The 114,730-nt window shown below is 63.8% G+C and carries 102 protein-coding genes and 1 tRNA gene (1 of these 103 cut by a window edge); 63 read left to right on the forward strand and 40 right to left on the reverse strand.

What is annotated here, in order from left to right:
* Positions 1–672, reverse strand: a 672-nt coding sequence (locus AAEO60_RS00005; RefSeq protein WP_341671586.1) for a TonB-dependent receptor, incomplete at its 3' end; no start/stop codon positions are given.
* A 139-nt stretch (positions 673–811) separates the two neighbouring features.
* On the opposite strand from AAEO60_RS00005, the gene AAEO60_RS00010 reads away from it, so the two are divergent.
* Positions 812–1,687 carry a LysR family transcriptional regulator gene (locus AAEO60_RS00010; RefSeq protein WP_341671587.1) on the forward strand — a complete coding sequence of 292 codons (876 nt, stop codon included), beginning with the start codon at positions 812–814 and terminating at the stop codon, positions 1,685–1,687.
* A gap of 75 nt (positions 1,688–1,762) precedes the next feature.
* Here the strand turns inward: AAEO60_RS00010 and AAEO60_RS00015 are convergent, their stop codons facing one another.
* Both AAEO60_RS00015 and AAEO60_RS00020 read right to left on the reverse strand, forming a co-directional pair.
* On the reverse strand, positions 1,763–2,899 hold the full coding sequence (locus AAEO60_RS00015) for an amidohydrolase family protein (RefSeq protein WP_341671588.1): 1,137 nt from the start codon (positions 2,897–2,899) through the stop codon (positions 1,763–1,765).
* A 19-nt stretch (positions 2,900–2,918) separates the two neighbouring features.
* Complete coding sequence (locus AAEO60_RS00020; protein WP_341671589.1) at positions 2,919–3,647, reverse strand: nuclear transport factor 2 family protein; 729 nt, start codon at positions 3,645–3,647, stop codon at positions 2,919–2,921.
* A gap of 88 nt (positions 3,648–3,735) precedes the next feature.
* Here AAEO60_RS00020 and AAEO60_RS00025 point away from each other — a divergent pair, with 88 nt between their 5' ends.
* From AAEO60_RS00025 to AAEO60_RS00060, 8 genes are all read left to right on the forward strand, one after another.
* Positions 3,736–4,680 carry an SDR family NAD(P)-dependent oxidoreductase gene (locus AAEO60_RS00025; protein ID WP_341671590.1) on the forward strand — a complete coding sequence of 315 codons (945 nt, stop codon included), beginning with the start codon at positions 3,736–3,738 and terminating at the stop codon, positions 4,678–4,680.
* 103 nt (positions 4,681–4,783) lie between these two features.
* A complete protein-coding gene (locus AAEO60_RS00030) occupies positions 4,784–4,957 on the forward strand; it encodes a hypothetical protein (protein ID WP_341671591.1) in 174 nt (57 codons plus the stop codon).
* Positions 4,958–5,068: 111 nt separating this feature from the next.
* Positions 5,069–5,935, forward strand: coding sequence for a dienelactone hydrolase family protein (locus AAEO60_RS00035; protein ID WP_341671592.1), 867 nt, complete (start codon positions 5,069–5,071; stop codon positions 5,933–5,935).
* Positions 5,936–5,967: 32 nt separating this feature from the next.
* A complete protein-coding gene (locus tag AAEO60_RS00040) occupies positions 5,968–6,192 on the forward strand; it encodes a hypothetical protein (protein ID WP_341671593.1) in 225 nt (74 codons plus the stop codon).
* Positions 6,185–6,718 (forward strand): hypothetical protein, encoded by a 534-nt coding sequence (locus AAEO60_RS00045; RefSeq protein ID WP_341671594.1) that lies wholly within the window; start codon positions 6,185–6,187, stop codon positions 6,716–6,718. The genes AAEO60_RS00040 and AAEO60_RS00045 overlap by 8 nt, the downstream gene beginning before the upstream one ends.
* 90 nt (positions 6,719–6,808) lie before the next feature.
* The gene (locus AAEO60_RS00050) at positions 6,809–7,297 is read left to right on the forward strand and encodes a YybH family protein (RefSeq protein ID WP_341671595.1); all 489 of its coding nucleotides are present in this window, start codon (positions 6,809–6,811) and stop codon (positions 7,295–7,297) included.
* Positions 7,298–7,392: 95 nt separating this feature from the next.
* Complete coding sequence (locus tag AAEO60_RS00055; protein WP_341671596.1) at positions 7,393–8,064, forward strand: hypothetical protein; 672 nt, start codon at positions 7,393–7,395, stop codon at positions 8,062–8,064.
* Between the two features lie 300 nt (positions 8,065–8,364).
* Entirely contained in the window at positions 8,365–8,754 is a 390-nt protein-coding gene (locus tag AAEO60_RS00060; RefSeq protein WP_341671597.1) for a DUF4168 domain-containing protein, read from the forward strand.
* A gap of 42 nt (positions 8,755–8,796) precedes the next feature.
* Here the strand turns inward: AAEO60_RS00060 and AAEO60_RS00065 are convergent, their stop codons facing one another.
* The 10 genes from AAEO60_RS00065 to AAEO60_RS00110 form a co-directional block, all read right to left on the reverse strand.
* On the reverse strand, positions 8,797–9,765 hold the full coding sequence (locus tag AAEO60_RS00065) for an alpha/beta hydrolase (RefSeq protein WP_341671598.1): 969 nt from the start codon (positions 9,763–9,765) through the stop codon (positions 8,797–8,799).
* 64 nt (positions 9,766–9,829) lie between these two features.
* Entirely contained in the window at positions 9,830–10,645 is an 816-nt protein-coding gene (locus AAEO60_RS00070) for a CmcJ/NvfI family oxidoreductase (RefSeq protein ID WP_341671599.1), read from the reverse strand.
* Positions 10,646–11,587 (reverse strand): aldo/keto reductase, encoded by a 942-nt coding sequence (locus AAEO60_RS00075; RefSeq protein WP_423970034.1) that lies wholly within the window; start codon positions 11,585–11,587, stop codon positions 10,646–10,648. It abuts the gene before it with no gap.
* Positions 11,588–11,744: 157 nt separating this feature from the next.
* A complete protein-coding gene (locus AAEO60_RS00080; protein ID WP_341671601.1) occupies positions 11,745–12,107 on the reverse strand; it encodes a hypothetical protein in 363 nt (120 codons plus the stop codon).
* Positions 12,108–12,285: 178 nt separating this feature from the next.
* Positions 12,286–13,248 carry a Gfo/Idh/MocA family oxidoreductase gene (locus tag AAEO60_RS00085; RefSeq protein WP_341671602.1) on the reverse strand — a complete coding sequence of 321 codons (963 nt, stop codon included), beginning with the start codon at positions 13,246–13,248 and terminating at the stop codon, positions 12,286–12,288.
* A gap of 102 nt (positions 13,249–13,350) precedes the next feature.
* Positions 13,351–14,262 carry a class III extradiol dioxygenase subunit beta gene (locus AAEO60_RS00090; RefSeq protein WP_341671603.1) on the reverse strand — a complete coding sequence of 304 codons (912 nt, stop codon included), beginning with the start codon at positions 14,260–14,262 and terminating at the stop codon, positions 13,351–13,353.
* Between the two features lies 1 nt (position 14,263).
* Positions 14,264–14,686 carry a protocatechuate 4,5-dioxygenase subunit alpha gene (ligA, locus tag AAEO60_RS00095; RefSeq protein ID WP_341671604.1) on the reverse strand — a complete coding sequence of 141 codons (423 nt, stop codon included), beginning with the start codon at positions 14,684–14,686 and terminating at the stop codon, positions 14,264–14,266.
* Entirely contained in the window at positions 14,683–14,997 is a 315-nt protein-coding gene (locus tag AAEO60_RS00100) for a DUF2218 domain-containing protein (RefSeq protein WP_341671605.1), read from the reverse strand. The genes ligA and AAEO60_RS00100 overlap by 4 nt, the downstream gene beginning before the upstream one ends.
* Complete coding sequence (locus AAEO60_RS00105; RefSeq protein WP_341671606.1) at positions 14,994–16,019, reverse strand: amidohydrolase family protein; 1,026 nt, start codon at positions 16,017–16,019, stop codon at positions 14,994–14,996. Before AAEO60_RS00105 ends, AAEO60_RS00100 begins: the two co-directional genes overlap by 4 nt.
* 3 nt (positions 16,020–16,022) lie before the next feature.
* Entirely contained in the window at positions 16,023–16,907 is an 885-nt protein-coding gene (locus AAEO60_RS00110) for an NAD(P)-dependent oxidoreductase (RefSeq protein WP_341671607.1), read from the reverse strand.
* A gap of 133 nt (positions 16,908–17,040) precedes the next feature.
* On the opposite strand from AAEO60_RS00110, the gene AAEO60_RS00115 reads away from it, so the two are divergent.
* The 5 genes from AAEO60_RS00115 to AAEO60_RS00135 are packed head-to-tail and all read left to right on the forward strand — an operon-like array spanning position 17,041 to position 22,188.
* Positions 17,041–17,715, forward strand: coding sequence for a 4-carboxy-4-hydroxy-2-oxoadipate aldolase/oxaloacetate decarboxylase (locus AAEO60_RS00115; protein WP_341673517.1), 675 nt, complete (start codon positions 17,041–17,043; stop codon positions 17,713–17,715).
* Positions 17,716–17,730: 15 nt separating this feature from the next.
* Positions 17,731–18,804, forward strand: a complete 1,074-nt coding sequence (locus tag AAEO60_RS00120; RefSeq protein ID WP_341671608.1) for a 4-oxalomesaconate tautomerase — start codon at positions 17,731–17,733, stop codon at positions 18,802–18,804.
* Positions 18,797–19,687, forward strand: coding sequence for an amidohydrolase family protein (locus tag AAEO60_RS00125; protein ID WP_341671609.1), 891 nt, complete (start codon positions 18,797–18,799; stop codon positions 19,685–19,687). The genes AAEO60_RS00120 and AAEO60_RS00125 overlap by 8 nt, the downstream gene beginning before the upstream one ends.
* A gap of 40 nt (positions 19,688–19,727) precedes the next feature.
* On the forward strand, positions 19,728–21,329 hold the full coding sequence (locus AAEO60_RS00130) for an AMP-binding protein (protein ID WP_341671610.1): 1,602 nt from the start codon (positions 19,728–19,730) through the stop codon (positions 21,327–21,329).
* A 10-nt stretch (positions 21,330–21,339) separates the two neighbouring features.
* On the forward strand, positions 21,340–22,188 hold the full coding sequence (locus AAEO60_RS00135) for a PfkB family carbohydrate kinase (protein ID WP_341671611.1): 849 nt from the start codon (positions 21,340–21,342) through the stop codon (positions 22,186–22,188).
* A gap of 3 nt (positions 22,189–22,191) precedes the next feature.
* Here AAEO60_RS00135 and AAEO60_RS00140 read toward each other — a convergent pair whose 3' ends face one another.
* Positions 22,192–23,391 carry a transaldolase family protein gene (locus AAEO60_RS00140; RefSeq protein ID WP_341671612.1) on the reverse strand — a complete coding sequence of 400 codons (1,200 nt, stop codon included), beginning with the start codon at positions 23,389–23,391 and terminating at the stop codon, positions 22,192–22,194.
* Positions 23,392–23,538: 147 nt separating this feature from the next.
* Between AAEO60_RS00140 and AAEO60_RS00145 the strand changes: the two genes are divergently transcribed.
* The 4 genes from AAEO60_RS00145 (at position 23,539) to AAEO60_RS00160 (ending at position 26,797) form a co-directional block, all read left to right on the forward strand.
* On the forward strand, positions 23,539–24,468 hold the full coding sequence (locus tag AAEO60_RS00145) for a hypothetical protein (protein WP_341671613.1): 930 nt from the start codon (positions 23,539–23,541) through the stop codon (positions 24,466–24,468).
* 32 nt (positions 24,469–24,500) lie between these two features.
* Positions 24,501–25,280, forward strand: coding sequence for a hypothetical protein (locus AAEO60_RS00150; protein ID WP_341671614.1), 780 nt, complete (start codon positions 24,501–24,503; stop codon positions 25,278–25,280).
* 96 nt (positions 25,281–25,376) lie between these two features.
* Complete coding sequence (locus AAEO60_RS00155; protein WP_341671615.1) at positions 25,377–26,351, forward strand: SPFH domain-containing protein; 975 nt, start codon at positions 25,377–25,379, stop codon at positions 26,349–26,351.
* Positions 26,351–26,797, forward strand: a complete 447-nt coding sequence (locus AAEO60_RS00160; protein ID WP_341671616.1) for an NfeD family protein — start codon at positions 26,351–26,353, stop codon at positions 26,795–26,797. Before AAEO60_RS00155 ends, AAEO60_RS00160 begins: the two co-directional genes overlap by 1 nt.
* A 75-nt stretch (positions 26,798–26,872) precedes the next feature.
* On the opposite strand, the gene AAEO60_RS00165 is transcribed toward AAEO60_RS00160, so the two are convergent.
* Positions 26,873–27,817 carry a complex I NDUFA9 subunit family protein gene (locus AAEO60_RS00165; RefSeq protein WP_341671617.1) on the reverse strand — a complete coding sequence of 315 codons (945 nt, stop codon included), beginning with the start codon at positions 27,815–27,817 and terminating at the stop codon, positions 26,873–26,875.
* 226 nt (positions 27,818–28,043) lie between these two features.
* Here AAEO60_RS00165 and AAEO60_RS00170 point away from each other — a divergent pair.
* From AAEO60_RS00170 to AAEO60_RS00205, 8 genes are all read left to right on the forward strand, one after another.
* Positions 28,044–28,130: transfer RNA gene (locus AAEO60_RS00170), tRNA-Leu, on the forward strand.
* Positions 28,131–28,297: 167 nt separating this feature from the next.
* Positions 28,298–29,485 (forward strand): tyrosine-type recombinase/integrase, encoded by a 1,188-nt coding sequence (locus tag AAEO60_RS00175; protein ID WP_341671618.1) that lies wholly within the window; start codon positions 28,298–28,300, stop codon positions 29,483–29,485.
* Positions 29,486–29,612: 127 nt separating this feature from the next.
* On the forward strand, positions 29,613–30,161 hold the full coding sequence (locus tag AAEO60_RS00180; RefSeq protein WP_341671619.1) for a thermonuclease family protein: 549 nt from the start codon (positions 29,613–29,615) through the stop codon (positions 30,159–30,161).
* A 76-nt stretch (positions 30,162–30,237) separates the two neighbouring features.
* Positions 30,238–31,659 (forward strand): hypothetical protein, encoded by a 1,422-nt coding sequence (locus tag AAEO60_RS00185; RefSeq protein ID WP_341671620.1) that lies wholly within the window; start codon positions 30,238–30,240, stop codon positions 31,657–31,659.
* Positions 31,640–32,455 carry a hypothetical protein gene (locus AAEO60_RS00190; RefSeq protein ID WP_341671621.1) on the forward strand — a complete coding sequence of 272 codons (816 nt, stop codon included), beginning with the start codon at positions 31,640–31,642 and terminating at the stop codon, positions 32,453–32,455. The genes AAEO60_RS00185 and AAEO60_RS00190 overlap by 20 nt, the downstream gene beginning before the upstream one ends.
* Positions 32,455–33,699, forward strand: a complete 1,245-nt coding sequence (locus AAEO60_RS00195; RefSeq protein ID WP_341671622.1) for a hypothetical protein — start codon at positions 32,455–32,457, stop codon at positions 33,697–33,699. The genes AAEO60_RS00190 and AAEO60_RS00195 overlap by 1 nt, the downstream gene beginning before the upstream one ends.
* Positions 33,696–34,694, forward strand: coding sequence for an OmpA family protein (locus tag AAEO60_RS00200; RefSeq protein WP_341671623.1), 999 nt, complete (start codon positions 33,696–33,698; stop codon positions 34,692–34,694). Before AAEO60_RS00195 ends, AAEO60_RS00200 begins: the two co-directional genes overlap by 4 nt.
* A 10-nt stretch (positions 34,695–34,704) precedes the next feature.
* Positions 34,705–35,220, forward strand: a complete 516-nt coding sequence (locus tag AAEO60_RS00205) for a hypothetical protein (RefSeq protein WP_341671624.1) — start codon at positions 34,705–34,707, stop codon at positions 35,218–35,220.
* Between the two features lie 8 nt (positions 35,221–35,228).
* Here AAEO60_RS00205 and AAEO60_RS00210 read toward each other — a convergent pair whose 3' ends face one another.
* On the reverse strand, positions 35,229–35,609 hold the full coding sequence (locus AAEO60_RS00210; RefSeq protein ID WP_341671625.1) for an excalibur calcium-binding domain-containing protein: 381 nt from the start codon (positions 35,607–35,609) through the stop codon (positions 35,229–35,231).
* A gap of 67 nt (positions 35,610–35,676) precedes the next feature.
* Between AAEO60_RS00210 and AAEO60_RS00215 the strand changes: the two genes are divergently transcribed.
* The 11 genes from AAEO60_RS00215 to AAEO60_RS00265 all read left to right on the forward strand — a co-directional run bounded on the left by AAEO60_RS00215 (position 35,677) and on the right by AAEO60_RS00265 (position 47,056).
* The gene (locus AAEO60_RS00215) at positions 35,677–36,267 is read left to right on the forward strand and encodes a tyrosine-type recombinase/integrase (RefSeq protein ID WP_341671626.1); all 591 of its coding nucleotides are present in this window, start codon (positions 35,677–35,679) and stop codon (positions 36,265–36,267) included.
* Positions 36,268–36,341: 74 nt separating this feature from the next.
* Positions 36,342–36,992: a hypothetical protein gene (locus tag AAEO60_RS00220; RefSeq protein WP_341671627.1), complete on the forward strand. Its 651-nt coding sequence runs from the start codon at positions 36,342–36,344 to the stop codon at positions 36,990–36,992.
* Positions 36,993–37,089: 97 nt separating this feature from the next.
* Entirely contained in the window at positions 37,090–37,257 is a 168-nt protein-coding gene (locus tag AAEO60_RS00225) for a helix-turn-helix domain-containing protein (protein WP_341671628.1), read from the forward strand.
* A gap of 12 nt (positions 37,258–37,269) precedes the next feature.
* Positions 37,270–37,743 (forward strand): helix-turn-helix domain-containing protein, encoded by a 474-nt coding sequence (locus tag AAEO60_RS00230; RefSeq protein WP_341671629.1) that lies wholly within the window; start codon positions 37,270–37,272, stop codon positions 37,741–37,743.
* A 69-nt stretch (positions 37,744–37,812) separates the two neighbouring features.
* Positions 37,813–38,841, forward strand: a complete 1,029-nt coding sequence (locus tag AAEO60_RS00235; protein ID WP_341671630.1) for a site-specific integrase — start codon at positions 37,813–37,815, stop codon at positions 38,839–38,841.
* 57 nt (positions 38,842–38,898) lie between these two features.
* Positions 38,899–40,482, forward strand: a complete 1,584-nt coding sequence (locus tag AAEO60_RS00240; RefSeq protein ID WP_341671631.1) for a type I restriction-modification system subunit M — start codon at positions 38,899–38,901, stop codon at positions 40,480–40,482.
* Positions 40,479–41,408 carry an endonuclease NucS domain-containing protein gene (locus tag AAEO60_RS00245; protein ID WP_341671632.1) on the forward strand — a complete coding sequence of 310 codons (930 nt, stop codon included), beginning with the start codon at positions 40,479–40,481 and terminating at the stop codon, positions 41,406–41,408. The genes AAEO60_RS00240 and AAEO60_RS00245 overlap by 4 nt, the downstream gene beginning before the upstream one ends.
* On the forward strand, positions 41,405–42,661 hold the full coding sequence (locus AAEO60_RS00250; RefSeq protein WP_341671633.1) for a restriction endonuclease subunit S: 1,257 nt from the start codon (positions 41,405–41,407) through the stop codon (positions 42,659–42,661). Before AAEO60_RS00245 ends, AAEO60_RS00250 begins: the two co-directional genes overlap by 4 nt.
* An 8-nt stretch (positions 42,662–42,669) precedes the next feature.
* On the forward strand, positions 42,670–43,650 hold the full coding sequence (locus tag AAEO60_RS00255; RefSeq protein ID WP_341671634.1) for a hypothetical protein: 981 nt from the start codon (positions 42,670–42,672) through the stop codon (positions 43,648–43,650).
* Positions 43,647–46,523, forward strand: a complete 2,877-nt coding sequence (locus AAEO60_RS00260; RefSeq protein ID WP_341671635.1) for a type I restriction endonuclease subunit R — start codon at positions 43,647–43,649, stop codon at positions 46,521–46,523. Before AAEO60_RS00255 ends, AAEO60_RS00260 begins: the two co-directional genes overlap by 4 nt.
* A gap of 62 nt (positions 46,524–46,585) precedes the next feature.
* Positions 46,586–47,056, forward strand: coding sequence for a hypothetical protein (locus tag AAEO60_RS00265; RefSeq protein WP_341671636.1), 471 nt, complete (start codon positions 46,586–46,588; stop codon positions 47,054–47,056).
* Between the two features lie 329 nt (positions 47,057–47,385).
* Here the strand turns inward: AAEO60_RS00265 and AAEO60_RS00270 are convergent, their stop codons facing one another.
* Together AAEO60_RS00270 and AAEO60_RS00275 are read right to left on the reverse strand one after the other, a co-directional pair.
* A complete protein-coding gene (locus AAEO60_RS00270; protein ID WP_341671637.1) occupies positions 47,386–47,724 on the reverse strand; it encodes a c-type cytochrome in 339 nt (112 codons plus the stop codon).
* Complete coding sequence (locus tag AAEO60_RS00275; RefSeq protein ID WP_341671638.1) at positions 47,721–49,274, reverse strand: FAD-binding oxidoreductase; 1,554 nt, start codon at positions 49,272–49,274, stop codon at positions 47,721–47,723. Before AAEO60_RS00275 ends, AAEO60_RS00270 begins: the two co-directional genes overlap by 4 nt.
* Positions 49,275–49,474: 200 nt before the next feature.
* On the opposite strand from AAEO60_RS00275, the gene AAEO60_RS00280 reads away from it, so the two are divergent.
* The 6 genes from AAEO60_RS00280 to AAEO60_RS00305 are packed head-to-tail and all read left to right on the forward strand — an operon-like array spanning position 49,475 to position 54,530.
* Positions 49,475–50,938, forward strand: coding sequence for a carotenoid oxygenase family protein (locus AAEO60_RS00280; RefSeq protein ID WP_341671639.1), 1,464 nt, complete (start codon positions 49,475–49,477; stop codon positions 50,936–50,938).
* The gene (locus AAEO60_RS00285) at positions 50,935–52,479 is read left to right on the forward strand and encodes an FAD-binding oxidoreductase (RefSeq protein ID WP_341671640.1); all 1,545 of its coding nucleotides are present in this window, start codon (positions 50,935–50,937) and stop codon (positions 52,477–52,479) included. Before AAEO60_RS00280 ends, AAEO60_RS00285 begins: the two co-directional genes overlap by 4 nt.
* Positions 52,476–52,811, forward strand: a complete 336-nt coding sequence (locus tag AAEO60_RS00290) for a c-type cytochrome (protein ID WP_341671641.1) — start codon at positions 52,476–52,478, stop codon at positions 52,809–52,811. Before AAEO60_RS00285 ends, AAEO60_RS00290 begins: the two co-directional genes overlap by 4 nt.
* Positions 52,808–53,194, forward strand: a complete 387-nt coding sequence (locus tag AAEO60_RS00295; RefSeq protein WP_341671642.1) for a hypothetical protein — start codon at positions 52,808–52,810, stop codon at positions 53,192–53,194. The genes AAEO60_RS00290 and AAEO60_RS00295 overlap by 4 nt, the downstream gene beginning before the upstream one ends.
* The gene (locus tag AAEO60_RS00300) at positions 53,191–53,415 is read left to right on the forward strand and encodes a hypothetical protein (RefSeq protein WP_341671643.1); all 225 of its coding nucleotides are present in this window, start codon (positions 53,191–53,193) and stop codon (positions 53,413–53,415) included. The genes AAEO60_RS00295 and AAEO60_RS00300 overlap by 4 nt, the downstream gene beginning before the upstream one ends.
* A 47-nt stretch (positions 53,416–53,462) precedes the next feature.
* Complete coding sequence (locus tag AAEO60_RS00305) at positions 53,463–54,530, forward strand: alpha/beta hydrolase (protein ID WP_341671644.1); 1,068 nt, start codon at positions 53,463–53,465, stop codon at positions 54,528–54,530.
* On the opposite strand, the gene AAEO60_RS00310 is transcribed toward AAEO60_RS00305, so the two are convergent.
* Positions 54,531–55,472 (reverse strand): SMP-30/gluconolactonase/LRE family protein, encoded by a 942-nt coding sequence (locus AAEO60_RS00310; RefSeq protein ID WP_341671645.1) that lies wholly within the window; start codon positions 55,470–55,472, stop codon positions 54,531–54,533. It abuts the gene before it with no gap.
* Between the two features lie 93 nt (positions 55,473–55,565).
* On the opposite strand from AAEO60_RS00310, the gene AAEO60_RS00315 reads away from it, so the two are divergent.
* Both AAEO60_RS00315 and AAEO60_RS00320 read left to right on the forward strand, forming a co-directional pair.
* Positions 55,566–57,698, forward strand: coding sequence for a PQQ-dependent dehydrogenase, methanol/ethanol family (locus tag AAEO60_RS00315; RefSeq protein ID WP_341671646.1), 2,133 nt, complete (start codon positions 55,566–55,568; stop codon positions 57,696–57,698).
* Between the two features lie 20 nt (positions 57,699–57,718).
* Entirely contained in the window at positions 57,719–59,482 is a 1,764-nt protein-coding gene (locus tag AAEO60_RS00320; protein WP_341671647.1) for a DUF8021 domain-containing protein, read from the forward strand.
* Positions 59,483–59,498: 16 nt separating this feature from the next.
* On the opposite strand, the gene AAEO60_RS00325 is transcribed toward AAEO60_RS00320, so the two are convergent.
* The 4 genes from AAEO60_RS00325 to AAEO60_RS00340 all read right to left on the reverse strand — a co-directional run bounded on the left by AAEO60_RS00325 (position 59,499) and on the right by AAEO60_RS00340 (position 71,814).
* Positions 59,499–62,552, reverse strand: coding sequence for a CHAT domain-containing protein (locus AAEO60_RS00325; protein WP_341671648.1), 3,054 nt, complete (start codon positions 62,550–62,552; stop codon positions 59,499–59,501).
* A complete protein-coding gene (locus tag AAEO60_RS00330; RefSeq protein WP_341671649.1) occupies positions 62,549–69,028 on the reverse strand; it encodes a beta strand repeat-containing protein in 6,480 nt (2,159 codons plus the stop codon). Before AAEO60_RS00330 ends, AAEO60_RS00325 begins: the two co-directional genes overlap by 4 nt.
* Positions 69,025–70,776 (reverse strand): ShlB/FhaC/HecB family hemolysin secretion/activation protein, encoded by a 1,752-nt coding sequence (locus AAEO60_RS00335; RefSeq protein ID WP_341671650.1) that lies wholly within the window; start codon positions 70,774–70,776, stop codon positions 69,025–69,027. Before AAEO60_RS00335 ends, AAEO60_RS00330 begins: the two co-directional genes overlap by 4 nt.
* 156 nt (positions 70,777–70,932) lie before the next feature.
* A complete protein-coding gene (locus AAEO60_RS00340; RefSeq protein WP_341671651.1) occupies positions 70,933–71,814 on the reverse strand; it encodes a tetratricopeptide repeat protein in 882 nt (293 codons plus the stop codon).
* Positions 71,815–71,977: 163 nt separating this feature from the next.
* Between AAEO60_RS00340 and AAEO60_RS00345 the strand changes: the two genes are divergently transcribed.
* Genes AAEO60_RS00345 through AAEO60_RS00360 form a run of 4 tightly spaced genes read left to right on the forward strand, consistent with a single transcriptional unit; the run spans position 71,978 to position 78,005 of the window.
* Entirely contained in the window at positions 71,978–74,443 is a 2,466-nt protein-coding gene (locus tag AAEO60_RS00345) for an NAD(P)-binding domain-containing protein (protein WP_341671652.1), read from the forward strand.
* Positions 74,443–75,312 carry a hypothetical protein gene (locus AAEO60_RS00350; RefSeq protein ID WP_341671653.1) on the forward strand — a complete coding sequence of 290 codons (870 nt, stop codon included), beginning with the start codon at positions 74,443–74,445 and terminating at the stop codon, positions 75,310–75,312. Before AAEO60_RS00345 ends, AAEO60_RS00350 begins: the two co-directional genes overlap by 1 nt.
* A gap of 13 nt (positions 75,313–75,325) precedes the next feature.
* Positions 75,326–77,098 carry a cytochrome c3 family protein gene (locus AAEO60_RS00355; protein ID WP_341671654.1) on the forward strand — a complete coding sequence of 591 codons (1,773 nt, stop codon included), beginning with the start codon at positions 75,326–75,328 and terminating at the stop codon, positions 77,096–77,098.
* A gap of 40 nt (positions 77,099–77,138) precedes the next feature.
* A complete protein-coding gene (locus AAEO60_RS00360; RefSeq protein ID WP_341671656.1) occupies positions 77,139–78,005 on the forward strand; it encodes a phosphodiesterase in 867 nt (288 codons plus the stop codon).
* Between the two features lie 77 nt (positions 78,006–78,082).
* Here the strand turns inward: AAEO60_RS00360 and AAEO60_RS00365 are convergent, their stop codons facing one another.
* From AAEO60_RS00365 to AAEO60_RS00390, 6 genes are all read right to left on the reverse strand, one after another.
* Entirely contained in the window at positions 78,083–82,531 is a 4,449-nt protein-coding gene (locus tag AAEO60_RS00365; protein WP_341671657.1) for an LVIVD repeat-containing protein, read from the reverse strand.
* Positions 82,531–84,636, reverse strand: coding sequence for a hypothetical protein (locus AAEO60_RS00370; protein WP_341671658.1), 2,106 nt, complete (start codon positions 84,634–84,636; stop codon positions 82,531–82,533). Before AAEO60_RS00370 ends, AAEO60_RS00365 begins: the two co-directional genes overlap by 1 nt.
* A complete protein-coding gene (locus tag AAEO60_RS00375; protein ID WP_341671659.1) occupies positions 84,637–86,604 on the reverse strand; it encodes a heme-binding protein in 1,968 nt (655 codons plus the stop codon).
* Between the two features lie 15 nt (positions 86,605–86,619).
* Positions 86,620–88,029, reverse strand: a complete 1,410-nt coding sequence (locus AAEO60_RS00380; RefSeq protein WP_341671660.1) for a multiheme c-type cytochrome — start codon at positions 88,027–88,029, stop codon at positions 86,620–86,622.
* A 105-nt stretch (positions 88,030–88,134) separates the two neighbouring features.
* The gene (locus tag AAEO60_RS00385) at positions 88,135–88,869 is read right to left on the reverse strand and encodes a hypothetical protein (RefSeq protein WP_341671661.1); all 735 of its coding nucleotides are present in this window, start codon (positions 88,867–88,869) and stop codon (positions 88,135–88,137) included.
* 137 nt (positions 88,870–89,006) lie between these two features.
* Positions 89,007–91,136: a CHASE2 domain-containing protein gene (locus AAEO60_RS00390; protein ID WP_341671662.1), complete on the reverse strand. Its 2,130-nt coding sequence runs from the start codon at positions 91,134–91,136 to the stop codon at positions 89,007–89,009.
* Between the two features lie 156 nt (positions 91,137–91,292).
* Between AAEO60_RS00390 and gdhA the strand changes: the two genes are divergently transcribed.
* Complete coding sequence (gene gdhA / locus AAEO60_RS00395; RefSeq protein ID WP_341671663.1) at positions 91,293–92,657, forward strand: NADP-specific glutamate dehydrogenase; 1,365 nt, start codon at positions 91,293–91,295, stop codon at positions 92,655–92,657.
* 64 nt (positions 92,658–92,721) lie between these two features.
* On the opposite strand, the gene AAEO60_RS00400 is transcribed toward gdhA, so the two are convergent.
* Positions 92,722–93,525: a class I mannose-6-phosphate isomerase gene (locus AAEO60_RS00400; RefSeq protein WP_341671664.1), complete on the reverse strand. Its 804-nt coding sequence runs from the start codon at positions 93,523–93,525 to the stop codon at positions 92,722–92,724.
* 177 nt (positions 93,526–93,702) lie between these two features.
* Here AAEO60_RS00400 and AAEO60_RS00405 point away from each other — a divergent pair, with 177 nt between their 5' ends.
* From AAEO60_RS00405 to AAEO60_RS00420, 4 genes are read left to right on the forward strand one after another with little or no spacing between them, the layout of a single operon-like run.
* A complete protein-coding gene (locus tag AAEO60_RS00405; RefSeq protein ID WP_341671665.1) occupies positions 93,703–94,521 on the forward strand; it encodes a sulfite exporter TauE/SafE family protein in 819 nt (272 codons plus the stop codon).
* A 24-nt stretch (positions 94,522–94,545) separates the two neighbouring features.
* Entirely contained in the window at positions 94,546–95,673 is a 1,128-nt protein-coding gene (locus AAEO60_RS00410) for a pyridoxal phosphate-dependent aminotransferase (RefSeq protein WP_341671666.1), read from the forward strand.
* Between the two features lie 16 nt (positions 95,674–95,689).
* On the forward strand, positions 95,690–96,910 hold the full coding sequence (locus AAEO60_RS00415; RefSeq protein WP_341671667.1) for an NHL repeat-containing protein: 1,221 nt from the start codon (positions 95,690–95,692) through the stop codon (positions 96,908–96,910).
* Between the two features lie 10 nt (positions 96,911–96,920).
* Complete coding sequence (locus AAEO60_RS00420) at positions 96,921–97,922, forward strand: hypothetical protein (protein WP_341671668.1); 1,002 nt, start codon at positions 96,921–96,923, stop codon at positions 97,920–97,922.
* Here AAEO60_RS00420 and AAEO60_RS00425 read toward each other — a convergent pair.
* From AAEO60_RS00425 to AAEO60_RS00440, 4 genes are all read right to left on the reverse strand, one after another.
* The gene (locus AAEO60_RS00425; protein ID WP_341671669.1) at positions 97,919–98,110 is read right to left on the reverse strand and encodes a helix-turn-helix transcriptional regulator; all 192 of its coding nucleotides are present in this window, start codon (positions 98,108–98,110) and stop codon (positions 97,919–97,921) included. The two genes, AAEO60_RS00420 and AAEO60_RS00425, sit on opposite strands and share 4 nt — an antisense overlap.
* Complete coding sequence (locus AAEO60_RS00430; protein WP_341671670.1) at positions 98,107–98,532, reverse strand: hypothetical protein; 426 nt, start codon at positions 98,530–98,532, stop codon at positions 98,107–98,109. The genes AAEO60_RS00425 and AAEO60_RS00430 overlap by 4 nt, the downstream gene beginning before the upstream one ends.
* Complete coding sequence (locus AAEO60_RS00435) at positions 98,529–98,723, reverse strand: hypothetical protein (protein ID WP_341671671.1); 195 nt, start codon at positions 98,721–98,723, stop codon at positions 98,529–98,531. Before AAEO60_RS00435 ends, AAEO60_RS00430 begins: the two co-directional genes overlap by 4 nt.
* 209 nt (positions 98,724–98,932) lie before the next feature.
* The gene (locus AAEO60_RS00440) at positions 98,933–101,020 is read right to left on the reverse strand and encodes a TonB-dependent receptor (RefSeq protein ID WP_341671672.1); all 2,088 of its coding nucleotides are present in this window, start codon (positions 101,018–101,020) and stop codon (positions 98,933–98,935) included.
* A 91-nt stretch (positions 101,021–101,111) separates the two neighbouring features.
* Between AAEO60_RS00440 and AAEO60_RS00445 the strand changes: the two genes are divergently transcribed.
* Both AAEO60_RS00445 and ftsH read left to right on the forward strand, forming a co-directional pair.
* Complete coding sequence (locus AAEO60_RS00445) at positions 101,112–102,284, forward strand: winged helix-turn-helix domain-containing protein (RefSeq protein ID WP_341671673.1); 1,173 nt, start codon at positions 101,112–101,114, stop codon at positions 102,282–102,284.
* Between the two features lie 231 nt (positions 102,285–102,515).
* Positions 102,516–104,477, forward strand: a complete 1,962-nt coding sequence (gene ftsH / locus AAEO60_RS00450; protein ID WP_341671674.1) for an ATP-dependent zinc metalloprotease FtsH — start codon at positions 102,516–102,518, stop codon at positions 104,475–104,477.
* 72 nt (positions 104,478–104,549) lie between these two features.
* On the opposite strand, the gene AAEO60_RS00455 is transcribed toward ftsH, so the two are convergent.
* Positions 104,550–105,728, reverse strand: a complete 1,179-nt coding sequence (locus tag AAEO60_RS00455) for a DUF3667 domain-containing protein (protein WP_341671675.1) — start codon at positions 105,726–105,728, stop codon at positions 104,550–104,552.
* Positions 105,729–105,835: 107 nt separating this feature from the next.
* On the opposite strand from AAEO60_RS00455, the gene AAEO60_RS00460 reads away from it, so the two are divergent.
* Positions 105,836–106,645, forward strand: a complete 810-nt coding sequence (locus AAEO60_RS00460) for a sterol desaturase family protein (protein ID WP_341671676.1) — start codon at positions 105,836–105,838, stop codon at positions 106,643–106,645.
* 2 nt (positions 106,646–106,647) lie between these two features.
* Here the strand turns inward: AAEO60_RS00460 and AAEO60_RS00465 are convergent, their stop codons facing one another.
* On the reverse strand, positions 106,648–107,376 hold the full coding sequence (locus AAEO60_RS00465; RefSeq protein ID WP_341671677.1) for a ParA family protein: 729 nt from the start codon (positions 107,374–107,376) through the stop codon (positions 106,648–106,650).
* A gap of 131 nt (positions 107,377–107,507) precedes the next feature.
* Positions 107,508–107,852 carry a DNA-directed RNA polymerase subunit omega gene (gene rpoZ, locus AAEO60_RS00470; RefSeq protein WP_341671678.1) on the reverse strand — a complete coding sequence of 115 codons (345 nt, stop codon included), beginning with the start codon at positions 107,850–107,852 and terminating at the stop codon, positions 107,508–107,510.
* Between the two features lie 143 nt (positions 107,853–107,995).
* Between rpoZ and AAEO60_RS00475 the strand changes: the two genes are divergently transcribed.
* Positions 107,996–108,544, forward strand: coding sequence for a hypothetical protein (locus tag AAEO60_RS00475; RefSeq protein WP_341671679.1), 549 nt, complete (start codon positions 107,996–107,998; stop codon positions 108,542–108,544).
* A gap of 3 nt (positions 108,545–108,547) precedes the next feature.
* Here AAEO60_RS00475 and AAEO60_RS00480 read toward each other — a convergent pair whose 3' ends face one another.
* On the reverse strand, positions 108,548–110,068 hold the full coding sequence (locus tag AAEO60_RS00480) for a replicative DNA helicase (RefSeq protein WP_341671680.1): 1,521 nt from the start codon (positions 110,066–110,068) through the stop codon (positions 108,548–108,550).
* Positions 110,069–110,216: 148 nt separating this feature from the next.
* Here AAEO60_RS00480 and AAEO60_RS00485 point away from each other — a divergent pair, with 148 nt between their 5' ends.
* Complete coding sequence (locus tag AAEO60_RS00485) at positions 110,217–110,708, forward strand: UPF0262 family protein (protein ID WP_341671681.1); 492 nt, start codon at positions 110,217–110,219, stop codon at positions 110,706–110,708.
* Between the two features lie 28 nt (positions 110,709–110,736).
* Positions 110,737–111,435, forward strand: a complete 699-nt coding sequence (locus AAEO60_RS00490; protein ID WP_341671682.1) for a glycoside hydrolase family 25 protein — start codon at positions 110,737–110,739, stop codon at positions 111,433–111,435.
* Between the two features lie 6 nt (positions 111,436–111,441).
* Here the strand turns inward: AAEO60_RS00490 and AAEO60_RS00495 are convergent, their stop codons facing one another.
* Complete coding sequence (locus AAEO60_RS00495) at positions 111,442–112,587, reverse strand: M14 family metallopeptidase (RefSeq protein WP_341671683.1); 1,146 nt, start codon at positions 112,585–112,587, stop codon at positions 111,442–111,444.
* Positions 112,584–113,180, reverse strand: coding sequence for a DUF4136 domain-containing protein (locus AAEO60_RS00500; protein ID WP_341671684.1), 597 nt, complete (start codon positions 113,178–113,180; stop codon positions 112,584–112,586). Before AAEO60_RS00500 ends, AAEO60_RS00495 begins: the two co-directional genes overlap by 4 nt.
* A gap of 92 nt (positions 113,181–113,272) precedes the next feature.
* Between AAEO60_RS00500 and galE the strand changes: the two genes are divergently transcribed.
* The 3 genes from galE to AAEO60_RS00515 all read left to right on the forward strand — a co-directional run.
* Complete coding sequence (gene galE / locus AAEO60_RS00505; RefSeq protein WP_341671685.1) at positions 113,273–114,280, forward strand: UDP-glucose 4-epimerase GalE; 1,008 nt, start codon at positions 113,273–113,275, stop codon at positions 114,278–114,280.
* An 88-nt stretch (positions 114,281–114,368) separates the two neighbouring features.
* Positions 114,369–114,494, forward strand: a complete 126-nt coding sequence (gene ykgO / locus AAEO60_RS00510; RefSeq protein ID WP_007165381.1) for a type B 50S ribosomal protein L36 — start codon at positions 114,369–114,371, stop codon at positions 114,492–114,494.
* Between the two features lie 69 nt (positions 114,495–114,563).
* A protein-coding gene (locus tag AAEO60_RS00515; RefSeq protein WP_341671686.1) for an HAD family hydrolase crosses the window boundary here: on the forward strand, positions 114,564–114,730 show its beginning. The gene runs 457 nt beyond the window's last position; the window shows 167 of its 624 coding nt (coding positions 1–167); the start codon lies at positions 114,564–114,566; the stop codon falls past the right edge of the window.

The following is a 114,730-nucleotide window of genomic DNA, read 5'->3' on the forward strand; positions in this document are numbered from 1 at the left end:
GCCGAAATCGAGCTGGTCGACATAGCCGTCCTGGCGCTTCGACACGCCCGAGATGCGGGCGAACAGCGTATCGGTCAGCGGGAACTCGGCTGCAGCACGCAGGGTGACACGGTCGCGGCTGCCATAGCCGGCCTCGACGAAGCCGCCGGTGTCGCCGCTGGGCATGCGCGAATACATCTTCACCGCACCACCGATCGAGTTACGCCCCGACAGCGTGCCCTGCGGGCCGCGCAGGATCTCCACGCGGTCAAGGTCGAGCGTGTCGAAGATCGCGCCGGTCAGCGACGGATAGTAGATATCGTCGATGTAGATACCGACGCCGGGCTCGTAGGCCGGGTTGAAGTCGTTCTGGCCGATACCGCGGATCGAGGCCGTCACCGAGGGACCGAAGGCGGCCGTCTGCGGACGGATCTGCACGTTCGGCGCGCTGTCGGCGATGGTGGCAAGGTCGGTCTGGCTGCGGGCCTGCAGTTCCTCTGCAGTCACCGCAGTGATCGCCAGCGGCGTATCCTGCAGGGCCTGCTCGCGGAACTGCGCCGTCACGATGATGACGTTGCGCGGCTGTTCCTCGTCAGCCGACTCATCCTGCGCCATGGCCTGCATCGGCAGGGCCATGGCCAAGCTGGCCAGAGGCAAGCTGTAAAGTGACCGCATGATAATTGACTTGTTCATTTGTTCCTCCCCAGGACGTCGATCACGTTTGCCGCAAACCGGTTACCGTGTCGTTGCGCGCTACCTATTCGCTCGCGTCTATTGCAAGCAATTGACCGGGGGATTATCAAACCCATAACCAACTAATTATGGGAATCCCGTGCCGACATTGCGCCAACTGGAAGTTTTCCTTGCCGCCGCACGGCTGGGTAGCATCGGAAAAGCGGCGGATTCGCTGGGCGTAAGCCAGCCCGGCGCCAGCAAGCAGGTCAAGGCGCTGGAGAAGCAATTGGGTCGCCCGCTGTTCACGCGTCGCCGCGGGGCGTCTTCGGAATTGACCGAGTTCGGACACGAAATGATGTCGCGGGCGCACGAGCTGATCGAAACACAGCGACGGTTCGACCGCTGGATGCAGGCGCAGAGCCGCACGCTGCACCCGGTCATCCTGGTGCGACCGTTCCTGGTCAGCCGGATTTCCAACCAGCTCGCGAACCTGTTTCCCAAGGACGGCCACCTGCAACCCGTTTTCCGCGTGACAGACGATTACCAGGAGGCGAACGACCTCGTCAGCCAGCTCGAGGGGCGCTGCATGCTACGGCATGTCACCAATGTGCCCGACGACGCCAACCTGTTGACCCGGGTGATCCAGATCGAGGCCTGCAGCCTCTACATGTGCGCAGGGGAGGAGGCGAAACAACCTCTGGCCAAGCCGCTCGATGTCAACTCGGTTCGCTGGTTGTTGCCTTCGGGCACGCCAGGCCTGCACAGCTGGTCACGCCACTGGATGGAAGCGGCCGGCGTGCGGAGGGAGAATATCGAGGAAGGCACGCAGTTCCTCGAATCGAACCTGAACCAGATCGTCAAGGAGGGCGGTGGAGGCCTGTTCATGGAAAGCCATGTCAGGGCGCACAAGCAGAAGGAAGCGCTGGTGCGGGTCGATGCCAAGGTCGCGCCGGTCTACCTGGTGCTGATGGCACGAAACGATTACGATCGCGAAAACTTCGATGAGATTGCAGAGACGCTGGCGGCGATCTGACAACCGCGTCGCCGAGCGCAGATGCGCATCTCGGGCAGGTCCACCCTGCCGCGGTGGCCAAATTGCTGGAAATGCCTAGCCGGTGATGCGGAATACGCTGCGGGCGTTGTCTTCCATCAGCATCTTCTTGGTCTTGGCGTCCATGTCCATCCGGTCATAGGCGGCGACTTCGTCGTAGCTCTGCTGGTAGGGGTAATCCATCGCGTAGAGCACACGGTCCGGCCCCAACACGTCCTGGCAGAACTTGATCGCCGGTTCCCAACCCACGCCGCTGGTGGTGATCCAGATGTTGTTCTTGAAGTAATAGCTGATCGGGTGCTGCAGCTTCGGTTGCGTGCCGCCGCGCAGGTGGCTGCGGCCGTCGGCATTCCCCTGCATCCAGTCGAAGCGATAGAGGTGCAGCGGCAGGCATTCGCCCATGTGGCCGATGACAAGGCGCAGCTTGGGGAAGCGGTCGAAGGCGCCGGACAGCACCAGCCCCATGGTGTGCAGCCAGACGTCGTGCGGGAAGCCCGCCAACGCGCCGAAGAAGCCGCGTTCCTCGTAATGCGGTGCGTTGAATGGCGCGGTCGGGTGGATGTAGAGCGCAGCGTCCATTGCCTCGAGCGCCTCGAGGATCGGCCAGTAGTCCTGCTCGTCGAGGTAGTGGCCCTGGAAGTGCGAGTTGAGCACCGCGCCGTTGAGCTTCAGCTCGCCCATGGCGCGCTCGATTTCCTTGACGCTGCCCGCCACGTCGCGCGGGTCGAAGGCGGCGCAAGCGGAAAACCGGTCCGGGTGGTTGCGGCAAGCCTCGGCAGCGATGTCGTTGGCTTCGCGGGCCAGCGCCGTGCCGTCACCCGGCTTCACCACCTGCACGCCAGGCGCGGTCAGCAGCAGCAACTGCCGGTCGATGCCATATTCGTCCATGTGGCTGATGCGCAGGTCGCCGAGGTCCTGCAGCATTTCCTGCAAGCTGGGCATCTGCGCGAACAGGCCCGCCATCCTGAGCGAGTCGTCGTGCGGCGCCGCACCGCTCTCGAGGTATTCGACCTGGGCCTTCACCAGCGCGGGGAAGGTCCAGGCCTCCTCGGTGGCGATGCGCTGGTAGGGCGCGTCACGATCGACATGTCCCGCGCGCGGCGCGAGGCCTACGCGGGTGCGCAGCGAGAAGTCTTCCTTGAAGTGCCCCTTCAGGCCCTTCTCGCTGCCATCCTCGAGTTTTCCGGAGACCATTTCTCGACTCCTTGGCGGATCAGCCCTCGAACTCTTCCTTGGTCATCATGTCGGTGAACTTGCCGACCTTGAAGGCCTCCCCCAGCACGGGGTGGGCAAAGCTCATTTCCACCGGGTGGCGGTTGGGCCAGGTGGTGCGATAGTCTTCCGGCGGCAGGATGCGGTCCGGTCCGATCGGGTTGGTCGGGTAGGTCTCCAGCGCCGGCTGCAGGTGCGCGGTGGTGTGCGCCCAGCCGGTCTCGTAGTCGCCCTGCCACTGCATCAGGTAATTGAGGCGCTTGATCTTCCACACGCCGTTTTCGCGGACGTAGTCGTTCTCGTAGATGCCGGCTTCCCAGAACTGCTGCGGCGGGCCGTCGGGCTTCCAGTCCATGGCTTCGTCGTGCCAGCCGCCGGCCAGCATGCCGCGGAAGCGGCCCTTGGCGGTCTGGCGGTCTTCGGCGACGGTCACCACCGGCTGCAGCTGGAAGTGATCGAGCAGCAGGCCGTGCACCGGACCGCGGCGGCCGCGGGTAAACAGGTTCTGGAACCAGGTGCCGTAAAGGCGCATCACGCCTTCGTAGCCGACATATTCGCCCGACAGGAACACCACGGCGCCATCTTCGGCGAACAGGCCGGCGACCTCTTCGGGGCGGTTGTAATCGATATAGTAGCCATAGGCCATCTGCAGGCGGGTAATGGCGGCTTCGTCTTCCAGCCGGTGGACAGACTTTTCGAGCGCCGCAAGGCGGGCTTCGGTATCGGACATTTCGACTCTCCCCTTTATAGAATTGCGTGCGATACTAACGACCGATACGATCAAGGGAAGCCCGATCTGGGCAGGGAGAGCGAAAGAAATGACGATTGATCCGGCAGCCTACCGTGAGGAATGGGAAGGCCGCGTCGCCTTCATCACCGGCGCTGTTACGGGCATCGGCCTCGGTACGGCGCAGGCCTTTGCCGATGCCGGCATGCGGCTGGCGCTGAGCTGGCGCAACGAGGACGACCGCGCCGCGACCGAGGCCTGGTTCGCCGAGAAGGGCTATGAAAAGCCGCTGTTCTGCAAGCTGGACGTGACTGATCGCGAGGCCTTCGCGCAGGTGGCGCAGGACGTGGCCCGCCACTTCGGCGAAGTCCACGTGCTGGTGAACAATGCCGGTGTCTCCGTCTTCGGCCCGACCGACGAGGCGAGCTACGACGACTACGACTGGATCATGGGCGTCAACTTCGGCGGCGTGGTGAACGGGCTGCAAAGCTTCATGCCGCATATCAAGGCCAGCACCGGGCGCCGCCACATCGTCAACGTGGCGTCGATGGCTGCCTTCCTGCCGGGGCCGCAGGCGGGCATCTACACCGCCAGCAAGTTCGCCGTGCGCGGGCTGACCGATTCGCTGCGCTACAACCTCGCGCCGCAGAAGATCGGTTGTTCGCTGTGCTGTCCGGCGCTTACCCGCACCAATGCCTGGGCCTCGGCGCACAAGCGGCCCGAGCAGTTCGCCGACGCCGGTTTCGCGCCGCCCAGGGAAGGCGAGCTGGAACAGTTCGGCACCGCTTTCGAGCAGTTCGGCATGGATCCTTACGAAGTCGGCGCGAAGATCCTGCGCGGCATGACCCGGCAGGACGGGCTGATCCTTACCCACCCCGAACATGCGATCGACTTTACCGAGGAGTTCGCCAAGCAGATCGCTGCCTTGCCGGTGGAAGCCGTGCCCGAGGGCCGCGCCCATATCGAAGCCTTGCGACGCAAGGCGGGCAAGGACGCCGAGGCCGGGCTGAAGATCGAAATGGACGATCTCACGTGATTGCTGTCAGGCGAAACAGCTTGGTCGATTGAGGGAATCTGCTACGGGCGGCTTATTGCGGCAAACTCCGTGATTCTAAACGGTTTTTCACGGAGATTACCAAGTGCGCGAGACGATTGCCTATAGCCTGATGGCTTTCCTCGTAATGTTCGTGATGCTGTTGTTGCTGCTGTGGCTGCGCAAGCGGCGCCGGGTGCGCGAATCCATCTGGGGCAAGCCGAGAACGGCACGGAGGCGGCAACGCCCGGCGAAGGTCGACGAAGACAGGCTCGACTGAGACAAGTCCGGCCAAGGCAGGCCCTGTTAAAGTACGGTCCTAAAGCGCGTTTGCAGCTTTGCCGGTGACTGCTATCCTGGTGCCCGAACGGGACAATGAGGAGCATTCATCATGTGCGAGTTGGATCAGGTTGCGGCGATGCCGAAGGTTACGCGCCGGCAGTTCGGTGCCATGGGTGCAGCAGGTGCCGTGGCGGCATGTGCGCCTATGGATAGCAGTGCCTCTGCCACCTCCGGCCTGGTCGAGACTGCGGTCAGCTTTCCCGCCACCGGCGGCACCTTCGACGGCGTGTTCATCCATCCTGCCAGCGGTTCGCATCCGGCAGTGATCCTCTGGCCCGATATCGCGGGCCTGCGCCCCGCGAAGATCATGATGGGTCGCCGACTGGCCGAGGCCGGCTATGCCGTGCTGGTCGCCAATCCCTACTACCGCTCGGTTTCCGGCCAGCAATTCGAGGACTTCGATGCCTGGCGCGAAGGTGGCGGGTTCCAGACGGTCGGCCCGTGGATGCAGGCCAATACCCCTGCCGCGATCGCCGAGACGGCTGGCGCCGTGGTCGCCTGGCTCGATGCGCAGGACGCGGTCGATACGTCGCGCGGCATCGGCAACCAGGGCTACTGCATGACCGGCAGCTGGACCATTCGCGCTGCCGCTGCCGTGCCCAGCCGGGTCAAGGCAGCCGCCAGCTTCCATGGTGGCGGCCTCGTCGGCGAGGGACCGGACGCGCCGGTCAACCTGCTCCGTAGCATGGCCCCCGATGCCGGTGCGCTGATTGCCATCGCCCGCAACGACGATGCCCAGGCCCCGACCGACAAGGACGCGCTCGCCGCTGCCGGTGAGGCGGCAGCAGCAGACGTCCACGTCGAAGTCTACGACGGCGACCACGGCTGGACCGTGCTCGACAGCCCGGTTTACGCCGAGGCCGAGGCCGAACGCGCATGGGACGCCCTGCTGGCGCTCTACGCCGAGAAGCTTTGACCTTTACCGTCCGCCATCGGAACGGGAGGCGCGTGGTTAGCCGGACCAACCCGCACGTCCTGCGCGTGGTTGGCATGATGGTCTTAGCGGCGGCCTTGGCGACGTTTGGTGAGCTGGCCGGCATATGGCTCATCAGCCTTGCAGGTGGAGGCCTGTTCGTTATCGCAATGCTTTATGGCTGGATCGCAGTTGGCTTGGGCGCGATCATTCGCGCGGCGAAGTGGTGCTGGAACGGCGGAGGACGTCACGATGGCTGACGCCGGAATGGCCGATGAACGCGTGCTCGAGGCCACCGGTCGCGACTGGGCGGCGTGGAAGTCTTACCTCGACGCCAAGGGCGGTGAGGACATGGACCATGCCGCCATCGCGAGGTTGCTCAAGGGCGAAGGCGTCAAGCCGTGGTGGAGCCAGATGGTCACCGTCGGCTACGAACGCATGATCGGGCGGCGCGAGGTCGGGCAGACGTGCACCGGCACATTTTCCGCCAATGCCAGCCGCACCATTGCCGGAACCATGGATTCGGCGCGCGATGCATGGGCGGCGCTCAATGCCGAGCGCGCCGAATATGCCGGCGCCGTGGCGGAAGGTGAGCCGCGCCTCACCGAGAGCGAAAAGTGGCGCTACTGGCGCGTCGATCTCGACGACGGGTCGAAGGTGTCGGTGATGTTTTCGGACAAGCCCGGCGGCAAGGTGACCGTCGCGGTGAACCATGACAAGCTCTCCAGCGCGGACGAGGTTGCCAGTGCCAAGGCCTTCTGGAAACCGCTACTCCAACAGCTCTGACCCCACTTTCTCGGAATTGCGCGAGATCAAGGGCCGGCTCCCCGCGGCCCGCTATCCCCTCCTCAGACATAATCAACGAGGGGATTCCCAATGAAGAAACTTGTCCTTGCCGCAGCAGCACCTTTGGCCCTGCTTGCGGCCTGCAGCGGCGGTGCCGATCCGGAGGCCGTGGTCGAAACCGTGCGCCTTACGGAGCAGTCGCAGTTGCAGTCGATCGAGAGCGGCGATGTCGTTGGCATCGCGCGGCTCTATGCCGACGATGCCAAGCTCGTGCGGCCCGATGGCACCGTGCTCGATGGCGGCGCAGCGATTGCCGAGGAATATGCCGCCCTGCTGATGGACCCCAACTTCGCGCTGACTATCGAACCCACTGGCGGTTGGGCGTCGGAATCCGATGACGTGGCCGTGCTCACCAGCCACGTGGAATTCACCACCAGTGATCCGGAAACGGGCGAACCGGTGACTACCGGACTGAACAGCCAGACGGTGTGGACCAAGGCCTCCGGCGGCTCGTGGATGATCCGTTCAGCTTACAACGTCGCACAGCCCGTGGCAGAACCCCCCGCCGAAGAGGAATAGAATTTGATAACAAGCGGTTCCGCCCGCCGGATTGACTCTTCCCCGTTTCACGCGCCTCATTCTTCTTGGGTCGCGAGGATTGGGGGAGAGAAAGCATGAAAAAACAGTTGTTTGTGGCAGCCTTGCCGCTGCTGGCCTTGGCCGCTTGTGGCGAGTCGGCAGAGACCGATGAAACGGCGGCAGCAGACCCTCTGGCCGAACTTGCGGCAGGCACCGGGCCTTACCTCGTTACCTATGCTGATGGTTCGCAAACACTGAGCTACGCAGCGCACGACGGCACCGAATGGGGCGGGCCGATCGACCTTGTCGCCGGGGCGGAGCCGGTGCGCTGGTCAGCACCTGAAGACCAGGTCTGCATCGACTTCCCGGACTCGATGGAAGACGCGACCGACTTCTGCATCGAATACGGTCCGCTGCAGGAAGATGGCAGCTGGACTGCCCGCAACCCGAACAATCCCGACGAGGATCCGGCGACCATGCGGCGGCTCGATGCGCCCGTGGAAACCGAAGCCGACATGATTGCGGCGGGCACCTACTGGATCGACATGCCGGACGGCGAAACCGCGCTGGCCGTATGGGCCGACGATGGCGTCAGCTATCTCGCCATGAATCCGACGCGGTCCACCTGGCGTGCGGACGGCAACCAGCGCTGCACCACGCCCGCCGATGGCGAGGAAAGCTGCGGCGTGCCGACCAGCGAACTGGGCGAGGACAACAGCTTCACCGCCGAAGACAACGGCGAGCAGATCACCGTGCGGATGCTGTGAGCAGCTCCGGATGACAGGGGGGAGGGGGCGTCCTTGCGGCGCCCCCTTTGCTGTTCGGGCAGCCGCTGACACCGGACAGGCGCAGCCGAATCAGTGGTTCTCCCGACCAGTTGAACGTCTGGCGGGATGGCCCGTTGGCATTTCTCGCAAGTTATCCAACGGTTTGTCGTGCGCCAGCAACGACCTTCTCCGGTTGTCGCGAACAGGTGGCGGACCGGCAGCACGGTGATTGCAAGAACCGCAGCAGCGGGGGCAGCTTTCCGGCGGGGCATGATTGCAACCGTTGGAAGGAGCACTGCCATGAAGATTTCCCATACCCTCGCCGCAACTTACCTGCTGGTGGCAGCGACCATCGTCTCGGCGCAGGTCGTGCCCGAGCAGGATCCACCTTACCCGACACCGCCTGCGCCTGTGGACGAGGCTGCCACGACTGAGGTCGCAGCGCCTTCCTACACCGACGAACAGGTCGCGGGGTTCGCTGCGGCCTCGCTGCAGCTGCGCGAAGTGAACGCCAATGCCGAGCTGGACGATGCCGCCAAGATGGCGGAAGCGCGCTCGATCGTGACGTCGCACGGGCTCGATCCCGAAACCTACAATGCCATCGCCGTGGCCGCACGCACCGACGAACGGCTGGCGGCGCGGGTGCAGGAAGCGGTGTCGGCGAAGATCGCAAACTCGCCCGGCCAGTAAGCGGGGCAATAGGCCCGGGTCGACCGGACCGGCGAGTCCCGCTTACGGCCAGTTCTTGTATTCGATCGTCGCTTCGGGATCGGTACACAGGCGGCAGTTCGCGCCGGCAAAGGTGCGTGCTGCCGCCATGTCGCCGCGCAGTTGCCATTCCAGCCAGTCGACCACGATCATCGCGTTTCGCCCGCCCATGGGCAGGTGGTAGGTGCCGCCATGGCCGGTCGGCGTGTTGACCCAGAAGGCCGGGACGTGGCTGATGCGGTTGTAGTCATCGAGGCCGTTTTCATAGGCGATGTCGGTCGGCCCGCCGTCGAGGTAGATGACCGGCGTGTGCAGGTCATCGAGGCCGTCCTTGCCCAGTTCCATGCCGCCCAGGCGCGGCCCGTCATCGGGCAGCAGGCCGGAGTTCTGCACCACGATCGTGTCCAGCCGCGGATCGCCCGCCACAGTCAGCGCCTGCACGCCGCCGCAAGAGAAGCCGCCGGCGGCCAGCGCGTTCTCGTCGACCAGGCCGAAATAGGGGCTGTCGGGATCGCTGTTCTGCGCCAGCGCCCAATCGAGCGCTTCGATCAGCTGGCCGGCATTGGTGGGCGAGGGCGGGAAATTCCCGTCGGCATCCATGGCGCGCGGGGGGGCGGGATCCTCAAGTCGGTTCGGGCCGCTCCGCCAGCGTCCCGGCGCGATTACGAGGTAGCCGTAGGAGGCGATTTGCGAGAGGTGGAAGCGGCTGCTGGTGCCGTCTGCCGCGCAGCCGCCGTTGCCCCATACGAAGACGCCGAGCCCGTTCGGGCCAACGGCGGCAAGGTCCTGCGGGCGGTAGACCACGTGCTCGGGCAGGGCCTCGACCGTCTCGATCATGGAGGGGAAGGGGCCGTCGCCCGTTGTGTCCGGAATCAGGTTCACCCGCGCCATCATATCCTCGAAGCTTTCCTCCGGCGCATCGTCCTGCGCAGTGGCGGGCACGGCAAGGCCGAGGGCGAGGGTGGCAAGGATGGCCGGAACTGTCTTGTGCATGTGGTCTCTCCCCAAGTCGAATTTGGAGAAAGGTTAGCTTGTCAGACAGATAATGTAAGCGGTTTCACGCGAACCAGTAGGCGGTGCCGCGCATCTCCAGGCTGATCCGCGGCGGCGAACCTTCGGGAGCCAGCGGATTGTCGAATGCCCCGTGCGGCATCATCTGGGCCCGGTTCGGGTCGCTTTCGGAGGCCTTGAAAACCAGCGCCTCCCCCGGATGCATCTCGCTGTAATAGAACCAGCGGTGCGCCGGGTTGTATTGCAGCAGGTAGTTGGGAAAGCCCCATTCTGGCGATCCGTCGAGCGGATCGAAGATGGCGCGGCAGGGCAGCAGGTCGCTCTCTGCCAGCGAGGTATAGTCGCACAGGCCCAGCGGCACGTCCTGCGGCGGATCGCTGAGCACGCGCCAGACGTTGTACTGCGCGCTGCGCACGATTTCGCGACCTTCCGGAGCCGTCTTCGCCCGGGCCCCGGCGGCGGCTTCCTTCGCCATGTCGACATGAACGAAGCGTGCCGGGTGCGAATTGTCGTGCCTGTCGTTCGCGCCTGCACGTTCGGAAAAGCGCAGGATGCCGAAGGGCGTCATCGCCACGTGATCCGCTCCGGTCACTGACTTGAGCAGCTCCGCTACCTCGCCCGAATGAACGCGGCCCACTTCCTCGAGGTCGGTAAGGTCCTCCACCGCGGTCCGGTGTTCGATCAGGGTGAAGCCTTCGACATCGAGCGAGCAATCGCACCCGCGCGCGTCGTGGATCTCCACCTCGGCGGGCTTGAGCGGGACGAAGTCCTTCTCGTGCGCGTTGGCGTAGAAGAATGGCTCGCGTTCCGTGCGCTCGGAATAGCCGATCTCGGCCCGGATGCTCCCTCCCGTCGTACCCATCTACGCGTCCTCGAATTCCTCGGTGTCGATCGTCGGGCGGATGGCGTCGTGGTAGCGGTGCCCGCTGACGGTGGAATGGTTGATGATCTCGCCGGCCTTCGCAATGGCGTCTGCCGGCACGTCGACCGTCGCGGCGTGGAAGTTCTCTTCCATGTGTGCGATGGAGGTGGTGCCGGGGATGGCATGGCAGTTGTCGCCCTGTTCCAGCACCCAGCGGTTGGCCAGCTGGGCGGGTGCGACACCCACCTCCGCCGCCAGGGCTTCGAACTGCTCGATCACCTTGAGGTTCTTTGGCCAGTTCTCTGCATTGAAGCGCGGCATCTTGGTGCGCAGGTCCTTTTCCTCCAGCGTGGCGGGATCGCGCAGCACGCCGCCAAAGGCACCACGACCGGTGCTGGAGAAGGCGACCAGCGGGATGCCCAGTTCCTTGCAGGCCTGCAGCACGCCCAGTTCCACGTTGCGGGTCCACAGCGAATATTCGGGCTGGACCGCGCCGACGGGATGGATCGCATGGGCTTCGCGCAGGTGTGCGGCGGACCATTCGCTGACGCCGTAGGCGCCGATCTTGCCCGCTTCCATTGCCCGCACCATGGCGCCGACGCTGTCGGCAATCGGCACCTTCGGATCGAAGCGGTGCATGTAGTAGAGGTCGATGTGGTCGGTCTTCAGCCGGGCCAGCGACTTGTCGAGGTTGTCGGCGATGCTCTCCGGTGCACAGGATACTCCGCGCTTGGGCCCGTCGACCACGATGCCGCACTTGCTGGCGAGCAGGAACTCGCTGCGGCGGTGCATCACGGCGTCGGCCAGCAGCTCCTCGTTCGCACCGCCGCCATAGATGTTGGCGGTGTCGAGATGGTCATAGCCGATGTCGAGCGCGCGGTTGAGCAGCTTCACCTTCTCGTCATGTGCGGGCGGCGTGCCATAGGCCCAGGACAGGTTCATGCAGCCCAGTCCGATGGGATGGACCTTGCGTCCGGCGATGGCTCTCTTGGCTAGGGCGATGGGACTTCTCCAGGCGTTGCGAAATGGCGTTTTCGGCTGCGGGGTTACACAAGCCTTCACCGGTCATGCAACCGCCATTGCGGCGCCGGTGCGACAATCAGTCGCGCAGGAAGACGCGGGAGTTGGTAACGAAGTCGCGCAGCAGATCCTGCACCGACTGTGAAGCAGCGAAATAGGCACCGGGGTTTTGCTCGATGCGGTCGGCGTTCCAGCGCATCTGGTGCGAGACCATGCGCGAACGCAGCGTCTCAAGCGCACCCTGCATCGCGGCGAATACTTCGTGATTGATGCGAATGTGGGGATCAAGGCAGATTGCCCGTGCCGTCGCGATGCACTCTTCGTTGAAGTCTTCGCGCAAGGCCAAGATGCGATTAGTTGAACCGGACGTCCGCTCCGCGGCCTCGCGTTGAATTTCTTCGCCAAACCGCTCCAGCCGATCCAGCCGTTCTTGGAGGTTCACTACCCCTCTCCAGATTATTTCACGGCGCGATTTAGATGAGTGCCAAAAACTTGTCACCAAAGGGTAACTTTGTTCGTGGATGCAAACAGTTTATACTCTGCTTCGGGACAAAAAAGAGAGGGCGCGCCGGTAGTTAGCCACCGGCGCGCCCTCCGATCTTTTTTGTGGGTCGCTTGGCTTAGGACCAGCCGTCCTGTTCTTCGAGGCTGGCGGCCAGCGCACCGATGGTGCGGTAGCATTCGATGGTACCGGCGACCGAGCTGTTCGGTTCGCGGCCTTCGCGGATCGCGGCAATGAATTCGCGGTCCTGCAGTTCGATGCCATTGTTCGACGGTACGTCGACACCCGACAGGTCCACCTGCTCGTCCGCTCCGGTGAAGAGGTCGTCGTAACGCGCCAGGTAGGTCGCGGTGTCGCCAATGTAGCGGAAGAAGGTGCCGAAAGGTCCTTCGTTGTTGAACGACAGCGACAGGGTCAGGATCTGGCCCTTCTCGGTCTTCATCTGGATCGACTGGTCCATGGCGATGCCGAGGTCAGGGTGCTTGGGTCCCTGCAGGATGTTGGCAGCGATGATCTTCGAGCCGGTCATGTACTGGAAGATGTCGATCGTGTGTGCCGAGTGGTGCCATAGCAGGTGGTCGGTCCAGCTGCGCGGTTCGCCCTTGGCGTTCTTGTTCTCGCGGCGGAAGAAGTAGGTCTCCACGTCCATCGACAGGACGTTGAACTTGCCCGCGTCGATCTGCTGCTTCACGTACTGGTGCGACGGGTTGAAGCGGCGGGTGTGGCCCGCCATGCAGACGAGACCCGTTTCCTTCTGCTTGGCCAGCACGGCCTCGGCATCGGCGAGGCTGTCCGCCAGCGGGATCTCGACTTCGACGTGCTTGCCGGCGTCCATGGCCTTGATGGCCTGGTCGGCGTGCATCTGCGTGGGCGTGCAGAGGATGACGGCGTCGACGTCGTCACGTTCGAGCATGGCTTCGTAGTCGGTGGTGGCAAAGCCGATGCCGTACTTGTCGGCCATGGCCTGCGTCGGTTCCTGCCGGCGACCGACCAGCGCGGTAACTTCCACGCCGTCGATGTTCTTCAGGCCGTCGAGATGCTTTTCTCCGAATGCGCCGCCACCGGCGAGTGCGATTTTCATAGGGGTGTTCTCCCGTTCGAGAGTTGCAAGTGGTTACATGTAAACAAGGGGCGCCCCAGCAGATTGTTCCGGGCGGATCGTTCCGGCGGCGCCCCCTGGACCTTACTCGGCAGCTTCGAGGCTGTGCCCGCTCAGCACGCGCTTGGGGTTCAGCGCTTCGCCAGCGGTTTCCTCCGGCTGCAGGATGAGCGCGCCCAGCGCCGTGTTCGAAGCGGGGATGTGATAGAAGTTGTAAAGCTCCTTCACCTTGTCGCCCAGCGCACCGCGCATGATCAGCCACATGACCAGCTCGATGCCTTCGCTGCCCGCTTCGCGCAGGTAGTCGATGTGCGGCATCTTCGCGAGGTCTTCGGGATCGTTGATCAGGCGCTCGATGAAATCGAGGTCGAATTCCTTGTTGATCAGGCCGGCGCGCGGACCCTGGAGCTGGTGGCTCATGCCGCCGGTGCCCCAGACGTGGACGTTGAGATCTTCGGGGAAGCTCTCGATGGCGGCCTTGATGCTGTCACCCAGCGCGAAGCAACGCGCGCCCGAAGGCGGCGGGTAGGTGACGACGTTCACCGGCAGCGGGATGACCTTGCACGGCCATTCTTCCGGCTCGCCGAACATCATCGACAGCGGGATGGTGCAGCCGTGGTCGACGTCCATCTTGTTGAAGATGCACATGTCGAAGTCGTCGAGGATCAGGCTCTGGGCAATGTGCCAGGCCAGGTCCGGGTGGCCGATCACGTCGGGCACGGGGCGCGGGCCCCAGCCTTCGTCAGCCGGCTTGAACACTTCGCCGCAGCCGATCGCGAAGGTCGGGATGCAGTTCATGTCGAAGGCGGATGCGTGGTCGTTGTAGACCAGCACGACGACGTCGGGGGTATTTTCCGGCTTGGCGATCCAGTCCTTGATCGCCTTGTAGCCGTCAAACACGGGGCCCCAGTAGTCGTCGCCGGTCTTGCCGGTCTGGATCGCCGCGCCGAGCGCGGGGATGTGGCTGGAGGTGATACCGGTAGTTACGCGGGCCATATCAATAGCCTCCCTTCTTCGAGCGGACGCCTTCGGGCGAGCGGCCGCCGTTGATCATCATCTGGGCATATTCTTCCTGCGTCATGCCGGTCATCGAACCGGCCGCGAACTGGAAGCTCTTGCCGTCGGTGGAGAACAGCTTGCTGAGGTAATAGACGTTGCCGCCTTCATCGATCATCGCGTTGTAGTCGCGGTCGAGTACGGCCTGTTTGGCAGCGTCGGTGAGGTCCCACTCGTCGAGGTAGGCCTTCTCGTCCGCCTTGAAGCGTTCGCGGTTCTCGGCCTTCATCAGGCTCATGGCGAACTGGTTCAGCCAGTAGCCCTTGCGGGCGCGCTGGGCGGTGAACACGCGGGTGCCGGGAATGTCCTCGAACTCGGCGAGGTATTCGTGGATGTTGATCCGCTCTTTCTTCTTTTCAGTCATTGTTCGGATTCCTTGGGGTCTTTCCATTCGTAGGTCAGCGGTGCCTCGCGAAAGGCGAAACGGTCGATGTGGCGTTCGATGACACCGCGCATGTGCTCGTTCCTCTCGGCATCGGCGGTGGTCAGGGTGATGCCGATGCCGTCGTGATGCGCGGTCATCACGGCATTGGTGTGCTCGTCGAAGGGAAACAGCCCCATGCCGTCGCCCTCGTCATAGGAGGTCGCCATCTTGTGACCCCAGTGCTTCACCAGCTGCTGGATGTAGCGCTCCGGCTTTTCGCACTTGGCGAGACAGGTTGCGGTCGAACTCAAAGGCCCTTTCCCTTCAGGATCTTGTCGAGGCGCGGGTACACCTTGCGCGCATTGCCTTCGAAGATGGCGTGCTTCTCTTCGGCGGAAATGTCGAGCGCGTCGATATAGCGCTTGGTATCGTCGAAATAGTGGCCGGTGGTCGGGTCGATGCCGCGCACGGCGCCGACCATCTCGCTGCCGAACAGGATGTTCTTGTTCTCGATCACGTCGGCCAGCAGGTTGATGCCCGGCTGGTGGTAGACGCAGGTGTCGAAGAACACGTTGTTCATCAGCAGTTCGTCGAGGCTGGGCTGCTTGAGCATGTCGGCCAGACCGCGATAGCGGCCCCAGTGATAGGGCACCGCGCCGCCGCCGTGCGGGATGATCAGCTTGAGCTTGGGAAAGCGGCTGAACAGGTCGCCCTGCAGCAGCTGCATGAAGGCGACGGTGTCGGCCGCCAGGTAATAGCCGCCGGTGGCGTGCATGGCCGGGTTGCAGCTGCCCGAGACGTGGATCATGCCGGGCACTTCCAGCTCTTCCATCGCTTCGTAGATGGGGAACCAGTACTCGTCGGTCAGCGGCGGATGGGTGAAGTGCCCGCCGCCCGGATCGGGGTTGAGGTTGCAGACGACGAAGTTCAGTTCCTCGACGCAGCGGCGCAGTTCCTTGACGCTTTCGGTCAGGTCCGACTTCGGGCTCTGCGGCAGCATGCAGCCGCCGATGAAGGTGTCGGGAAACAGCTGGGTGACGCGGTAGATCAGGTCGTTGCAGCGGCGCGCCCATTCGCTGGCCACCGCCTGGTCGCCTACGTGCGGGGCCATGGCCGAAGCGCGGGGGCTGAAGATGGTGAAGTCCGCGCCGCGTTCCTTGATCAGCTTGAGCTGGTTTGCCTCGATCGTCTCGCGGATCTCGTCGTCCGAAATTTCCGGATAGGGCGGGCACTCGGTGCCATTCTTGTAGGCAGCCTTCTGCTCCTCGCGCCAGGCATCGTGGCCCTTGGGCAGGACAGTGTAGTGACCGTGACAATCGATGATCAGGCTCATCGCTTAATTCTCTCCCTTGTCTGCCGGAGTCGCCCGGATAGCGTCCAGCTTAGCAGATAGTGTGGCAGGTGGGGGAGCAAGTTCCAGTGCTCCCAGCTGCCTTTGGCGGACGACGGTCTGTTCGCTCATCAGCGGGGCAATGCCGAGGTCTTCCAGCATGGCGCAGGCCTCTGCCATTTCCGCCGCGCGGCGCTGGCCGTGGATCATCATCCGGTCGAAATTGTAGTCGGCGCGCTCGAACCAGCTTTGCTGCTTTTCGCTGGCGTCGAGGCTGGCGAGCACTTCGTCGAGCACGCCCGCCTCGCTGGCTGCCAGAACCATTTCGGCAGTGAGCGCTTCGAGGCCTTTCACCATGACCGAGCGGCACAGCTTGATCGCGCTGGCGCGGCCGACCTCGTCACCCACGACGCGCACATTGGTAAAGGCCATGGCGGTGAGCAGCGCTGCTGCCTCCTCCGCTTCCGGCCCGGCTACCAGCAGCGGTACCGCGAGACCCTTGTCGACCGGGGCCATGACAGCGACGTCGACATAGCGCCCACCCACGGCGGTGATCGCTTCTGCCGCCGCGCGCTTGGTCTGCGGGGCGACCGAATTCATGTCGAGCCAGAACTGTCCTTCACCAAGTAGCGGCGCATAATCGCGTGCGGCCTGGAGTGCGGCGTCTGCCGTAACCAGGCTGAGCGTGCATTGCGCATCGGCAAGGGCATCGGCCGCGTCGGTTGCAACGTCGACCCCGCAAGCCCGCATCAGGTCGCGGCGGGCAGGCAGCAGGTCCCAACCCTTGGCATGGCCGTTCCACCCGGCTGCACGCGCAAAGGTCTCCCCGGCTTCACCGAAGCCGATTAGTGCCAATTTCGGGCAGGAACTTTGCGATTCTGTCACGGCCATCTCTCTCGACGATGGCCCCTAACAATTGTATGTGTTGCATACAAGTTTGCTGCACGCCTCCCATGTCGCGCTTGACGCGAGGTGGCACGGCGGTGCACGCGCCCGCCAAGCAGATCCAAAAGGGAGAATCACCATCATGGGTGTCGTCGTCCAGAACATCGAACGTGCTGATCCGGAAGTCGTGGAGGCGCTCGGCAAGTGCGGTGTCGCCACCGTGCACGAGGCGCAGGGCCGCAAGGGGCTGCTCGCCAGCTACATGCGCCCGATCTACGCCGGTGCGCGCGTGGGTGCTTCGGCCGTGACCATCTCCGTGCCCCCGGGTGACAACTACATGGTCCATGCCGCGATCGAGCAGTGCCAGGCTGGCGATATCCTGGTGATCGCGCCGACCAGCCCCTGCGAAGACGGTTACTTCGGCGACCTGCTCGCCACTTCGGCGCAGGCGCGCGGGGTGAAGGGCCTGATCATCGACGCCGGCATCCGCGACGTGCGCGACCTTACCGAAATGGACTTCCCCGTCTGGGCCAAGCGCATTTTCGCGCAAGGTACGATCAAGGCCAGCCTCGGCAGCGTGAACGTCGACGTGGTCTGCGCCAACGCCTTCATCCGTCCGGGCGACATCATTGTTGCCGACGACGACGGCGTCTGCGTGGTCCGCCGCGAGGAAGCCGAAGAGGTCCTGAAGAAGGCCCAGGCCCGCGAAGCCAACGAGGAAGAGAAGCGCCAGAAGCTGGCCGACGGCGTGCTTGGCCTCGACATGTACGGCTTCCGCCAGAAGCTGACCGACATGGGGCTGAAGTGGGTCTGAGGAGGACCTAGACCTATGAACCAGGCACCAGTCATGTGGATGCGCGGGGGCACGTCGAAAGGCGGCTATTTCCTCGCCTCGGAAATCCCTGCGGAAGAGGCCGAACGCGCCGAGTTCCTGCTGGGCGTGATGGGCTCGCCCGATCCGCGCCAGATCGACGGCATGGGCGGGGCGGACCCGCTGACCAGCAAGGTTGCCGTGGTGAAGAAGAGCGAGCGGCCCGGGGTCGATGTCGACTACCTGTTCCTGCAGGTCTTCGTCGACCAGGCCATCGTCACCGATGCGCAGAACTGCGGCAATATCCTGGCCGGGGTCGGCCCCTTCGCCATCGAGCGCGGGCTGGTGCAGCCGGCGGGCGATGTCACCCAGGTCACCATCTACATGGAGAACACCGGCCAGATCGCCGTTGCCTCCATCGAGACGCCTGCCGACGAGATCGGCAAGCGGGCGGTGAATTACTGGGGCGAGGCCAAGATCGACGGGGTGCCGGGCACCCATGCGCCGATCCCGATCGAGTTCCGCGACACCGCCGGTTCCAGCTGCGGGGCGCTGCTGCCCACGGGCAATGCCTTTGACGAGATCGAGGGCGTGCGCTGCACGCTGATCGACAACGGCATGCCCTGCATCGTGTTCAAGGCCGAGGACGTCGGCGCCACCGGCTACGAGACGCGCGAGGAACTGGAAAGCGATGCCTTCGCCCCGATCCGCGCAAAGATCGAAGCCATAAGGCTTGCGGCGGGGCCGCTGATGAACCTCGGCGACGTGACGGAAAAGTCCGTCCCCAAGATGACGCTGGTCGCGCCGCCGAAGAACGGCGGGGCCGTGACCACCCGCGTTTTCATCCCCAAGCGCGCCCACGCCTCCATCGGCGTGCTCGGCGCGGTGACGGCGGCGACGGCCTGCCTTGTCGAAGGCTCGCCCGCTGCCGAAGTGGCGGACGTGCCCGAAGGCACCACCAAGTCGCTCTCTATCGAACACCCCTCTGGCGAGATGACCTGCGTGATGAAGGTCGATGCCAATGGCGAAGTCGAAAGCGCGGCGCTGCTGCGCACTGCACGAAAGTTGATGGACGGAATTGTCTATGTCTGACCGGATTACCTCCTGGCACCCGAATCCGAGCAAGCCCGGCTACACCCCGCCGGCGGGCGCGGTGGATGCGCACTGCCACGTGTTCGGGCCAATGGCGCAGTTCCCCTTCAGCCCCAAGGCCAAGTACCTGCCCGAAGACGCCGGGCCGGACATGCTGTTCGCCCTGCGCGACCACCTCGGCTTCGAAAAGAACGTGATCGTACAGGCCAGCTGCCACGGCACCGACAACGCCGCCACGCTGGATGCGATTGCCAAGTCCAATGGCAAGGCGCGCGGCGTGGCCGTGGTCGACCCGGCGATCAGCGAGGACGAGCTGGCCAAGCTGCACGAAGGTGGCATTCGCGGCATCCGCTTCAACTTCCTCAAGCGGCTGGTCGACAATGCGCCCAAGGACAAGTTCCTCGAGGTCGCGCAGCGCCTGCCCAAGGGCTGGCACGTGGTGATCTATTTCGAGGCCGACATCCTTGAAGAAATGCGCCCCTTCATGGAGGCTATTCCGGTGCCGCTGGTGGTCGATCACATGGGTCGCCCCGACGTGACGCAAGGGCCGGACGGCCCTGACATGCGCGCCTTCCGCAGTCTTCTCGAAAGCCGTGATGATATCTGGTTCAAGCCCACCTGCCCGGACCGGCTCGACGCCAGGAAGGAAGGCGGCATGGGCGATCCGTGGGACAACTTCGCCAAGGCCGTGGCCCCGCTGGTGGCCGACTATCCGGACCGCTGCATCTGGGGCACCGACTGGCCGCACCCCAACATGCAGGACGAGGTGCCCGACGATGGCCACGTGGTCGACATGATCCCGCGCATCGCGCCGACGCCGGAATTGCAAACCAAGCTCTTGGTCGCGAACCCGAACCGTCTATACTGGGCCGAACAGACTTGATCTAAGGCCGGCGCAGCGATCGGCCATGCAGGAGAGAGACATGGCCGAAAGGCGCCTCGACAAGGCCCTGTGCGACTGGTTCGCCGACGTAGAAATCCTCGACAGCACGATTGGCGGACTGCTTCGCGAACAGGCTGCCGCCATCGGTGACAGCGATGCCCTGCTCGAAGGCCTGCCCGATGGCACTGTCGGTCGCCGCTGGACCTATGCCCAGTTGCTGGCTGACGCCGAACGCATGGCCAAGGGCTTTGCCACCCGCTTCCAGCCGGGCGAGCGGATCGCGGTCTGGGCGCCCAACGTGCCCGAATGGGTGCTGGTCGAATATGCCGCTGCCCTTGCCGGCCTGACGCTGGTGACGGTGAACCCGTCCTACCAGAAGCGCGAGCTGGCCTATGTGATCGAACAGAGCACCTCGGTCGCGCTGTTCCTGGTCAAGGAGTTCCGCGGCAATCCCATGGCCGCCATCGCTGCCGAGGCAGCGGAAGGCCTGCCCGCCCTGCGCGAGGTGATCGACCTGCAGGACCCGGCGGCGCTGTTTACCGATCCCGCCGGCACCTTGCCCGAAGTTGACACCAACGATCCGGCGCAGATCCAGTACACCAGCGGCACCACCGGCTTCCCCAAGGGCGTGGTGCTGTCGCACCGCAACCTCACCAACAATGCCCGGCTGTTCATCGAGGTGGGCGACTTGCCGCGCGGCCTCGGTACGCTGGGGCTGACGCCGCTGTTCCACACCATGGGCTGTTCGATGGGCGTACTGGGCGCGCTGCAATCGGGCGGGGCCTATTGCCCGCTGCTGGCCTTCGATCCGAATGCCGCGCTCGACCTGATCGCCGCCGAAAAGGTCAGCTGGACCATCTGTGTCCCGACCATGGCCGTTGCCATGGTGGCCGCGCAGAAGGCGCAGCAGCGCGACCTTTCCTCGCTGCAACGCATGGGCATCGGCGGCGCCATGGTCGCGCCCGAACTGGCGCGCGCGGTGCAAGGCGTGCTCGGCTGCAGCGTGCTGGTCGCCTACGGCCAGACCGAAAGCAGCCCGCTGATCACCAGCGGCAGGCCGGACGATGCCTTCGAGGATATCATCACCACCGTCGGCCAGCCGGCACTGGGCTGCGAGGTCGGGATTTTCGATCCGGTGACGAACGAGATTGTCGATTGCGGCGTCGTCGGCGAACTTTTCTCGCGCTCCGCATCGACCATGCTCGGCTACAACGACAATCCGGAGGCCACGGCAGAGGCCGTGGATGCGCAGGGCTGGCTGCACACGGGTGACCTCGCTACCATGGACGAGCGCGGATATGTGAAGATCACCGGCCGCGTGAAGGACATGATCATCCGCGGCGGCGAGAACCTGTTCCCGGCGGAGATCGAGAACGTCCTGCTCGAACATCCCGATGTCGCCGAATGCGCCGTGGTCGGCGTGCCGGACGATGTGCTGGGTGAGGCCGTGGCGGCCTATGTCCGCCTGGAAGACGGCGCGGAATTCGATCCGGAGGCGCTACGTTCCCATTGCCGTTCGCAGATCAGTCCGCAGAAGTGCCCTGCGCACTGGCAGCAGGTCGAGGCCTGGCCGTTGACCGGGTCGGGCAAGATCCAGAAGTTCAAGCTGCGCGACGACTGGGTCGCGGCCAACCCGGCATGAGGCCTGGCGCGTGACCATCCTCTGCATCGGCCGCGCGACGTTCGACCTCGGCTATTCGTGTCCTGTTTATCCTGTCGAGGACAGCAAGCTCTCGGCAACCCATTTCTGGGCGGGGGCGGGCGGATCGGCGCTCAACGGCGCGGTGACGGCGCGGGCGCTGGGCAGCGAGGTGCGACTGGTCACCATGCTGGGCCGGGGCAGCTTTGCCGATGCCGTGCGCGGCGAGCTGGCGCTCTACGACGTGCGAGTGGAGGACTTTGCCGACAAGCAGGCCGAAGTGCTGCCCGTATCGAGCATCATCGTGGTGCCGAACGACGGGACGCGTACGATCATCGACCAGCAGCCGGAGCAGACTGTGGCGCGGGCCTTGCCCGACGACATGCTGGACGGCATCAGCGTGGTCTATTGCGACGGTTTCATGCCGGAAGTTGCGGTGCCGGTGGCCAAGACTGCCCGCGAGCAGGGCATTGCCGTGGTGCTCGACGGTGGATCATGGAAGCCGTGGACGGGCGAGCTGATCGGCCATGTCGATCACGCGGTTGTCTCGGAACGTTTTCATCCGCCGGAGCAAGGCGAAACGGACATCCTCGATGCCGTCCTCGCGCTCGGCCCCAAGGTGGCCGCCATTACGCGCGGACCGCAGCCACTTGAATGGAGCGACGGCAAGCAGCGCGGCACGATCACCCCGCCGCAAGTCGACACGGTCGATACACTGGGCGCGGGCGATATCTTCCACGGCGCATTTTGCCACTACCTCGCGCGGGGTGAGGGCGTGGCGCAGGCGCTGGAACAGGCCAGCGCCGTCGCTGCGGAAAGCTGTCGCTACTACGGCACCCGCGAATGGATCGCGGGTGCCTGAAGCTTAGCCTTCGATCACCGAGCGTACGAAATCGACCGTCTTGCGCGTGGCAGCGGCAAATTCGGTCGCGGTGGCCTGGAACGCGCCGAACTGGCTGAACTCGTGCGGCTTCATGCCTTCGAATTCGTAGGCCTGGCGGAAGGCGGGCAGTTGCATCAGCTTTTCGATGCTGGCCGGGTTGGCTTCGCGCTCGATTGCCTTGGGGTCGAAGGCGTCCAGCTCGTCTTCCACGTCCATTAGCTGTTTGATGTAGCTGGGCGGGCAGGTGTAGACCATGTCCGAACCGGCGAAGTCCGAGATATGGCGCGACACGGTGTTGCCGTACTGGTCCTTCTCCACCCGCATCGAGCATTGCAGCATCTTGGACGGGTGACCGTTGTTGTGGCCATCCCAATAGGCGCGCTTGAGCACCGCCTCTTCGCCGTCACGGATTTCGTCCAGCGACAGATCGATTCCGCGCAGCTTGGCCTGGGCTTGCCAGTCACCCTTTTCGCCAAGGCGGCTGGACATGTGGGTGATCACGCTGCGCCACTTGGACAGGTCCACGCCTGCTGCCTTGGCGCGCTGCAGGCCCGCCGACACGGCGGCGCGACAGCGCGTGTACTGCGCCACGGTAAAGCTGGTGGTGTTGTTGGTGGAAATGCCGCGCGCGGTCAGTTCCTCGATGACTTCATAACCCTCTTTCGATCCGGGGATCTTCACCATCACGTTGTCGCCCATCTCGGCGATCGACAGGCCCTGCTCCAGCATCTTCTCACCGTCGCTGACGAAGCGCGGATCGACCTGGCCCGAGAGCATGCCGTACTTGTAGCCGGACTTCTCGAACGCCGGACGGATCGCGCTTGCACCGAGCTTCACCAGGTGCAGGTACGACTGCCAGTAGACGCCTTCCACGTCGAGGCCGGGGTTCTTCTTGGCGATGGACTTGATTTCGGCACGCCACATCTCGGGCTCTAGTTCGATAGCCTGCAGGCTGAGCGGCGGATTGGTGGTGACGCCGCGGAAACCCATGTCCCCGCTGTCCTTGATCGTCGCATTGTCGTAGAAACGCGTCAGTTGCGCGGTCCAGTCGGCCAGCTTGCCTTCCGGCGCGGATTCGAGCGTTTCCGCCTTCCAGCTGGGGTAGATCAGCGGCGAGCTGTCCCACCAGATCTCGCATTCGGGATTGGTCTCGGCGAGCTTTTCGAGAACGTGCTTGGTCATGGGACTCTCCAGCTTAACTTTGTCGATCTTTGCGCCGCCCTTCGCATCGCGCGGCAAGGCAGTCAAATGGCACTGGCCATATCGCGACGATTTGTGACCATTTACGGTATTGCGCGGCCCTTATGACGGCTTATCCTGCCGCGCAAGATGACTTTGTCCGCCCGATTCACTCTTGTCGCCGCTGCAGCGGCGTTGTCTTTGCCCGCGCCGCTGGTCGCGCAGCAGGAGGTGCCGTCTGCTTGGGACGAGGAGGGCAACGAAATTGTCGTCACCGGCAACAACGAAGATATCTCGGTCGTTCAGGTGCAGCGGCAGGTGCGTGATATCGTCGTGCGGCAGGGCAATTTGCTCGACAGCCCGCTTGCCCGGTTTGAGGACCGGCTGTGCCCCGGAGTCGTCGGGCTCTCGGGAGAGTTCGCCTACTCGTTCAATGCACGTCTGCGCGCCAATGCCGAAGAACTGGGAATTCGCCTGCTGGACGACGATTGCGAGCCGAATTTCGTTGTCGCTTTCGTCGATGACGGAGAGGCGATGTTCCGGCGCATGATGCGGGACGAACCGCAGAACTTCCAATACCTCAATAGCGGCGAGAAAAACGATATCCTCGAGCCCGGCCCCGTGCATGTCTGGACCAGCGTCCAGCCGCGCACGCTGACCGGCATGCCGATTGCGCAGGTTCGCGACCTGATGAACCCGCCGCGGATGGGCGTCCATGCCGCGCACACGCGCATCTACACCGCCACCCGCAACGACATTGTCTCGGTCATGCTGTCCTTCGACCGGGACGCGGTGCAGGGCATGTCGCTGCGCCAGCTGGCAGACTATGCCACGATCCGCGGTCTGGCCCAGACGCGTCCGCCCGAAGACCCGGTGATGGATTCGATCCTGACCCTGTTCGATGCGGAAAGCCCGCCGCTGGGGCTTACCGAGTTCGACCGTGCCTATCTGCGCTCGCTGTACGACGACATTCCCAATCTCCCGGGCTTCCGCCGCGTGGGCGGCACCACGCGGCAGTTGCGACTGATGGCCGAGGAATCGGCCCGGGAGTCAGCCAGCCAGAGCACTGCCAACGAATAAGTGCTATAAGCAAAGACAGAGGAGTCGCTGCCATGCTCGATCAGGTTCGCAAATTGACCGCCGCTGCCGTGCTTTCGGCGCTTGCTGTCGCCACCCCAGTCCAGGCCGACGGCATCATGGAAGAGCCGCTGCCGCGGTTCGAAGATCGCATCTGTCCCGGCGTGCTGGGCATGGAGCGCGAATATGCCGAGCTGATGGTCGCGCACCTGCGCGATAACGTCGAGATGTTCGGTCTGCGCCTCGCCGGTTCGGAAGAGGAAGGCTGCGAACCCAACCTGGTCATCGCCTTTGTCGACGACGGGCGCGGTTACCTGCAGGAGTTGATGCAGCGGCGTTCCTACCTGTTCGCGGATATGGATCGTCCCGATCGCGAGGAGCTGGTTGCCGGCGATGCACCCTACCGCGTGTGGCACCAGGTGGCCGCGCGCACGCGGGACGGTATCCGGGTTGGCAGCCGCGAGAACCTCACCCAGCCGCCCGAGGCTGGCATGTGGCAAGCCCACAGCCGTATCTATCGCCCCGTCCGCCACGACATCACCTATGCCCTGGTGCTGATCGACAGCGCGGCGGTCGAAGGGCTGACCCTGCGGCAACTGGCCGACTTCGCCACGCTGCAGGCGCTGGCAACCGAGTTCCCTGACGGTGCCGAGGACAACCCCGGCTCCATGCTGCGCCTGTTCGAGGGTGACGATACCGCGCCCGAAAGCCTTGGGCCGGTCGATGCCGAATGGCTGGCCCAGCTCTATAACGGCATCCCCAACCTGCCGGCCTCCATGCGCCTGCGCTCTGTAGAGGTGGCGACCGCCGACTGACGCCTTGGGGAGCGGGCTGGCGCAGTCTGCCGCTTTCGCTTGCTCCCCCGCACCCTTGGCGTAGGATGACCTCCGCAATCGGGTGGGAGGTTGGCTATGTTTGAATTCCTTCTGGCACTGCTGGTGCTCGTCATCGTCTTCCTGATGATGGGTGTGCGCATCGTGCGGCAGGGCTATGTCTACACGCTGGAGCGGCTGGGCAAGTACCACAAGGCCGCCGAACCCGGCTTCCACCTGCTGATCCCCTTCTTCGACCGCGTCGGGCAGAAGGTGAACATGATGGAACAGGTGCTCGACATTCCGGGCCAGGAAATCATTACCGCCGACAACGCCATGGTCGGCACCGATGCCGTGGTCTTCTTCCAGGTGCTGGACGCGGGCAAGGCGGCCTACGAGGTTTCCAACCTCTACAACGCCATCATGGCGCTCACGACCACCAACCTGCGCACGGTAATGGGCTCGATGGACCTCGACGAGACGCTGTCGAAGCGGGACGAGATCAATGCCCGGCTGCTGTCCGTGGTGGACCATGCGACATCGCCCTGGGGCGTGAAGATCACCCGCGTGGAGATCAAGGACATCCGCCCGCCGATGGATATCTCTGACGCCATGGCGCGGCAGATGAAGGCCGAACGCCTGAAGCGCGCCGAGATCCTCGAGGCCGAGGGTGACCGTGCTTCGGAGATCCTGCGCGCCGAAGGTGCCAAGCAGAGCGCCATCCTGCAGGCCGAGGGCCGCCGCGAAGCCGCCTTCCGCGATGCCGAGGCCCGCGAGCGCGAAGCCGAGGCCGAAGCCAAGGCGACGCAGATGGTGTCCGACGCCATCGCCGATAGCGGCAGCCAGGCGATCAACTACTTCGTGGCGCAGGAATATACCAAGGCCGTGGCGCGTTTCGCTGACAGCCCCAATGCCAAGACCATTCTCTTCCCGGTCGAGGCGACCCAGCTGATCGGCACTCTGGGCGGGATCGGCGAACTGGCGAGAGAGGCACTCGGCGATGGCAAGGGGCCGCCTTCGCCTCCCGCTACGCCCACGGCCCGCGGCAACGTGCCCCGTAGCGGAGGCGCCTGATGGACTGGCTCGAAAACCTCGACCCGCACTACATCTGGCTCGCCATCGGGCTGGCGCTGGGCGCGGCGGAAATCCTCGTCCCGGGGGTTTTCCTCATCTGGCTGGCTGGTGCCGCGATAATCACCGGGCTGCTGGCCTGGGTGCTCCCCATCGGCTTGCCATTGCAGATCGTGATCTTCGCCGCGCTGGCCATCGCCGCCGTGTTCGCGGGGCGGGTCTACCTGCGCGCGCACCCGATCATCGACGCCGATCCCAAGATGAACAAGCGCGGGGAGCGGCTGGCCGGAGAGGTTGCCGTGGTGACCGAGGCCATCGAAGCCGGACGCGGTCGCGTGAAGCTGGGCGACAGCGAATGGAACGTGCGCGGGCCTGACGCGGCCGTTGGCGAGCGTGTCCAGATCACCGGCAACGACGGTGCCGTGCTGCTGGTCGACAAGATGGACTAGCTAGTTTTCCCATCCGCCTGTGCGGGTGGGAGGTCACCCTTGCGGTCCGCTGGTCGCGAACCGGGTCGTTATCAATCAGGCGGTGCGCTTCTCGGTGAAGCGCCCGTGCTTGCGGAAACGCACCATCCAGCGATCGAGGAACAGCGACAGCGGCTTTGCCGTCACCCCCAGCTTGGCCAGGCCCGGTGTACCCTTGCTCGCCACCGACCCCGCCTTGAGCATGGCCAGCTGGTCCGAATTGATCGGCGTCAGCGGCAGCATGGCGAAGATCTTGGCCAGCGGATCGGGCATCGGCAGGAACACGCGCTCACGCTCCTGACCTGCGGCGATCATCTGGTTGATCTGCAGCATGGTCAGCGTGTCGGGTCCGGTTGCCTCGTAGGTCTTGCCGCCATGGGTGGCGGGGTCTTCCAGGGCATTTGCAATGCCTTCGGCGACATCGTCCACCCACACCGGCTGGAACTCGCTCTCGGCACCGAAGACGGGCAGGACCGGTAACATCGAGACGAGATCGGCGAACATCGGGATCAGCCCGCTTTCCTCGCCGAACACCACCGACGGACGGATCACGGTGGCCTTGGGGAAGGCGGCCTTCACCAGCGCTTCGCCGTCACCCTTGGTGCTCCAGTAGCCGGTCTCCGCCGCCGGATCGGCGCCAATGGCCGAAAGATAGGCAAATGCACTGGCGCCGGTTTCCTTGGCAGCGCGCGCCGCATGGCCCGCGCCGGTCGCCTGCAGCGCCTTCTGGTTCTGTCCGAAGGTGCCGACGAGGTAGACCACAGCGTCCGAGCCGGCCACGCAGGCTTCCACGCTGCCCTTGTCAGCCGCGTTGCAGCGGGCGAACTGCAGCTGGCCGAGGTTGGCGAGCGGCTTCAGCCTGAAGGCCTTTTCCGGATTGCGCGCGGCAATGCGCACACGGGCGCCCCGATCAAGCAGGTCTTGCGCCAGGTGGCTGCCGATAAAGCCGTTGCCGCCGATCAGGGTGACGAGCTTGCCGTCGAGCGGGGATTTGCGTGCCATGGTGCGTCCGTTCGTCCTTGGTGTCGCGTAAAGCCGGATATGGCCCGCCCTTTGCCCGAAACCCCGGCGGCGGGCAATGCCCCGAAGGTCCGTGTTTGGGCCGCGAGACCGCGAGCAGGCGAATTTTTGCGTCGTGCCGCAAGTGACTCGTTGACAGCCTGCCTGCCCTGTCCTAGTTGCGCGCCCCTACCACGCAGGCGGCTTTCGATGACCGGCCTGCTCCGGTGCCCAGATGGCGGAATTGGTAGACGCACCGTCTTCAGGTGGCGGCGCTCGCAAGGGCGTGGAGGTTCGAGTCCTCTTCTGGGCACCATTTACTCATACATTGATGTTCGCTGACGGTTGCAAAAACCGCAGAAATCTGCCAAAAATCAGGTGGATTTGGCCGCTGGCGTTCGCTCACATTCGCCGACAATCGCGACATTGTGGGGGCCACGTTGGGGGCCATTCCGAAACTTGCTTTCGGGAGTGGCCCCCACCATGGCGCTTACAGATACATCGATCCGCAACGCGAAACCCGGCGACAAGCCGAAGAAGCTCTTTGATGAGCGCGGGTTGTTTTTGCTCGTCCAGCCGTCGGGCGGGAAGCTCTGGCGGCTGAAATACCGCTATCTCGGCAAGGAGAAGAAGCTCTCGCTGGGCACCTATCCCGATGTTTCGCTTAAGGTGGCACGCGAGCGGCGCGACGAGGCGCGGACGATTCTTGCCAACGGCACCGATCCCGCGACCGTCAAAGCGGCGCTGAAGGATGAAGCCAAGGAAGCGGCGGCGAACACGTTCGCGTCAATCGGTGAGGAATACGTCGCCAAGATGGAGCGTGAGGAACGGGCGGCGGTAACGATCAAGAAGACACAATGGCTGTTGTCGCTCCTCAACCGCGATCTGGGCAAGCGGCCCATTTCGGAAATCACGCCCGCCGAACTGTTGGCGTCGCTAAAGGAAGTGGAGTCACAGGGCCATTTGGAAACGGCGCGGCGGATGCGTTCGCTCTCTGGCCGCGTCTTTCGTTATGCCGTGGCGACTTCCCGCGCCACAGCCGACCCTTCGGCGTTGTTGCGTGGTGCATTGGTCGCCCCGACCGTGAAGCACCACAGCGCCATCCTGGAGCCGGAAGCCGTTGGCGAGTTGCTGCGCGCTATCGATGGCTATTCCGGCCAGCCGCTTACCCTGTTGGCGCTCCAACTGACGCCTCACGTCTTTGTCCGCCCCGGCGAGCTTCGCCGCGCCGAATGGCAGGAGTTCGATCTCGACAAGGCCATCTGGACGATCCCCGCCGAGAAGATGAAAATGCGCGACCCTCACGTTGTGCCGCTTTCGAAGCAATCTATTGCATTGCTGGAGTCGGCCAAGGCAATCAGTGCTGGGCAGCGATATGTCTTCTCTTCGCTCTATCCGGGCAATCGGCCAATGTCAGAAAACACGATTAACGCGGCGCTCCGGCGGCTGGGTTACAGCGGCAAGGAAATGACCGCCCATGGCTTTCGGGCAATGGCTAGCACCTTACTTAACGAAAGTGGCAAGTGGTCGCCCGATGCCATCGAGCGCGCGCTGGCCCACAAGGATAGCAACGCGGTGCGAGGCACCTATCACCGAGGGGCACACTGGCAGGAGCGCGTGGAAATGGCGCAATGGTGGAGTGATTACCTCGACGCACTTCGAGTAGGGTAGTGCTACCCGCCTAGCTCCGTGCGACTCATCGCAACAATTGTTGACCGCGTGGCTGCTTCACACCACCTTGCGACACATGCCCATCGTATTCGAAAATGAAGCCAGAAAGCTACGAAGGCGTCGGACTATGGCCAAGGGCGGAGTGATTGCTGCCGTCGCCGGAATAGCCGCACTCTTAGGCAGCTATGTCGCAAAGTCTTCATCTGATGTTGCTGAACTGGAAGTGCCTGCGAGTACAGTGCAAACTCATGTTGCACCTGATTTCGAAGCAGCGGCATCGTCAGCTGCTGACGGCTCATCGCTGGACCGTTCCCCGAATGCGCCGACTTCATCCGACTGTGAGGTTACGGATGGCGATACTCTGAGATGTTCTGGCACGCGTGTCCGGCTAATCGGAATAGATGCACCAGAGCTTCCCGGGCATTGCAGGCCTGGACGAGATTGCGTGTCCGGAGATCCATTCTCTGCTGCCGTTGCGCTCAGAGAACTCGTGGCTTCAGGAAATGTGCAAGTCGTGCTGACTGGAGGCATGAGTTATGACCGCTACCTCGGTAATGTCTATGTTGATGGGCGCAACGTTGCGTGTGATCTCATAGACCAAGGACATGCAATCTATGTCGCGGATTGGGACGTTGATGATATCGTGAAAGAAGACTGCTCGATTTCAGAGCTTTAACGTGACTATAACTGCCCGCTGGGGTTAACGGGATTCGATTGCTGGATAGGGAAGGCAATAGATTCGGGGGGATTAGATGAAGGCCTTCGGGGGTCTGCAGCGATTGTTTTCTGACAAAGTCGACGGCTTTGCACCGATCGACGATCCCTTTGTGCGGCCAGACCGCGATGAGACCGTGCGGTCTATGGATTTGGTGAACAAGGGGAAGGAGCAGGGTGCGCTAAATCTCCCGCCACCTGATGCCGTTGTTTACGATACCGTGGAACGGGACATTGTAGCCGAGGTCAAGGACCACCTGAACCAAGCGCATATTGAAGCCGGCAACCACATACGATCCTACGAGAACCGTCTCGCAAGTTTGCAGGTCCTTTATGGCTTAAGCTCGGTGCGCGGCGAGAAGGCGAAGACGCTAGGCGACATCAAGCGTTTAGTCGGCGACTGGCGAGACAAGCTATCGTCGCAAGCCGAGCAAATCCGCGCTTCAAACCGGGAGATCAGGCACTTTCAGAAGGCACATGGTCTTGAGCGCCCCTATCACGTGGTCGATTCACAGTGGGTCAACTTCGCGAAGATCCTTGGAACCTGGCTGTTCGAAACCGCCGGAAACACATTCTTCCTGAGCGAAAATAATGAAATGGGCATCATCGGCGGCGTATTTTCGGCTGCCCTGGTCTCCCTCATAAACGTTCTGGTTGGCGTGCTTGCCGGGGTATTTATCTGGCGCACTACGCAGCGCCGAGAAGCCCACTTGAAGGCCATCGCTTGGATAATGATGCTCCTCTGGATGGCATTCGTGGTTGTCTTCAACTTCTACGCAGGTCACTTTCGAGACGCTCAGTCTCTCGGGCTCGAAGACCCCACTCTGATGGCGCTTGCGTTGTTCAGTGAGGAGGGGTTTTGGTTCGAGAACTTTTATTCCTGGAGCATGCTTATAGTGGGGATGATCGCTGCGGGCTTCGTCGCCTACGAAGCGTATGGAATGGATGATCCCTACCCTGGTTATGGGAAACTAGGGCGTCGGCACGAGGCCAGAGAAGAGACCTATTCTGAGCTTGCAGCAGAGGCGCGTGAAGAGCTCGCTGAAGAGCGCAATGATGTGATCAAGCAAACGGAGGAGCTGCGCGACAGGGTCGGCTTGGAGATGCGAGTACGAGGCCGCGTATTGGCCGCCAACGAACAACTGGCCTATAGATTTGAGCAGCACCACAAGCAGCTTGAGGGCCTGACGAACTACTTGCTCAAGGTCTACCAGGATGCCAATCGCAAAGCGAGAAGCGAGCCCGCGCCCGCCTATTTCGACCAGCAGCTAGAGCTTGATCGACCAAAGCTGGCTAGCATTCATATCCCGCCGCTTGATGAGACGCTGGTGGGCAAGGCCGAGGACGAATTGAACTCCACCATTGAGGAGGTGGCTGAAGCCTTTGACAACGCAATCGAGAGCTTCGAATCTATTGATGCGTTGAGACAGGAGCTTCGCGATGGCGCGGCGGACGACTAGGGTAGCGCGACGCAAGCAACGCAAGACTGCTTGGGCAATTGTGTTCATCATCGTTGTGATTGGCGTGATCGGAGCAGCGGGAGCTTGGTTCCTGACCGAAAAAAGCAAGCTACAGTCAGTCGATGAAAACCTTTGCCCGCCCGAACCATCTGCTTACACCGTGGTTATTGTGGATGTCACAGATCCACTGACGCTTGCCCAACGCCAGGACCTTCGCAACCGCCTTGATGAGGTGCGAGCAAGCCTTGGGGTTGAAGCCCAGATTGCATTTTTTGCCGTGAATGCAGCCGATGAAGAGCTCCTTCATCCGATCATTACCCGCTGCAACCCGGGTACTGCCCAGGATTTCTCAGAGCTGGATCGTGATCTCGACAGCATTCAGCTGACCTATGAAAACGATTTCGTTGCCCCAATTACGGCTGCCTATGAACGCATATTCGAAGCCAGCGGAAGTGATCGCTCGCCAATTATGCAGTCCATTCAATCGGTAAATTTGACTGAACTGCAGGCTGCCCAGGCGCTTGGTAAGCCTCGGACAATCGTCCTCATAAGCGACCTGCTGCAAAACACCGAGAACCTCTCGTTTTACGGTGGCCTGCCAACAGCAGATGAAGTTATGCGAAACCCAGATTTCGTGAATGCGCGGACCAATTTGGCTGGTGTGCGTATGGAATTGTGGATGCTGCAGCGGTCGGACTTTCGAGCGTCGCAGCCACGGGCGCTGCCTGAGCTTTGGAATATCCTACTTCAAGAACAGGGCGCGTTAAGCGTCGAAGCTGATCGGATAAGCGGCTAATGGTTGCACTTCGCGATACCCTACAAACAAAGATGCTTGGCGACCGGGGGTTGTTCTTCCTCTTCTCGCTCGGCGGCTCGGTGCTCATTGTTCTACTGAAGGCGCTCACCGGGCTGCGCATGGAGTGGATCGCTGTAGGCGCGATTGCGCTGATGATATTGTACGCATACCTGGTCAGCAGCAAAGGAGTTGGCAAACTCCGAGCGGATCAAGCGGGTGACAATTGCTACTATCTGGGCCTGATCTACACCCTGAGTAGCTTGGCCTATGCCATTTTCACATTTGATCCCAGCGAAACGGCGACTGTTATCGTTCAGGGTTTCGGCGTGGCTTTGGCTACGACAATTCTTGGCCTGATCTTGCGTGTGTTCTTCAACCAATCCAGGGCCGACATCCATGATATTGAAGAAGACGTTCGTTTCGAGCTGGTCGAAGCAGCATCCCGTGTGAAATCGCAACTAACCCAAGTTTCGGAGGGGTTTGCCGATTTCTCCTTGGGGCTTCAGCAATCGATGAACGAGGTCCAGCAAGCAGCGGCCAAGAGCATCGAGGATTCCAGCAAGAAGTCGGTGGACGTCGTTGAGCAGCTAGCCAGCAGTGCTGGCGAAAGCCTGCAAAGCCAAGCTGAAGAGTTCAAGGAGCAGGTTGCAGCACTTACCAAAGCGACAAACACGTCAAAGAATGCTCTTGAGCGGCATTCGACTTCACTAGAGAAGCTCACTGAGCAGCAGCAAAGCTCGGCTGAGAGCCTGGAAACGATCAAGGAAACCGTTGCAGCAACGGCTGCTATTGGTGAGGAACTTAAGAGCCAGCAGCAAGCTATGGCGGCAATGCAAGTTGCCATGGAAGACGTTGGCAAGAAGCTACTCGAAAGCTCAATGTCCCTCGGCTCTGCAACTCAAGGCACCGTTTCGTCATTGGCGCAACTTGCCGCGCAGCTGAAAGAGAGGGTGGCTGAGCTGGAGGCTGCGCCAACCAAGACTATGGACCCAGCTTTGGCGGCGATTGCCAGGGCTGCCGAACGCCTAGAGGCCTCCATCGATAGCGTGGCGCAAAAGCACGATGACGTGCGCCAGAACATCGAGGCGCAGTCCGAGAGTTTGCTGGAGAAGATTGCCCAACACAATGCAGCGTTGGAGGAGCAGCTTGAGCGCTCCAGGGATGGTTTTAACCGCGTCCAAGATGGATTGGTGAGTGTGGTTGACAACCTGCGCGCTGAAGTTGGTCGGCAAGAGCAGGCATGACACCCGCCGAAGCAAAACAGGATCAACCCTACCGAAGGGGGCTTATCCTTGGGCTGACCGTGGCCGAAGTCATGATCCTGCTAATTTTCATCCTCCTGATGATGCTGGCGGCTGCCTTGGCTGATCGAGAAGAGACCATTGAACTTATGGATGACGCCGGACAGCAACGGATGGTCTCCATCCTGCAGGAAGCATACCCAAACGCCGTTACGCCGGATGACTTTTGGGAAGAGCTAACAAGCGCCGTCGAAGTCCGGCAGCAAGTTGAGCAATACGGCGAAGAGGCCGCTTGGGAGCAGCTTGCCGACGATGCTGAGATAGGTCGCCGATTCAGGAGACTTGCTGAAGAGCAGGGGCTGGACAATCCCCGCGACGCATTGCGTTACGCTGAAAGCGGGAGGCAGGCGACCGAAGCTGCTGAGCGTGCTGGCGAAGATGATCCAGCTGCGTTTATTGCCCGCACGGCTGCTGAGACACGAAGAGGGCGCAGAGGAGAGTGGCCACCGTTCTTCAACTTGGACGAAGCTGGCGGCTACTATTTTGAAAGCGGCAGCGCCGAGCTACGGCCTCAGTTTAGACAGAACCTTATCGACATCGTCATACCATTGTTGGCGACGAGCTTGAGCGACTACGACGTGGATGTGATCGAGGTGATTGGCCACACGGACGAAGTGCCTATGCGGGGCTTTTCAAACTTGGATGACAGCTTGATTGCGGCATCGACTGGCCGCTTCGACATCGATCGTCTGGGCTTCGCTGACAATTCAGGCTTAGCAATGGCAAGGGCCGTATCCGTCGTGCAGGTTTTGCGTTCTGACCCTCGCTTGAGCGGCGTTACGATCCTTCCGCTTTCAGGCGCGCAAATGATCGTCCCAGTTGATACAGCTGCCGACGGCTCCCAAAACTCGAGCGACGAACGGCGCAGACGGATTGAAATCAGGCTTCGACGTTCCACCGCGGAAATCGAAGCCGATGGCTTGACGGTAGTGGACTAGGACTGAAGCGATGGATGAGCTTGATCGCGCTTTGGCCCAGCTAAACCAAGCAGTGCAGGATCGATTTGCCCAACGAGCGCCGGATGAACGCGAACCTGATCGCGGTACCGCTCTTTTGGTTGAAACGCTCGCGCTCGAAGCCGAAGAAAAACCAAACAGCGACAAGCAATCGTCTGAGCCCAACTCAGAGCCAGGCTTTATGCCGCCGAAGGTGGACGAGGACGCTAGAAATGAGGGGCGCCAGGAGCCCAGTGATCTTGGCGACTACGTGATTGCAGCGGCCGAAGAGCGCAGCGGGCAAGTTGCTGAGGAAAGCGTTGATAGCGTCGAATTGACCGAGGGGCCTGTCGAGCAAAACACAACACTTGAAAAAGAGTCCACCGAACACGATGAAGGGCATGTGCCTACAGAAGCCTCCGATACGGAAGCCCCGGAAATAGCCGATCCGACATCAACCGCCTTGATGGCCAAGCCTTCGGCCTTCCGCAGGCTAATTCACAAGATGTTTGGCTGGGCAGGCCTATAGCCGCTTAGCTACTGCCCACGGTACGGCTCGCAGGCCACCCCATCGTTGTCGGCATCCAGGGCGTCACGGTATCCGGGCTCGCCACGGTAAATTGGAGCGGCACCTGCCGCCCGCGCATCATCGCAATACCGGTAGTAAACGTCGGTCGACATTAGTTGCTGTGGCGCGGCCTGAGCGACATCCTCCGTGGGCTCGTCGCTAGCGCTGAGCAAGTAGCCGCCAGATCCACCAACGACCGCTGCGCCGAGCAACATGGCAGCCATTCTGCCATGGCCACCACTCCTTGATCGATGCGCCACCATTGGCTGCCCTCCTTGATACTGGCCAATGTAACCACGTTGCCAGCATAAAGTTAGGCCTTGGTGAGCGCCGCGAGCAACAAATGACATTGTTATACTTTTGTACTTTGTTTGGAATAACTTGGATCATTGTCTAGGATCACAAGCCGTAGGTGAATTGTTGCGCGCTATTGATGGCTATTCCGGCCAGCCTCTTGCGCAGCTGGCTTTGCAACTGACAGCTCATGTCTTTGTTGGTCCCGGCGAGCTTCGTCGCGCGGAATGGCATGAGTTCGATCTCGACAAGGCCATATGGACGATCCCAGCCGAGAAGATGAAAATGTGCGACCCGCCCGTTGTGCCGCTTTCGAAGCAATCGCTTGCGCTGTTGGAATCGTCCAAAGCTATCAGCGCAGGCCAACGCTATGTCTTCTCGTCGCTCTATCCGGGCAAGCGGCCAATGTCGGAGAATACGATCAACGCGGCGCTTCGGCGGCTGGGCTACAGCGGCAAGGAAATGACTGCCCACGACTTTCGCGCAATGGCCAGCACCTTGCTCAACGAGAGCGGAAAGCGGTCGCCGGATGCCATTGAGCGCGCGCTGGCACACAAGAACAGCAACGCAGTTCGCGGCACCTATAACCGAGGCGCACACTGGCTGGAGCGGGTAGAAATGGCGCAATGGTGGAGCGACTATCATGATGTGCTTCGTGAAGTTGGCGAAGTCCTATCCTTCCCGACCGGCAACCTAGCAGACTCGACAAGCTGACCATCCTGAACAATCATGGCTAGGTGGATGAGCTAGAGCGAACACAGGCCAGTCTCCGACTAGAGCACTTGCACGTGAAATTCGCACGTGAGGTGGAGGCAGCTCACCAAGCGCAGCGCGCTGAACACTCCGCGAGAGGCATCCTTCAATCAAGTATGACTGTTATGGCTGCGATCCAACTTACCGAGGATCACGCCAACCGTTATCTTGATCAGGCTATCGCCTTGGTGAGCGAGGTGAAGCAAGATCAGGAATCCTTCGAACTTGTCGTCAAGCATATGACGGCGACATTCCGCACGCTGGAGGCGCATGTTCGCAAGGCAACAACACTCGCGTTTGGAGGAGGTGATCGAGCGCCGAATTTTCAAAAGGCCGCTGATGACCGCTTCGCTGAAGTCCGTGACCACGTAATGGGACGATTGCAGATAGAACGCTTCAATTTTCTCAGGTCCGGCGGCGAAGACGCAAGAGGAGGCAATGCAATCGAATCAGTGACTTCAAATCGCAATCCTGGAGGAAAGCCGTTAGCCGACCACTGGGACGCCATGTGGGCTGCAATCGCAGTTCAACTTTGGTCGGGTGATCTTGATCCAAAGAAGCAAGCCGACATCAAAAAGGCTATGTTTGAATGGCTTAATGACGCAGGGGTTGAGGCTGGCGATACGGCAGTAACAAAGCGTGCTCGTGCCCTCTGGATCGCCATTCAAGACTCCGAACGGAGTTAGCGAACCTTTCCGAACCTTATCGCGCGATCCAACTTGAGGATTCGCCGATGCTTGTTCGCATCCGCTGGCACGCGCCAGCTCATTACGGAGCGCGAACATGGAAGCACTGCTTGTCTCTATCAACGAAGCAGCCAAGGCACTGAACCTAGGTCGCACGTCGATCTATGCCCTGATCAACGAGGGCAAGCTCGAAACACGCAAGATGGGCCGCCGCCGCCTGGTGACGACCGCGTCGATCAAGCGGCTGGCCGACGGGCTGGACTAGGGCGACTAGGAAATGGGCCGGGTCAACCCTCGTCTCGCCAAACTGCATCGGTCGTATGACGTCGCAGAGCTGGCGCAGCTGCTCGGAGTGCACAAGCATACCGTGCGTGGCTGGTTGAGGGCCGGTTTGCCCGTGGTTGATGGCACTCGCCCCGTCCTGATCCATGGTGACGAGTTCCAGACATGGTGGGCCAAACGGACCAAGGCAAAGAAGTGCCCGCTGAAACCGGGCCAGCTCTATTGCGTGAAGTGTCGCGAGGGGAAGCGGCCTGCGCTCGAAACGGTCGAGTATGTTCCGCTGAACGTCACGACTGGCAACCTCAAGGCCATGTGTGAGACCTGCGACAGCATGATGCATCGCCGTGTCCGGCGAACGGCAATCACGGCGGTCATGCCCAAAATCGATGTCCAGATCACGCAAGCCCGTCCGAGCATAGGAGTGCGGACAATGCCTTCCCTAAACACTGACAAACTTGCGGAGGACTAGGCCATGGCAAAGCACAACGCGGCAAACACCCGGATCAAGCGCGAATATTTCGACTACTTGAAGGAGGCGATGCGGCGCGACGAAGCGTCGATCGATCAGGTTGCGAAGGCTCTTTCCCGCTTCGAGGACGTGACCGGCCACAAGGACTTCAAAAAGTTCCACCGCGAACAGGCGAAGGCGTTCAAGCGCAAGCTGGACCTCGAAGTGAACGTGCGCACTGGCAAACCGCTGGCGCGGGCGACCGTCCACTCGACGCTCTCTGCTCTGCGCGCGTTCTTCATCTGGCTCGCTGGACAGCCGGGCTACAAGTCGAAGATTTCCTACTCCGATGCCGACTACTTCAACTTGTCCGAGAAGGACGTCCGTATCGCCAAGGCCAGCCGCCAGAAGCCGGTTCCCACGCTGGAACAGGTGCACCACGTGATCGCGTCGATGTTCGCCACGACCGACATCGAAAGGCGCAACCGAGCCCTGATCGCCTTTACCATCTTGTCTGGCGCGCGAGACGGGGCGCTTGCCTCGTTCAAGCTCAAGCATGTGAATCTGTCCGAGGGCCTCGTCGACCAGGACGCACGCGACGTGAACACGAAGGCGAGCAAGAGCTTCCCGACCTGGTTCTTTCCCGTAGGCGGTGAGGCGATGGGGATCGTTAGCGAGTGGTGTGCACATTTGCGTGACGTGCTTCTCTGGAGCGACAACGATCCGCTCTTCCCCAAGACGCAGATGGGACTTGGCCAAAGCGGGGGTTTCCAGGCCATCGGACTTTCGCGCGAGCATTGGAGCGGCGCGGGGCCGATCCGCAAGGTCTTCCGCGAAGCTTTCGAAGCGGCTGGCCTCCCGTACTTCAACCCGCACAGCTTCCGCGATGCACTGGTGCAACTTGGCGAGCGCGAATGCCGAACTCCGGAGGAGTTCAAGGCCTGGTCGCAGAACCTCGGCCATGAGCGCGTGCTTACCACGCTGACTAGCTATGGAGCGGTGCCTTCCCAGCGCCAAGCCGAACTGATCCGCCAGATCGGCCAGCCGGTCGCAGCCGACCCCCTCCTCGATCCGGACGTGCGGGCGCTGATCGAATGTATTCAGAACAAGCGCGTGTAACTCTGGCATTGCCAAGCCAGCCAGCCGCGATAGGTATGCGGCAGGGAGTTCAATACATTGACCGAAGAACAAAAAAAGAAGCTCGAGCAGCGGCTCTGGGGCATTGCCAACACATTGCGCGGCAAGATGGATGCGGACGAGTTCCGCGATTACATCTTGGGCTTCATCTTCTACAAATATCTTTCCGAAAAGATGCATCGCTATGCCAATCGCATCCTTGAGGAAGACGGGATTGAGTACCTCGACGTCGCCGAAGGCACCGAAGAAGGCGACGAAATCCTCGAAGCGGTTCGAGAGGAATCCACTGAGCAGCTGGGCTATTTCCTCAAGCCATCTGAGTTGTTCAGCGAAATTGCCCGACGGGGCAATGCCAAAGGTGGCGAAGGTTCCAGCAGGTTCATTCTCGACGATCTCCAGCGGATTCTGGCCAGTATCGAGCAATCGACGATGGGCACCGAGAGCGAAGACGATTTCGACAAGCTTTTCGAAGACCTCGACCTGACCAGCACCAAATTGGGGCGCACGGCAGACGCCAAGAACGAACTGATCGCCAAGGTCCTGACGCACCTCGACGACATCGATTTCGAGCTGGAAAAAGTCGACAGCGACGTGCTGGGCGATGCCTACGAATACCTGATCGGCCAGTTTGCCAGTGGAGCAGGCAAAAAGGCTGGTGAGTTCTACACCCCTAAGGAAGTCTCCACGATCCTTGCCCGCATTGTGACGACCGGCAAGACGCGTCTCAAGTCGATCTATGACCCAACCTGCGGTTCAGGTTCGCTCTTGTTGCGGGTTGCGCGCGAGGTCGAGCAGGTGGGGCACTATTACGGCCAGGAGATGAACCGGACGACTTACAACCTCGCCCGGATGAACATGCTCCTTCATGACATACACTATTCACGGTTCGACTTGCGGCAGGAGAACACACTCACGCACCCGCAATTCGAGCTTGATATGCGCTTCGAGGCTGTGGTGGCCAATCCGCCCTTCAGTGCGCAATGGAATGCCAACGACAACATGCTCGCTGATGATCGGTTCAGCCAGTACGGGCGGCTGGCACCAGCTTCAAAGGCTGACTTCGCCTTTGTCCAGCATATGCTTCACCACTTGGATGAGAATGGCACAATGGCGGTGATCCTACCGCATGGTGTGCTGTTCCGTGGTGGAGCCGAAGGGCACATTCGCCGCTATTTGATCGAAGAGAAGAACTGGCTGGACGCGGTCATCGGCCTGCCTGCCAATATCTTCTACGGGACCAGTATCCCGACTTGCATTCTTGTGTTTAAGAAATGCCGCGAGCATGCCGAAGATGTATTGTTCGTGGATGCCAGCGGGGAGGATTATTTCGAGAAGCGCAAGAACCAGAACTTCCTGCGCGATGAAGACATCGACCGGATCGTGCTCACCTATCGCGAACGCGATGTTAACGACAAATTCAGCCATCGCGCCAAGGTGGCCGAGATCGAAGAGAATGACTTCAATCTCAATATCCCGCGCTATGTCGACACCTTCGAGGAAGAAGAGCCGGTCGATCTTAATGCAGTCGTTGCCGAGCTGCGGCAAATCGACAAGGACATGGTCGACATCGACGCGAAGATTTTGAGCTTCTGCAAGGAACTAGGCATCGAGGCACCAATATGAGCAGGTGCTACTACCGCGTCCGACTTGGCGAAGCCGCAGCGTTCGCCGAGCAATGCAGAGCGGGCGGATTCATCGGGGTCCACTGGGGGTTTGACGAAGATCTTAGTGGCCAATTCGGCAACAGCTGGCGCGATTTCAATGCGCGCTTTCGTCCAGTCTATCTGGAGAGGCATCCTGGCAAGTCACCAGTCGCAGCGGGATTGGCCTGCGGGATGCTGTGGACCCTTGGCGAGGGTATGAACATCGGCGACATCGTGCTCAGTCCTGCTTCCGATGGCCAATTCATGATCGGAAAGGTGACGAGCGACTACTACTGCGCATCAGGTGAAATTCTTCCCCAACGCCGCAGAGTTGACTGGTTCGATATTCGCGCCGCTCGATCCGAAATGTCGACCGAGTTTCTCCGATCGACAAATGGACCGGGCACCATTGTTGTTGTTGCAGACTACGCCGATGAAATCGAACGGCTGATTGGCCACGATGCGCCGCCAGCCGTGATCGCGACGAGCGATGTGATCGAGGACCCCAGCACCTTCGCGTTAGAGAAGCATCTGGAGGATTTCCTCGTCACCAATTGGGCGCAGACCGAGTTGGGGCGCGAATACAACATCTTCAGTGATGAGGGTGAGCTGGTCGGGCAGCAGTATCCCAGTGATACCGGCCCGATCGATGTCTTGGCGATCTCGAAGGATCGCAAGACCTTGCTGGTGGTGGAGCTTAAACGCGGGCGGGCAAGCGATGTCGTCGTCGGCCAGGTGCAGCGGTATATGGGCTACGTCGCGGGCGAGCTGGCGGAAGAGGGGCAGAACGTGCGGGGCGTGATTATCGCTATGGAGGACGATCTGCGCCTGCAAAGGGCGCTGTCGGTGACGCAGAATATCGACTTCTATCGCTATCAGGTCAGTTTCCGGCTGGTGCAGGCATGAGTGACGTGTTTGATGAGCCCAAAGTGCCGAAGCTACGTTTTCCTGAGTTCGATGGGGACTGGGTCCGGGTGCCACTAAATATGGCACTGCGTGAAAAAAAGTCTCGAAATCGAGACGGACGCTTTAGTAAGTCTGACGTATTGTCGGTCTCGGGTGAGGTAGGCGTTGTAAATCAAATCGCGCATATGGGACGAAGTTACGCAGGCGTTTCAGTATCTGACTATCACATCGTGGAAAATGGCGACGTCGTTTACACAAAGAGCCCGCTGAAGAATAATCCGTTTGGAATAATCAAGACTAACCATGGCCCCCCGGGGATCGTATCAACACTGTATGCGGTTTACGAGGTGCGTGAAGAACACGACCCGGGATTTTGGGGGCGCTTTTTCGAACTTGATGATCGCACCAATCATTACCTGATGCCTCTTGTCCACAAGGGTGCAAAAAATGACATGAAAATCAACAATGCGCGCGTGTTGATTGATCCGGTTGTACATCCTCAGCTATCCGAGCAGCAAAAAATTGCATCCTTCTTTAATGATTTAGATGCACGCACTCATTTCTTGGGACGCAGACTAGATGCCTTGATGAATTACAAGGGATGCCTGATTCAACGCATCTTTTCGCGAGAGCTGCGTTTTACACGGGACGATGGCACATCTTTCCCTCGCTGGGAGGAAAAGCAGATAGGTGATATGGGAATCAGCTTTGGCGGATTGACAGGCAAGTCCGCCGACGACTTTGGTGACGGGCTACCCTTTGTTACCTATCGCCAGGTCTTTGGGGCATCTTCCATCAAACTTGAGGAATGTGAGTTCGTCAGGATCGATAAGCATGAGCGGCAAAATCAGCTTAGATATGGCGATATTCTGCTTACGACTTCATCTGAGACACCGGCTGAGGTGGGTTTTGCGTCGGTCGTTCTCGACCACCCAGATCAACTCTTCCTGAATAGCTTTTGTTTCGTCTTGCGCCCGCATTCGGTCGACGATCTAAATCCTAATTTTGCGCGATACTTATTTAGGTCGCCGGGGTACCGGCAACTGGTTTATCCGCTCGCCCAAGGCAGCACTCGTTACAACCTATCTAAGTCAAGTTTCCTCAAACTTAGGCTTTCGATCCCTCACCCGGACGAACAACGAAAAATCGCCGACTTACTTCTTGCCCTAGACGATAAGATCGACGGGGTGACCAAGCAGATCGGTGCTATGCAAAGTTTCAAGAAGGGTCTGCTTCAGCAGATGTTCGTTTAGAAAGTCAGATGACTTGGACGATCCCTCTTCGCCATAAGGCTTTCCCAGCGCCGTACAGCTCCCTGCTTCCGTCCACTTTTGTGGTCGATGAACTTGATCTTCTGTGGGCGGCACTCACGGTGGGGCGGCCAAACCGACAAACGGTTTATGCCCATGGGCAATACTCGATTGATGAAGCGATGTTCCGGCAGGCGATGGTGCGTGCAAACCTTCGACTGGATTGGCCCGGCTCCTACTTGATGCACTCGCCATCCTTCGCGGCGCTCGACCCAACGGAAAAGGGTTGGGTCAATTTCAGCCTCGGGATGATCTTCGCCAAGATCTTTGCGGCCAAGTTCCTCGGCGTGCCGTGGCTCATTCACTTCAAATGGTATGCCCAGAACTCCCCCGTTTGGATGCCCTCGGGCGGTTCGACGCCCGACTTTGTTGGACCGAACCCTAGCACAGGTGAGTATCACGTGATCGAAGCAAAAGGTCGGGTGGGCGGCTTTTCCACTAAGGTGATCGAGGTTGCCAAGAATCAGGCGCGCCAACCGATCCGCATCGCTGGCGTCTCTCCTACAACACGCATCGGCACGTTGCTCTTTCGATTTGGAAAGACCAAACTTGCCCTGGCTTGCGAGGACCCTGATGAGGACGAACGGCCCGCTATCGAGCTGAAAGAAACGCTTCAGACGTGGCAGCAGTATTATCGGCTGGCTTGGGAACTGCATAACCTCGATGAGAATGAACGTTCTGCGTTCAAGACCTTGACCGGCATTTCGCTGAAGATCGTAAGGCCGATGGCTGATCATATTCAAAGATTGATGTCCGCCGACCCCAAGCAAGATTGGCAGTTGATTGTGAAAGAGATCAAACGCTGGGCGGCCTCGGATGGCACATTCATCATGAGGAAGATGACCGGCGAATCGCCGGATCGTCGTATCTTCGCCGACGGACTTGAGTTGACGTACACACCACTTGCACGCAAAATTGGTGATCAGAGTTGACCCAATCCGAAGCTCAGCTTGAAGAGAGCCTGGTCCAGCGTCTGACCGGATTGGGCTACGCGCGCGTCTCGATCTCCAGCAGTGACGAGCTCATCGCCAACCTCAAACGACAACTCGAGAAGCACAATCAGGTCAAGCTGAGCGAGGCCGAGTTCGAGCGGGTGCTCAACCATCTCGACAAAGGCAATGTGTTCGATCGCGCCAAGACCTTGCGCGATCGGTTCGCATTGAAGCGGGACGACGACAGCACCGTCTGGCTGCAATTCCTCAACATGGAGGAATGGTGCCGGAACGAATACCAGGTGACCCACCAGATCAGCCAGGAAGGCACCTACAAGAACCGCTATGATGTCACGCTGCTCATCAATGGCCTGCCGCTCGTTCAGATCGAGTTGAAGCGGCGCGGGCTGGAGATGAAGGAGGCTTTCAACCAGATAAACCGCTATCAACGGCACAGCTTCTGGAGCGAGCGCGGACTGTTCAATTTTGTGCAGGTCTTCGTGATCTCGAATGGCGTGAACACCAAATACTACGCCAACCAGCGCAAGCAGAGCTTCAAGCAGACGTTCTTTTGGGCGAAGCGTGACAACACGCCGATTACCAATTTGGACGAGTTCGCCGATGCCTTCCTGGAGAAGTGTCACGTCTCCAAGATGATCTGTCGCTACACGGTCTTGCAGGAAACCGATCGGGTTCTGATGATTCTGCGCCCGTATCAGTATTACGCGGTCGAGGCGATCGTCGAGCAGGTGAAGACCAGCCGGAAGAACGGCTATATCTGGCACACGACCGGGTCAGGCAAAACGCTCACGAGCTTCAAGGCAGCGCAAATCCTCACGCACTTTCCTAAGGTGGACAAGGTTGTGTTTGTGGTCGACCGCGCCGACCTCGATTACCAGACGACGCGCGAGTTCAACCACTTCAAGGAAGGCAGCGTCGACGGGACGAATAACACGGCGGAGTTGGTCAAGCAGTTTGGTGACAATGGCACCAAGCTGATCGTCACGACGATCCAGAAGCTCAACAATGCGATCGGCAAGGATCGGTATGATGCCACCATGCAGGCCGTCAAAGATGGCCGGGTGATCTTTATCTTTGATGAGTGCCATCGCTCGCAATTCGGGGAAACGCACAAGCGGATCACCGAGTATTTCACCAAGGCGCAGATGTTTGGCTTTACCGGCACGCCGATCTTTGCGGACAATGCGGCCAAGAATGCCCTCGGCAAACGAACGACCAAAGACCTGTTTGGCGAGCAGCTGCACCAGTACGTCATCACCGATGCGATCCGCGATCAGAACGTGCTCAAGTTCAGTGTCGAATACTGGGGCAAGCTGAAGAAGAAGGACGGCAGCCTCATCGACGAAGAGGTCGCCGGTATCGATACCAAGGAATTTTTCGAAAGCGAGGACCGGACCGATCTGGTTGTTCGCTGGGTCATCGACCAGCACAAGCGTAAGACTCACGGCAAGGACTTCAGCGCCATCATGGCGGTGAGTAGCGTCGATGCGCTGATCCAGTACTACAAGCAGTTTCGGAAGCATCGAGCAGCTGGTGCGCACGATCTGCGTATCGCGACGATCTTTTCATATGGCGTGAACGAAGACGATCAGGACGCCGATGGTCTGATTGGTGAGCCTGATTTCGACCTGGGCAAGGATGTGCCTGAAAACCGGCACAGCCGCGAGATGCTCGATGAGTTCATTGCCGATTACAACAAGCTGTATGGAACGGCCTTCAGCACCAAGCAGCAAGGCGGCTTCTATAACTACTACAAGGACATCGGGAGGCGCATAAAGGCACGGGACAAGGAAGGCTTTCGGGACAAAGATCGGGTCGACATTCTCCTGGTCGTGAACATGTTCCTGACTGGCTTTGACGCCAAGAAGGTCAATACACTCTACGTCGATAAAAACCTGCGCTTCCATGGCTTGATCCAAGCTTACTCGCGCACCAATCGCATCCTCAATGAGGTGAAGAGCCAGGGCAACATCGTCTGCTTCAGGAACCTCAAGAAGAAGACCGATGAAGCGATCGCGCTGTTCTCTGACAAGAACGCAAGCGAGACAATCCTGATCGATCCCTACGAGGACTATGTGGCGGCATTCAATGAAGGCGTGAAGGCCCTGATGGGGATTGCGCCAACCGTTGACTCGATCGACGCCTTGATTTCGGAAGACGACCAACTGCTGTTCATCAAGGCATTCCGCAATCTCATGCGAACATTGAATGTGCTCAAGACGTTCTCAGAATTTGCCTGGTCCGACTTGTGGATGAACGAGCAGGCATTCGAGGACTACAAGAGCAAGTATCTCGATTTGTACGACAAGGTCAGGGCGGAGAAGGAGGCCGAGGATAAAGCTTCCATCCTTGAGGAGGTGGATTTCGAGCTTGAGCTGATCCGGCGTGATGAGATCAATGTTGCCTACATTCTCGCACTGCTTACTCAGATTAAGGAGGCGGAGCAGTCAGAGAGCGCGGAGGCTCGAGAGTCGGCGGCGAGCCGCAAGCAGACAGTTCTCGACCTCCTAGGGTCCGAAGCGCAGCTTCGCAGCAAGCGGGAGCTGATCGAGAAGTTCATTGCGGATTACCTTCCCGCTGTTCCTAGGCCAGAAGAAGTGGAAGCTGGCTTTGAGGCATTTTGGACTGAACAGCGAGAGCAGGAGCTAGCGGGATTCTGTGCGCAGGAAGGCTTGAAGCGGGAAGCCGTGGAAGAGATGATCAAGCAGTATCACTTCACTCAACGCGCGCCTTTGCGTGAAAGGGTGGTCGCGGCTCTAGTGACAAAGCCCAAAATTCTTGAGCGAAAAGGTATCGTAGAGCGGGTCACCAGGCGGCTGCTGGAGCTGATCGAGACATTTGATGACAACTAGTCTAGCGATGCAAGCTATCTGAGATGTTGGCTTGCATAGTCAGCGGAGCCGAGGAGGGGCTAGTGACGAATAAGCGTGCGCTATTCGAGGTCTTCATGGATCGAATGACTGTATCACAAGAGGCTGGCATGCCGTTTGAAGCGGCATGGTATGCTTACGCGATATTGGAAGACCGGCTGGTTTCTTTGCTGAGGAACTCCGGAGGAGAGAACGACCACAAAGGAAAACCCATCAGGATGATGGGCAACAAGATTAAGGAGCTGCGAGACCGAACTTCTAACGATCAATTGCTCGCCGCATACTTTCCCGAACATGACGTTGAAGACAAGAAGCAGACGGCGTTGTGGAAATGGAAGGAAGATCGAGACGAGCTGATGCATGGTATGGCCAGCGGTGAATTGACGCTGGAGCAGATCGACGGCTTGGTGCAACGTGTTGCGACTGAGGGGGCGAGCTTAGCTCGTGACTATGCAAACGCTGCCACGCTACTCAAGAAGCACCGAAGTAAAGTGCCGATTCCGCCGAAAGGCTAGTTTCCTGCTCAAGCCTTGTGGGGGCCATTTTGGGGGCCACCTAACAACAGAAGCTATATTATCCAATATTTAACAGATGGTTATAGTCTAAAAGCGAGTCCTCTTCTGGCACCATTTTTCTTGTATTGCATGCATCTATACTCACTGCTGTTTGCAGAGTCCGCGGCGCGAGCAACAGGCATGGAGAGCAATCTTCATGTTTCGTTGTGGCGCGATCGGCTGTTTCCACCACTTCTTTCCGAACGGCATTAGACGGCCTTTCAGTCCATCCGAAGACAAGCTGACAGCGAGAATGCTCGATGAGCATGCAGCAAGACGTCCGCAGCCCGTCAGTTCCGGTCTTCGAGCCACCGGGCCAGTTCGGCCAGCTCCGCGTCGGTCAGCTCGGTGGGCGTGAACTGCGGCATGGCACCGATCCCGCGGCGCACTACCAGTTCGGTATAGGCAGGTGGCAGGCTGGTGCGGTTGAGCAGTTCGGCTTCTCCCTCGGGCGCGCGCGGTTCGAGCCGCCGCGTGCCCCAGCCGCCGGGGCCGTGGCAATAGGCGCAGCGCTGCTCGTAAAAGGCGGCGGGGTCGAAGGCGGCCTTTTCCTGCGCCACCGAGCCGAGCGGCAGCAGCATGGCCGCACCGATCGCAGCGGCGGGCAGGGCCAGCAGACGGCGCGTCATTCTCCGTCCTCCCAGGTGCCGATGCCCTGCTTACCGGGCGCGAGGATGCCATTGGGATCGAGCGCGGCCTTGATCCGGTTGTTGAGCGCAGGGAGGGCGTGGTCGTTCCAGCGATGCATCCGCGCGGCGTCCTCCATGAAGCGGATGTGCGTGCGGTAGAGGCCGACGCCGATGTCGGCCATATCCTCGCACAGCTGCCTGAACAGCGCCCGGCACCGCGCGGTGTCCCCGGCATCGGTGCGAGTGTAGAACATGTCCGCGACAAAGATCAGCGCGCGGCTGGATATGCCGAACATGCCGATCCACGGGTCCTTGCCATATTCGATGAAGCGGCGTTCGATGATTGCGTAGACCTGCTCCGCCCGTTCGCCGATGGGCACCACCACCGGGCCGAAGTCGCTATGGCCGCCGGGGTTGCCGCCCCAGTCGACCACGCCGAGCGGGGCCAGGCTGACATCCTGCCGCATCCAAGCCTGTTGCGGCTCGCCCTTGCGCCAGCGGCGCACCTCCATGGTCGCTTCGGGCAGGCTGGCAGCGAAGGCTTCGCGGATTTTCGACAGCTTGAGGTCGAGCCCCTCGGGGCTGTCGAACAGGTTGAAGGTGAGGCTCCACCAGCCTTGCCCGCGTTCGGCCAGCAGCTCTTCCATCCGCTCGCGCGGCACCGCGCCTTCGCCGGTGTAGACCTGCGACCGCGTGCGGCCGCCGGTCATCTGCCGCCAGCCATTGGCAATGGTGTAGGGCGCATTGATCACCCCGGTCATGCGCAAGGGGCGCAGTGTGTCGATCAGCGCGGCATAGTCCTCGCGAAGGGGGATCGACATGCTCACCCCGGCCATGCCTTCCGGCTCCGGCATCATGTGCAGGCCCATCTTGGTGACGATGGCGAAGTTCGACTGGGTGAACATGCCGTCCAGACCCGGGCCGAACGGCCACTTGAAGGCCTGCCATTCGCGGGTGCCTTCGAGTGCGCCGAAGCCCGTGCGCACCAGCGTACCGTCGGCCAGCATCACCTCCAGGCCGCAGATCTGCTCCACGTGTTCGCCGTAGGGGGTGTAGCCGACTCCGTGCTCCAGCGCGTTGCCGATCACGCTGCCCCAACTGTGCGAGGGGCCGGACATCCACAGGCCGGAGCCGCGCCGGTCCAGTTCGGCCTTGAAGTCGAAGAAGCTGACGCCGGGTTCGACGAGGGCGGTTCCGAGTTCCTCGTCCACCTCCAGCACCCGGTTCATCCGCTTGAGGTCGAGCACCACCGTTCCGCGCATGGCCGGGGCGGCTGTGCCATAGGCAAGATTCTTGCCCATCGAGACCGGCCAGAGCGGGATGCGGTAGCGGTTGGCCACCGCCAGCAAGGCGCGCAGGTCATCCACCCCGGCAGGGGCAAGCGCGGCGGAGGTGGCGTGGGCGTCCTGCTCGCCAATGTCGAAGGGGTCGAGGTAGCTGGCGCGGTCGTTGTCCGAAGCGAAGACGTATTCGGCGCCGATAGCCGCGCGAAACTCGTCAAGCGCGCGGGCGAAGGTCGCCGCGTCGATGCCAGGGGGAAGGACGCTCATTCGCGAGCCCCGAGCCGGTTGGCCGAACCTGTGCGCAATTTCATTTCCCGTCCTGTCCCGTCTCACCCTCTCATGTCACGTAATCGATTGGATCGTAAGGCTGCAAGCGTTTGCAAAATTGTTGACAATCGCTCGCCTGCTTGTGATCTGCAATGCAATTCAAACGGGAAGGGATGGCCCCGCGGGGCCCACAACAACGAATGACCTTATCCTACGAAGGCTATCCTTCGCTCCAGGGCGATTTCGAGCCCGCACGTTTCAACAGCCAGATCCACGATTGCGAAATTGTCGGCGAGCTGCCGCCCGATCTCGACGGCACATTCTACCGCGTGGGCGGGGAGTGGTTCTATCCGCCCAAGTATCGCGACGATTCCCCTTTCGCGGCGGACGGCATCGCCACCATGTTCCGCATCGCCAATGGTTCGTGCGACTTCGCTTCGCGCTTCGTCGAAACGCCGCGCTACCTTGCGAACAAGGCGGCGCGGCAGCAGCTGTTCGGCTATTACCGCAACCCCTTTACCCACGAAGGCGAGCAGCAGGGCCAGTACGGCCGGGCCGATACCCAGTCGAACACGAATATCATCGTCTTCGCGGGCAAGTTGCTGGCGCTGAAGGAGGACGCTCCGCCGATGGAGCTGGACCCCGACACGCTGGAAACGCGCGGGTTTTTCGATTTCGACGGCGCCTACACGGCGCCTACCTTTACCGCGCACCCCAAGGTTGACGGGCGGACGGGCGAGATGATCGCCTACGGCTACGAAGCCGAAGGCCTCGCGAGCAATGCCATCTGGCTCTATACCATTGCCGCTGACGGAACGGTGACCTCCGAACGCAAGTTCGCCGCGCCCTTCCTGTCGATGGTGCACGATATCGCCATTTCGCAGAACTACGTGCTGATCCCGGTTTACGGCATGGTCTCGAGCATGGAACGCTTGCAGGAGGGCAAGGTCCACTGGGGCTGGGACCGTTCGAAGCCGAGCCATATCGGCGTCCTGTCGCGTCATGGCAGCTCGAACGCGGTGCGCTGGTTCACCGGCCCGGCCATGGCCATGGTGCACACATTCTCCGCCACTGACCGCGACGGGGTGATCACGCTGGATGCGGCGGTGAGCGACGGCAATCCCTTCCCCTTCTTCCCCGATGTGGAGGATGCGCCGTTCGACGGGGCCGCCGCGCGCACCACAATCCGCCGCTACGTGATCGACATGAATTCCGCCGATGACGGCTGGACCGAGGAGAAGCGCTTCCAGGACAAGGCGGGCGCGCTCAGCCGGATCGACGACCGCTTCCTGGGGCACGACTTCCGCTATGGCCTGCTGGGCTATGCCGACGAGTACCTGCCCTTCGCCGGGGATGCGGGCGGGCGCAGGCCAGTCAACAGCCTTGGCAAGTTCGACCTTGCCGGGGGCACGGTGGAGTCCATGTTTGCAGGTCCCGAATATGGCCTCGCCGAAGTGGCCTTCGCCCCGCGCAGCCCTGACGCTGCCGAGGCCGATGGCTGGGTCATGGCGCTGGCGACCAATTACGAGACCATGAAGAGCGAGCTGGTGATCGGCGACACGCGCGATCTGGCCGCTGGCCCCGTGGCCAAGGTCCGCTTGCCCTTCAAGGCACCGGGACAAGTGCACGGCAACTGGGTGCCGCGCTGGATGATGCCCTCGTGATCGTACTCGACGCCGGCAGGCTCGATGCCGCGCTGAACCGCTTCGCCGCGATTGTCGGCGAGGAGCACGTATGGCGCGGCGACGACGCGGCCCATGCCTACAAGGACGCCATGGCACCGCGCGAACCCTTGTCCTACGCGCCGCGCGGGGCCGTAGCCCCGGCCAGCGTCGAGGAGGTGCAGGCCGTGGTCCGCGTGGCGGGCGAGCTGGGCGTGCCGCTGTGGCCGGTCAGCCGCGGCAAGAACTTCGGCTATGGCGGCGCGGCACCGCGCACCGGCGAAGTGGTCATGCTCGACCTCATCCGCATGAACCGCATTCTCGAGGTCAATGTGGACATGGGCTACGTGGTGGTGGAGCCGGGCGTCGGCTTCGACGATCTCTACCACTACCTGGTCGACAACGACATTCCGCTGTGGATGTCCGCCCCGGCGCACACATGGGGCAGCGTCATGGGCAATGCGCTGGAACGCGGCGTGGGCTACACGCCCTACGGCGAGCACGCCTCCAAGGTCTGCGGGCTGGAGATCATCACCGGCACCGGCGAACTGCTGCGCACCGGCATGGGCGCGTTGGAGGGATCGCAGACCTGGCAGGCCTTCCCCTATGGCTTCGGCCCGTCGTGGGATGCGGCCTTCATGCAATCCAATTTCGGGATCGCCACCAAGATGGGCCTGTGGCTGATGCCGGAGCCCGAACATACCATCAATCTCGCCATGTCGATGGAGCGGATCGAGGACTTGCTGCCCGCCGTCGATGCCCTGCGGCCGCTCAAGCTGGACGGGACGGTGCAGGCCAATCCCAGCTTCGGCAACATCATCCGTTCGCTCGCCGTGCGCGGCCCGCGTTCCACCTTCTATTCCGGCACTGGTGCCATGCCGCCCGAAGCGCTGGAGAGAGCGCGCCAGCAGGCGGGCACGGGGCACTGGAACTTCAGCGTGCGGCTGTTCGGCGACAAGCAGGTCAACCTGATCAATGCCGAGAAGGTCAAGGCTGCCTTCGCCGCCGCCGTGCCCTACGAATTCGAAGCGAGCGAGTGGAACCGGGGGGAGGAACTGCGCGGTTCGGGTCACCCGACCCCGTCGCTCGGCGCGCTGGGCGTGGTGGACTGGCTGGGCGGACCCGGCGGGCACCTGACCTTCTCGCCGGTCTCGGTGTTCTCGGGCGAGGAGGCATGGCGGCAATACACCACTGTGCGCGCCATGTACGAGGACGCGGGGTTCGACTACTATGGTGGCTTCACCGCCGGGCAGAGATATCTCAACCATATCAGCATGATCGTGTTCAATCGCGACGACGAGGAAATGACCGGCCGCGCCAACCGCCTGTTCTCCAACCTGATCGAGACGGCCGCGCGCAACGGCTGGGGCGAATACCGCACCCACACGCTGTTCTACGACGAAGTGGCGCGGAGCTATGACTACAACAACGGTGCATTGCGGCGCTGGAACGAGGCGGTGAAGGACGCGGTCGATCCGCACGGCATCATCGCTCCGGGCAAGATGGGTATCTGGCCACGCGCCTACCGGGAGGCCGGGGAATGATGCGCGCAGTGACGGTAATGGCAGCGGCATTGGCCTTCGGCGGGACCGCCGTCCTTGCCGCTGCACCGGCAGAAGAAGCGGCAACCGATGGCCGTGCGCTCTACGACCAGCGCTGCGGCGGCTGCCACCTCGAAGGCGGGTTCGGCACGCGCGTGCTGTCTCGCCGCGTCCCCGAAGGGCAGGCCCTGCTGGAAGAGCGCGAGGTGCTGCCGGCGGCCTTTGTCACCCTGGTCGTGCGACGCGGGCTTGGCTCGATGCCGCAAATACGCGAAGCTGAACTGAGCGATGCGGACCTTGCCGCCATCGCCGCCTATCTGGAGACCGGGCAATGATCGCGATCACCCGCAGGACGACCCTCAAGGGCACGCTCGCGCTTGCCGCCACCAGCCTTGCGCCGTCGGTGCTGCACGCGCGGGAGGCGCGTCCGGGCCTGTTCCTGTTCGACGCCCGCTTTGCCGCCTCGCGCCAGCTTGCAGAGCAGTGGCGCGCGCAGGGTGTGCCGGTACTCGACTCGCGCGAGCATGATCTTGGCCTTGCCTGGCGCGAGCGGATACCGCAGGCGCTCGCCGCCAATCCGCGCATCGAAGGGGTGACCCTGTGGTCCGACCGCTTCATCTGCGAGACTTTCGGACGCGACCATTCCCTGGCCATGACCGTCGCCGACAGCGCGCTGCCGGGCGCCGATCCCGCGCTGCGGCAATGGGTGCTGGCATGAGGGTCTCGCGGCGTGGACTGCTGGCCGGGGCAACGGGCTGTGCGGCGCTGGCTGCCGTCCCCGTGCGCGCTGCTCCTCCAGGCGCGCCTTCCGCGCGACTGGTGGCCGGAGTGGGCGAAGTCTGGGGCATGACCTACTGGGCGCGCGATGCCGTGCCGGCGCTCACGCGCTCAACCCGCCGCAAGCAGCGGCAACCCGACTGGCGCGGACCTTTCGCCTGACAGCTATATCGCTGGCAACATCGACACGTGGGGAGGGATTGATGGACATGGACAGGAGGCAGGCGCTGGCCTTGGGCGGTGCCGGAGTAATCGCGACTTTGCTTGGCCCTTCGCTGGCGGTCATGGCGCACGAGCATCCGCCCGCCACCACCGCTTCGGGCATCGATCCGATTGCCTTCCTCGATCCCGAGCTGCGGCCCATGGCGCAGGCCATGTTCTCGCCGGAAGGCACCAATTTCACCGTCGAGAGTCTTGCCGCCATTCGCGCGGGCTCCGCTGCCAATGCCCAGCCACCTTCGCCGGACGTGCCGGTGGAGGAACTGCGCATCCCTGGCCTGCCGGGCCAGCCCGAGGTCGTGGCATTCCTCGTCAATGGCGGGCAGCCTGGCGCGCGGCCCGGGATTGTCCACACGCACGGCGGCGGACATATCCTTGGCGCGGCGCGCAACGAGCTGGCGGACCTGCAGCAACTGGCGACCGAGCTCGACTGCATGGTGCTGACGATCGACTACCGGCTGGCCCCGGAGACGCGCTACACCGGATCGGTGGCAGACAATTACGCCGCGCTGAAGTGGTTCCACGGCGCCGCCGCGAACATCGGCCTCGATCCGCAGCGCATCGCCGTCATGGGCGAAAGCGCGGGCGGCACCCATGCGGCGCTGCTGGCCATCGAAGCGCGCGATCGCGGCGAGGTGCCGGTGTGCTTCCAGTGCCTGGTCTATCCCATGCTGGATGATCGCACCGGTTCGACCGTGCCCGTACCGGACCATATCGGCCGCATCCTGTGGGACGCGCGCTCCAACCGCTTCGGCTGGACGCAGTTCCTCGGTGTCGATGCCGGAAGCGCGGCGGTGCCCGCAGCGGGCGTGCCTGCCCGCACGGAGTCGCTGGCCGGCCTGCCGCCCGCGTGGATCGGCACCGGCGGCGCGGACCTCTTCATGGCGGAAGACATGGCCTATGCGCAGCGGCTTACCGAAGCAGGCGGCGCGGCAGAACTGCTGCTCGCCCCGCGCGCCTTCCATGCCTTCGACAAGCTGGTGCCGCAGGCGCAAGTTTCGCAGCGTTTCACCGCCGCCAAGGTGGATGCGCTGCGGCGCGCCTTCGCGGCAGGCTAGTCAGTCTGCCGGAGGGATCGGCGCAGATCGCACCACGAAGGGGCCGGGGTCCTCCCCGGCGTCAGGGCCGAACATGAAGCGCAACTTGCCTTCGGGGTACCAGGCGTGGTCGCCCACCATGGTCACCGAGCTGGCATAGTCGATCCCCTCGGCAATCACCTCGACCTGCACCGGCTGGCCTTCGGCGAAGGTGAGCACGGTGATGGTTCCGGCATTGCCTTCCGATTGCAGCATGCGGGTGTCGTCGAGCGGACGGAGGCCGTCAGGGCCGGACAGCGGGGCGGAGGTTTCCAGCACCTCGGCACGCGCGAAGCTGCCGTCGGCATTGCGGTGGACCCGCAGCAGCGTGTTGCGCTGGATGGCATTGGCGTAGAGCTCACCGCCGGGGCCGAAGCTGATGCCGTCGAGGCTGGCGAATTCGGGGTCCGTGGCCCAGTGTTCGAACTGCCTGCCGCCGTTCCGCAGCACCAATATCCGCCCGCCCGTTGTCTCGCTGGCATAGACGTCGCCGTTCGGCGCCACGGTCATGTCGTTGCACATGGCGGGGCCTTCCACTGCCAACGGATAGCTGGTGGCAAGGTCGCCGGTGTAAAGCGAGAAGGACTTGATCGCCGTCTCGCCTTCGCCGCCCATGGCGTTGGAGCAGACCCAGAGCAGCCCGCGCGGCTGGTCCACCAGCACGCCGAACACGGTCTGCAGGCCGTTCGTTTCGTCGGGGACGATCCACGGCACCGCTACCGGGTCACCGGCGAAGGCGCGGAACACCGTGCCGGGATTGCTGCCGATGTAGAGCGTGCCGCGCGCGTCACTGGTGATGCTCTCGGGATGCAGGCGCTCGCCCTGCATCAGGATTTCGGCGGGCGCGTCTGTGGATTCGGGCAGCGTAGCGCATGCCGTCATTGCCAGCGTCATGCCAAGAACCGACCAGACATTGCCCATCATTCGCTCTCCCCGCACAAACCTGTTGTCGCGCGCGGCAAAGCCTTGCACAAAGGTGTCGGGCAAAGTCAACGATTTGCCCGAGGGGAGAGGAAAATGCGGGTGAGGCAGCTGGGCATTCTCGGCGGGGCGCTGGCGCTGGCTGCTTGTGCTGCGGCGACCACGGGCAGCGCGCCGGTCGTGGCGAGTGGCCCTGCCGCTGTCGACGGCGAGCGAATGCGCGCCATTGCCGCCCCCGGCAACGCGGCCAACTGGATGAGCCACGGCCTCGGCTGGGACGAGCAGCGTTACAGCCCGCTCGACCAGATCAACGAGAGCAACGTCTCGCGCCTCGGCCTCGCCTGGTTCGACGACCTCGAGACCATGCGCGGCGTACAGGCGACGCCGCTGGTGGTCGACGGGGTGCTCTACAACGAGAGCGTCTACAACGTCGTCACCGCCTACGATGCCGCGACCGGCGAGGAGCTGTGGACCTTTGACCCCGAGGTCGGTGCCGAATGGGCGCGGCTGGCCTGCTGCGGCCCTTCTTCGCGCGGCATCGCTGCGTGGGACGGCAAGATCTACATCGGCGCGCTCGACGGGCGCTTGATCGCGGTCGATGCGGCGACGGGCGAGGAGGTCTGGACCACCCAGACTTTCGAGGCCGGCCCGCCGCTGGGCGCCTATTCGATCACCGGCGCGCCGCGCGTCTATGACGGCAAGGTGGTGATCGGCAACGGCGGCGCCGACTACGGCGTGCGCGGTTTCGTGGTCGCCTACGATGCCGCAACCGGTGAGCAGCTGTGGAAGTTCTACACCGTGCCCGGCAACCCGGCGGACGGCCCCGATGGCGAGGCATCGGACTCTGCCATGCAGATCGCCATGCCAACATGGCAGGGCGAATGGTGGCGCTGGGGCGGTGGCGGCACCGCATGGGATGCCTTCGCCTACGATCCCGAGCTCAACCTCGTCTACATCGGCACCGGCAATGGCAGCCCGCACATGTGGTCGATCCGCAGCGAGGGGCAGGGGGACAACCTGTTCCTGTGCTCGATCGTGGCGGTCGATGCCGACAGCGGCGAATACCGCTGGCACTACCAGATGGTGCCGGAGGAGGACTGGGACTACACCTGCACCCAGCCGATGATGCTGGCCGACCTCGAGATCGGCGGGCGCGAGCGGCAGGTAATCATGCAGGCGCCCAAGAACGGGTTCTTCTACGTGATCGACCGCGCCAGCGGCGAGCTGCTGTCTGCCGAGACCTATGTCAGCCAGAACACCTGGGCGAGCCATATCGACATGGAAACGGGCCGTCCCGTCCTGCAGCGCGGCGCGCACAATGGCGAGACCCCGCACCTGATGAGCCCCTCCTGGCTCGCCGCGCACACCTGGCATCCCATGGCCTTCAATCCCGAGACGGGCCTCGTCTACCTCTCGGCGCAGGAGCAGGGTGACGTTTACGCCGCGATGGACGCCGAGGACTTCTCATTCACCTACCATCGCTCGAACTCCGGGCAGGACCGGCGCAGCGATCCCGACTTGCGGGCGCAGTTGATGGAGCGCGCCCGCGCCGAGGAGCAGGGCTACCTGCTGGCATGGGACCCGGTAACGCAGAGCGAGGCATGGCGCGTCACCTATCCGCACCCGGGATCGGGCGGCGTCCTGGCGACGGCGGGCAACCTGCTGGTGCAGGGCACGATCAAGCAGACCCTGGCGATCTATGCTGCCGACAGCGGCGCGCTGCTGTGGGAGATGCCCATCGACCAGGTCCCGGTGGCGGGCGCGATCACCTACATGGTGGATGGCGTGCAATATATCGCGATCAACGCGGGCTGGGGCGGGTCGCCGGTCTACAACCTTGCGCCCTTGCGCAACTCGACAGCGCGATTGCTGGTCTTCCGGCTCGATGCGACGGGCGTCACGCTGCCGCCCCCGCCTGAGCCCGTCGCCTTGCCGCGTCCGCCGTTCCTGATGGCGCCCGAAGCGCAGGTGTCGCGTGGGCGGGAGCTCTATGGCGAGAACTGTGCCCGCTGCCACGGTCCCGACGCCGTCGGCGGCGTGGCGGACCTGCGCTGGATGACCGCCGAAACGCGCGCCGCCTTTGCCGACATCGTGCTGCGCGGCACGCTCGCGGACCGCGGCATGATCGGCTTCGGTGACCAGCTCAGCGAAGAGGATGCCCAGGCCATCCACGCCTTCCTGATCGCCCGCGCCAACGAAGACTACGCCGATGCCAGTGCGCATCCGTAACCTGTGAGAGAGGACCGACAATGAAGGCCAAGACCGCGCTGCTCGCCACCGCCATGCTGTTTGCCACCCCCGCGCTGGCACAGGCGCCGGGCGAGCGTTCCGCCGTGCCGGACACCAGCTGCGACTATGACTGCCTGATCGGCATGGTCGAGGCGCACATGGATGCGCTGGAAGGACGCAATGCCGCCGTACTGCCGCTGTCGGGCCATGTCCTCTTCACCGAGAACAACGTATCGTTGGAGGTGGGCGAGGGCCTGTGGGCGACCGTGCGCGAGGTGGACGACAACGGCCTCGTCGTGGCGGACGAGACGACGGGGCACGCCGCGTGGTTCGGCTCGGTGCGCGAGAACGACCACGCCGCCTTCTACGCCGTGCGTATCCACGTCGAGGACGGGCTGATCGACGAGATCGAAAGCGTCGTCCACCGACGCACCGGCCTGCCCGCGCCCTTTGGCGACTGGGAGAACATGGTCCACTTCCCCGAATTCGTCGAAGTCCTGCCCGAGGAAGAGCGCCGCCCGCGCGAGCGCATGCTGGCGATTGCCGATGCCTATTTCGACACGGTCGAGCTGAACGACGGACAGGTTTTTGCGCCCTTCTCGGAGGATTGCAGCCGGTTGGAAAACGGCATCCTCACCACCGCCGTGCGCGAGGGCGAACAGCAGAGCGCCGCCGCCATCGCCTCGGGCTGCCGCGAGCAATTCGAGCTGGGTCTCTATCGCATCAACAAGCGCATCCGGCGCGAGCTGCCGCTGGTCGACGAACGGCGCGGGGTCGTCGTCGCCTCGGGCTTCTTTGACCATGCCAACGAGTTCGACCGCTACCTGCTGACCAATGGCCGCGAGATGCGCACCGCGCTGAAATGGCCCAATTCGATCACCCTGCTGGAAGCCTTCCGCATCCGCAATGCGGAGATCCAGCGGATCGAGGCGACCTTCACCTACGTCCCCTACTTCATGCACAACGCGTTCTGGGGGCCGGATGCCGACTTCCCCGTCTATGCCGCGCGCCCCGATCTCTGCGACGACGTCTGCCTGTCCGCCAACGCCCGCACGCTGGTGAACGCCATGGTCGGCAATGACTGGCAGGCGGTGAACTGGTCGGACAATCCGGTCGGCTATGCCGAGAACAGCGTGGGCATCCGCGTGGGCGAGTCCATCTGGCGCACGGTCACTGCCGTCGATGCAGACCCGCTGGTTGTGGCCGATGCCGAGACTGGCCGCGCAGTCTGGATCGGGCGGATCGAGGAACACGGCCAGCCCGCCTGGGCGGCGATCACGGTTGCCGCAGACGGCAGCGCGGTGGGCAGCGTCGATGCAACTATCCGCCGCAGCGAATACGGCCCGCCCTTTGCCATGACCGAGAGCGCCAACGACTATGCCGTGCTGCCCGCCTCGGCGCGCACCGACCGTGCGACCATGGCCGCCGCATCGGCACAGTTCTTCGCCGCGCTCGCACCCAACGGCCCCGCGCCCGAGATCTTCGGCGAGGAGTGCAGCTGGATCGTCAACGGCATGAACGTGGGCGACTGCACCAGCAGCTTCGGCAGCCCGGGCATCGAAGGTGTCGAGCAGGTGCGCGACATCCAACTGCTCGCCATGGACGAGGAACGCGGGCTCGCGGTCTATCGCCAGTTCGAGGACAAGCCCGCGAGCGACGGCAACAGCTACCCGCTCACCTACCAGGTGGTGGAGCTGCTTCACTTCGAGAATGGCCGCGTGGTGCAGATCGAGGCCTTCACCAGCGAACTGCCCTACGGCATGCAGCCGCTCGAGCAGCGGTGACCCTGCTTTCCCGCGCCTAGCGGCGGACGGGGATCGCGCCGTCACCCACCACGGCAAAAGCCGACCAGTAGAACGGGTGCGAGGTATCCTCGTCTTCCATCAGTCCCAGCTGTGCCTGGCGCAGCGCCTCGGTAGTGGATTCACCCGCCTCAGCCTCGAAGAAACCCGAGATCAGCCGTCCGGTGGCGTCGAAATCGTCTGGCACTGGCCAGTGACTGGCGACGATCGTCCGGCCGCCGGCGCCGACGAAGGCACGCACCAGTCCGTCGAGCGCGAAGTCGCCGGTGCCGCTGATGCCGGCTTCGCGGCTGGCGACCAAGCCGCCCGCGCTGGCGGTGTTGCAGGCGGAAAGGATTACCAGGTCGGCGTCGATCTGCAGGTCGAAGATCTCGGCGAAGCTGAGCAGGCCGTCGCTGTCGCTATCGCCGAACGAGGTCAGCAGCGCGGGGCGCGGCGGGCAGTCGCGGGCCGGGGCCGTGACCAGCCCGTGGGTAGCGAAGTGCAGGATGCGGTATTCGTCGAGCTGGTCCATGCCCAGCAGGGCCGTGTCGGTGAAGGCCGCGTCGGTCAGCACTGCGGCCTGCCCGCCTTCGGCGGTGACGATCCGGTCTGCGGTGCGCAGCTCGGTGGCGGCGATGGGGTTGTTCCACACCGACGGTTCCCAATAGCAGCGGTCGCTCATGCCCCCGCTGGCAGCGCGCGTGCCCGAGGGGAAGCCTCCGTCGCCCAGCGGCAGGTTCTGCCCCAGGCCGAGGTATTCGCTCGTCGCGTCCGAAGCGCGCGCCCGGCGCACGTCACGGAAGCCGGTCGGCGAAACGGCGGTGGAGATCTGCATCGAGCGACCCAGCCACTGCGTGCCGCGATAGTCGAAGGCAGCGTCTTCGTCGGCAGCCACGCGGGCGTCGTACCGGGTGACGCTGTCGTCATCCATCACCAGCAGGTTGGCAGGGAGGCGCAGCAGTGCGCCGTCGGGTTCGAAGACGAGGTGACTTGTCTGCCGCAGTTGGCCGTCGACCGGCCCGAACAGCGCGATATAGAGCTGCCGGGCAAGGCCAATTTCGAATGGGTAGGTGATCGTCTGCCCACCCAGTTCGACCGCGATGGAATCGCGCAGGGCGTCCACCATCATGTCGATCTCGGCAGTGCCGGCTTCCACGCGGAAGCCGCGCGCCATGCCGCTTTCGACATAGATGGCGTAGGCATCCTCCTCCAGCATCACCAGCTTGTAGTAAGCCTCGCCGGGGGCGAGCACCTGCTGCAATTCGGCCAGGCCCATCTGGTCGTCGGTGACAGCGCGGTAGCGCGGGTACTGGGCGAGCGCCTGTTGCAGTTCCAGCTGCTGGGTCTGCAAGGCGGCAAGCTGGCTGCGCATGTTGGCCAGTTCGGCGGCAGCATCGGGTTCTTCCACGTTGCCGGTGAGCTCGCGCTGGGCGATCTCGCCGCGCATCTGTTCGATGGCGCGGCCGATGTTCAGCGAGCGGCGGAACAGCTGGGCCGACTCGTCGCTGCCACCCGACAGCTCGCGGGCGAGCACGGCCTGCGTCTGGGCGAGGCCGGGGCGCAGCAGCAGCTGGCTGGCAGCGAACATGCGTTCGGCGGTATCAGCCTCGTCGCTGCGCTCGGCCAGCAGTGCGAAATAGGGCGAGAGCAGGCGGCGCAGGGTAGCGCTGGGCTTGCTGTCGGCATCTTCCACCAGCAAGCCGTAAAGCGCCAGGGCCTCGTCGTTGCGGCCACTGCGGGCAAGGAAGGCAGCCATCTGCGCGCGGGCGCTGACCAGCGCGGGCGAGCCGGGATAGTAATCCTCCAGCAGCGAGACGGCCTGCCGGTGCAGGGCTTCGGCCCCGGCGAGGTCGCCATCGAGCTCGTCGAGTTCGGCCAGTTCGCCCAGCACCTGCGAGCGCAGCCACAGGATCGAGACGATGCGTCCGTCGCGGACTTCCAGCAGGTCGTCCTGCGCGGCCAGCAAGGTTGCACGGGCTTCGTCCGTGCGGCCCAGCTCGCGCAGGGCGGTGGCGCGGATCTGCCAGCCCTGGGCGTCGAGCAAGGTCGTGCGTTCAAGCAGGGTCAGCTGCCCGGTGGCCCCGGAAATGGCGTTCTCCTGCTCGGCGATCAGGCGGGTGGAGAGCGGATCGCTGACCTCCAGCGCGCGCAAGGCGTCGAGGTTGCCGGCATTGCCGGGCAACTGCGTGTCGAGCGTCTGGATGGCTTCGGCCGGGGCATCGCGGTTGAGCGCGTCGAGCGCTTCGAAATTGCGCGCCAGCCGGGTCAGGATCGGATGGTCTCCAATCTGCTCGCGGGCGGCGCCAAAGACCTGCGCAGCTTCGAGGTAGTTGCCGAGGTTCGACTGTTGCAGGCCGGCGTTGAGCCGTGCCTCGAGGGCCGCTGCCCCGTTGAGTTGCTCCGCCGCAGCGGTGAAGAATTCTGCCGCTTCGGCATAGGCACCCGCGTTCGAGCGGCGATAGGCCTCGGTCAGGGCGGCGTCGGCGGAAATCGCCTCTGCCTGCGAACGGGCAAAGGCGCGCGCGTCGCTGGCCTGGGTCAGCGGGATCGAGACGTCGCCGGGCACCAGCCGGTCCGTCGCGAGGCTGGCCAGCCCCAGCCGCAGCGCATCGGTATAGGCGGCCACGCCGCTGGCAAGGTAGGTGTTGCCGCCATTGCTGCCGACGATCACTTCGGTCTGCAGGCCGTCATCCGGAGCGGTGCAGGAGTAGGTGGCGGCATCTGCGAGGCCTTGCGGTGCTGCGACATTGTCGCGGCGGGTGCAGGTCGCCCCGTTGCTGCGCGCATCGGCAAGCAGCTGGTTCGCGTCGGTATTGCGCAGCACGGCAAGGGTGCCGACGGGCGCGGCTGCATCGCGGCAGATCACCACGTAGCGGCGGTCGAACAGGCCATCACCGGACTGCGGCGGACGGATCTGCGCTTCGCAGGTGCCGGTATCGCCGATGGGCACCGAATCGAGCAGCGCGACGGGCACGTTCTGCGCCTGCGCGGGTTGCGCAGTCGCAGCCAGTCCCAGCGCGCCGCAACTGGCGATCGCCACGCGGCGGATTGTGGAGAGGGTCATGGTCATTGCTCGTCTCCCCCGCTGCCGGAACTCTGTGTGCCGAGCGCCGTGTCGTTGCCGCTGGTGACGGGATCGCGCACCAGTTCGTCCTCGTTGACGATCGGGGCGCTGAACAGGCCGGGGAACTCGGGGCCGAACTGTTCGTCCGACTGCGGAGTCGAAACCGGCGCCCCTTCTTCCTCGTTCTCGCGGTCATCCTCTTCGAGCGGCTCTTCGAGGAAGGTCTTCGTCGGCGGCGTATTCGGCTCGTCGAAGATCTCCGGAGTGGGCGTGCCGCAGCTCTGCGCGTTGATCAGACAGTTGTTCAGTGTCGATTCGTTGGTGAACGGGCCGTCGAGCGTATTGTCGGTGACGCGGTCGAAGAAGAAGTCGTCATCGTAGACGTAGGCATCGTTCGTCGCGTCCGAAGCCATGCCATAGGCAATCGTGACCAGCGGCGGATCGGTCGGCAGGGGATCGATCTGGCTGATGGTCAAGGTTCCGCCCAGTAGCGAGATCTCGATGCCGCCGAGGTGGACTGCATCACCGCTGTTCTGGCCGTAGATGTAATTCGTGCCGGAAAGCTGCACGCTGTGCGCGCTGGCGTAGTTGTAGGCGCTGGTCATGCCCGAGTTGTTGAAGTCGGCAAGCAGTCCGGGGATGGCGGGATCGGCGGGATCGGCAAGGATCACCGAAGTGGTGCTGCCCGTGGCGAAGATCATGCTGTCAGCCGCGAACAGCAGCGACGCGGACAGCGCACCGGTGTCGTCGAAAGCGGAGACGCTGGCCGTGGGCAGCAGCATTTGCAGGCTGGGCCCGGCATTGAAGTTCAGCCCGTCGGTCAGCGCAGCAGAGGTATAGCGGACCTGGCCCAGGATCTGCATCACGCCGTCCGACGAGATTGTGATCACCTGTTCGCCGCCAGCCTGCGAGCCGACCAGGTTGAGGTCGCGCACTTCGACGTCGATATCAGGGTCGATCGTGACCGGCGTGTTGAGGGCAAGGAAATCGGCCGTGACATTGGCGATCTCGGCATCGGTCAGCGTGAAACCGCTGCCGGCCGTGGTGCCGCCGATGATGTTGCGATTGTCCGTATCGAGCGAGACCAGGCGCAGGTCTGTCGCGCCGAAGTTGGCGTTCGGGCCGATTTCCATGTCGAGCGCGCTGAGGGTGGCGATGTCGGCGGCAATGCTGCGCTGCGCGGTGCTGTCACCGTCGATGAACAGCGTGCCCAGCACGTTGGTCGCCCAGATTGCGCTCAGCGAGGAGAGCGAAGCGCCGCCGACGATCGAGCCGCCGTTGGCATAGCCCAGCTGCAGGTCGCCGCGCATATCGATCAGCATGGAGGAAGGAATGCTGATCGTGCCGTTGTCGGCGAACAGGCTGGACTGGGTAGCGGAAGGCAGGTCGCCCTGGTTGAACACGTCGAGCGAGTTCAGGGCGATATCGCCGCCAACTGCGGCAATGTTGAACGAACCGGCGGTGTTGGTCGTGCCGCCACCGGCTTCGATGTAGAGCTCGGTAGCGCCCATGTTCAGCGACGAAGGATCGAGGCCGTCGATCGTTTCAATGGTGATGTTGCCCGCGGTGGTCACCCCGGACCCGCGAGTCGAAATCGCATAGGTCTCAAGATAGACGTCGGTGAAGTTGGCAATGGAACCATTGCTCAGCTGGATCAGGACATCGCCCGAAGTGGCCGTGCCGTCGACGGCCCGGGTTATCGCGCCGCCGAACAGGAACAACCTGGCTGCGTCGAGCGTGGAGCCGTCCAGTACGATGCTCTGCACGCCGTTGGTGGCATCGCCACCGGGCGACTGGCCATTGCCGGTCGCGGTGTTTTCCCAGATGACATCGCCGACGGTGATGGAGCTGTTCGTTGCAGTCAGCACATTGGTGCCGCCCGCGGCTATGCCGCCATCCCCCGTGTTGGATCCACCGCTGACGCCCAGGGTGAACAGGTTCAGCTCAACGCCCAGATCGACGGTGGAGCCGTCAATGATGACCGTCGCCGCGCCACCGATGCCGTCACCGCCGGAACCGTTCTGCGATCCAGTCCCCAGCCCTTCGGCCTCGAAAATGCCGGAGCCATTGGTGGCGGTAAAGGTGCTGTCGACGATACTAAGGGTGGATTGGCCGCCAATGCCGGCCCCGCCGGAGCCGGTGGTGCTGGCGTCGAACCCGCCAACGCCGATCGAGTAGAGGCTGTAGTTCGCGCCAAGGGTGACGCTCGCGTTGTTGACAGTAATCTCGCTGATCCCGCCAAGGCCGTCGCCGGAGGTGGAGCCATCCCCACCGGTTCCGTCGGCATCCAGCAGCAGTGCGCCAGTGAGGGCCGCGCTGGAATCGATAATCTCCAGCACATTGGTGCCACCTTGCGCGAGGCCACCGATCACGCCGTCGGCGCCATCGTTAGCATCGGCCTCCGACAGCAGGTCGGTCCGGCCCGTGACCTGCAAGTCTGCGCCTTCGCGAAGCAGAAGCGCGGTCGAGCCGCCCGTGGCGTTGCTACCGGTGCGCGCCGTGGCCGATGCGTCCAGCAGCAGGTCGCCCCCGATCGTCGCCGTGGGCGGAGTACCCGTCGGCGTGGGAGTGGGCGTCGGCGTGGGGGTCGGAGTTGGAGTAGGCGTCGGTGTCGGAGTGGGCGTCGGCGTCGGCGTGGGGGTCGGCGTCGGTGTCGGAGTGGGTGTCGGAGTGGGGGTCGGCGTGGGGGTCGGAGTTGGAGTAGGCGTCGGCGTCGGCGTAGGTGCCGGGGTGTTAGACAGTTCAAGGGTGGCGAATCCACCCACGGCATCGCCGCCGCTGCCGCTGGTGGGCGTGCCGCCGTGCCCGCTCGCGTCCAGAATGAAGTCGGTGCCGACCGACAGTGTCGACGGGCCTGTGACAAAGGCAAGCGCCACGCCGCCTGTGCCGGTGCCACCGTCGACACCGTCGCCGCCGGTGCCCGCTGCAAGCAGGCGAAGAGCTCCTGTTGTCGTCAGGTCTGAACTGTCGTTGTTCAGCAGCACATCGCCGCCGGAGCCATCGCCGCCTGTACCGGTGCTGCTGACGCCGCCGGTGCCGCCGGCATTGGCAGTGAGCGTGCCGGTCGAGATGGACGAGTTGCTCTGGTTGCTGAACGCCACACCGCCACCAAAGCCGGAGCCCCCGGATTGACCGCTTGCGGTGGTCGCACCGCCGGTGCCATTTGCCAGTGCCTGCAGGCTGACGGCCGTCAGGCTGGTACCGTCGCCTGCGGCCAGCACGTTGAGATTGCCGCCTTGTCCGGTGCCGCCGATTGCGTCGGTTCCGGTGCCTCCGGTGCCGCGTCCGATCAAGGTCAAGAAGCCGAACTGGCTGCTGGCTCCGGCAAGGCTGGTAACATCCGCAAAACCGCCAGTACCGTCGCCAGCTGTCTGCCCGGGACTGAGAGCTTCACCGCCGGTGCCGGTGGCGTTGATCTGGGTGCTAGTACCTACGGTATCGATCACCCCGCCGAAGTTGCCGATTAGCACCAGGCCACCGGTACCGGTGCCGCCCGTTCCACCGGTGGAAGCACCGCCCGTGGCGCTGACATTGAGCACCTGCGAACCGACGAAGCCTATCTGCCCGCCGTCGACTTGCCAGCTCAGCGTGCCGCCAAGTGCGTTGCCGCCGTTACCGGCCAGGCCGGCGCCGCCCGTGGCGGTCGCCTGGCTGTTGGCGACGGGCGAGGTCGTGAGGCTGGAGAAAGAACTGGTGGAATCCACATGCAGCGTTCCCGTGCTGCCGATGGCATCGCCACCCGTCGCACCGTCTCCACCAGTTGCGTTACCGCCAATCGAGAACAGGCCGCCATTTACGGTAATCGTTCCGCCGATGCTGGCATCGACCAGCACCGATCCGCCCTGGGCCGCACCGCCGAGTCCGCTGATAGAGTCACCGCCGAAGGCGACGGTTCCTGCTGCCAGACGGCCAACCGTGGCCGTGGAATTCTCGCTTATGAGGAACTCCGCCGTGCCACCGATGCCGGCGCCGGCAGCCCCGGCATCGGCATCGCCGCCGACTCCCGTCGTCGACATAGCTACGCCGGTCGCGGTGCCGTTCACGTTGAGTGTGCCGCCGCCAAGGACCTGGACCTGGGCAAGGCCACCAGTCCCGGTCCCGCCGGGATCGCCGGCAGTCCCGTCGCCGCCATTCCCCCCGGCCGAAAGGTTCAGCGACGAACCGAAGGTCACCGTGCTGTTGTCGACCAGCAGGAGCGAATTGCCGCCTTGCCCGTCTCCCCCGGTGCTGTTGCCGTTGCCGCCGGAGCCGGTGGAAAAAATGGCCGCGCCGGCTGTAGATGTGAACGTGGAATCGACGACGGTGATACGTGAAGTGCCGCCCGTGGCCTGGCCTCCGATCCCTCCGAATGCCGTGCCGCCGACGGCGCCGGAAAGGAGGAAGGGGCCGCCGATTGCTACCGTTGCGTTCTGGAAGGCATCGATCGATACGCCGAATGTGCTGGCGGAACCGCCATTGAAGCCCGATCCGCCGCGACCGATCGCATTTGCCTGCAAGCTGCCGGCGATACTGAGACTGGCATTATCGGCACTGAAGGCGATCAGGCCGCCGAAGCCGTCGCCGCCATCGCCGCCGCCGCCGCCCGTGTCGTTGCCGCCGTTACCTTCGGCTTCCGCGCGGAAGGCGCCGGGATCGGTGGCGAGGAACTGGACATCGGCGCCGCCGAATGCATCGACAATTATGGTGCCGCCCAAACCGGTTCCGCCTGCGCCATCAGAGATCACACCGTCGCCCACCGTGGCATTGGCTTCGAGGAGCACCACTCCACCGACTTGCAAGGTGCTGCCGCTGCCAAGACCGGAAATCGTGATATCACCGGCAAAGGCGCTCGCCCCGGCTTCCGGTGAGGGGCCGTTCAGGTCGGGAGTGGTCGCATCGGCGTTCATCGCCAGCGCGCCATCGATTTGCAGAAAACCACCATTGGCGGCAATCAATTCGGCTTGCCCGCCAAAGAACTGGCCCGAGGAATTGACGCCGGAAAACACGCTCGGTCGCGCTTCTGCGCTGATCGTGACGTCGCCGCGGAGGGCGATCAGGCCGCCGTCCGAAAGGATCTGCGCCTGGCCGGCACTTGCAGCCCCGGTCACTCCCTGGCCGATGTCGAAATCGGGTCTCGCGTCAGCTGTCACCAGGGTGTTCCCGGCGACATCGAGCGAACTGTCTATGCCGGATCGGATCGATGCAAAGCCGCCAGTTGCGTCGAGCGCGGGAAACCCGCTCCCAAGCGGATCAAAGAAGCCGCGCGAAGAAACCAGCAGGTCGCCGCCGATGTTGAAAGAAGTGAATTCGACATTCAGCACGGCCTGGTCGCGGCCCACCAGCAGGAGATCGTCGGAGAAATTCCCGAAACCGTCGGCAATTGTTTGCCCTGAAGAAATCGCGAGCAGGCTGCTGGTGGCATTGACGTCGGCAACGAACAGATCTGCCTGGGCGGTGTTGGCCTGGGACCGTCCGTCGAAAACCGCGTTGATTCCGAGGCTGATCGAGCTTCCATCGACGCTGAGGCCACTGACGTCGTGGTTCGCCGACAGGATGATGTCGCCATTGATCGTGGTGGCTACGGCCGCGGGATCGAAGCCCAGATCGCCGCTGAACAGCATCGACACACCGGTGGTCGAGAAATCTACCGCATGGGTAACGCCATAGATGACGTGATTGTCGCCAGCGCCCGTGCTGGACGGTCCGCCCGTGCTGCCCGTATGTCGGACGGCCAGCCCTTCGCTGCCGGTCTGGACTATGATGTCGAACAGGCCGGAACTGTGCGCCAGCGACATCTCGATACCGCCGACATAGGCCGTAGAGCCGTTGAAATAGGCATCGCCGCCCATGGCGATATTCGACGAGGAAACAATGAAGTAGCTGCCTTCGGGCGTACCGCTAAAGCTTGCGCCAGGGTCGATCTGGACGAAGGAGTTGTCGCCCGACAGCAGCAGTGGGCCGGTGCCGTTGGCAAAGTCGGTGAAGCTGGTGGTGTCGAGCGCATTGGTGGTCAGCAGCAGCTGCGGCACTTCGAACACTGCCGTGCCGCTGACGATGATGCCGGTGGGCGAATAGAAGGCGACAAAGCCGCCTGGGCCTGTCGGGTTACCCAGTGAATCGGTCAGGAACGATTGTACTGTCCCCGCGAACTCCGTGGGCGAGGACACCGCTGTCGGCAGGACACGGTTGAGGATGGCGAAGTTGGTCGCGCCAGCATTGCCACGGAAGATCAGCGAGTTGCCGTCGGGCAGGAAGATCAGCGGTGCGCCGTTGTCGTCCGTATCGGGTGCCCAGTCGACGATGGCATTGGTGCCGGTGACGTTCAGCGTATCGACGCCCGTGGTGCCACGGTCGATCGAAACCGAACCCTGCGCCACGGTCGGGGTGCCATTCACGCCCTGGGCCTCGGCCGTGACCGGCAGGGCAATGGCCGTGACCGACAGCGCCAGCGGGGCGCAACCCTGCAGCAGGAAGGCACGCGTAAGGGAGCGGGGTTTGGTCATGACGGCCTCCACGGATGCAACCGGGCAGTGATGTTGAACAGGAAGCGGGCGGGACCGCGCTCGGTCTGGAAATCGAGTGTGCGCAGCGGGAATGCGATGGCGAAGTCACCTTGCAGGTTGGCGCCGCGTACCACGCGGACACCCACGCCGACCGACGTCAGCTCGTCGCTGTCGTCCAGGGCAAGGCTGGGATCGTTGTTCCACACCTTGGCATGGTCGAAGAAGACATAGGGCTGGACCACGATGTCGGTCAGGCTGGTGGGAACCAGCGAACCGTAGCCGACCTGCAGCGAGAACCCGACACCCGAATCGCCGATGATCGCGCCGGGATCGTAGCCGCGTCCCACAGTGTACCGGCCGCCGGCGAATTCCTCGAATGCGGGCAGGGGATCATCGCTCACCTGGGCTGACAGGTCGTAGGAAATGTTGAGCAGCGGAACCGGGCGATACTCGCCGGACAATTGCCCGCGCAGCAGGGTCGGTGTCGGATCCTGTTCGATGCGGGCGGGCGGTACCGCGCCGCCCAGCAGGCAGGCATTGAGGTTGGGGCGGCAGTCCCCGGTCGCGCCGAAGACGTCCAACCCCTGGCGGAACTCGACGAGGCCGGCCAGCCGGCTCTGCGGTTCGTACGGGGTGTAGCCGTTGCGGCGGGCAATCGAATCCGCGTCGACCAGGACGAAATTGCCGCGGACATAGGCGGTACGCAGGCGGTCGCGCGTCAGTTCCAGTCCAGAAAAGGTCACGTCCTGGTTGACGAAGTCGAGGCCGGCAGCGCCCCAGATCGAGGCTTCCTGCGTGCGCAGGAAGGGATAGCTGGTTTCGACATTGGCCAGCACGGTCTCGGATGCGATCTCGAAACCGGGCAGGGCACTGGGTTCGGTCCAGCCCAGCGTCAGCGAGCCGCCCAGCGTCAGGCCATCGCCGCCGATCCGCATGTCGTGCGACAGTTGCAACGTCTGCTGCTCTTCGAGGTCCAGCGTGGAGAAGAAGGCAATCGACGTGCGATCGCCCATGCCGGTGAGGCCATAGGCTTCGGCGCGCACCAGTCCGGCGTAGCGGCCCAGCGCGCGGCTGCCCCAGTTCTGGGTATTGGCATCGATAACGAAGGTTTCGCGCAGCACGGCGACTTCACCAACCAGCTCACCCGGCTGGCCGCCTTCGGCTGGGCGCAGAGAGAGGCGCAGTTCCATGCCCGGCACGTCGTTCGCCAGCAGCAGGTAGCGCTCGGCCTCGTTCACGTTGAACACCGGCTGTTCGACCAGCTTGTCGAGATAGTTCGACAGCAGGCTTTCCACCCCTTCGACTTCGCCGCGGGCGCGGATCGCGACGAGGCGGCCCAGCACCACGCGCATTTCGGCGACGCCGTCGCCCAGGCTCTGCGGCGGGATCTCGACAGCGGCGAGGTATCCGGCATCAGCGAGAGCGGCCGCAGCACGATCGCGGATGTCGCACAGCGAGCGGACCGGCAGTTCCTGGCCCAGGTACGATTCGTGTGCCCGGGCGAGGTCGGCATCGGGCGCAAGCTCCGCGCCCGTGTAGACCACGTCGTTCAGGGTGAAGGTCAGGTCATCGTAGTCCGGATTGTCGAGCGCGCAGGCGCGTCGCTCCATCTGTCCGTCAACGGTCAGCGACATGCCTTGCCGGACTTCCGGACGGGCTTGCGGCGCGGTCAGTTCGCCGCGAGTCGGCGGACTCGTGTCCTGCGCCATGGCAGCCGGAGCGAGGCAAGCCAGGCTGCTGGTTGCCAAGGCAAGTGCACATAGCCGTGTTTTATTGATCGCCAGTACTGGCGTGACTTCCCTCATGCGGTCGCTTCCCTTCAACCCCCCGGAACGGTTCGACGCGATATTTCATAAAACTATGCCGATATTGCGACAGCAAGTCTACGCTGTTGCGATCTTTTCTCAGTTAGTGCCGCTTACGCCCAGTTGCGTTGCCGCGTCGGTGATCTGCGTCACAGAATCGGGGTGCGCTGCCAAAGCGCGTTCCATCGTCCGGCGGGCTTCGCCCAGTCGGCCCATGTTCTGGTAGCTGCGCATCAGCATGATCCATTCGTCCACGCTGCCCCCTTCTGCCTCGATGCGCGTGGCAAGCTGCTGGACCATGCCCTGGGCCATCGACTGCTGCTGGTCGGGCGAGAGGCTGGCGGCGGCGGCCATCTGTTGTTCGGTCGGACCGCGCGTGGCTGGCAGGGCGTTGGACGGCAACAAGTCGCGGGTCGAGGCGGCGCTGGCGATCCGGTCTTCGACGTCGATCTCGTTGATCGCGCCTACTTGCCGGATGGTGCTGATGACATTCATTTCCCACGGGGCGCCCGGCGGGGTGTCTGCCAGCAGGGCCAGCCAGTCGCTGATGGCACCTTCGTGGTTCCCGTCGAGGTCCTTCTCCACGGCAAGGAAATAGCGCGCCCGCGGGTCGGACTGGTCCAGCGATAGCGCCCGGCGGAAGGCTTCCAGTGCGGGGCCGGGCAGCGGCTCGTCCTCGCTGGCCATGACCTGCGCTTCGCCCAGCGAGGACCACAGCACCGCGCTGTCTGGGTCCGCTTCGACGGCGCGGGCATAGGCCTCTGCCGCCTCGGAAAAGCGGTTGTCGTAGAAATAGGCGAGGCCCAGCTCCTGCCACGCTACCGGGTTGTCCGGGTCAGCCTCGGCCGCATCGGCCATCTGCTCCAGCGTGAGCGGGGTCGACATGCCACTGTCGGCGACTTCGCTGTCGGCGCCGGGTTCGGTGCCATTGGCCATGACGCGCCAGCCGACGACCCCTGCAAGGGCCGCCAGTGCTGCCATTGCGGCGATATTGCCGCGCTTCAATCCGTTTATGCCCATACGCTTTGCGGCCCCCTTCGCCGGAAAAATCGAGAATAGCGCAAGAAAATGTCGCGGCAACCGTGATCGGCTGTTTGCAACTGGCTAGGTTTTGGGCATAGTCCGGCCATCCGGGGGGATTAGCATGGCTCAGGGACCACAGCAGGTTCAAGTTGCGATTGTGGGATCAGGTCCAGCGGGCCTCAGCGCAGCTGCTCATGCGGCGGCCAAGGGCATGACCCATGTCCTGATCGAAAAGACCGATCACCTCAGCGACACGATATTCAAGTACCAGAAGGGCAAGCACGTTATGGCGACGCCCAACAACCTGGTGCTGCGCTCGGACCTCGATTTCGACGCGGGCAAGCGCGAGGCTATCCTCGACACTTGGGACCGCCAGATCGAAGAGGGCAAGGTCAATGTCCTCTACAATGCCGAAGTCACCGCGATCACCGGCGAGAAGGGCAACTTCACGATCGAGTGCAAGAGCGGGGGGCCGATTACTGCCGAAGCCGTGATCCTTGCCATCGGCACGCAGGGGAACCCGAACCTGCTGCGCATTCCGGGCGCGGACCTGCCGCTGATCCAGTACCAGCTCGACGATCCCGGCGAATATTACGACGAACACATCACCGTCATCGGTTCGGGTGACGCGGGGATCGAGAACGCACTGGGCCTGGGGCAGGACGCGGCGCAGGCGAACGTGGTAACAATCCTCAACCGCAGCGCCGACTTTGCCCGTGCCAAGGGCGCCAACGTCAAGCTGCTGGAAGAAGCCGAGGCCGATGGCCGCCTGATCGTCCGCCGCGAGACCGAACCTGCCGAAGTGCGCATGGGCGACGGGCACGGCGAACTGGTGCTCAACACCCGCGATGGGCAGGAAACCATCCGCTGCGACCGGATCATCGCGCGAACAGGCTCGAAGCCGCCGCGCGGCTTCGTCGAAGGCATCGGCGTCGACTTCACCAGCGAGGAACGCGACGCCTTCCCTTCACTGACGCCCAGCTTCGAATCGACCAAGAACGGCGTCTTCGTGATCGGGGCGCTGGCCGGCTATCCGCTGATCAAGCACTGCATGAACCAGGGCTATGACGTGATCGAGTTCCTTTCCGGGAACACCGAGCTCAAGCCCGCCGACCAACCCATCCTCGAAGCCAAGCTCGCCGGCCTGCCGGGCAACCGTTCGGTGGAGGACTGGCTCGAGGTGTTCGGCCAGAACGTCGTCATCTTCGAAGAGCTGTCGCCGCTGCAAATGCGCGAGCTGATGCTCGATTCGGACGTGCGCTATTTCAACGAGGGCGAAGTGGTGTTCACCCGCAACGAGCCGGGTTCGTCGATGTTCGCCATCGCCGAAGGGTCTGTGCTGGTGGAGGTCAATCCGGACGATCCTTCCGTCACCGTGCCGATCGAGCAGGGTTCGATTTTCGGCGAAGTCGGGCTGATCTCCGGTCGCCGTCGCGGTGCAACCATTCGCGCGGCAGAGCCGCTGGTAGTGGTCGAACTGTCGCGTACCGCTGCGCTGAAGCTGATCGCCACCGTGCCCAGTGCCGGTCGTGCGGTGAACCGCATCACTGTCGAGCGCCAGCTGCTGCAGATGTTCCGTTCCGGCCTCACCAAGGAAGACGTCGCCGAGCTGGTGGAAACCGGCGAAGTGATGAACATATCCGCCGGCAAGGTGCTGATCGAGGAAGGCGCGGACGACAAGGACATCTACATCATCCGCCGCGGGTCGATGATCGTGGAGAAGCAGATCGGCGGCCATCCGGTGTTCCTGTCTTACCTCCCCGCCGGCTCCTACGTTGGCGAAATGGCGGTGATCGACGGGTCCAAGCGCACCGCCACGGTGAAGGCTGCGATCAAGGCCGAGGTCGTGCGCTTCCCGGGGGAGGCCTTCAACCGCGTGCTCGATGCCAATCCGGCGCTGCGGCAGAAGCTGCTCAACGAGATGCAGGGCCGCCGCGAGGTCAACGCGTTCATCGAAGCGCGCAAGGACAGCTTCGGGTCGGCGGCAGACATGTATTCCGAAACCGCACAGTTCCTCGTCGACGAGGGGATTGGCGAAGCGACCGACGTGTTGCTGATCGACGAGCGGCTGTGCGTCGCCTGTGACAATTGCGAACGTGCTTGCGCCGATAGCCACGAAGGCCTGTCACGGCTCGATCGCGAGGCCGGACGCAGCTATGCCAACCTGCACGTGCCGACCTCGTGCCGCCACTGCGAGCACCCGCACTGCATGGCCGACTGTCCGCCCAACGCCATCCAGCGCGGACCTGATGGCGAGGTCTTCATCGACGATACCTGCATCGGCTGCGGCAACTGCCAGCGCAATTGCCCTTACGGCGTGATCCGGATGGATGCCAAGCCGCCGAAGAAGCCCAGCCTGATGCAATGGCTGCTGTTCGGGCGCGGACCGGGGCCGGGCGAAGCGAGCTATTCGTGGCGCAAGAAGCACACCGAAGGTGAACCGCCCAAGCAGGCAATCAAGTGCGACATGTGCAAGGGCATCAAGGGTGGCCCGGCATGCGTGCGCGCCTGCCCGACCGGCGCGGCGATCCGCGTTTCGCCGGACAAGTTCCTCACCTTCACCAAGCTGACCGAGGATGTCGAATAATGGCCTCGGCTTCGCAGACCAAGTTCGCTGCCGACGAAGAGCGCCGCGATTCCGACCACATCAGTTTCCTGCGGCACCGCCGCTGGCGTTGGCTGAAGGTGGCAACTGTGCTGAGCCTGGTGGTGATCGTCAGCTACCTGCTGATCGATGTCGAACCGCGGCACAACGGCGGCACGTGGTACGGCTATACGCTGGGCACCATCGGCGCGGGCCTGATCGTCTGGCTGGCCCTGCTGGGCATCCGCAAGCGCCGCATGACCGAGGGCAAGTGGAGTCTCAAGGCCTGGACCAGCGCCCATGTCTATCTGGGGCTGGCGCTGATCGTGATCGGTACAATGCACACCGGCTTCCAGCTTGGCTGGAACGTGCACACCCTGGCCTGGGCGCTGATGATCCTGGTGATCGTTTCGGGCATCTACGGCATCGTCGTCTACGCCATGCTGCCGGAGAAGATCAGCGCCAACCGGCGCGAGATGACCAAGGGCGAAATGCTCGATGCCCTGGCCGCGATCGACCGCCAGCTCGACAATGCCTCGCAGCCGCTGGGCCGCGCCGAAAGCGACCTCGTGATCGCCGCGCTGGAGCAGGACCCCTTCGCCTTCGGCATCGTTACGCGCCTGTCGGGCAACTACCGCAAGTGCCGCACCACGGCGGCGCTGAAGGCCTTCGGCGAAGGTGCGGTCCATGACGAAGAAACCGACAAGGTGGTGAAGCTGCTGCGCAAGCGCCGCGCCCAGCTTGACCAGATCCGTCGCCAGATGAAGCTGCGTGCGTTGCTCGATATCTGGCTTTACGTGCATGTGCCGGTCACCATTGCGCTGCTTGCAGCGCTGACCGCGCACATCATCAGCGTTTTCTATTACTGGTGAGGGGACAGGCGCGATGGACATCCTGATCCGCAGCATCCAGCTCACCGCCACGGGCCGCGAAATCGTGCGCGAGCGCGAAGTCTCGACCGATACGGTATCTGTTGGCCGTTCCACCGAGAACGCCATTCCGCTGCCGGACCTGGCGGTGGAACAGTGGCACCTGACGATTACGCAGGATGCTACCGGCACGCTGCACGCCAAGGCGGTCGGCACGCTGGGCTTCACCCATGATGGGGTCAACACCATGTCGGCCGCCATTGATCCGTCGCGTGGCGGTGAACTGGGCGTGGGCAGTTTCCGGCTGGAATTCGGCGCAGGGGAGGGCGACGGCGTCGTCGTCACCATCCGCCGGAAGGCCGCCGACGAAGGCGAAGCGCGCGACCAGCTGGCCGGTTTCGGCGTTGCCAGCGTCCTGCCCAGCCGCCGACTCGTGGCCTGGGGCACGCTCCTTGCCATCCTGATTGCCTTCCTGGCTGTGCCGGTCATCACACATGTGACCCGCGATCGTGTGGCAGAACCGGACATCGATTCGGAAGGAGTCGTTGTCATGGATGCAAGTTGGTCAACCGGCGCCCTGTCCTCGGTCCACCACGGACTGGAAGACAACTGCGAGGCCTGTCACGTGGAGCCCTTCGTGGCCGTGCGCGACGAGACTTGCCAGACCTGCCACAACCAGCTGGGCGACCATGCCGACCTCGATCGCCAGCGTCGCGGCATGCCCGAGTTCTCCGGCGGCGAAGCCTTCCTGTGGTCCGTGGCCCATGCGTTCGGCAAGCCCGGCCCGGCGGCCTGCACCGACTGCCATACCGAGCACGAGGGTGCGGGCGAAATGGAGCCGACCAGCCAGCAGTTCTGCTCTGACTGTCACGCCACGCTGGACGTGCGCCTGACTGACACCGCACTGGGCAATGCTGCCGACTTCGGCACCGATCACCCGCAGTTCCAGACGCTGGTCCACCCGGCGCGCGGCGCGGAAGAGATCCGCCTCTCGCTCGACAATGTCACCGAGGACTTCAACGGCGTGAAGTTCCCGCATGACATGCACCTGTCGGACACTAACGGCGTGGCACGCATGGCCATGCGGTTGCGCATGGCCGGGGAAAGCGGCACGCTGGAATGCGACGATTGTCACCAGACCACGGCTGATGGCGTGCGCTTCCTGCCGGTGGAGATGGAAGACAGCTGCGAAGACTGCCATAGCCTGGTCTACGACCGCGTCGGCTCTACCTTCCGCTCGCTCAGCCATGGCGACATCGAGCAGGCCCAGGCAGACCTGATGGCCAATGATCGCAGCCCGCGCAGCCCGGTCTCGTCAGGTCGGCGCCGCCCCGGCCCCTTTGCGCCCGGCGGCATTTACTACGGCAATTTCGGTCGCATCCTGAACACCCGCCTGACGCGCGCAGACTTCGCTGACGAAGCCCTGTGCGGTGAGTGCCACTATCCGGGCGACGGGCCTGAACTCTCCGTTGTGCCGGTGACGCAGCGCGATCGCTATTTCATGCACGGCTGGTTCGATCACTCGGCGCACGGCACCAATGCCATGGGCGCCAGCACCGAGGCGGAAGCCTGCGCCAGCTGCCACGAGGCGGATACCTCCTCGTCAGCGAACGACCTGCTGATGCCGGACCTGGCATCCTGCCGCGATTGTCACATGGGTGAAGACGCGGTCGAGGCCGAAGTGCCGTCGACCTGCGCCATGTGCCACTCCTATCACCCGCCAGCGAGTGCGGATTCTGCGCCGCGTCGCATCGCTTCACTGACGCGCCGACGAGAGGACGAGCAGTGACGGGGCACGCAAAGGTGTCCGGGCTGGAGGGTATTATCCAATGCTGATCGCGCAAATGACCGATATTCATATCGGGTTCGAGCCGGAGGCACGCCCCGAGGAACTCAACCGCACGCGCTTCCGCGCCGTGCTGGAACGGATCCAGAAGCAGCCCAACCCGATCGACTTGCTGTTGCTGACCGGGGACATCACGGACCGTGGCGATGCCGAGAGCTTCACCAAGACTGCCGAACTGCTGACCGACCTCGACATGCCGATCAAGGTAATGATGGGCAACCACGACAGTCGCGAAGGCTTGCTGGGCGCTTTCCCCGAAACGGAAACGTGCGCGGACGGCTTCGTGCAGAGTGCCTGGGTGCAGGAGGGCCTGCTGGTCGTCCTGCTCGATACCATGGACCCGGAGCTCCACGGCGGGGCCTTCTGCGAGAAACGGCGGGACTGGCTGGCAGCCACGCTGGCCGCGCACCCGGACCTGCCCGTGGTGATCTTCATGCACCATCCCCCGGCCGTTTCCGGCATCGAGTGGATGGACCCCAACCCGGAAGACCCGTGGATGGCGAACTTCGCCGCGGGCCTTTCAGGCCACGAAACGCGTGTGCAGTCGATCCACTGCGGACACCTGCACCGCCAGTTCAACGCCAGCTTCTGCGGCATCCCGGTCAGCGTCACGCCCTCGGTGGCACCGCTGGTGTCGATGGACCTGCGCCCGATCAGCAGCAAGAAGCCCGATGCGCGCGCGCTGATCACCACCGAACCGCCCACCTATGCGCTGCACCGGTGGGACGGAAAGGACTTCGTCAGCCATTACGAACGCGTCAGCGACTGGGAAGTGATCGCCTACTACGGCCCGCACCTGCAGCCGATGATCAAGCACATGGAAGACGAGAAGGCGAGCGTAGTGCTCTAGGCCGCGCCAGCGCAGCCCCAACCAAATCCAGACTTTGCTGGCACTGCCGTGCGTAGCGGCGTCTCTGCGTCCAAGACCTACTGCCCTGGGCGGCGCCGTTCCATCACCGGACCCGTCCCCGGGATCCACGCGTTCATGTCGGCCTCGTCGGAGACGAACCACGGCTGGTGGTTCTCGTCGAGGAACAGGCGTTCCATCTCCACGCGGTTGAACGGGCGGCTGCCGAGGCGGCCGAAGACGGCCATCTGGCCGCCGGTCTCGTCGACACCGCGATCACGGTCGAGACCCTTGGACATGGCGATGGCAGGCGTGGGCGTTGTGGCCCAGGCGATCAGTTCGGGCACCGGCGCGGGGCTGAAGCCGTAGAAGTTGCGCTGGCTGTCCGGACTGGTCAGCTGGATCACCTTCATGCCGTTCACACCGTCCGCGACATAGGCAAACAGGGTGGCATTGGTGGAGCCTACCACCACGTCTTCCACGTCGTTCATCAGGCCGCCAAAGGTCTCGCGCAGGTAGATCGTCGGGGCCAGCGGGCTGGTGACGTTGGCGATCACGAGGCCGTCCTGCTTGCCGGCGATGTAGAGGTAGGTGCGCGCGATATACATGCGGCGGGCATCGGCCAGTTCGATGGTGCCTTCGGGCCGTGCGACCGGGGCGTGCATGCGCGTCACGTCGAACAGCTTCACCCCGTCGGCATCGCTCACCCAGAGGAAGCGGAACTGCAAGGCCGAAGCGCGCGGATCGTCCATCGGGATGAAGGCGGTCAGGTGCGGTTCGAGGCAGGGGTTCTCTGCCGTGACGTCGCAGACGCTGGCCTGGTCACGGTAGTGCGGGTTGTCGGGCGAGGCCGGATCGCCGTTCCACTCATGGCCGGGCTTGGGATCGTCATGCACCAGGTGCACCACGGCCAGGCCGCGGTCGGTGGTGATATAGGCGAAGTCACCCGCCAGCGTTATGTGGCGGGCGCCGCTCAGCTGGCCGTCCGGGTTGAAGGTAAAGGTGCGCTCCAGGTCGTTGTTGCGCAGCTCGCCGTCAGCGAGGGTGTTCACGTTGACCGCGATCAGGCCTTCTTCGGAGTCGGTCACGAAGGCGTAGGAGTAGATCGGGCTGAAGCCCTGTTCCTGGTTCGCGGCGCGGATTTCCGCCGTGTTGCGCGTCGGCGCGATTGCCTGGTTGGTCGGGATCGCCATGCAGGTGGCGTTCTCGGTATCGACATGGCTGTCGTGGCTCAGCGGGCTGAACGGCGCGGTGACGATGCGTTCGGAGAAGCCCTTGTTGGCGATCGAGGCGATGTCATAGACGCGGAAGCCGCCGCGGCCTTCGGCGACGAACATGTACTCTCCGCGCATCTGCAGGCAGCGGACCGCGTCGCGGGTGCCTTCCACCACGTTGGCGAACTCTTCCATGGCGTGGGTTTCGCCCGAGAGGTTCTCGTCAAAGGCCTGCCCGCGCGTCCAGTTGATCAGCTCGCGGTCGTTATCCTCCACGTGCATGCGCCAGTAGTCGGGATAGGCGTAGCGGTGCAGGTAGGACCCGATCACGGCCTGCGGCTCGTCCCATTCGGTGACGCGCGTGGCCTGGAAGCCGCCCTCGAGGCCGGTCCAGGCGTTGAGGCCCACGAAGTTCACGAAGTTGGTACCCTGCAGCAGCAGCTGCGCCATGATGGCGTTGTTGTCTTCCGTCTCGGACAGGTGGCAGTCGCTACAGGTCTTGGTCTCGGTCAGGCGCACGGTGTGCGGGAAGTGCGGGGCGAAGGCCTGCGACGAATAGCCTGCCGCGCTGATCGGCGGCTGCTGCACGTAGATACGTTCGCGGTTGATGTTGGTCGAGGAGAGCACCAGCGCCGAGGTCGAACGGATCGGCGCGATCTGGTTGCCCTTGGTGGTCTGGTGGATGCCCAGCTGGAACATCTGGTCGCGCGCGACCTGCGGGTTGTAGGTGGCGAAGTTACGGGTGGTTTCCCCCTCGTAACGGTGCATTTCGGTGCGCCAGTTGGCCTCGATCGGCAGGTGGCAGCCGCCACAGCTGGTGGTCCACGAGAGGTGGCAGGTGAAGCAGGCCATCTCGGTTTCGCCGTGGGCGCGGTCTTCTACCGGCACGCCGGGGCCGAAGCCGAAGGTCTCGGTATCGCGGCTCATCAGCTTGGCGCGGGCGGACTGGGAGTTGAAGTCGGGCGAGGCCGGATCGACGCTGTCGCGCACCAGGCTGACTTCCCAGGTCAGCTCGGGATCGATGATCGAACGCTGGATCAGCGTGCGCTCGCCGGTGTCGTCGTTCTCGACCCATTCGAAACGGCGGCGACCGTCGGGGTTGCGCAGCAGCGACAGGTCGTGCCCGCCCGGAGGGGCTGCGGGACCGGAGGTGCGCAGGGTGGGATAGGCGTCTGCCGTGCCGTGGCAGTCCTTGCAGCCGATCTCGATGGCATTGGCGACTTCGCCGTAGATCAGGCCGTTGCCGTGGCTGTCCTGCGCATAGTGGCAGTCGGCACACTGCATGCCGTTCTCGGCATGGATCGACACCATGTGTACGGCCACGCCGGGGTTGTTGGTGCCGTTCTCGGCCGGATCGCGCTCGACCGGCACGAAGTCTTCCTCGTCGTCGCGGCGGAAACGCTGGCGCCAGCGTTCGTCATGGTAGGCGGCCTCTTCCGGGGTGTCGCCTTCCTGCGACGGACGGATGATTTCGCCCTCGGCATCGACGAGGTTGCCTTCGCGGTCGCGCCGGAACACGGCACGGAAGTTCCAGCCGTGGCCGTGGTAGTCGGCGAACTGCGTATGCTCGAGCTCGGAATTGAGGTCGTAGACGTTGCGCAGGAATTCCACGTCCGCCCACAGGCCGCGCGGGCTGGCGCCTTCGGGATTGCGTTCCAGTACCTCGAGGATCTCCTCGGCGGTCAGGTAACGCTGCTCGAGGAACGTCTCGCGGTATTCCTCGTCGCTCATGCCGTGAGGGCGCGGGGTGCGGTTTTCCGGTCCCGGCCACATGAAGGGCGCGTCGCTCTCGTAATCCCACATGGTGTAGCCGAGGAACGAGTTCAGGAAGATGTTGGGCTGGTGCATGTGACAGTTCATGCACTGCGCGGTCGGGATGGCGCGGGTGAAGGTGTGGCGCAGCGGGTGGCCGCGCTCGCGGTCTTCCAGCGGCACTTCGGGGCCATAGGCGGCGGCACGACCAAAGCCGTGGCCGTCGTCATCGCCGTGGTGTTCGCCATCTCCGGGTTGGATCAGCCCGCCGTGGCCGCCAGCGGCCATGCCGTGATCATCACCGTGGTCGTCCCCGTGCGAACGGGGCACCTGGCGGTTGATCGCGGGATCGTTGGTGACGGTCTGCCCGTCGCGGCCGAACTGGGCATAGTTCAGCGAGTGGCGTTCCTCGCGATCGTTGGCATAGACCACGTGGCAGCTGGAACAGCCCGAATGGCGATAGTCGCCCGGCTGGTCATTCGTGCCCATGAACCAGGTGAACGGGTCGTTGAGGCGCGTCTTGTGGATGTTGAGCACCGGAATCGCGGCGCGCAGGCCGGTGCCGGGGCCGCGGTTCGACTGGCGCAGGTCCGGACGGCCCGGTTCTTCCAGCCGCTGGATCTGGCCGGTCGGGTTGGGGATACCGATTTCGGGGAACTGGGAGTTGATCGTGCGGCCGCCGCGTTCGAACACGCGGAAGATGTCGCCCGGAGGCACGACTTGCCAGGTCGGCAGCGGGTAGAGCGCCGCCAGAGCGCCGCGTGCGGCTTCTTCATCGGTGACCGTGCCGGGAGGCGAGCCGGGGCTCTGGATGAAGGCGGGTTCGCCATCGGCGGTATAGGCTTCGCCCAGGGCGTAGTTCTTGAACGGCAGGATGCCGTTGTTGTAGGCCGCGCCGCCCCACAGCATGGCGCCGGTCGCCATCAGCGAGCGTTCGGCAGCCTCGATCACCTGGATATGGCACGATCCGCAGGCATCGCGCGCCACGCGGTAGTCCGACGGGTTGTTGAAGCGGATGAAGACCGGGTCTTCGCGGTTCAACAGGGTGTAGGACCGTTCCGGGTTGGCCGAGGCGGGATAGTGCCAGTCATCCGGATAGGTCGGCAGGACGTGGGCCTGCTCGCGCGCGGTGATGTAGTCGGCGTGCTCGAAGCCAAGCTCCGGATTGCCGACGACATCGGCATTGCCGCCGTGGCAGTCGGTGCAGCCCAGCACCACGGCATCCGATGCGTGCATGGTTCCGAGATTGGCGAGCGGGCCGAGGTGTTCTGCGCGCTGCGAGAGGACGGCGCGGGTTTCCGCGCGCAGTTCCGACATGTCGTAGGTGATCTCGACTTCGGCATCGGACTGCGTGTGGCAGGAGACGCAACCGGCGCTCTTCTCCACCGCCTGGCCCCAGGTCTGGTTCTGCGGTGCGGGCGGAGCGATCACGCCCATGGCCTCGTAATCGCGGTAGACCGCGGTCGAGCCACCGGCTGCCAGCAGCGAGCCGGTGCCCAGCATGGCAGCGCCTGCGGCGAAGACTGCCGGGACGACGTGACGAGGAGAAAGTCGTTTCAGCATCAGTAGGTCAGCACCGCATTGGCGAGGATGGAGTAGTACACGCGGTCCCGTCCCCGGTTTTCGAACAGGTCCTGGAAACCGTCACCCGCCACCAGCGCGGCAGCGGAGAGGCGGAAAACCAGGTTCTGGTTGGCATTGGGTCGCCAGATCGCCGAGGCGGAGATGTCGAAGCCGATATCCTCGGGGATCGAGCCTTCGACCCGCAGCGCTTCCAGCACGGCGGTGTCCTCGAACCACAGGTGGTTGGCATTGGCCGACACGCGCACTTCCGGCGACAGATCGAAGTCCGCGCCCAAACCCGCCAGGATCAGGCCGGGATTGTTGAAGTTCGACTGGCCCTGTTCCTTGGACGAGCGCAGCGAGTTGAGGATGCCGTTGCGACCGTTGATGGAGATCACGCGGCCACCACCGGCAAAGGGGATGGTCTGGCGGATCCAGTAGCTGGTGTCGGCACCGGCGAAGACCGGGTTCTCGAAGATCGCGTCGAACCCGCCCTCGACATTGTCGAACGGATCGGAATCGCCGCTGGCAAAGAGGCCCGACAGGCGGAAGCGCATCCAGTCGCGGTCGTAGCTGAGCTCGGTCGCGGCGAAGAAGGCGCGGATATCGGCGGGCTGGTCGGTGAAGAAGCTGTTCCGGTCTTCGCCGAAGGCACCGTAGATGCTGGTGGTCATGTTGATGCGGCCGATGCGGCCGTCGGCATTGTAGCCTACGTAGAACACGTCGTAGTCGCGACCGCGCAAGCTGCCGAGCAGGGCCGGGCGCACGGGGAAGCCGTTGTCGTCGATCTCAACATCGTCGCTTTCGCGGTTCATGTTGTAGACCAGCGTGAACTGGCTGGTGAGCGCCGGGATCAGGAAGTCCTGGCGATAGGCATTGGCGACGAAGACCCAGTCACTGCGCGGGGTCTGGGTAACGTCGTTGAGGCCGGAGTTGGTGTCCTTCTCAAGCCGCCAGAAGGCGCCGAGGTTGAACTGGAAGCGGTTGTTGTCGCGGTTGCCGAACAGGCGAATGCCCAGCTGGCTGTCGTTGAACAGAAAGCCGCGGAAATCGCTCTGGAACGGCTGGATGCCCGCGCGGATCGAGATGAAGTCATAGCGCGAGTTGTCGTACTGGCTGAGGTGGTAGTCGACGAAGGCTTCCTGCACGCCGAGGAAGTCGTCGAAGCGGTTGGAATCGCGGGTCGGTTCCACCAACAGCACGCGCCGTTCGGGCACGTCGACGTAGTTCATGTTGTAGGCCAGCGTGACGCGGTATTCGACCGACGGCGGCTTGTAGGCGGTCGAGCCGCGGATCAGGGCGAAGCCGCCGATGAAGGTCTGCGAGAAGACCGGCGAGAAGTCGTTGCCGAACACGTCGAGACGGTCCGGGTCCTCGGTGGTCTGCACACCCACCGGAATCGGGAAGGTGCGCGGTTCGATCACGGTGTCGGAAATGGCGTTGACGACGAAGAACCAGTGATCCGGATCCAGGCCGAGGAAGCTGGGCGTCAGGCAGCGCGCGCTGCCGACGGGGTAGACCACCCGGTCGGGATCGTATTCGCGGCCTTCGGCTTCGGCGGCGTGACGCTCTGCTTCTTCCGCCTCGTGCCGCAGGTGCGCGCGTTCCTCGCGCTCTTCTGGCGAATTGACGCAGATCGGGCGGTCACCCTTGTAGGTGTTCTGGTGATAGGGGTCGAAATCGCCGGGATTGATCACGGCATCGACGCCGGGGCCGATGACTGGCGCCAGCGTCTGCATCAGGCGCCAGCGGTCGGGAATCGGGATCTGGTTCTCGATCAGCGGGAAGGCCTGCGGCGGCGGCGCGCGCACCGCGCCGTCGTTTACCTGGGTGACCGGATCGGGCAGCTCGCCAGTGTAGCCCGGACGGCGGCGGCCATCGATGATGCAGTCCTCGACCGGATCGGCCGGGTCTTCCTGCGTGCCAAGCCCACCATCGGGACGGTCAGGCGTCGGACCTTCTGCGGGATTGACGCATTCCGCCTCGAACTCTTCCTGCACCTCTGGCGCCACCTGCGGGGCCGCGCTGAGCGCGATCTCCGGCACCGGTGCCAACTGCGGCTGGCCCGCATTCAGCATCATCAGGAGGGGCAGCGCCGTGCTCATCTACAGCCCCTGGCACACGTTCTGGGCAGGATCGTCGAGGAACGGCGCGAAAGGACAGTTGACGTAGCGCAGGCGCACGATGGCCCCGCCGACGTTCACCTCGATGCGGTCCGCGCGGATGGCGGGATCGGCATTGCCCACGCCGTTACCCAGCCGCACGCTGGCGTTGTGCAAGCCGAGGAAACTGACCATGTCGTCCTGGTCGATACCGTCGCCCGAAACGCCGATGCCGCCGACGAGCACGCCGTTGCGGTAGATCGGCACCGAGCCGGGGAAGATCTGGATGCCGTTGGCGATCCGCGGCTGGCCGGACGGCGATGCCGGGACACCGGTGCAACCGCGCGCAGTGTCGCCGCCGCTGCCTTCGGTAAAGCCCACGTGCTGCACGATGTTGCCCGCCACCAGGTCGGTCTGCAGGCCGACCATGAAGGGGCTGAAGGTGTCGCTGTCCTGCACCGAAAGCGGGCCCGGCGGACGGCCGACTTCGCCATCGGGGAAGTAGGGCCGCGACAGGTTGCCGCCCGAACGGTCGGCAAAGGCGTGGGTGCCGGTCAGCGCTGCAGGATCGTCCAGGAAGGTGCGGACCCGCGCAACATAGGCAGCCACGTCGTTACCGGCTGCAAGCAATTGCGCCCCGGCGACGGGGTTGGAGAAGAAGGTGGCCGTGCGCGCCTTCTGCAGGGACACGTCGATACCGAAGAGCGGGCCGTCTGCCGAGCGCACGATGCCGAGGATCTCGCCGTGCGTGTCGACCACGCTGATCGAGGCCTGCATGCGGCTGTCGAGCGGGCGGCGGATCTGCGCGCGGGCGCGGGAAAGGACGGTGAAGGCCTCTTCCATGATGGCGCGAACTTCGGCCTCGGTCAGCGGCTGGGCCACGCTGGCCGCGTCGGTGCCGCCGCGGATCGGGAAGCGCGGGTTGCCGTTGCCGTCGTCGAGGATGAAGGCGCCGGTCAGCGGGAATTCTGCCGGGGTTGCCGCGCGCAGGCCCGAAGCGGCCGTTCCATAAGCTACGCCGGGGTTTAGGCCCGTGCCGTCATAATAGCCTGGCACTTCCAGCAGGTTGCCTGCCGTACCGTTGATCGCGGCGAAGCTGCCGCCGCTGCCACCCGGATCGGGCGAGACGTCGGTAAATCGCAGCGCCGTGCCGTCCACGAAGATGCGGTTGGCGCGAATGTCGGTCGGCGCCATGAAGCCCTGCGCGCCGGCGATGGCGATGGCTTCCTCGGCGTCGTTTTCGACATCGAGGATGTTGGCATCGAAGCCGTAGTCCCCGTCGCCCATCACGCCGATGCCGCCGACGACCACGCCGTTCTTGTAGAGCGGGATGCCGCCGGGGTCTGCCGCCAGACCCAGCGGTGCGCGCTTGGGACCGATCAGGCCTTCGCCGAAGCGGGCGGAAAGGTCGGAACAGGGCAGCTGGCTGAATTGCACCCCGAACAGCGGGCCGCTTTCGAGGCCCACGGTCGTCGGCGCTGGCGGGAAGTGCTCCTGCACGATCTGGCTGGCGGTGCGGCTGGTGAAGGCATTGCCGCCACTCGACAGGTATGCCCCGGTTATGGCCTTGGAGATCGAGGCGAGCCGCGCGGGCACGTCGACGCCTTGCAGGCCGAAAGTGTCGGGCGCGGGCAGGTCTGCCCCGATGCGCTCGCGGCTGACCAAGGCGGTGGGATTGGCGCCGTTCATCTCGAACACGGCCAGCACGTTGCCCACGCGGTCCACCACGGTGATGATGGACGGCAGGTTGCGCGCCTGCGCCTCCGCCACGGCCTGCGCCAGGATCTGGCCCACTTCATTCGTGGTCAGCGATTCCTGTGACGGGGCGGGGAAGGGGTTGCTGCCCGTGGTCGGTGTGGGCGTAGGCGTGGCCACCGGCCCGCCGCCATTGTTGTTCGATCCGCCGCCACCGCAGCTCGCCAGCACCAGGGCGCTGGCTGCGAGCAGGGAAACCGACTTGCTGATGCGCATGACCCCCACGCCCCCTTACCGCAGCCGCCTGATGGCGCTGACGGCTTCACCCAGGGCTGCACGGAAGGCTGCCGGGCGATAGCTGGTGGGGCTGTTCACCGCGTCATAGGCACGGTTGATATTGGTGCGGATACCGGCTGCAGCCCCCAAGGTGATGCGGCCTTCGTTGACCATGGCGTTGAGCATGGTGTCGACGGCCATCACCGCCTGGACGGAGCCGGCATAGTCGGTGAAGCGCGGGCTGGTCGCCTCGCTGCCGATCTGGGCGACCACGGCAAACCCGTCGTTCCCGCCATAGCCGCGCGCCGCGAGGGCGTCGGACAGTGCCAGGGCCTCGGTGCGCAGGGCAATGGCCGCTTGCTGGGCAGGGCCGCGGCCCTGGTCCATCGCATCGTGGAACTCGCGGGCGGCCGCGCGGAAGCTGGCGGCGCGGGCTGGCGCCAGGGCGTCGGAAACGGTCGCCAGCATGATGATGTTCTCGTCATTGAACGGCGGCTGGCCGAAAGTGATCGGGCGGCCCGGGTTGGTCTCGAAGGTCAGGCGGCGCTCGTCACCGTCGGTGATCTGGCGGTGGCAGGAATGGCAATCGTAGAAATACAGCTGCGGGAACACGCCTTCGGTGCCGTATTCGGGGCGGGCGAAGAGGTCCGTCGCACGGGCGACGGCTTCGGCCTGGCCCACGGCCCACAGGCGCACCGAGTCCGGGTTGCCCTTGCGCTGGATATAGTCGTCATCGACGTCGTGGTGCTGCTGGAACGAGCTGAACAGGTCGAGCTCGAAGGTAATGCGCGGGTGGCCCGCTGCCATCATCGAGTGCGTGACGAACTGGCCGCGATCGGTGCTGCCGTAGTGGCAATCGAGGCAGACGCGGGCGCGGGCCTGCGGCTGTTCGAGCGGGGTCAGGCCGTTGCGGACATTGTTGGGGTGGGTGCCCTGCACCTCGTAGTGCGATTCGAGCCAACCGGCGGCGGCGCCGTGGCAGCTTTCGCAGCCGACGCCGTCATCCAGCTGGAACCGCGGACCGCGCTGGCTGACCGGCGCGAAGGTGGCGTGGCAGCCGTAGCAGTTCTCTGCTTCCTGTTGCGCATTGTAGCCCAGCGTGCGGACGATCTGGCGGCCCCGGCGCCCTTGTAGGATATTGTAGGCGCGGCTGTGGGCGCCGGAAACGGCAGACGGTGATTGCCAGGTGGCGATCTCGTCCTGCCGCACCACGGCGCCATTGCCTTCGCTGCGGCCATGGCAGGTCGAGCCTGCGCAAGAGGCGACACCGGTAAAGCTGTAGGAATTCTGTGCCTGCACCGGCTCTCCGCCAGACATGCCAAGCACCAGCGCTGCGACAGCGCCGGAGCCGATACCAAGGGCAGGAAGCACGCGGGCGGCATTGCGGGCAAGCGCATGGCGCAGGCCGTCAAAGACGTTCCTCACGCGTGAAACCATGGCGTGTCCCCCCTTAGTCAAATCGCGCGGTAGCCCCCGCTACCGATTCACCGCTCCAGGGATCCTAACCCATTGTGCAGCGGCGGTCGACAGTCAGCTTTCACTTTGTGCCGCAGAAACGAGTTGTCCCAGCTGAATCGTACAGCCGCGGGCAATGAAAGCCTGGGCCATCTCTTCCACATCTGTGGGCATTTCGTCGAGCAGGCTGAAGGTCACCTGTGTGGGCGTTTCACTTCCCCCACCCGCAATCGTGTAGGCATGGCCATCGCGCAGTTGCAGCGCCGAATCCCAGCGCGCGAGCATTTCGTCTGCGGGGAAGGTGACAGTTACACCGTCGTCGGGCGCACTCGCAGGAGCGATGGTGTACATGGCTTCAGCCGAACTGTCGGCGCGCCACAGGTTCAGGCGCTCGGTGCTGGCAAGGCAGACCGTGCCCGAGGCGGCCACGTCCACGTACCAGATGTTCGGGTTGGTGGCGCTTGCGCTGCCTTCCGGGCCACGCGAACTGGCCACGCGGGCCTGGCCCCGCTGGCGGCGGGTGAGGTTGGCCAGCGTGGTGTTGCCACTGGTCGAGGCGCCTCGCTGGGCGAGGATAAAGCTGCCCGGGCCTTCCAGCACGCGGGTGCGCCCGCCGTCGAGCACGGTCAGCGAATCGCCTGCGCGCAGGCTGATACGCTGGGTATCGCCGATCTGCGTGCCGACGGGATAGGTTTCCGCCGAGGGACCGCTGGAGGCGACTACGGTGCCCGCCTCGGCTGCCTGCGGAACCATGGCGAGCGCGGCTGCGCCTGCGATCAGGCCAAGGCCAAGCTTGCTTGCATGAGACATTTGATCACTCCTCGATCAGCTTTGTGGCTGTGTTAGCAAGTTGCTTGCCAGACTGTCAGCCACGTTAAGAAAAATTGTTGTTCCGGTTAACAAGCCCAGCATGAATTGGCGCTGTCTTGCCTCGCGGGAATGGTTAATCACTTCGAGCCGAGCACATGGGCTCCTGCCTCGTTCAAGTCTGTGCTGCGCGTCACAAGGGCTGCCAATGCCGTGTCGTCGGGATAGCGCGCGGCGATCTCTGCCAGGCGGGCCTGACCTGCCTCGCGGTCGGTGTCCAGCACTTCCAGTGCCTCGGCCAGCGCCTTGCGGTCCGCTTCGGGGAAATCGGGTGCGGGTTCGAACAGGTCGACCGGGCTGGACCGGCCCGACAGCACCACGCGGCCCATCGGGCGCCACCAGTCGAGGCTGGTGCGACTGGCGAAATCGCCCGTGGCCATGATGGTGGAGCAGAAGGCCTTGTTGCCCGATTCCATGCGCGCCGCGGTATTCATCGAGTCGCCCAGCGCAGTGTACTGGATGCGGTTCTCGCCGCCGAAATTGCCGACCACGGCCTCGCCGAAGTGCAGGCCCACGCGGGTCTTGCCGATCTTGGGCAGGTTGGGATCCATGGCCGCCACTTCGGCGCGGAAGGCCTCGCCCGCCTGGTAAATTGCCCAGCCTGCCTGCGCGGCGCGGTCGGCATCGTCAGGCCGGCTGATCGGCGCGCCCCAGAAGGCCACGACGGCGTCACCGATGAACTTGTCGAGGATGCCGCCGTGTTCGAGGATCACGTTGGACATCATCTCGAGATAGCGGTTGAGCAGCTTGGCGACCATCTCCGGCTCGATCGCGTGGCTCATCTTGGTGAAGCCCTCGAGATCGGAGAACAGCACGTAGATCTCGCGCTTCTCGCCACCCAGGGCGAGCAGTTCCGGGTGCTCGATAATCTCGTCGGCGATCGACTGCGGCAGGTACTTGCCCAGCGCGCCTTCGGCGAACTGGCGCTGCACGGCAGTGGCGGCGCGCGCCGCGCTGGTGACTGTGGAGAAGGCGATGACCCATCCCAGCGCCGGGCCGATGGCGGGGAACCCCAACGTGTCCACCCCGCGGGCGTGGAGGAAGAACGGCAGGCCGGTGAACAGCGCGAGCTGGATCGCCAGCAAGGGTACTGCCTTCCAGTTGCGCAGTTCGAGCAGTGCGGTCAGCCCTGCGATCAGCACCACCAGCACGGCATAGGCCCAGAGGAACAGGTCGGACGGCTGCACCATCTCTGCCCCGTCCAGCATCTGGGCCGTCATCTCCGCGTGCATTTCCAGTCCGGGCGGGCGGCGCGAGCGGACACTGGTTTCGCGCTGGGCCAGCACTTCTGCCTCGGCGGCCAGTTGTTCCTCGGTCAGTTCCTCGTCCGGATCGTGCAGCGGCGGTGCTTCCACCGCGTCGATGAACGAGGAGAACGGCGTGTAGATGCGGTCGTAATCGATTATATCGCCGCCGATCAGCACATAACGACCGGCGATGGCGGGCTCGAGATCGGCGCGCGCTTCAGGAATCGCGAGCACGGCATCGTTGGCATAGGTGGCGATGGGGATGCGCGGGATCACGTTGGTGTCGGCCAGCGTGGGCAGGCGGTAACGAATCGCGCCGGTATAGCCCGGCATGGTCAGGTCTTCGCGGCCGGCCCCGATCAACATCGCCCGTCCGAGCAGCGGCGGCAGGCCCGCTTCCATCTCCGGCCATCCGCGCACGACCTGGTCGGCATCGGCGACCGTCCGCACACTGGCGATCTGGGTATTGCCGCCGTCGAGCGCGGCGATGAACTCTTCGAGGTACTGTTGCTGCCGCCACTGGATATCCAGCGCGTTGGCATCGGTCGTCGTGTAGGCGACATAGGTGGGTGTCTGCATGTTGCGCAGCACTTCGATCAGCTCGGCATCTTCCTCCTGCGGCTGGTCGAACAGGATATCGATGCCGATCGCTTTTGCGCCCATGCCGTCGATATTGCGCAGGGCCCGCGCCAGCACGCCGCGATCGAGCGGGGAGCGCTTCTCCAGGTCGATCAGCATGTTGTCGTCGTAGACGAGCATCATGATCCGCTCGTCCTGCTCGATCTTCTCGGCCAGCATGTAGGCGCGCGTGTCGTAGAGCGCGCGCTCGGCATAGTCGGTGAACGGAATGTTCCAGCTGAAGCGCGACACCAGCAGTGCCAGCACCAGCATTATGGCGGTGACGACCAGTCGCTGCGGCCCGGCTTCGCGCACCGAGCGCCAACCCGCGGTAAACAGCTGCATCGAACGACGCTTTGGCAAGATAATGCCCCCCTTGCGCACCTTAGTCGAACAGTGGCGCAACAATTTCAAGTCGCAAGAGAGTCGTCATCGTGCCGGAAAAAGTCCATAAGCCTGCGACTGAGTCGCAAGCGATTCATCCAAAGGGGGAAATTACCAATGGCATCAGTTTACGATCGGCACGTCGATCTCAACGGCTTCATGGAAGGCGTGAAGAAGCGCAATCCGGGGCAGACAGAGTTCATCCAGGCCGTGCAGGAAGTGGCCCAGGACATCTTCGAGTTCATCGAGGACAAGGAAGAATACCACCAGGCCCAGATCCTGCGCCGTATTGCCGAGCCGGATCGCGTGGTCAGCTTCCGCGTCTGCTGGGAAGACGACAACCACAACATCCGCGTGCAGCGCGGCTGGCGCGTCCAGTGCAACAATGCCATCGGGCCCTACAAGGGCGGCATCCGCTTCCACCCCTCGGTGACCGAAAGCGTGCTGAAGTTCCTCGCCTTCGAGCAGACGTTCAAGAATTCGCTGACCGGACTGCCCATGGGCGGCGGCAAGGGCGGTGCCAACTTCAACCCCAAGGGCAAGAGCGACGCCGAAGTGATGCGGTTCTGCCAGAGCTTCATGACCGAGCTCTACCGCCACATCGGGCCTGACACCGACGTTCCTGCAGGCGACATCGGCGTGGGCGGGCGCGAGATCGGCTACATGTTCGGCCAGTACAAGCGCATCGTGAACCGCTGGGAAGGCGTGTTGACCGGCAAGGGGCTGGAATATGGCGGCTCGGCCATGCGACCCGAAGCGACCGGCTATGGTGCGGTCTACTTCCTGCAGAACATGCTGAAGCATGGCGGCAAGGATATCGAAGGCCATACGGCGGTAATTTCGGGTTCGGGCAATGTGGCTACCCACGCTGCCGAAAAGATCACCCAGCTGGGCGGCAAGGTGCTGACCCTGTCCGACTCCGGCGGCTTCATCTACGATCCCGACGGCATCGACCAGGAAAAGATCGATTGGGTGAAGCACCACAAGACCCATACCCGCGGCCGTATCTCCGACTATGTCGACCATTTCCCGGGTGCCAGCTTCCATGGCGACGGGGCGCGTCCCTGGGGCGTGGCGGCTGACCTGGCGCTGCCTTGCGCAACGCAGAACGAGCTCAACGAGGAAGAGGCCAAGGAACTGGTCGGCAATGGCGTGATCGCCGTTTCCGAAGGTGCCAACATGCCGACCACGCTGGAAGGCGTGCACGTCTTCCAGGAAGCCAAGGTGATGTACGCACCGGGCAAGGCCGCCAACGCTGGCGGCGTGGCCGTGTCGGGCCTCGAAATGAGCCAGAACTCGGAACGCATCAGCTGGAACCACGGCCGCCTTGGCGAAATGCTGACCGAACTGATGGAAGGCATCCACGGCAAGTGCGTCGAATTCGGCGATCAGGGCGACGGCCACGTCGACTACGTGAAGGGCGCCAATATCGCGGGCTTCAAGAAGGTCGCCGATGCCATGCTGGCCTTCGGCGTGGTGTAACCGCCGGTTCCAGGAAGAAAGAAATGCCGCGTCAGCCCGTGCTGGCGCGGCATTTTCTTTGGACCTAACCCAGCGGTGCGGTCACCAGTGCCTTGCCGTGCGGTGCGAAGCTGACGCTCGCCAGGTCCGGTGACCAGGCGCATTGGCCGGGTGACACGACTTCGCCCCCGGCCAGCACTTCGCCAGCGATCGGCACCACCAGCAGCCCTTCGGAATAGCTGTAGAGCAGGCCGTCGTCCGGCACCCCGGCGACCAGGTCGAGCCGGAACTTCGGACCATCGACAAGTGTCGCGTGCCCGCTGGCGGGCAGGCGCTGGTGCAGTGCCATGTCGTAAGGCGTGCCCTTGGCCACCTTCAGCCCTTCGTCGAGATGCAGCTCGCGGTCACGGCCGTAGTCGAAGAGGCGGAAGGTGATGTCTTCGTTCTGCTGCACTTCGATGATCGAGCAGCCGGGGCCGATGGCGTGGACCGTCCCCGCAGGGATGTAGAAGACGTCGCCCGCCTGCACCGGGTGCCAGGTCAGCAGGTCTTCGATCGACCCGTCGAGCGCAGCCGCGCGCATGGCTTCGGCGCCGACCTCTTCGTTGAAGCCGATCCCCAGGGTGGCGCCGGGTTCGGCGGCGACCACCAGCCAGCATTCTTCCTTGCCCGTCTTGCCCGCACCCATCGCCTGCGCCTGCGCGGCATCGGGATGGCACTGGACGGACAGCTTCTCGGAGGTGAACAGGTATTTCACCAGCAGGTCCGGCAACTGGCTTGGCGGTTCGAACCAGATTTCACCGACGCGCACGCCCGCGGGGGCGGCGAAGGGTGCGGGCAGCACATCGCGGCCCCAGACTTTTTCCAGGATGGTGGTGGGCAGGATCATCGGTGCGTCAATTCGCGTTTGCAACAAGGTGCCAGCCATAGGCCGGAAAGCTGGGAGAAATGCCAACCATGCGCAGCCGGTGCCCTCATGCGCCTGTGTTAGCCGAATACGGGACAAAGGCCAGCCCCGCAAAAAGCTGCTCGCACATTGTTGCGGTGCAGCGTAGGGTCCCGTTCCGTGATCGGGGATTCCGCCTTGCTCCTGCCCTTCCTCGCGCTGCTTGCGGCGGGCGCGGCGGCGGGCTTTGCCGGCGGCCTGTTCGGCATCGGCGGCGGCTTCGTGGTTGTGCCTGCGCTGGTGCTCATCCTGCCCTTGCTGGGCACCCAGTCTGACCAGCTGACCCATGTCGCGGTGGGCACCAGCCTGGCCACCATCATCTTCACCTCCTTGCGTGCCGTGCGCAGTCATGCCCTGCGCGGGGCGGTGGACCTGGGCGTGCTCAAGAGCTGGGCGCCCTGGGTCGTCGCCGGGACCGTGCTGGGCACGCTCGTGGCCCACCAGGTCAGCTCGACCACGCTGGCGCTGATCTTTGGCGTGGGCGTGCTGGCTTTTGCCGTCCACTTCCTGATGCCGCGCGTCAACGACCGGCAAGTGCTTGAAGCCATGCCGGGCGGGGCTGCGCGCGCGGGCCTCGCGGGCGGACTGGGACTGCTGTCCTCGCTGCTGGGTATCGGCGGCGGCACCATTACCACCATGACCATGACCATGTGCGGCACGCCGATACACCGCGCCATCGGCACCGCCAGCGGCATGGGCGCGATCATCGCCGTGCCCGCCTCCATCGGGTTCGTCATCATCGGTTTCAGCGAACCGGGCCTGCCCTGGGGGTCGTTCGGCTACGTCAACCTGCCCGCCGCGCTGGCGGTGGTGACCACCAGCGTGCTGCTGGCCCCGCTCGGCGTGGCCGTGGCGCACAAGCTCAGTCCGAAGCTGCTGCGGCTCGTCTTCGGCATCTATCTCGTCTTTGTCGGAGTGACGATGATCACCAGCACCTGAAGATAACAACAAGGGGATTGCACCATGGAACTTGCACGGCGGACTTTCATCGGCGGCTCGGCTGCACTGGCGGGGCTGGCAGCTGCCGCTCCGGTACGGGCGCAGACGGCAGCAGCCCCATCGGCGGCAAGCCATTTCGGACCCGGGGAGGGCATTGCCCTGCTCGCGCGCAACGAGAACCCCTATGGCCCCGCGCCCAGCGCCGTGGCGGCGGTGGCCGAATCCGCCAGCAAGGGCTGCTACTACGCCGATCGCGGCGCACGTTACCTGACCGACATGATCGCCGAGCGGCACAATGTCAGCCCGTCGATGGTGGTGCTGGGCGAAGGCTCGACCGAGATCCTTTCCGCCGTGGCCCTGGCTTGGGGCCGGGACGGAGCGATCCTGTGCCCCGGCTTGTTCTGGGATACCACCGTGCAATACGGCGAGCGGCAGGGCGTCTCCGCCATCCGCGTGCCGCTGGCGGGTGACATGAATGTCGACCTTCCGGCAATCAGCGCCGCCTTCGACGACAACGTTTCGCTGGTGCAGGTGTGCAATCCCAACAATCCCACCGGCATGCTGGTGGACATGGCGGGCCTGCGCGCGCTGGCCGACACGGTGACGCCCACGGCGACCCTGCTGGTGGACGAAGCCTACAACGAATTGACCGACGATCCGGCGGGTGACAGCGTGATCGACCTGGTGCGCGAAGGTCGCGACGTGATCGTCTGCCGCACCTTCTCCAAGATCTACGGCATGGCCGGCATGCGGGTCGGCTATGCCATCACCAGCGAAGCCAATGCCGAGCGTATCCGTCCCTACCTGATGAGCTTCGGCGGAAATACTTGCGGGCTCGCTGCAGCCATCGCCAGCTACAACGACACCGGCTTCCTCGACCAGAGCCGCGCGGCCATCCTCGAAGGGCGGTCGATGATCATGGACGCTGTCCAAACGGCCGGGTTGACCGCGCTGCCGAGCCAAACCAACTTCGTATATGTCGAAGTGCCCGATGCCGAAGCGGTACGGGCGGCCATGCAGGAACGCGGCATCATCATCCGCGGCGCCTATGGTCCGTGGACGCAATATTCACGCGTCAGCACGGGCAAGATTGAAGATGTCGCACGCTACGCTGCGGCACTACCGGAAGTGATCGACAGCCTGCGCGGCTGAACCTTGGGAGACGACCATGAAGCGAATTTGCCTGACCGGAACCGCGTTTGCCGCCTTGGCCATGGCCAGCGTGCCTGCATCTGCCGACAGCCTGGTGGAGATCGAGGCGACCCATGTCGATACCTCGGTGCCCATGCCGACCTTTGCGGTCGATGCTGGCTGGCCGATGCTGCCGGAGAACCTGACGCTGGGCCAGTCGCCGGGCCTCGCGGTCGACCGCGACGACAACATCTGGGTGCTGACGCGTCCCAACTCGCTCGATTTCACTGATACCGGCGCGGACAGCGGCCTCAGCGTGGGCTGCTGCAACGCCCCGCCACACGTGCTGCAGTTCGACCAGGACGGTAACCTGCTGCGCAGCTGGGGCGGGACGGACCTCGCGCCGGGCGAAAGCACCATCACCGGGCAGGGGCGCGACGCCGTGGAAGAGGGCGACGAGCAGTGGCCCGCCAATGTCCACGGCCTCTATGTCGATAACGACATGAACGTGTGGATCGGCGGCAATGGCGCGGGCGACCATGTGGTGCTCAACTTCACTGCCGATGGCGAATACATCCGCCAGATCGGCACGCGCCAGAATACCGAAGGTAACATGTCCGAACGCTGGCTCGGCAACCCGGCGGACATCCACTTTGACGGCGAAAGCGTGCTGGTGGCCGACGGCTACATCAACAAGCGCATCATCGAATTCGCCGCGAACGACCTCGCCTTCGAACACCTTTGGGGTGCTTACGGCGAGGACCCGGACGGCGGCACCCGTGACGGGGTGTTCGACCAGAGCCAGGCCTCGTCCACGGGCGACGGCGGGGCCAACCCGGAATCGCGCAGCTTCGGCGATATCGTCCACTGCGTGACGCGCGGGCCGGACGACACGATCTATGTCTGCGACCGGCGCAACAACCGCCTGCAGGTGTTCCGCGAAACCGGCGACGGGGTGGAGTTCCTGCAGGACGTGGTGATCGCCGACGGCACCGGCGGCACGCGCTCGGCCTCGGACGTCGCCTTCAGTCCTGACGGCACCTACGTCTATGTTGCCGACATGATGAACGGCCGCGTGTGGATTCTGCTGCGCGACACGCACGAAGTGGTCGGCCACTTCGGCCGCAACGGGCGCTATCCCGGCCAGTTCATCTGGCTGCACAGCGTCGATGTCGACAGCCACGGCAACGTCTACACCACCGAGGTGAGCACCGGCCGGCGCGTGCAGCGCTTCGTGATGACGGGGATGAGTGAATAGCCGCTTCCCGATGCCAGACCCCTCCGAAATAGCAGCGGACCCGCGTTGGCTTCCGCACCGTATCGATGCAGGCCAGCGGCGCGTGCAATTCGTGCGGATCGAGCGCGCGCGTTTGGCAGAACCGGCCTTCCTTGCCGATATCGACGCCGATTCGGCGGCGGAACAGGCTTGGCTCTCGTTCGACGATGTGATGGCGCTGGAGCCTGTCACCGGGCCGCTGCACTTCATCTTCCACACTGCTTTCTGCCGCTCCACCCTGCTCGTGCGGGCGCTGGAAATGCCGGGCGTTGCGGCTGGACTGAGCGAACCGGCGATTATCGCGCAGCTCTACAATGCCGGGGCGTCCGCGCAGCCCCTGATCAAGCCCGTGCTGGACCTTTTGTCACGGCCCTGGGCGGAAGGCGAAGCGGTGTTTGTGAAGCCCACCAACCACGCCAACATGCTGATACCGGCCTTGTTGGCCGCGCGCCCCGATGCCAGCGCCTTGTTGATGACCAATCCCCTGGCCGGGTTCCTCAAGTCGGTCGCGCGGCGCGGCCTGCTGGGCAGGCGATGGGGACGCCAGCTCTATCTCGAGCTGATGGGATATGCCGGCATGGACCTGGGCATGGACGCACGCGAACAGTTCTCGATGACGGATATGCAGGCGGCGGGCCTCGCCTGGTTCCTCTCCCAGCGCTGGTTCGCCATGCAGCAGGAGCAGTTCGGCAAGGCGCGGTTGCGGGTGCTCGATGGCGACCGGTTCGATGGCGAGCGGGCCGAAACCATTGCGCGGGTGTTCGAACATGCTGGCCACGCTTTCGATGCGGCGCACATCGAAAGCGTGGTTGGCGGGCCGCTGTTCAGCAAGCATGCGAAGCTGGGCAGCGATTTCGCTGACGGCGAAGCGCAAGGTTCCGGCGTCAATGCTGCCCCGGTGCCGGATGAGGAGATTGGCCAGGTCCGGCAATGGGTGGAGATGATCGCACGGCAAGCCGGCGTGACCGTGCCCTTGCCGCAAGACCTGGCCTAGTCGCGCAGGAAAATCTCCTCGATCGCCAGTCCGAAGACGTCGGCGATGCGGAAGGCCAGCGGCAGGCTGGGGTCGTACTTGCCGGTCTCGATGGCGTTGACGCTCTGGCGCGAAACCTCGAGCGCGTCTGCCAGCTGCTGCTGGCTCCATTCGCGCTCGGCCCGCAGGACGCGCAGGCGGTTCTTCATGAGCACTCCCCGAAAGAGCCCATGGTGATCTTGTTGTAGATCGCCCCGATGCCAAGGCCGAAGCACCAGATGGTCGGCCACCAGAAGGCGCGGATATGCGGCACGGGCAGGTAGGTTTCGAGGAAGCCCCAGATCGCCGCCGCGGTCAGCGCCAGGCCGGTCGCGACCATCATCTGGCGCACGTAGAGCATGCGGAAGAACTCGTCGCGCTCCTCCACGATCAGGCGGACGAAAATCCAGAATATGGCAGCAAAGGAAAGGCCGGGCAGGGCAGCCAGCACATAGGCCGGCCACCCTGTCATGCCGCGATCCTCGATCAGGATCTCGGCGGCGAAGAGCGAGCCGAGATAGATGGCGAGCGCGATGGAAATCCGGACGAGATAGCGCAGCTTTTCCGGCTTGGCGCGGTTGGCAAAGCTCATTGCTGTTCTCCGCTGCGGACAAGCGGGCAGGGCAGGCAGCCGCCTCGGCCGCGCAAGGTGAGGATGGCCATCACCGGCAGGACGATGATGAGCGTCCTGGTCATATCCCCCGACAGCAGGCCGGCATTCCCGGCGAGCGAAACGGCAAGGATAAGTGCTGCCCATCCCAGCGCCTTGATGATGCTTTTCATGTCAAGCTCCTTTGATCTGATGTAAAGGAAGCTAGACATCGTTGTTGCTTGTGTCAAGCAGAGTTGACAAAGTGATTGCCTCGCTTGACTTTCGTCCGCATAAACCATTGGCTAGAAAGGAAAAGCCCCGCCTGCACCATGCGGCAGGCGGGGCTTCGGGGGTCAGGCTGGCAGCGCCCGCAATGCGCTGCCAGCCTGCGGGGGACGAATCAGAAGCGGCGGGATACCCCCACGCGCAGTTGGCGCGGTTCGACAATCCGGCTGTTGCGGCCCAGCACGCCTTCGGCGGGTTCGCCGGGGAAGCGGGTCTCGTAATAATAGTCGATATCGTCGTCGTCAGAATCGAACAGGTTGAGCACCTCCGCGTGGAATTCGAAGCCACCGAAATTCTCGGGCGTCCAGGCGATACGGACATTGGCAAGCAGCGTGCTGGCGCCGCGCTGCGAGTTGTCCTCGATCAGTGCGTGGGGGCCGAGATAGCGCAGGCGGAAGGCAGCATTCACTTCGGGGAAGATCGCTGCCACGCCCAGTTCGCCGGAGCTTTCCAGCGCGCCGGGAACATAGTTCTGGCCATCGGGCAGGCCGGTGAAGCGCGCCGTGCTGCCGGTCCAGACCGCGTCTATCGCCAGCCAGTTATTCGGCTTGTAGAAGGCGGTCAGCTCGTAGCCGTGGCGGGTGCTGGGATCGCTCGGTTCGACCGCGCCCGAATCGCCGACGTAGATCAGCTCGCTCTCGATGCCCGACCACCAGTAGACCCCGGTGAAGATCAGGCCCCCGCGCTCGAAGCGGAGGCCGACTTCCTGGAAATCGCCTTCGATCAGGCCGGGAGCGGGATCGACGGGGTTGGTCACCCCGCGCGCGTCGTTGGAGTGGAAGCCCTCGCCGTAATTGGCATAGACCGCGATTCCGTCGACCAGCTCGTAGTTGGCGCCGATCTTCACGCCCAGGGCGTCGTCCGAAACATCGCCGGACCAGCTGACCGGGCCTTCGAGCGCGCGCGTCTCGAAATTGTACCAGTCGTTGCGGACGCCGCCGATGATCATCAGCCGGTCGATGGGGCGCCATTCGAATTCGCCGTACAGGCCCAGCGACGCTTCATCGACGGCGAAGGCGCCGACAGTGAATTCCTTCACCCCTTCAATGGTCTCGTCGAGGCCGACGCGCGAGATATCGTCGTAGCGTCCTTCCGCCCCGGCGCGCAGCACCAGCCGGTCGCCGACTTCGCGGGTGTGCTCGATCCGCCCGCCATAGGTCCACAGCGCGTCGTACTGGCGCAGTTGGTCGCCGTTCACCGGGTCTTCGAGGAAGTAGGTGAAGTTCGACAGCAGGCTCCAGTCGTAGTGCTGGACATAGCCGGTGACGCGCCAGTTCTCGGACTGGTAGTTGGCGGTCAGGATCTGCCGCTCGGTGTAGCCGGTAAGGCTGTCCTCCAGCGAGCAGAAGCGATCCTCGCACAAGGGCGTGCCGACCAAGCGTTCGGGCAGTTGCTCGGTGGGATTCCAGCTTGCGTCATAGATATTGAGCGAGACCTGGAAATCGCCCTCTCCCAGTGGCGCGGAGTACTTCAGCAGGCCCATGTAGCCGGTGAAGTCCTCGGGCAGTTCCCACGGCCCGTCGTTGAGCTTCACCTGCCCCAGCGCCAGCAGATCGCCGGAGCCGACCGCCACCGAACCGCCTGCGACGAAGCGGCGATAGCCGAACGAGCCGACTTCGGCAGTGGCGAAGGGCTGCAAGGTGTCGACCGTGGTCACCATGCTCGAGCCGACGAAGCTGAAATCGCCGGCATCGGCGCGGTAGGGTCCTTTGCGGTAATCGACCCGCGCCACGCTTTCGGGGATCAGGCCGTTGACGTCGAGATAGCCCTGGCCATGGCCGTGGGTGCGGAAGTTCATCGGCATGTCGTCGATGTAGAGCGACAGGTCGGTGCCGTGGTCGAGGTTGAAGCCGCGCAGGAAAAACTGGTTGGCCTTGCCGCCGCCGGAATGCTGGGTGGCGATCAGGCCCGGGGTTGCCTCCAGCAATTCGCCGGGCCGCAGGAACGGGCGCACTTCGATATCCGCGCCGGCAACGCCGCCTTCGCTGGCCGCGCCCGCCGTGCCGATGCGGCGTTCGCCGCGGCCGAAGACGTAGATGATGTTCCCCGTCGCCTCGTCGCGCACGACGTTGAACTGCTCGGCATCGCTCGTTCCGGCTTCGTCCGTCGAGGCTTGTTCCTCCGCGTCCTGGCCGAGGGCAGGGGTGGCGAAGAGCAAGGCGCTGGCCGACGCCAGCAAGGTAGTTCCAAAGGGGCTTTTCATCTGGTCCGTTTTCTGATTGGTCAAAGTCAATCAGGGGGATGACCGGTGCGCGCTCGCCACGCACCGTAAATTACGGTAATCGGCACGTTACATGGACGTTACAGGTCAATTCGAAGCGGAAATCGCGCGCTTGCACGCGGCAGAAGTGCCTGGCGCAAGCGGGCGCCTGCGCGACCTGTTCGATTTCCTCGCCGCCCGCGGCCCGGATGCCGAGAGCGCCTCGCAGGAAGAGATTGCCCGTGAGGTATTCGGCCAGGTCGAAGCCGATGCCGACGATGCAACGGTGCGGGTTTACGTCCACCGGCTGCGCAAGAAGCTGGATGATCATTACGCCGCACGTGGCGATGCGGCAGGTGAACCGAGGATCGAGCTGCCCTCGGGCATCTACGCGCTGCGGCTGGACGCGGGGCAGGCTGCCCCACCGCCAGCGGTGGAGACGTCTAGACAGTGGCCGTTCTCGCCCCGCATCGCGGTTGCGGCAATCGGCCTGATAATGGTGGCGGCGGTGCTGTGGGGCATGACCATGTCCTCCGCCCGCAACGCCATCTGGCAACCGATTATCGATTCCGACCGGCCCGTGCTGCTCGTGCTGGGCGACTACTACATCTACGGCGAGATCGACCCGGTGCGGCCCGAGCAGAGCCGCCTGATCCGCGACTTTCGCGTCGATTCCGAAGCCGAGCTCGCCGCAATGATGGAAGCCGAACCGGATCGCTACGGCTATGCCGAAGACGTGGGGCTGACGTACCTGCCGGTAGCTACTGCCTACGGCATGCAGCAGGTAATCCCGGTGCTCGCCGAAGCGGGCAAGGACGTCACCGTGATCGCCTCCAGCGAACTCGAACCGGACATGCTCAACCGCTACGACGTGGTCTATGTCGGCCTGCTGTCGGGCATGGGGCTGCTGGAGGAAGGCGTCTTTGCCGGCAGCAGCCTGCGCGTGGGCGAAAGCTATGACGAGCTGGTGGACCGCGAAAGCGGCCAGACCTGGACCAGCGACGAGGCACGCACGCTCGCCTCGCCCGCCTTCTATCGTGACTATGCCTACGTCAGCGCCTTCACCGCCCGCACCGGGGCGCGGGTGGTGGTGATTGCCAGCGAACGCGAAACCGGCCTGCGCGGCATCAGCCCGATCGTGGCGGGTGACCTCGATGGCGAACTGGCGGAGGTGGCTGATGGCGAGGCATTCGAGGCGCTGGTGCAGGTGACCGGCCAGCAGGGCGCTGACCTCGATGACCGCGTGATCCTCGCCCGTACGCGCTAGACTTTCCTACAGGTCGTGCGCGGGTCCATTGGTCCCGCCATGTCGAAACCCGCAGAAAACCACGCTTCCTGCCCGCCTTGGCGGCCGAGCACTGCCCTCGCGCAGTTTTGCCACAGGACACTGTCACACCTGTAACACCTTGCCCCTGAGACCTCGCCCAAAGCCTGTACCGCGTTAGCTTGCCATTCACCCGGCGCATCCTACATTGGCCTTTCGAAAGGATCCTGCGCAATGAGTGACAATCGCGAGCCAGAAGACAACGGCGGAGGCGGCAACCCCTGGGTGAAAAGCCTGCTTGTCTGGGGTGGCATCTTCCTGGCCCTGTTGCTGGCGGTGACCATGTTCGGCGGCCCGCGCGAGCCCGCCGGAACGCCGATCCTCTATTCCGATTTCAAGGACAAGGTGGCCGAAGGCAGCGTCGACAGCGTCGTCATCGCCTCCGACCGCATTACCGGTGTGCTCAAGAACGACGAACGTTTCTCGACCACGCCTGTCCCCGATCCCAACCTGACGACCCAGCTCGAAGCGGCCGGTGTCGACTACTCCGGCACCACGCCCGAACAGACCCCGCTGCTGCTGGTGGTGCTGATCCAGGCGCTGCCCTTCCTGCTGATCCTGGGTATCGCCTTCTTTGCCTTGCGACAGGTGCAGAAAGGCGGAGGGTCGGGAGCCATGGGCTTCGGCAAATCCAAGGCCAAGATGCTCACCGAGAAGCAGGGCCGCGTCACCTTCGAGGACGTGGCCGGCATCGACGAAGCGCGCGAGGAGCTGCAGGAAATCGTCGAGTTCCTGAGGGACCCGCAGCGCTTCTCCAAGCTCGGCGGCCAGATCCCCAAGGGCGCGCTGCTGGTGGGCTCGCCCGGTACCGGCAAGACGCTGCTGGCCCGCGCCATCGCGGGTGAGGCGCGCGTGCCCTTCTTCACCATCTCGGGCTCCGACTTCGTCGAGATGTTCGTCGGCGTCGGCGCCAGCCGCGTGCGCGACATGTTCGAGCAGGCGAAGAAGAACGCGCCCTGCATCGTCTTCATCGACGAGATCGACGCCGTGGGTCGCCATCGCGGCAACGGCATCGGCAATTCCAACGACGAACGCGAGCAGACGCTGAACCAGCTGCTGGTGGAGATGGACGGCTTCGAAGCCAACGAAGGCATCATCATCATCGCTGCCACCAACCGTCCCGACGTGCTGGACCCGGCACTCCTGCGTCCCGGCCGTTTCGACCGCCAGGTGGTGGTACCGATCCCCGATATCGATGGGCGCGAGAAGATCCTGGCGGTGCACATGAAGAAGGTGCCGCTGGCACCTGACGTGAACCCGCGTACGATCGCCCGCGGCACCCCCGGCTTCTCCGGCGCGGACCTTGCCAACCTCGTCAACGAAGCTGCCCTGCTGGCCGCGCGCCGCAACAAGCGGCTGGTCGCCATGCAGGAGTTCGAGGACGCCAAGGACAAGGTGATGATGGGCACCGAGCGCAAGTCCATGGTGATGACCGAGGACGAGAAGAAGATGACCGCCTATCACGAGGCCGGTCACGCGCTCGTCTCGCTCAACGAGCCCGCGTCGGACCCGATCCACAAGGCCACCATCATCCCGCGCGGTCGTGCGCTGGGCATGGTGATGCGCCTGCCCGAACGCGACAACTATTCGTACCACCGCGACAAGATGCACGCGAACCTGGCCGTGGCCATGGGTGGCCGCGTCGCCGAAGAGATCATCTTCGGCCACGACAAGGTCAGCTCGGGCGCATCGGGCGATATCCAGTATGCCACCGACCTTGCTCGCAACATGGTCACCAAGTGGGGCATGTCGGACAAGCTCGGCCCGCTGCAGTACGAGCAGAGCCAGGAAGGCTATCTCGGCATGGGCCAGACCACCCGGACGATGGCCGGTGCGGAGACCAACAAGCTGATTGATGCCGAGATCAAGGACCTGGTCGAAAAGGGCCTCAAGCGCGCTACCGACGTGCTGACCGAGAAGGAGGACAAGCTCCACCTGCTCGCCCAGGCCCTGCTGGAATACGAGACGCTGACCGGTGACGAGATCAACCAGCTGATGGAAGACGGCAAGATCGACCGTCCGGATGCGCCGAGCGGCCCGATCCCGGTGCAGCCGTCGCAGGGCTCGCTGGTGCCCAAGGCCGGCAAGCGCTTCGGCGGCGGCCCGGAATCGAGTGAGGCACCGCAAGGCGCCTAGGCCTTTCCTACAGCACGAAAACACGGAAGGGCGGTGCAGCGATGCGCCGCCCTTTGTCGTTCCGAGTAGGGCTCAGAACAGGCCGAGCAGCAACAGGACCTGGATGAACAGGAAGACGATGACCCAGATGAACAGGCTCAGCATCATCAGGCGCCAGAAGGCCGAGAAACGGCGCAGCTGGTAGGCGCCGCGCAGCTGCTTGTAGAGGTGGATCGGCGGGATGATCAGCACGGCGGTGATGAGGAAGCCGAAGGGGACACCGACCTGGCCGAGCACCGATGCCAGGATGAACAGCAGCGTCATGAAGCTGAGCGAGTAGGTGACGAAGATGGCGTGGTCGTAGCCGCGGAAGCGGCGCTTCCAGAAGAACAGCAGCCAGACGAAGGGGATCGAGATCGGGATCAGCAGCCAGGAGAACTTGTAGGCGTTTGCCTGCAACTTGTAGAGCATCAGGCTGGGGTTATCGCGCCACTTGTGGATCACCGTGTCGAGCCAGCCGACGCCGGTGTCGCTGCCCGCCAGATCGGAGAAATCCGCCCGGACGATAGAGGCCTGGTCGCTGATGTCGCCGCCAGCCACGACCCCGACCTGGCCGGTGTCTTCTTCCTGCCCCGCGTCGATTCCTTCGGCGGAGCCGTCAGCAGCCGCGTCGCTCACGCCCTCTTCGTCTGCAATGCCGGTACCCAAGACCAGTTGGTTGAGCAGAGCCATCTCGTTTTCCAGCTCTGCCCGTTCCGCCGGGGAGAGATCGTCGGTTGCAAGTCGCTCCTGCAGCCTCTCGATCTCGGCGCGGGCATTGGCCCGGGCATCGGCGATGTTGCTCTCGACCGCTTCGCCGCCGGGCAGGTCCGTCGGTGCGGTGAAGCCGACCATCTGGAACACGGCGAACATCAGGAACACGCCGAACAGGAACAACGCCATCGGAGATACGAAGCGGGCGCGTTCGCCTTCGACATAGCGGCGGGTCAGCGCGCCGGGCTTGAACGCGAGCATGGGCAGGGTTCGCCAGAGCTTGCCTTCAAGATGCAGCGCACCATGCAGCAGATCGTGCCCGAATGCGCCGATCGTGCGGTGGATATGGCCTTGCTGCCCGCAGGCATGGCAATAGGCGCCTTCCAGCTTGGTGCCGCAGTTGAGGCAATTCTCGGGCTGGTTGGGGTGAGGCTCCTTGGCCCCGGAATCGGGTTCCAGCGCCCGCGACAACAGCCCGCCTTCGACTACCGAACCCACGCCGCCGAGAATTTCGCTCATGCCCTGACCCCTGTTTGGAGCGCCCATGTTATCGGCGGCTATGGTGCAGTGCAATGACGTGCGCCTTCGGCGCGGGGCCACTTGAGTTGCCGTGGCGACAGGGCCACATGGAACGGATGGACATGCCTGCCATCGACGCGCCGCTCTTGGGCCTGCTGGTGATGGCTGGCGCTTTCGTCCTGCTTGCCTTGCTCGAGCTGGCACTGCCCTTCCGCCGCGCCAGCCAGGCCAAGGGCAAGCGCTGGTTTGCCAACCTCGCCCTCTTCGCCGTGGACACGCTGGCGGTGCGCCTGTTGCTGCCGCTGGCCATGGTCGGCATGGCCATGCTGGCAGCAGAGCGCGGCTGGGGCCTGTTCAACATGGTGGAGGTGCCGTCGTGGCTCGCGTTCGCTGTAACCGTGCTGGCGCTGGACCTGGCGATCTTCCTGCAGCACTGGGCGACGCACCGCGTGCCGCTGCTGTGGCGGCTGCACCGCGTCCACCACACGGACCGCGACTTCGACGTGGCCACGGCGGCGCGTTTTCACCCGGTCGAGATCGTGCTGTCGACGGCCTACAAGGGCGCCGTGGTCGCGGCACTGGGTGCTCCGGTCTTCGCGGTCTTCGTGTTCGAAACGGGCTTTGCCGTGTTGACCTTGTGGACGCATGCCAATCTGTCCCTGCCGTCCGGCCTCGAGCGCGTGGTGCGCTGGTTTGTGGTCACGCCGACCATGCACCGCGTCCACCACTCCGAACGCCAGCCGGAGACCGACAGCAATTACGGCACTTTCCTGTCCGGCTGGGACCGGCTGTTCGGCACCTACAACGCGCGGGCGCAAGAGCCGCAGGAGACCATGCCCATCGGTCTCGGTGAATGGCGCGGGGACCAGACGGCGCGACTCGGCTTCAGCCTGCTGCTGCCGTTCCGCAAGGACTAGCCTCAGCGCTTGGTGAGCTTGCGCTCGATCGCGGCCCACAGCTGCCCGAACCCGCGCGCGGAAGGGCTGCTCGGCGCGAAGGCGCCCACCGGCTGGTGCCGCACGGCGCATTGTTCGACCGCGCTGGACAGCGGGATCACCGGCCAGTTGGGGTTCGCCTCGCGCGCGGCCTTGTGCAGGTTGCGGCGCATGTCGATCATCGACAGCACCGGCAGGATTGGCGGGTGGACCTTGGCGTGGGTCTTGATCTCGCGCACCACCAGGTCGAAGGCGCGGGTCGACAGCGGCGAGGGCGGCAGCGGTACGATCACCAGGTCGGCAGCGCGCATCACCTGGGCGCTGATCTGGCCGAGCGCGGGCGGACAGTCGAGAATGATCCGCTCGTACTTCTTCGACAAGGCCTGCGTCAGCTTGAGGAGCTGCTTGCGCTTGCCGATGCGGGCAAAGACCGAATCGAGTTCACGCAGGCTGTCATCGGAGGGCAGCAGGTGCAGTCGGTCATAGCCGCTGTTCACGATCGCCTGCCCGGGCTTCACGTCGCGCGCAAAGACAGAACGGGCCCGCTTGCCGTCGGGTTCGATCCCGTACAGGAAGCCTGCGCCGCCCGCGACGTCGAGGTCCCACAACAGCGTCTTGCGGCATGAAATCGTGGCGGCGCACCAGGCAAGGTTAGCCGCTATCGTCGTTTTCCCGACGCCGCCCTTGGCGCTGTAGACTGCAATGACTGCCATCGAGGGCAAGCTATCATGTGCCGGGGCGCCCTGTGCAACCGTGTGACCTCTTCCGTGCCGTCGTGGGGCAAAACAAAAGGGCCGCGCCTCGCGGCGCAGCCCCTTGGTTTTCCAGTCAAACGACTTGGCGATCAGCCGTCGTAGTCGGCACCGATCGAGGTCGAGCGGGTCGGAGCGGCGGCCGAAAGGCGCATGGCCTCGGCCGACTGGCTCAGCGAACCGATGTCGTCGGCTTCGTCTTCTTCGTCCGGCAGGATGGTCTGCAGCGACTGCACCAGCGATTCCTGCAGGTGCTTGGGCTTGATCGTCTGTTCGGCGATCTCGCGCAGGGCAACGACCGGGTTCTTGTCGCGATCGCGGTCGATGGTCAGCTCGGCGCCGCCCGAAATCTCGCGCGCACGCTGGGCAGCGAGCAGGACGAGGTCGAAACGGTTGGGAACTTTGTCGACGCAATCTTCGACGGTAACGCGCGCCATGGGACACTCCAATCAAACAGGTTGTGCGGAAATCCGAAAGGCGCACCTAGGTGGCAGGTCCGCAAAAGTCAAGATTTTCGCGCGCGGCAGGCCGCCGGCGACCATGAGTTGGAAACCTGGCCGCGCCCAGGCGTTGATCAGGCATGATCAAGCTAATTGCCTCGCTGTCCGTCCTGTCCCTTGCTGCCTGTTCCGCCGAACCCGCGGCCCCCGCGGTCGATGATGTCGAGGAACCGGATGCACCGAGTGTCGAGCGGACGGATTCGCGAATCGAAGATGAAGCGCCGCCCATGCCGCCAGCCAGCCTAGGATTGCAGCCGCTGTCGCAGGTCGAGATCGCCGTCGGCAATCTTGGCGGCGAACTGGGATGCGTATTCTCGCGTGAGCCGACCGGCGAGGCGCTATTCATTGCCACCAGTGTAGAGCAAGGCACGGAGCCCGCGCGCGGCCTGTTCAAGACCGGCAGCGAGACGATCCGGGTCGCTCACGAAGGGACGGGTTTTGCGGCCTTGTCCCAAGGCGGCAGCTTCACTGCCGAAGATACCGAACTGGTAATCGTACGCCTTGCTGCTGAACCGCTTGTCGCAGAGCCGCCCGTTGCCCCTGAAGCCCCGCTATATCGAGCGCGGTTGAGCATCGATCACCTCGGCGACATGGCAACCGAGCAAGGCTTCTGGCGCTGCGGGCCGTGACGCCTATTCGAACCCGTAGTCCGAATAGTCCTTCATGTTGGGCGAAGTGAACTTGGTGAACTCGCTCTGGAACAGCAGCGGGACGTTGCCGGTGGAGCCGTGGCGCTGCTTGGCGACGATCAGCGTCGCCTTGTTGCGCAGCTCGAGGTAGCGGTCTTCCCAGACGCGGTACTTCTCCTTTTCGGCTTCCGAGCTGGTCTCGCTCGGCATGTCGGGACGCAGGGCCTCGTGATAGTAGTCGCCGCGATAGATGAACCAGACCATGTCGGCATCCTGCTCGATCGAGCCCGATTCGCGCAGGTCGGAAAGCATGGGGCGCTTGTCCTCGCGCTGCTCCACCGCACGGCTGAGCTGCGACAGGGCGATCACCGGCACGTTGAGTTCCTTGGCCAATGTCTTCAGGCCGCGGCTGATCTCGGAAATCTCGTTCACGCGGTTGTCCTGCGCGCGACCGGAACCTTGCAGCAGCTGCAGGTAGTCGACCACGATCAGGCCGATATCATGACGCCGCTTCAGCCGCCGCGCACGGGTGCGCAGGCCGGAGATCGACAGTGCCGGCGTATCGTCGATGTACAGCGGCAGGTTCGCCAGCTTTTGCGAGGCGGCGGCCAGCTCATGGAATTCCTCGCGCTTGAGCTTGCCCGAGCGCAGGGCCTCGGACGAGATCTCTGCCTGTTCGGCAAGGATACGCGTGGCCAGCTGGTCGCTCGACATTTCGAGGCTGAAGAAGGCCACGGGTGCGCCGTAATTGTGCTGTCCGCCGTCCTGCTGCCAGCGCATGTGCTCTTCGGCGCAGTTGAAGGCGATGTTGGTGGCGAGCGAGGTCTTGCCCATGCCGGGACGCCCGGCGAGGATGATGAGATCGGAACTGTGCAGGCCGGCGGTCTTGTTGTCGATGGTGGCAAGGCCGGTGGTCTTGCCGGACAGGCCGCCGCCCGAATTCATTGCCGCTTCGACCAGCCGGATCGCTTCCATCGAGGCGCTGCGGAAGGCGACGCCGGCCTTCTCGCTGGTGGCGCCTTCGGCGACTTCGAACAGGCGGGCCTCGGCGTTCTCGATCTGGGTCTGCGGGCGCACGTCCTCGCTGGTGTCGAGCGCGCCCTCAACCAGTTCGCGGCCCACGCCGACCAGTTCGCGCAGCAGGGCGAGGTCGTAGATCTGCTGGGCCAGTTCGCGCGGGGCGAGCAGGCCCTGGCCGTCCGCCGTCAGCTGCGCGAGATAGCCCGTGCCGCCGAGCTCGGCGAGTGCCTCGTCGCCTTCGAAATGGGGCTTGAGCGTGACCGGCGTTACCACCATCTGGCGGTCCACCAGGGTCACGATCCGGTCGTAGATGCGCGCATGGATGGGGGCGAAGAAGTGCGCGGCGCGCAGCTCCACCGGCAATTCCTCCAGTACGCGGTTGTCGATCAGTGCGGCGCCCAGGAAGGCGGCTTCCGCCTCCAGGTTCGCCGGCAGGGAGCGACCCTTCGGGGTATCGCTGGAGGTCTTGCTGTCTTTGAGGATCAGGAGGTCTTGGTCGGCCATCGCCCCCTGATGCTCCCCTGCCGGTCCGACCGCAAGATTGACATTGCCAAAGTTGCGGTTCGCGGCCTGTGGAAAGCGGGGAGAACACTTGTCGCGCGGCTTTTCGTGTTTGCCACGACACCCATGGCTGGGGCATCAGGGCCGCGCAATGTCCGCTGCTGACGACAACCGTATCGATGCCATCACGCTCGACGAAGCGACCGTCATCGCGCGCAATGAAGAGATCGAGCAGGAACGCGAGGTGGCCTTGCGCGACCTCGTCGAGGACAACCTCTTCAGGCCCTTGCGCGCGAGCAGCGATGGCCATGCGGGGCCGTGGCAGGTCCACCTCGAAGTGATTGATGGCATGCTGGCCTGGCACCTCAAGGACCGTGAGGGAGCAGCAGCGGGAACCATCGGCCTTGGGATGGCGCGCATGCGCCGTTCGATCCGCGACTACTTCGCCATCTGCGATTCGTATTACAAGGCCCTGCGGCGCGCCTCGGCGCAGGAGATCGAGACGATCGACATGGCTCGCCGCGCGATCCATGATCGCGGCACGCGGCACCTGCTCGATGCGCTCGAAGGCAAGGTCGAAACCGACTTTGAAACCGCGCGCCGCCTTTTCACGCTGATCTGCGTGCTGCATATCAAGGCCTGAATCACTTCACCTCTTTCACGGGTCGCTCATGGGTCGAAAGCGCAAAACCGTCTGGCGCTGGCGAATAGTCGCCTTGCTGCTGCTGGCAGCCATGCTGGCGGCTGGCTGGGGCTGGTGGGAAGCCATGCGCTGGCAGCCGGCGCGCGCCAGCTACCCGGTGCAGGGTGCGCTGGTAGGGGCCGCAGACGGCGCGGTAGACTTCAACGCCCTGCGCGCGACGGGGGCGGACTTCGTCTACCTCGAAGCCAGCAGCGGGGCGGGTGACCGGGACGCGAGCTTTCCGCGCAACCTCGCCATGGCCAGCGATGCCATGCTGCCGCACGGCGTGGTCCATGCCTATGACCCGTGCATTCCGGCAGAGCGGCAGGCGGCCAACTTCGTCACCATCGTGCCGCGCGATGCACGGATGCTGCCGCCCGCAATCGCGCTCGACAAGCTGGCCAGCGACTGCGGCGACCCGATCATCGAGGCGGGGCTGGAAAGCGAGCTGACCACCTTTATCAACCAGGTCGAGGGCCATACCGGCCAGCCGGTGGTCCTCAAGGTGTCGCGCACCTTCGAGGACGCCTACGGCATTGCCACGCGGATCGAGCGCAACCTGTGGCTGGAACGCGACTTCCTCGAGCCCGAATATGCCTTGCGCCCGTGGACGCTGTGGACCGCGACCACCCACCTGCGCGGAGAAAGCAGCGACAATGCCTTGCGCTGGGTGGTGGTCCAGCCCTGAGAAGACCTAGGCGTCCGCCCCGTCGAGCCACTCGACCAGTGCGGCAAGGCAGTCACGCGCAAGCATCTTGCAGCGTTCGGGGCTCCAGCCCTGCGCCTCGTCCGGCCACTCGTGGTTGTCCTTGTAGGGCATCTCGATGGTCATCGACATGGCGCCGAAGCGTTCGGCAACCTGCGTGGTGCTCATCGACAGGTTGCCCTTGCCGGGCGCGGACTTGGGATAGCCGAGCTTGGTCTGGAAATCGGGCGTGCGGCGGTCGAGCAGGCGCTCGTAGCGGTAGAACAGCTCGCCGCGTTCCTCGGTCCAGCCGGGGATGCCTTCGTAGCCCGCCAGGAAGACCGCCGGGATCGCCTCGTCACCGTGGACGTCCATGGCAACATCGACGCCAGTTTCGTCCATGGCATTGCGGATGGTGAGCACTTCCGGTGATTTCTCCGCCGTCGGAGTGTCCCATTCGCGGTTGAGGTTGGTGCCCACGGCATTGGTGCGCAGGTGGCCGCGAAAGCTGCCGTCGGGGTTGGCGTTGGGCACGACGTGCAAGCGGCACTTGTCGCGCAGCACGCGGCCGACGGTGTCGGTGGGATCGGTCAGCACTTCCAGCGCGCCTTCCATCCACCATTCGGCCTGCGTCTCGCCGGGATGCTGGCGTGCGTAGAGCCAGACCTGCGTGTCGCCGGTGCCCATTTCGAGGCAGTCGATCGGGCGGCCGTCGAGCGTTTCGCCGAGGCGGCGATGGGTCACGCCCTCGCTGGAGGCAGCTTCGGCGACGAGGTCGAAGTGGCGCTCCATCGAATAGGGGGCGAAATAGGCGAACCAGGCCATGTCGGAAGCGGGCGTGTAGCGCACGGTCATGGTGCCGTTGCCGGTCGCTTCATCGTAGGTGGTCTCGGCACGGCCCCAGAAGGCGCGGTCTTCGGACACGCAGCAGCGGTAGTCCGGCCAGCCGGCGGGATAGGCGCTTTCCTTCAGGTTGACGAAGGTCAGCACGACTTCGCGGCCAGCAGCGCCCGAGACCCGGAAGTGGAACCACTGGGCGAATTCGCTCATGTGGTCCTTGGGAATGCGCAGCGTCGCGCTGGCGCCGGAGACGGAAACGACCTCGATGTTGCCGCTGTCGAAAGCGGCATCGATTTTGATATCAGATGTAATCATTCGACCGCGATAGTCTCACCCGATGTTCCAGGAAACCCCGAAAACAGCGCCGATATAATTCTCGGAGCGGCCTGCGAGGCGGTGGCGAAGTCGCTGTTGGCGGTGGCGGTCATGGTGGCGCGGCCTTCCCACAGGTTCTGCCCGCCGTCGCCCGGTCGGATGGCAACCGCCACTTCGCGCTCGATCCGCTCGCTCGGCTGCCCGCCGAGGTTGAAGCCGATGCCGAGCCCGACGCCGGAGCCATAGGTGCCGGTCGATCCGCCAGCGCCAACGCTCACCGGGCTGCGGCGACCGGCTGGCGCCGAGACGTACTCGTCGACAGCGATCTGCGCGATCTGGCCGCCGTTCACGAGCACCACCCGGTAGCCGAGCCGTTCAAGCTCCATCCGCACGGCATCCTCATAGAAGCCGTACTCGATGCTCTCGGCATCGAGCCCCGGTGCGGGCACGATCTGGATGGTGCCTGCGCCCAGGAACCGGTCGCTCTGGCCGACGAAGCGCGTCACCTCGACCGGCGAGACGTAAGCGGGGGTGGCACAGCCTGCCAGCAACAGGCCGGCGGCAAGGGCGGGAAGGAAGAGGTGGTTTCGCATGGGCTCTCCAAGGCATGGCGTCCATGAATGACGCGTTGCTTATGTTCTTACCTTAATTGCCGTTTCACCCAAACATGCTAGGCGCGCGGGCCATGAGCGATAAATGCCATGTCCTTGTTACCGGCGGTGCCGGCTATATCGGCAGCCACGCCGTGCTGGCCCTGCGGGATACCGGTTGGCCGGTCTCGGTGATCGACAACCTCGTGACGGGTTTCCGCTTTGCCGTGCCTGACGGTGTGCCTTTCTATGAAGGCGACATTGCCGACGGCGAGCTGCTGGCGCGCATCTTTACCGAGCAGCAGATCGGCGCAGTGATGCACTTCGCCGGCAGCGTGGTGGTGCCCGAAAGCGTCGAGGAACCGCTCAAGTACTACGACAACAACACGGCGAAGAGCCGCGCATTGATCGAGGCAGTCGTGAAGGCGGGCGTGCCGCACGTGATCTTCAGCTCGACAGCGGCGACCTACGGCATTCCCGATGTCGCGGCAGTGACCGAGGATACGCCCAGAGCCCCGATCAACCCCTATGGCTGGTCGAAGCTGATGACCGAGCAGATGCTGGCCGACACGGCGGCAGCCCATGCGATGAACTACTGTGCGCTGCGCTATTTCAATGTTGCCGGGGCAGACCCGCAGGCGCGCAGCGGCCAGTCGACCGCCGGCGCGACGCACCTGATCAAGGTGGCGGTGGAAGCCGCGACCGGCCAGCGCGAGAGCGTTTCGGTCTATGGCACGGACTATGACACGCCCGACGGCACCGGCGTACGCGACTATATCCATGTGAGTGACCTGGCGGCGGCGCACGTGCTGGCGCTGGAGGCGCTGATCGAACAGCCGGAACGCTCGTTGACCATGAACTGCGGTTATGGCCGCGGCTTCTCCGTGCTCGAGGTGCTCGATGCCGTGGACCGGGTGACCAACCGCACGATCAACCGGGTCATGGCCCCGCGCCGCGCGGGCGATCCCGATTCGCTGATTTCGGACCCGTCGCGCATCAAGGCGACCCTGCCGTGGACGCCGCAACACGCCGATCTGGACGCAATTGTCGCCCATGCCGTCGCCTGGGAACGCAAACTGGCCGTGATACGCGGAGAAGGTTGACTTCATTTCCGGGCCGCACTATCCGCCCGCCTTGAAATTGCGGCATCGGAGCGCATCTCCGGTGCTGATTTTTTTTCGGGAAAAGACCATGAAGATCCGCAACAGCCTCAAGTCGCTGAAGAACCGCCATCGCGATTGCCGTGTGATTCGTCGTCGCGGTCGCACCTATGTGATCAACAAGACCAACCGCCGCTTCAAGGCCCGCCAGGGCTAATGCGCGCCGTGCCGCTTTCGCGCGGCACTGGTCTCTTGCAAAGCCCCCGCCACCACGGGGGCTTTTTGCATGTCTGAAGCGGGTTCGCCCAAGGCCGTCGTTTTCGACATTGGTCGGGTCATCGTCCGCTGGGACCTGCGCTACCTTTACGAAAAGCTGGTCGACGACGCGGATCAGCTCGACTGGTTCCTCGCCAATGTCGTCACCGAGGAGTGGCATCACGAGCAGGACGCAGG

It is taken from the genome of Aurantiacibacter gilvus, assembly GCF_038289935.1.
Classification (GTDB): Bacteria; Pseudomonadota; Alphaproteobacteria; order Sphingomonadales; family Sphingomonadaceae; genus Alteraurantiacibacter; species Alteraurantiacibacter gilvus.

Coding starts and splice junctions, on each gene's coding strand:
- AAEO60_RS00015 (WP_341671588.1), bottom strand. CDS start 2,899: ATGGTCTCCGGAAAACTCGAGGATGGCAGCGAGAAGGGCCTGAAGGGG.
- AAEO60_RS00020 (WP_341671589.1), bottom strand. CDS start 3,647: ATGTCCGATACCGAAGCCCGCCTTGCGGCGCTCGAAAAGTCTGTCCAC.
- AAEO60_RS00025 (WP_341671590.1), top strand. CDS start 3,736: ATGACGATTGATCCGGCAGCCTACCGTGAGGAATGGGAAGGCCGCGTC.
- AAEO60_RS00035 (WP_341671592.1), top strand. CDS start 5,069: ATGTGCGAGTTGGATCAGGTTGCGGCGATGCCGAAGGTTACGCGCCGG.
- AAEO60_RS00045 (WP_341671594.1), top strand. CDS start 6,185: ATGGCTGACGCCGGAATGGCCGATGAACGCGTGCTCGAGGCCACCGGT.
- AAEO60_RS00050 (WP_341671595.1), top strand. CDS start 6,809: ATGAAGAAACTTGTCCTTGCCGCAGCAGCACCTTTGGCCCTGCTTGCG.
- AAEO60_RS00055 (WP_341671596.1), top strand. CDS start 7,393: ATGAAAAAACAGTTGTTTGTGGCAGCCTTGCCGCTGCTGGCCTTGGCC.
- AAEO60_RS00060 (WP_341671597.1), top strand. CDS start 8,365: ATGAAGATTTCCCATACCCTCGCCGCAACTTACCTGCTGGTGGCAGCG.
- AAEO60_RS00065 (WP_341671598.1), bottom strand. CDS start 9,765: ATGCACAAGACAGTTCCGGCCATCCTTGCCACCCTCGCCCTCGGCCTT.
- AAEO60_RS00070 (WP_341671599.1), bottom strand. CDS start 10,645: ATGGGTACGACGGGAGGGAGCATCCGGGCCGAGATCGGCTATTCCGAG.
- AAEO60_RS00075 (WP_423970034.1), bottom strand. CDS start 11,587: ATGAACCTGTCCTGGGCCTATGGCACGCCGCCCGCACATGACGAGAAG.
- AAEO60_RS00085 (WP_341671602.1), bottom strand. CDS start 13,248: ATGAAAATCGCACTCGCCGGTGGCGGCGCATTCGGAGAAAAGCATCTC.
- AAEO60_RS00090 (WP_341671603.1), bottom strand. CDS start 14,262: ATGGCCCGCGTAACTACCGGTATCACCTCCAGCCACATCCCCGCGCTC.
- ligA (WP_341671604.1), bottom strand. CDS start 14,686: ATGACTGAAAAGAAGAAAGAGCGGATCAACATCCACGAATACCTCGCC.
- AAEO60_RS00105 (WP_341671606.1), bottom strand. CDS start 16,019: ATGAGCCTGATCATCGATTGTCACGGTCACTACACTGTCCTGCCCAAG.
- AAEO60_RS00110 (WP_341671607.1), bottom strand. CDS start 16,907: ATGGCCGTGACAGAATCGCAAAGTTCCTGCCCGAAATTGGCACTAATC.
- AAEO60_RS00120 (WP_341671608.1), top strand. CDS start 17,731: ATGAACCAGGCACCAGTCATGTGGATGCGCGGGGGCACGTCGAAAGGC.
- AAEO60_RS00125 (WP_341671609.1), top strand. CDS start 18,797: ATGTCTGACCGGATTACCTCCTGGCACCCGAATCCGAGCAAGCCCGGC.
- AAEO60_RS00130 (WP_341671610.1), top strand. CDS start 19,728: ATGGCCGAAAGGCGCCTCGACAAGGCCCTGTGCGACTGGTTCGCCGAC.
- AAEO60_RS00140 (WP_341671612.1), bottom strand. CDS start 23,391: ATGACCAAGCACGTTCTCGAAAAGCTCGCCGAGACCAATCCCGAATGC.
- AAEO60_RS00145 (WP_341671613.1), top strand. CDS start 23,539: ATGACTTTGTCCGCCCGATTCACTCTTGTCGCCGCTGCAGCGGCGTTG.
- AAEO60_RS00150 (WP_341671614.1), top strand. CDS start 24,501: ATGCTCGATCAGGTTCGCAAATTGACCGCCGCTGCCGTGCTTTCGGCG.
- AAEO60_RS00155 (WP_341671615.1), top strand. CDS start 25,377: ATGTTTGAATTCCTTCTGGCACTGCTGGTGCTCGTCATCGTCTTCCTG.
- AAEO60_RS00160 (WP_341671616.1), top strand. CDS start 26,351: ATGGACTGGCTCGAAAACCTCGACCCGCACTACATCTGGCTCGCCATC.
- AAEO60_RS00165 (WP_341671617.1), bottom strand. CDS start 27,817: ATGGCACGCAAATCCCCGCTCGACGGCAAGCTCGTCACCCTGATCGGC.
- AAEO60_RS00175 (WP_341671618.1), top strand. CDS start 28,298: ATGGCGCTTACAGATACATCGATCCGCAACGCGAAACCCGGCGACAAG.
- AAEO60_RS00180 (WP_341671619.1), top strand. CDS start 29,613: ATGGCCAAGGGCGGAGTGATTGCTGCCGTCGCCGGAATAGCCGCACTC.
- AAEO60_RS00185 (WP_341671620.1), top strand. CDS start 30,238: ATGAAGGCCTTCGGGGGTCTGCAGCGATTGTTTTCTGACAAAGTCGAC.
- AAEO60_RS00190 (WP_341671621.1), top strand. CDS start 31,640: ATGGCGCGGCGGACGACTAGGGTAGCGCGACGCAAGCAACGCAAGACT.
- AAEO60_RS00195 (WP_341671622.1), top strand. CDS start 32,455: ATGGTTGCACTTCGCGATACCCTACAAACAAAGATGCTTGGCGACCGG.
- AAEO60_RS00200 (WP_341671623.1), top strand. CDS start 33,696: ATGACACCCGCCGAAGCAAAACAGGATCAACCCTACCGAAGGGGGCTT.
- AAEO60_RS00205 (WP_341671624.1), top strand. CDS start 34,705: ATGGATGAGCTTGATCGCGCTTTGGCCCAGCTAAACCAAGCAGTGCAG.
- AAEO60_RS00210 (WP_341671625.1), bottom strand. CDS start 35,609: ATGTCATTTGTTGCTCGCGGCGCTCACCAAGGCCTAACTTTATGCTGG.
- AAEO60_RS00225 (WP_341671628.1), top strand. CDS start 37,090: ATGGAAGCACTGCTTGTCTCTATCAACGAAGCAGCCAAGGCACTGAAC.
- AAEO60_RS00230 (WP_341671629.1), top strand. CDS start 37,270: ATGGGCCGGGTCAACCCTCGTCTCGCCAAACTGCATCGGTCGTATGAC.
- AAEO60_RS00235 (WP_341671630.1), top strand. CDS start 37,813: ATGCGGCGCGACGAAGCGTCGATCGATCAGGTTGCGAAGGCTCTTTCC.
- AAEO60_RS00245 (WP_341671632.1), top strand. CDS start 40,479: ATGAGCAGGTGCTACTACCGCGTCCGACTTGGCGAAGCCGCAGCGTTC.
- AAEO60_RS00250 (WP_341671633.1), top strand. CDS start 41,405: ATGAGTGACGTGTTTGATGAGCCCAAAGTGCCGAAGCTACGTTTTCCT.
- AAEO60_RS00255 (WP_341671634.1), top strand. CDS start 42,670: ATGACTTGGACGATCCCTCTTCGCCATAAGGCTTTCCCAGCGCCGTAC.
- AAEO60_RS00270 (WP_341671637.1), bottom strand. CDS start 47,724: ATGACGCGCCGTCTGCTGGCCCTGCCCGCCGCTGCGATCGGTGCGGCC.
- AAEO60_RS00275 (WP_341671638.1), bottom strand. CDS start 49,274: ATGAGCGTCCTTCCCCCTGGCATCGACGCGGCGACCTTCGCCCGCGCG.
- AAEO60_RS00280 (WP_341671639.1), top strand. CDS start 49,475: ATGACCTTATCCTACGAAGGCTATCCTTCGCTCCAGGGCGATTTCGAG.
- AAEO60_RS00290 (WP_341671641.1), top strand. CDS start 52,476: ATGATGCGCGCAGTGACGGTAATGGCAGCGGCATTGGCCTTCGGCGGG.
- AAEO60_RS00295 (WP_341671642.1), top strand. CDS start 52,808: ATGATCGCGATCACCCGCAGGACGACCCTCAAGGGCACGCTCGCGCTT.
- AAEO60_RS00300 (WP_341671643.1), top strand. CDS start 53,191: ATGAGGGTCTCGCGGCGTGGACTGCTGGCCGGGGCAACGGGCTGTGCG.
- AAEO60_RS00305 (WP_341671644.1), top strand. CDS start 53,463: ATGGACAGGAGGCAGGCGCTGGCCTTGGGCGGTGCCGGAGTAATCGCG.
- AAEO60_RS00310 (WP_341671645.1), bottom strand. CDS start 55,472: ATGATGGGCAATGTCTGGTCGGTTCTTGGCATGACGCTGGCAATGACG.
- AAEO60_RS00315 (WP_341671646.1), top strand. CDS start 55,566: ATGCGGGTGAGGCAGCTGGGCATTCTCGGCGGGGCGCTGGCGCTGGCT.
- AAEO60_RS00320 (WP_341671647.1), top strand. CDS start 57,719: ATGAAGGCCAAGACCGCGCTGCTCGCCACCGCCATGCTGTTTGCCACC.
- AAEO60_RS00325 (WP_341671648.1), bottom strand. CDS start 62,552: ATGACCATGACCCTCTCCACAATCCGCCGCGTGGCGATCGCCAGTTGC.
- AAEO60_RS00330 (WP_341671649.1), bottom strand. CDS start 69,028: ATGACCAAACCCCGCTCCCTTACGCGTGCCTTCCTGCTGCAGGGTTGC.
- AAEO60_RS00340 (WP_341671651.1), bottom strand. CDS start 71,814: ATGGCAGCACTGGCGGCCCTTGCAGGGGTCGTCGGCTGGCGCGTCATG.
- AAEO60_RS00345 (WP_341671652.1), top strand. CDS start 71,978: ATGGCTCAGGGACCACAGCAGGTTCAAGTTGCGATTGTGGGATCAGGT.
- AAEO60_RS00350 (WP_341671653.1), top strand. CDS start 74,443: ATGGCCTCGGCTTCGCAGACCAAGTTCGCTGCCGACGAAGAGCGCCGC.
- AAEO60_RS00355 (WP_341671654.1), top strand. CDS start 75,326: ATGGACATCCTGATCCGCAGCATCCAGCTCACCGCCACGGGCCGCGAA.
- AAEO60_RS00360 (WP_341671656.1), top strand. CDS start 77,139: ATGCTGATCGCGCAAATGACCGATATTCATATCGGGTTCGAGCCGGAG.
- AAEO60_RS00365 (WP_341671657.1), bottom strand. CDS start 82,531: ATGCTGAAACGACTTTCTCCTCGTCACGTCGTCCCGGCAGTCTTCGCC.
- AAEO60_RS00370 (WP_341671658.1), bottom strand. CDS start 84,636: ATGAGCACGGCGCTGCCCCTCCTGATGATGCTGAATGCGGGCCAGCCG.
- AAEO60_RS00375 (WP_341671659.1), bottom strand. CDS start 86,604: ATGCGCATCAGCAAGTCGGTTTCCCTGCTCGCAGCCAGCGCCCTGGTG.
- AAEO60_RS00385 (WP_341671661.1), bottom strand. CDS start 88,869: ATGTCTCATGCAAGCAAGCTTGGCCTTGGCCTGATCGCAGGCGCAGCC.
- AAEO60_RS00390 (WP_341671662.1), bottom strand. CDS start 91,136: ATGCAGCTGTTTACCGCGGGTTGGCGCTCGGTGCGCGAAGCCGGGCCG.
- gdhA (WP_341671663.1), top strand. CDS start 91,293: ATGGCATCAGTTTACGATCGGCACGTCGATCTCAACGGCTTCATGGAA.
- AAEO60_RS00400 (WP_341671664.1), bottom strand. CDS start 93,525: ATGATCCTGCCCACCACCATCCTGGAAAAAGTCTGGGGCCGCGATGTG.
- AAEO60_RS00410 (WP_341671666.1), top strand. CDS start 94,546: ATGGAACTTGCACGGCGGACTTTCATCGGCGGCTCGGCTGCACTGGCG.
- AAEO60_RS00415 (WP_341671667.1), top strand. CDS start 95,690: ATGAAGCGAATTTGCCTGACCGGAACCGCGTTTGCCGCCTTGGCCATG.
- AAEO60_RS00420 (WP_341671668.1), top strand. CDS start 96,921: ATGCCAGACCCCTCCGAAATAGCAGCGGACCCGCGTTGGCTTCCGCAC.
- AAEO60_RS00425 (WP_341671669.1), bottom strand. CDS start 98,110: ATGAAGAACCGCCTGCGCGTCCTGCGGGCCGAGCGCGAATGGAGCCAG.
- AAEO60_RS00430 (WP_341671670.1), bottom strand. CDS start 98,532: ATGAGCTTTGCCAACCGCGCCAAGCCGGAAAAGCTGCGCTATCTCGTC.
- AAEO60_RS00435 (WP_341671671.1), bottom strand. CDS start 98,723: ATGAAAAGCATCATCAAGGCGCTGGGATGGGCAGCACTTATCCTTGCC.
- AAEO60_RS00440 (WP_341671672.1), bottom strand. CDS start 101,020: ATGAAAAGCCCCTTTGGAACTACCTTGCTGGCGTCGGCCAGCGCCTTG.
- AAEO60_RS00445 (WP_341671673.1), top strand. CDS start 101,112: ATGGACGTTACAGGTCAATTCGAAGCGGAAATCGCGCGCTTGCACGCG.
- ftsH (WP_341671674.1), top strand. CDS start 102,516: ATGAGTGACAATCGCGAGCCAGAAGACAACGGCGGAGGCGGCAACCCC.
- AAEO60_RS00455 (WP_341671675.1), bottom strand. CDS start 105,728: ATGAGCGAAATTCTCGGCGGCGTGGGTTCGGTAGTCGAAGGCGGGCTG.
- AAEO60_RS00460 (WP_341671676.1), top strand. CDS start 105,836: ATGGAACGGATGGACATGCCTGCCATCGACGCGCCGCTCTTGGGCCTG.
- AAEO60_RS00465 (WP_341671677.1), bottom strand. CDS start 107,376: ATGGCAGTCATTGCAGTCTACAGCGCCAAGGGCGGCGTCGGGAAAACG.
- rpoZ (WP_341671678.1), bottom strand. CDS start 107,852: ATGGCGCGCGTTACCGTCGAAGATTGCGTCGACAAAGTTCCCAACCGT.
- AAEO60_RS00475 (WP_341671679.1), top strand. CDS start 107,996: ATGATCAAGCTAATTGCCTCGCTGTCCGTCCTGTCCCTTGCTGCCTGT.
- AAEO60_RS00480 (WP_341671680.1), bottom strand. CDS start 110,068: ATGGCCGACCAAGACCTCCTGATCCTCAAAGACAGCAAGACCTCCAGC.
- AAEO60_RS00485 (WP_341671681.1), top strand. CDS start 110,217: ATGTCCGCTGCTGACGACAACCGTATCGATGCCATCACGCTCGACGAA.
- AAEO60_RS00490 (WP_341671682.1), top strand. CDS start 110,737: ATGGGTCGAAAGCGCAAAACCGTCTGGCGCTGGCGAATAGTCGCCTTG.
- AAEO60_RS00495 (WP_341671683.1), bottom strand. CDS start 112,587: ATGATTACATCTGATATCAAAATCGATGCCGCTTTCGACAGCGGCAAC.
- AAEO60_RS00500 (WP_341671684.1), bottom strand. CDS start 113,180: ATGCGAAACCACCTCTTCCTTCCCGCCCTTGCCGCCGGCCTGTTGCTG.
- galE (WP_341671685.1), top strand. CDS start 113,273: ATGAGCGATAAATGCCATGTCCTTGTTACCGGCGGTGCCGGCTATATC.
- ykgO (WP_007165381.1), top strand. CDS start 114,369: ATGAAGATCCGCAACAGCCTCAAGTCGCTGAAGAACCGCCATCGCGAT.